This window comes from Gilliamella sp. B3801, assembly GCF_026536645.1.
Lineage (GTDB): Bacteria > Pseudomonadota > Gammaproteobacteria > Enterobacterales > Orbaceae > Gilliamella > Gilliamella apicola_I.
In genome coordinates this window covers 1-115,343 of record NZ_JAFNNR010000005.1, presented here as the reverse complement: position 1 = coordinate 115,343, position 115,343 = coordinate 1, and the positions used below count along the sequence as shown (strand labels likewise).

Below are 115,343 nucleotides of genomic sequence, written 5' to 3'. Positions count from 1 at the left end.
TGAAGCGGTTTTTCGCCATATTTTATTCTCTTGCAATGGAATACCTGATGAATAAACGCCTGGCTTAGTGATCGGGCGCATAACCATGCCCATTCCAGTCACAGTGACTTGATCACAAATTTCCATATGTCCATTGATTACACTTGCGCCACCAATTAAACAATGACGTCCTATAGTCAGACTTCCTGCCATTATTACACCACCAGCAACGGCAGTATGGTCACCTATAATATCATTATGGGCAATTTGGCATTGATTATCAATAATCACCCCATTACCAATCACGGTATCATCAAGTGCACCACGATCTATCGTAGTTGATGCCCCAATTTCGACATTATCACCGATAATAACACGTCCAAGTTGAGGGATTTTAATCCATTTACCTTTGTCGTTCGCATAACCAAATCCATCAGAGCCAATAACGGTTCCAGATTGAATCAGGCAATTTTTACCAATAACGCAATTATGATAAACAGTTACATTAGCCCACAATTTAGTGTCGGCACCAATAGTCGTATTTTTTCCTACAAAACAACCCGCTCCGATAATGCAGCCATCCCCTAAATGTACACCGCTTTCGATAACGGCATTAGCACCGACCGAAACATTAGCGCCTAATTGAGCGGTAGGGTCGATCACAGCAGAAGGCGCGATATCTTTGGCAGGATCGGGGGTTGTATCAAGATATTGTGCTAATTTTGCATAGGCAAGATAAGGATTTTTAACAATCAATGCAGCACCGTGCCAATACTTAAGGCTATCTTCAGTCATCACAATAGCAGAAGCTTTACATTCTGCTAATTTGCTTTGCAATTTTTGATCCGCCAAAAAAGTGATTTGCCCAGATACAGCGCTTTTCATTGAAGCTATACCGGTAATGAGTATATCTGCATTACCGTGTAATTGTGCGTCAAGATAGTTTGCTAGTTGCTCTAAACGACAAGCCAACATTATTTTTTGACCTTTTCCAATACTTTTTCAGTGATATCAACGGCATCAGAGGCAGAAAGTGCTGCTTCGGCTTTCAAAATAAGATCATATTTTTCAGTAGCAACAATCTCTTTAACTGCACTTTGAATTTGTTTCAATAATTTTTCTGCTTCTTCATTTTCACGTTTACGATATTTTATTGAAAAATCTTTTGCTTTACTTTCAAAATCAGCAATTGTTTTATTCAATTTGCTTTTTTCCGATGCAGATAGTGTTGGACCATCTTTTTTCAAACGAGCACTTGCATTCTTCGCTTTTTCTTCTTGATCTTGTAACGATTTGATTTGTGATTCAAATTCCTTATCTAATGCTTTACCAACAGCTTCCCGTTGAGGCATTTGTTGTAATACAGACATCACATCTATAACACCAATTTTTATTTCTGCATTAGCTATACCTGTATAGAGAAGCGCTGCACTAAGACTAATAATAGATATAATTTTTTTCACTTTTTTCACCTATGTGTATTTCATTTAATTACAACATGGTTTTACCATGTTGAACCTATGTTAAACTGGAATTGTTGAGACGAATCGCCGTCATATTTCTTAAGCGGTATTGCGTAAGAAAATACTAATGGTCCAAGTGGTGACATCCACTGTACTGCAACACCTAGCGAAACTCGTATATTTGAAGGAGAACTGTAATCATGCAAATGATTACCTTTTAAGTTCCATTCGGTATCCCACACCGTACCTGCATCAACAAAGAATGATGTTCGAATACTATCGGAATACTTTTCACTAATAAAAGGCGTTGGAACAATTAATTCAGCACTTGCAAACGCTAATGCATTACCACCTACCGCATCTTTAGACTCTACACATCCTGAAGTATTATTTAAATTACTACAGTTTGCTCTATTAAAATAGACTGCTTTAGGCCCAACAGTATTGGATTTAAATCCTCGAAGCACGGTCGAACCACCTGCATAAAAGTTTTCATAAAATGGTAGCTGTTTTCCACCAAAACCATTTCCATAACCTAATCGACCACGCGTTAAGAATACCCAATTATGATCGCTATCAAGAGGATAATAATAAGATGCATCAGCAACCACTTTATAGAAGCGGTTATCAAATATTGGAGCCGTAATTTTTGCGTTAGCCGATACTTTTAAACCTTCTGTAGGGAAATAACCACGATTTAATGAATTATATGTCCAATTCGCATTTAATAATAAATCATTAGTATCATAGGTCATGGAGTGTTTATTTTTAGTGTTTTCACCCATTGAATGGAAGTAACGCCACATACCATATTGTGGTTTCATATCGGATAATTTCCGATTAGCATACTCGCTACCAAAACGGATAAAATTATTTTCACTAATTGGGAAACCTAAATTAGCTGATGCACCCCATAACTTACTTGAATAAACAGATTCATCATCATCATCATCTGCTTTATAAGTATTGTAATAAATGCTTCCGCCTAAGCTCACCCCATCAATAGTAAAGTAAGGGTTTACAACTGATATCGATGCAGTTTTATCGGTATTTGTCGTATTTACATCGAATGAAACACTATTACCCGTACCTAACCAGTTATCTTGCGAAATACCAGCATTAAAACTAATACCACTATCAGAACCAATACCGACACCAAGTTTGATGCTACCTGTGTTACGCTCCGTGACTTTGTAAGTAATATCAACTTGATCTTCGGCCCCCGGAACACGCTCAGTTTCAACATCTACTGATTCAAAAAATCCTAGTCGACTTAAGCGATCTTTACCTAATTCTACAAGTCCATTACTCAGCCAAGAACCTTCCATTTGACGAAGTTCACGACGGATAACACCTTCACTTGTTATGGTATTACCTTCTATGTTGATATTACGAACATAATAACGCGGCCCTACATCAACAAACATAATTAATTTTACGGTATGCGTTGAATCATCCATTTCAGGTTGAATACTGACTTTTGGATAAGCATAACCAAAATTTGCAAGTAGCTGTTTTACATTATCTTCAATATCAGTAATTTTTTTACCATTATACAGATCACCCGTTGAAACACGCTCTTTTGCTATTTTAGTAATCGCATCCTTATGTCCGGCAAAATCCCCTTTGAAGTCAAAATCAGATAATTTATATTGTTCACCTTCATGAATATTGATAGTGACATAAATACCTTTCTTATCTGGCGTTAAACTGACTTGAGTGGATTCAATATTAAAACGTGCATAACCTCGATTCAAGTAGAAGCTTTGTAATTCATCTAAATCAGAAGCTAATTTTTGTTTTTGATATTTGCGATCGCCAAGCATGTTCCACCACGGCACTTCATCACGCAGTGAAAAGCGTGAAATTAGCTCTTCGGACGAAAATGCCTTAGCCCCAACAATGTTGATTTGATCGATTAACGCTGATTTACCTTCCGCTACAACTAGCTTTAAATCAACGCGGTTACGAGATAATGGTGTGACAACAGCTTTAATTCGAGCATTATATTTACCGACGCTATAATAAAAATCTTCTAGCCCTTTTTCCATGGCAGAAAGCATGGTTCTATCAAGTGCGTCGCCTTCCCGAATACCGGAGCTATCTAAATTCTTTTTCAGCATATCATCTTTAATTGATTTATTACCTGAAAAAGTAATACTCGCAATGGTTGGACGCTCTTCAACATGAATGATTAAGCTATTACCATCTCTAGAAATAGTAATATTATCGAAGTTTCCACTCGAGTAAAGTGATTTAACAATATGCCCCAAATCAGACTCACTGACATAATCACCAACTTGGATTGGCATATCAAGCAATGCTGCCCCTTGAGTTACCCGTTGTAATCCTTCAAATTTGATTTCTTTTACTACAAAATCATCAACACAAAATGCATTGGAACTATATACTGCTGTTGTGCTAAACAGCAAAGATGCTATAAGTAATTTATTTATTTTTTTCATTGTAAATGTTTATAACCTCATTCCATCACAATCGTAAAACATCATTAAATAGTGCAATCCCCATTATTACCAGTAAAAAAGCAAATCCGAAACGATAAAAACGTTCTTTTGCTTTAATTGATAGACTTTTACCCTTTATTTTTTCAAATAATAAAAAAATAAGATGCCCACCATCTAGCATTGGTAATGGAACAAGATTGATTACCCCCAAACTTATACTAATAAATGCCAGAAAATATAAGTAAGGTGTGAAACCATAACTTGCTGTTTGCCCTGCGCTTTTTGCTATTGTTATTGGTCCTGATAAATGATTAAGTCCAATAACACCTGTTACTAACTGATAAAAAGAACGAATTGTTAACTGAGTAGTTAACACTGTTTGTTCTAATCCTTTGCCAAACCCTTCTAAACATCCATACTGCTTAATGACTGCTTCCGAGGTAGGATATAGCCCCGCAATACCTTCACCATTTGCCTGTATTGACGGCGTTAAATCAAGGTAAAGATTTTTATTTTCACGCTCAATTTTTAATCTTATTTGATTACCTTTCTTTATTATAGCTGAAAAATCATTCCAATCTACATAAGGGTGTTCATCATAACTTAGAATCTTATCACCAATTTGTAAACCCGCTTTTTCGGCAGCTGAATTTGGTATAATTTTACTCACAATTGGATAAATTTCCAATGTTTTAGGTACCAATCCAAAGGTCTTTATTGCTGATTCTTTTTCAATATCAAAATGCCAATGACGAATATCAACACGTTGACTAACTTCTTTTTGATGGTTATTACCAGCATTAATCACATAGGTAATCGTCACATCATCTTGTCCTAAAATAGACATTAATGCAAAATTTACATCATTCCAACTTTCAATCTGTATATTATTAATCTTTTTTAACTCTGCCCCTGAAGGAATATTCACAGTAGCAACAGGTGTATCGGGTATTGTACTGCCTACTTTAACCGGATAGGTAACAACACCAAGCATAAAAATTATCCAATAAAGAATGAAAGCTAAAATAAAGTTAGCAAATGGACCTGCAAATATAATTGCTGCTCGTTGCCATATCTTTTTTTTATCAAAAACCTGTTTTTCTTCGTCGGTTGATAAGTTTTTCGCATTTCCGTCCAGCATTCTAACATAACCACCTAGTGGAATCATAGCAATGACAAATTCTGTTCCACCTGAAAACTTATGTGACCATATTTTTTTCCCAAATCCTATGGAAAAACACTCAACCCGAACGCCACATAGCCTTGCCACGAAAAAATGCCCAAATTCGTGTACTGTAACTAATATACTAATGGTAATGATAAATAACAACAGAGACCAAAGCAAAGTTAATTACCTTATTTAAAATAAATTGAAAGATAATGCTGCAAAAATAGGCACTGCAGCAGTCAAACTATCAATACGATCTAAAATACCGCCATGTCCAGGGATTAAATTTCCACTATCTTTGATGCCTGCTTCACGTTTGAACATGCTTTCAGTTAAATCACCTAATGCTGATGCAAAAATAGCGAATAAAGAACTCATAATAAAACTGGTCAAATTAATTGAAATAAATCCGGTAAAGTAGGCAATAAAACTAATAACAACGGCAACAATCACACCGCCAATAAATCCCTCTAAAGTTTTACCGGGTGAAACTTTTGGTGCTAATTTACGTTTCCCCATACTGCGCCCAACAAAATAAGCGCCAGTATCTGTTGCCCAGACTAAAATAAAGACATATAACAGACAATAAGCGCCGGTATAAGTATTCGCACTATAATTAATCATTCTAAGTTCGATCATCCCGATAAAAAAAGGAACGAGAGTAAAAAAAGCAAATATTAATTTAGCAGTGATAGAACCACGCCAATATTTAGCCGTATTTGGATAGGTAAGAACTAAAAATAGTGCAACCAACCACCAACATAACGAAAGTAACAATAACCCTGAATATAACTTCAATTTTACCACAACCGGAATGGGTAATAGACAGAGTAAACTTAATAAAATAATAACGACTAAAGCAAATATAACTCTTTGCGGTTTTTGGGTTATTGCTAAAAACTGCGACCACTCAAACGCTGCAAGACCACAAATAAAAATCATAATATAAGTGAAGAGTGATAATGGCGCGAAAAAAAGCGTTAGTATAACAATAGGTATTAGAATAATAGCAGCTAAAATACGGTGAATTAACATGATTGCTCCTCCACTAGAATACCGCCAAAACGACGATCCCGGGTATTAAAATCACTGATTGCTTGATCAAATAACGCCTGATCGAAATCTGGCCATAAGGTATCAGTAAAATAAAGTTCAGCATAAGCAATTTGCCATAATAAAAAATTACTTATTCTGTATTCACCACCAGTACGAATAACTAAATCAACATCTGGAAAATCACCCATTGACATTTCTAACCCTAAACGTTCCTCAGTAATATCATCTATCATCAACTCACCATGTTTTACTTGTATTGCTATATTGCGGGCTGATTGTAATATATCCCAGCGTCCGCCATAGTTAGCGGCAATATTTAACACCAGTCCTGAATTATTTTTAGTTAATGCCTCTGCATTAACTATCATAGTTTGAAGTTGCTCATTAAAACGCGAAATATCCCCAATGATATTCAAACGAATATTATTTTTATGTAAACTTTTTGTTTCTCGGTTTAATGCATAAATAAATAGCGAAAGTAAAGATGACACTTCATTGGATGAGCGTTTCCAATTTTCACTACTAAACGCATATAAAGTTAGTACTTTGATACCAATGGTTGCAGCATAACTCACAATTTTACGCACAGCTTTCAAACCGGCACGATGACCAAATGCTCGTAATTGATTTTGTTTTTTTGCCCAGCGACCATTTCCATCCATAATTATAGCCACATGACTTGGAATACATCTTTCTTGTGTCATGTAATATCTCGCGTTATATCAATCATGTTATGACTAAATTTCGTAATATTTCTCAATTATCGTGTACCATAAACGACAATCGTTTTACCGTGTGCAGAGATAAGATGCTGATCTTCAAGCATTTTTAAAATTCGCCCTACTGTTTCTCGTGAACAACCAACTATCTGACCTATTTCTTGACGAGTAATTTTGATTTGCATGCCATCCGGATGCGTCATCGCATCGGGCTGTTTTGCTAAATTTAACAAAGTTTGTGCAATACGACCGGCAACATCAAGAAAAGCTAAATTACTGACTTTTTCTGAAGTCACTTGTAAACGACTTGCCATTTGGCTTGCCAATCGCATCAAAATATCAGGATTAACTTGTACAAGTTGTTTAAATTTTTTGTACGATATTTCAGCCACTTCGCAACTTGTTTTCGCTTTAACCCAAGCACTTCGTTCTGTGCCTTCTTCAAAAAGTCCTAATTCGCCCAAAAACTGACCTTGATTTAAGTAAGACAAAATCATTTCATTGCCTTCATCATCCTTGATTAAAACAGCAACAGAACCTTTAACGATGTAATAGAGAGTTTCGGCTTTTTCTCCTTGGTGAATCAGGGTACTTTTAGCTGGATATTTATGAATATGGCAATGAGACAAAAACCATTCCAACGTTGTATCCGATTGTTGCTTACCGATAATCATTCAGTCCTCTCTATACTATTTTACAATTTACAACTTATACACTATAACAAAATTACATAATAAATTATATACTCACAATTAAGATAATCCGTTTTTTATTATAGATAAATCGTTGTTATATCACTTATTATAGCTATAATATCAGGGCTAAATATTTAAGTTTGATTTTTACACAATTTCTGGAAGATAACGATGAAAAATGAATTCGTGAATCTAATTTATATAACAATTAAATATTTATAAAGAATTCAATTAGGCAAAAAGTATATTGATTTAATTCTAATTATACTCTAACAAACGTGATGACCAAGTACGTCATCGTAAGCAATATCAATGACCAATGGAACAACTTCACCGTCAAAAATGCTGTGATTGATCTGTGATTCGCTTTAAATGTTCTGAAATCTCTTTTTGTGTTTTTAGTGTCCTAATTTGACTGAGTAAGTCTGATGCAGGTGCATAGTATTGCCGAAAATAAGCAAGCCACTGTTTAATGCGTGCTGAGTGATATAACGGTTTTACATCTTCTATCGTTGTGGTTGCGTAACGCATTAATATATTTAATACGTTTTGCCAGCTTAAAGGCGCTTCATTAAAACGTACCATATTCGCTAAATTTGGTATAGTTAATATTCCGCGTCCTAGCATAATATCGCTTGTTTGGCTTTGCCTTACACAATCTTGCGCATGTTGTATAGAAAAAATCTCGCCATTGGCTATGATCGGAATATCGACCCGTTGCTTTATATTTCCAATTGTTTGCCAATCAATTTTATCGGCTTGATAACCATCCGCTTTTGTTCGACCATGAATAACCAACTCATTTGCACCAGCAAGTGCAATGGCGTCAGCAATTTCATAACAATAAGATTTATCTGCCCAACCTAAACGAATCTTAACGGATAATATTTCGGATGTTCCCATTGCCTGTCTGACTTGCTTAACAATATTGAAGATTTGATCTGGATATTGCAATAGATATGCGCCACCATGACTACCAACGACGGTTTTAGCAGGACAGCCAAAATTAATATCTACCCCATACGAGCCTAATTCAATTGCTTTAACGGCATTTTCTGCCATCCACTCGGGTGATTGTCCAAGAATCTGCACACGAACTGGAGTACCGGATGCCGTTTTGCCGCCATGATTCAGCTCGGGACAAAGTCGATAAAAAGTTCGATTGGATAATTTATGATGAGTAATGCGCACAAACTCGGTCACACAGTAATCCAATGCGTTTATTTCAGTCAAAATTTGACGGACATGATAATCAAGTACCCCTTCCATTGGCGCTAAAATAATACGATCGATGTTCATTGTGTTACCTATATTTTATGACTGTTTCCACAAACCTGACAATCTGGCTGTTTCGACAAAGAAACGTGGTTAAAATGCATACTTTTTGCATCAATCATCAGTACACGACCAACCAAAGGTTGACCATAATTAGTCAAAACTTTAATTGCCTCTAATGCTTGCATGGAACCAAACATGCCAACTAAAGGCGCCATTACCCCCGCTTCAACACAAGTCAGTTGATCTTGCCCAAACAATCGACTTAAACAGTGATAACAAGGCTCATTTGCTTGATAAGTAAAAGTCGTTAATATGCCTTCCATTCGAATTGCAGCACCAGACACTAACGGTTTTTTTACTTGGAAACAGCAGCGGTTAATCTGCTCTCTCGAAGATAAATTATCGGTACAATCAATGACAAGATTATGTTGTTTTATAAGAGAAGTTAACGAAACATCATCAAGTTTCTGATTAATAGTCTCGATTTTAATATCAGAATTCATTTTAATTAATGTTTGTTTCGCTACATCTACTTTAAATTGATTAATTTCTTGATTAGTATATAAAATTTGACGATTCAAATTTGATTCTGATACGGTATCAAAATCAACTAGCGTCAATTTACCTATACCTGCACGGCTCAAATAAAGCGAAGCTGCGCACCCCAAACCGCCTAGCCCGATGATCAATACTGCACTATTTTTTAACATTTGCTGTTTATCGATATCAAAGCCTAGTAAGGAAATTTGCCTGTCATAACGAAGTAATTCTTGATCGGATAGTGCTAGCATAGGGAATCATCATCGTGATTAATCATAAAGAATCTATTATAGCAGAAACTTGGCACAGCATTGTGCCAAGTCATAAACATTATTTATCAAAACTCGCTAAGAAGTTTAAATACTCGTCTTTGGTCATAAGAGGTTTATAGTTTGATAATAATGTTTGAGCTGGTTTTGCATCATCATATAGTAAATCGATAATGGTACATGCCATCATCTGGGCTGGACGAATATAAGCCATCTCTTCATCAAATACCGTATAATCTTTGCCATGTAACACACCTCTAACGGATCCTATCCACGGATGACTAACAGGCATGATATGCGATAAATCGCCCGTATCTGTGCTACCGGTCATATGCGGTGCAACCGACACATTTTCCTCGCCAATTAACGCTTCAGCATTTGATTTCAAAAATGCATTTAAGGTTGGATTATTTTGCAATGGGAGATAACCCGGTAAATCTTTAATTTCACAAGTTGCCCCTACAGCCATTGCCCCAGCTTTTAATGCCTGATTAATTCGTTCATTAGCATCAATCATTGCCGGAACATTACCCGCTCGAACATAGCTTTCCATTCTGACATCACTTGGCACAACATTTACCAAATCCCCTCCTTGGGTAATGATTGGATGAAAACGAATATAATCTTTTTCCTGAAACGTTTCACGTATGGCATGAACGCCCATCATCCCCATCATTGCTGCATTTAACGCATTAACACCAGCATGAGGAGCCGCCGCTGCATGTGCTGCTTCACCTTTATACTTGATTAATTTACCGATAAATCCATTACTTGTGGTTGAAATCTCAATAAATCCGTCTTGGCGATCGTTTGGTACACTGGTTAAATGAATTTGAAGTGCCATATCCACATCATCAAATTCACCCCGTGAAATAAGTTCGGGTTTACCGCCAATATACTTAATTTTACCTTCTTCAATCAGACGATTACGATAAGTAATTTCAACGTATTCTTCGGCAGGTACTGCAAAAGGAACGACATCACCGGCTAAAAATTGCATCGCTCCAGAATCGATTAATCCCATGGTGACGGCCATCATATTCGCTATTTGAGCATTATGACCACAGCAATGGGCAGCGCCAGAGGTTTCATCGGCTGCAGGATGGTCAGCACAGATAATGGCATCAAGCTCACCAATAATAGCGACACTGCAATGGCTTCCTTTTCTACCTTTTAAGCGCCCTTTGACCCCTGTTAACGCCAATTTATTTTTATAAGGAACACCAAGTTTTTCAAAAGCTTCTTCAACTTTTTTTGCGGTTTTGTGTTCTTTATAGCCCAGTTCAGGTTCAGCCCAAATTGCCTCAGCAATCGCTTTTATATCCGCTTTACGATTAGCAATGGCACTGCAAACTTGTCGTTTTAGTTCTTCTTTTGTCATACATTAAATCCTACCTAATATTAAATCACACCTTCCCACTTTAAGGTAATTTGGGCAATGATGGCGGCAAAAAGGAAAGTACCGGAAAACACCGCTAATGAAACGGGGATAATTCGCCAAGAGATACTTTTGAATAAAGCAAGATCTTTACCAATGGCTAATCCAGCGTAAGCAAGCACTGGTGTACAAACAGCAAGTAAAGAGACATGTTCAGTTATCGCAACAACTTGCTCATGAAATGGAAATATCGGTGAAGAAGCCACAGCCGCCACAACTGACACCCACAAAATAACAGGAAGTTTATTGAATAATGGCACTTTGCTTATAAAAAAACCAACAACCGATATTGCGACAAGCACAGCTAAAGCTTGTAATGACAGCATAAAATCAACATGATAACCGACTGTATTGCCAGCAGCCATGATAATTGCGACTAAAATCAATAAAAAAACCGTTTCGAAAATCTTCATGATAGTGAGCTCCTTTTACTGCTTTGGAAACGAGCAAAAACATTATAGAGAAAAGAAGCAAACGGTAGTGAGAATAATGTATAAATATAAATACCAACTATACTAGACATTAAATTAGCCGTTGTTGCATAAGCTTTGATGTCACTCGCCATATTCGGATAAAGGTCACTTATCGGCGCAAGTGATGCCGCCATCATACTACCACTACCAACCCCTGCCCCCATGGCTAATGCATATGGATGAAGAACGTCTAATTTTGCCATTACACTAGCAAGGATACTCATCCAAATCGCCCCATAGAGCGTACCACAAACATACATTGCCATGACACCACGACCTTCGGGCGAATCCAATCCATATTTATCTGCCACAATGGCAATATTGGGTTCACGTGCAACAGAATAGGTTGCCCCGACCGCTTCACGCTTCATACCTAACATCATTGCCAACGGTAAACCGAGTAAAATAGTACCCGCAAAATGCCCTAATTCTTGGAAAATCAAAGCCAACTTGGCATCATGCAAAATCATATCAATTTTAGGCCCTACCGCAACGCCTAATTTGGCAATCAGTAACATTAACGTCACAATCATCACCGAACTAGCATGAAGCATATTTTTATGTTTTAAGATTTTTAATTTAGGAATACTGATAAGACCACCAATAATCATGGCAAATAGCATAGGATACAACATGATAATCCAGATAGACTGCCTACCAACAAACTCACATACTAAAACAACTATCAGCGCAAGCAAGTGCACTCTATAGTCTTTTAAAATTTCCATCCTTTCACGCCTCTTTACATAAATTTCCGGTCAATAAAACTATCCATGACAGCTATTATCATAATAATTATTATTTTGCACAGCTAATATACATAACCCAGATTACTTGCGTCAACACGCATCTACCATTAAATACACATAACCAAACAATATATTTCAATGACGCAAAAATAATTAAAGAATAAATCTCAACAAATGCCTTTATAAGGACACTATTTGATTTATAATACCTCATATTTTTTTATAAGATTGGTATTTAAACAGGATATTTTATGCGTTCAATTTATTGCGGTCATTTAACAGCATCTCATATTAATCAAGAAGTCACATTATGCGGTTGGGTCAATAAGCGTCGAGATTTTGGCGGTATGATATTTATTGATATGCGTGATCGCGAAGGGATTGTACAAGTATTTTTTGATCCTGAATATCAACAAGCTTATCAACTTGCCAGTGAACTTCGTAATGAATTTTGCATTCAAATTAAAGGAAAAGTAAGAGCAAGACCAGAAGGACAAGCAAATAAAGACATGGCTACGGGTGAAGTTGAAATCTTAGCCACTGAGCTGACAATTTTCAATCGCAGTGATGTGCTGCCACTTGATTTTAACCAAAACAACAGTGAAGAACAGCGTTTAAAATATCGTTATATCGATTTACGTCGTCCTGAAATGACAAACATCTTCAAAACTCGTGCTCAAATTACTGCATTTGTACGTAACTTTATGAATGAGCATGGTTTTCTTGATATTGAAACCCCTATGTTAACCAAAGCAACGCCAGAAGGTGCGCGTGATTACCTTGTACCAAGTCGAATTCACAATGGTGAGTTTTATGCACTGCCACAATCACCGCAATTATTTAAACAACTATTAATGATGTCTGGCTTTGACCGCTATTATCAAATTGTAAAATGTTTTCGTGATGAAGATTTACGTGCAGATCGCCAACCAGAATTTACACAAATTGATGTTGAAACTTCGTTTATGACCGCAGAACAAGTCCGTGAAGTTATGGAGCAAATGATCCGTGAACTTTGGTTACATGTTAAAAATGTGGATTTAGGTCAATTTCCTATCATGACGTTTGCCGAAGCGATGCGCCGTTATGGTAGCGATAAACCTGATTTACGAAATCCGTTAGAAATCATAGATGTTGCCGATTTAGTAAAAGATGTCAATTTTAACGTATTCTCAACCCCAGCCAATGATCCAAAAGGTCGAGTTGCACTACTTTGCGTGCCAAACGGAGCCCAGTTAACCCGTAAACAGTTAGATGATTACACACAATTTATTTCGGTCTATGGCGCTAAAGGTATGGCATGGATTAAAGTCAACGACCGTAATAAGGGTCTTGAAGGGGTACAAAGTCCGGTTGCTAAATTCTTTAATGAAACGCAAATGGAAGCACTGTTGAATCGTGCTAATGCCAAAGATGGTGATATTTTATTATTTGGGGCAGATAGTTATAAAGTTGTCAGTGATGCATTAGGTGCACTACGATTAAAAGTAGGTAAAGATTTAAATCTGACTGATGAAAATAGGTGGGCTGTGCTTTGGGTAGTGGATTTCCCAATGTTTGAAGAAACGGAAGAAGGTCTTAGTGCGATGCACCATCCGTTTACATCACCAAAAGACTTGACGCCAGAACAGCTTAAACAAAATCCTGAAAACGCGATAGCTAACGCTTATGACATGGTTATCAATGGATATGAAGTAGGTGGAGGGTCAGTACGTATTCACCGTAGTGAAATGCAACAAGCTGTGTTTTCTATTTTAGGTATTAATGAACACGATCAACGCGAAAAATTTGGCTTTTTACTTGATGCGCTAAAATATGGTACACCGCCACATGCAGGACTTGCATTTGGTTTAGACAGATTAAGTATGCTATTAACAGGTACCGATAATATCCGGGATGTTATCGCATTTCCGAAAACAACAGCGGCAACTTGTTTAATGACAGATGCACCAAGCCCGGCAAATCCTAATGCATTAGCTGAGCTTGGTATTGAAGTTAGCAAAAAATAGTGATGTCTTAATGCAAAAGTTCAAAAAGCCTGAATCTGTTTTAGTTGTTATTTACTGTCAAAAAACTTTGCGTTGTCTTATGCTACAACGCAAAGATGATCCCAATTTTTGGCAGTCAGTAACAGGTAGCATGGAAGATAACGAATTGCCGGTTGAAACTGCCATTCGTGAGGTTTTTGAAGAAACAGGCATTGATATTCTGGGTAAAAATCTTAATTTAATCGATACTAACCATACGGTTGAATTCAAGATTTTTCCACAATTTAGGCATCGATATGCACCTGAAGTTGAAATAAATAAAGAACATTGGTTTTATTTACCGCTCGAAAATGAAATAACACCAACGCTTACTGAACATTTAGCCTATCAATGGTTGACAATTAGCGATGCAGCTAAAATAACAGCATCGCCAAATAATCAAGAAGCAATTAATGAAATTATTCAATTAAACGAGATTAACTAAGGAGTAGGAAATGAAATTAAGTCAGTATGCCATTGTGTTATCAAGCTTATTGTATTTTATACCTAATAGTTATGCTGAAATTAACATTAAAACATGCCAAACCAACAAAACTGATTATATCATTTTTGATGAAATCGATTCGCAAATCGCTGAAAATATTATCGAACACAAATTACATAATCAACCTGAAATACGAGAAAATACCATCATCAAAGTGTTTGCTAATGAAAACAATGATGATAGAAACTATTGGATTGCTTCTTTTGAGTTTGAAGATCAAACGACCCAATATCTTTTTTATCAAGTAGATGAAAATAAATTTATTGATATCGACCAACAGCAATTTAAAACATTATTACCTAAAATTGTGAAATGCAATTTAAATCAACAAGTGCCTATTTATAGTGAAAATTTTGACGCTGACTAGTTGATGACAAAATAACGTTAACATTTAGGATGTTAGACTACCTTAAATTAGTGTAAACAAAGGCAGATTAATAGGGAGTAATTATTTTTATGAACTTGACCAATTTTCGTGATTTTTTAAATTATCTTGAAGAACAAGGTGAATTAAAACGTATTCCCTATCCTGTTAATCCTTATCTGGAAATGACCGAAATTGCAGATCGTGTTTTACGTTCTAAAGGCCCAGCCTTATTATTCGAAAATCCTATTGGTTATGACATGCCCGTACTTTGTAACCTATTTGGAACACCCAAACGTGTTGCGATGGGAATGGGGTTAGAAGATACATCACAATTACGTGAAATTGGTGAATTATTAGCTTTTTTACGTGAGCCTGAACCACCAAAAGGCATTAAACAATTTTTTAATGTGTTACCCAAATATAAGCAAATATTAAATATGCCTGTTAAGCGACGATCGTCTGCGCCTTGTCAGGAATTGATTTTTAAAAATGAAGAAGTTGATTTAACACGTCTGCCGATCATGCATTGTTGGCCCGATGATGTAGCACCACTTTTAACTTGGGGACTAACGATAACGAAAGGACCTTATAAAGAAAGGCAAAATGTCGGCGTTTATCGCTTACAATTATTGGGTAAAAATAAGTTAATTATGCGCTGGCTATCTCATCGAGGAGGAGCGCTCGATTTTGCAGAATGGCAACAAGCTCATCCTAATGAAAAGTTTCCTGTTAGCGTTGCCATTGGTGCAGATCCAGCAACCATCTTAAGTGCAGTCACTCCCGTACCAGATACCTTACCAGAATACGCCTTTGCAGGTCTGTTACGCAATAGTCGAACTGAAGTAGTAAAATCGCTATCCAATGATTTAGATGTCCCCGCTACCGCCGAAATTATCTTAGAAGGCTATATTGATCCGAATGAATTAGCGCCTGAAGGCCCATATGGTGATCATACTGGTTACTACAATGAAGTTGAAAAATTTGCTGTTTTCACGGTGACGCATTTAACTCGTCGAAAAGATGCGATTTATCACTCTACCTATACGGGTCGTCCACCCGATGAACCAGCCGTAATGGGACTCGCTTTAAATGAAGTCTTTATCCCTATTTTACAAAAACAATTTCCTGAAATTGTCGATTTTTATTTACCACCCGAAGGATGTTCCTACCGGATTGCAATTGTGACCATCAAAAAACAGTATCCAGGTCATGCTAAACGTGTCATGATGGGCGTTTGGTCTTACTTACGCCAATTTATGTATACCAAATTTGTTATTGTATGTGATGATGATATCAATGCCCGAGATTGGAAAGATGTCATGTGGGCTATTTCAACGCGCATGGATCCTCATCGTGATACCACATTTATTGACAATACGCCGATTGATTATTTAGATTTTGCTTCGCCTGTTTCTGGGTTAGGCTCAAAAATGGGATTAGATGCGACCAATAAATGGCAAGGCGAAACTCAGCGAGAATGGGGAAAAATCATCAAAAAAGATCCAAAAGTTGTGGCTTATATCGATGAAATTTGGGATAAACTTGGCTTAGAGTAAACAGACTTAATAAGTTCAATTAAACACTCTACATTGGGTCAATAGCATCGATATTTATCGTTAATGACAAATAGGAATAAATAAATAGCCGTTAAAATCATAAGCAAGCTCACATTGAACGGTAGTAACTTATTGTAATATCAATGAATTTGTATTGAACATAACTAAAAATTGATAAACACTCAAAACAGATTTAATTATCATCTATAAATTTATTAGTATATAATTAGTCATAATTTATTTTTTCCAATTTTAGAAATAAGGGGTTATAGATGGACAAGGAAAAAAACGCCGCACCATCATTTCAAGATGTATTAGAATATATTCGTTTATCACGTCGTTTAAACAAATTAAAACGTGAAATATCCGATAATGAGAAAAAAATCCGAGATAACCAAAAACGAGTATTATTACTTGAAAATTTGAGTGATTATATAAAACCAGATATGACTTATGACGAACTTCAAGCGATTATTGCTAACATGAAAAGTGATTATGATGATCGTGTAGATGATTATATTATCAAAAATGCTGAAATTTCAAAAGAACGCCGTGAAATCAGCAACAAAATGCGTAGCTATCGTTCTCACTAACATATAGCAGATTTACTCCCATTCAATAATGGGAGTAAAGACAATTACCACAACTCAACCACCGGCTAGCTTTACTTTAAAGCCTTTTTCTTCCAGCAAAGATTTGAGTAAATCACGTTTATCGCCTTGAATTTCAATGCTACCATTTTTAACTGCGCCACCACAACCACAACGTTTTTTGAGTTCCGCAGCTATTTTTTGAAGTTGGGCATCATCAAAATCAAATCCTGAAATGACGCACACACCTTTGCCTTTACGTCCGGATGTTTGGCGTTGAATTCGAATAACCCCATCCCCTTTTGGTCGAGATTCTTTTACTTCAACCGATTTAATACGACCTTGATCGGTAGTATAAACAAGTGGATTATCAGACATCATGAAATTAACTCTTGCTCAAATCAAGGGTTGATAAAATAGTTTGCAATGCTAAAGAAGGATCTTCTGCTTGCGTAATCGGACGACCAATAACCAGATAATCCGATCCTGCGGCTTGCGCACGTTGTGGCGTCATAATTCGACGCTGATCATCAGCATTGGAACCGGCGGGTCTGATACCTGGCGTCACTAACTTGAAATCACTCCCTAAGCGAGTTCTAAAACTTTGCACTTCTTTAGCGGAGCATACTACGCCATCAAGCCCACAATTTTTGGCTAACAAAGCTAATTTAGTGGCTTGTTCCAAAGGCGAAACAGGGATACCGATTTCTTGAAGATCTACCGACTCCATGCTGGTTAAAACAGTTACCGCAATTAAAAGAGGCGCATCTTTACCATATGGATAGAGTGCGTCTTTCGCCGCCTGCATCATCCGAGACCCACCACTAGCATGAACATTGGTCATCCAAACACCTAAATCAGCAGCAGCTACGATAGCTTTAGCAACCGTATTTGGAATATCATGAAATTTAAGATCCAAAAAAACATCGAAACCTTTATTCATAATCTGTTTAATAAAATCGGGCCCCGCATGCGTAAAAAGCTCTTTGCCAATTTTTAAACGACAATCTTTTGGCTCAACACGATCAATAAAATTCCAAGCTGATTTAACATCAGCAAAATCAACAGCAACGATAATAGGTGAAGACATAACAGATTTATTCCTTTTATTAATAACTAATCGCTATTTTTTTTAACAAATTCATTTAAATCATTATAAAAGATTTTGGCACTTTCTTTATAGCCTTGCAAGGTTTGATGTACTAAATCTGACCGAGCCAATCCAAACTTAGACCAAAGCTTAACCGAATGACTTCCCCCCATAGCGGCCTGCCAATCCCAAAACAGTGTTTTTTCTGATTTAGCTACTTGTTTTTGAATCCTTTTTACTAAATTATAAGACTTTGGAATTTCAGTTTGATTAATCATTGTATCAGGAGGTGAAATCAATAAAATTGCAGCATTTGGCAATAATTTTCGAATTTTACGAATGTTGTAGACTAAATTTTTCCGATATTCATCTGCATCTAAAGTCTCATCGAAACTCTCGTTTGTTCCATACTCCAAAATAACCAAATCGCTTTTGGATAACAATAATTCCTGAAACCACTGAGGACGCCATTTTTGCCAAATTGTTTGCTTAGCCCCATTCGAACCAATCGCAGATACAATAACACCCGACTTGTTGGCTCGAGTTAACCAAAATCCACCAATTTCAGTGCTATCTTTACTTTTAATGGTAATAGGAAGCGTTGAAGTAAACGTTGTCGTTTGCCAACCACCAAATTTATTCTTGAAACTATAGGCAATTTTATCTTTATTATAGATACTTAATGGATTTTTAGTTATTTTCTTAGTTTTAAAAATAAGGCTAACTTTCCATATATCTCTATCGTCTGCTTTAAGTGCCAACTCAACAGAAGCTTGAGAATTAATAGGTTTAGCGATAAAACCGCCCATAGGAAAATCGAGATTACTTAATACTCGGCTACTTAACAATTCCCAATTAGAATCTTTCAAACTAACTCGAGTATGGTTTTGCCCTTTAACCCAAATAGGAGGAACCCAACCTATACCTGCATCACCATATTTATCTTGCATTAACGCTCTAAATTCGCCTGTAAAAAAATCTGCAGCGGTATGAGAATCACCAAATTGGGTGATATTAACAACTTTATGGGTGTGGTCTTGATTATTGACTAATGAATTTAAGCGTAAAACAAATTGTTTAGCATTTGGATCGCCAAAATCAACAATCACAGACTTAGACGTTGGAATACTTTCAGCCATAGTACTAAAACTGACAGTAAACACCACCAAAAAAACAGCAACCATAGTTTTAATGCATTGATTCAATGTGGGAATCCTCTGATAAAGTGGATGTGATTTGGTTCAAAATTGCTTGAGCTAAAAGCTTTTGTCCAGTTATTGTAAAATGAATACCATCGTCTATTCTCACTTTAATTTTTTGCTTATTAGTCTCAATATAGCTGTTAAATTGATCGTAAGAACAACCTAATAATGTATTGGTTTCCATAAAATGTTGATGCGCTTTTTCAACTTCGGATTCATATAAATGGCTTAAATAATTCATTCCGTCATTCAACTTTGGTTTACGCATACAAGGTGGAGAAAGCCAAAGTACTTTTACATTATGTTGATTCGCGATATCTAATATTGATGCAACACGTAAACGGTACTGTTCTTCCCACAATTGCGATTTAAACTTAGCATATTTAGCATATCCCTTAACAGGAAAATCCCACGGATCATTAGGGCCTAAAAAAATGACGATTAATTTAATGGAGGCATCAGCACTGATTGCATCATTAATTGTTTTTGGCCAATCAAAAGCTTTTGGATAAGCAAGCCCAGTACTTTGTTTACTCAAGTTAATGCTTTCTATCTTATATTGTTTAAATAACATTTTTTTAACATATGGTGCAACCCCTTGCATTAATGAATCCCCCGCAAAAAGGACTTTGTCATTTTTAGTTAAAACAATCGGTGAAAGTTCAGTAAAATCGGTATTATTGCTAAGTCTTGGGTTACTTGATTCATTTAATGTTACCGTATTACCTAACGCTGTATTAGTCCGAGTACTGTTTAGTTGACTATCAGAATGAGTTTGACGTTTATTAGTAGCTTGCAGGTTATCACCCTTAATTAACGGTAATTTTTGTTTATTATTTTCAGTTGTGTGATTGGATTTTATTGTTTTGTTTTGCCGGTTATTTTGTTGTAACTGTTTATCTGCAATTGCGTTTGCAGTCACGACATTAGGATGTTTTTGATTATCCTTTTCAATATTCGTGTTTTCTAACTCCTCTGATTCATACGATTCATTAGTCCATTTTGTCTGATCATCCTCAGTGACATTAGCATCATCCACCATTAATGCCATATCAAAAAACTCAAAATGGTAAGATTGCTGGCAATAAATCAATATTGATTTATGAAACAAAACCATTAAAGCAATAGCTGTAACAACTAACACTATAACAATATAAAATGCAGATAAGGTTTTGTTAGTTGGCATTGTTAGCATATTACTTAACTTCATAAAATCCTTCAAATTACTGTTCCTTGTCAAAACTGATCTTAAAAAATTTTAAAACACAATTAAAAACTGGCATAAATAAAATCGGGCATACCTGACGGCGCAAAATAAATGACACACCACAAAATTAATATCATTATCACAGGTAAACATAATTTATTAACTTTAGATAACAGTACCGTTGCCAAATTTGGAAGATTTTTACACATTGGATAAACTAAATAAGCAACCATGATAATTAAAAAAGCCTGCCAATATTGTGGTTTTATCATCACATTATGCGTTAATGCCATTAAATAATCCAAAGCATCGGATAAATTTTCACAATAAAAAAACAACCAAGTAAAACAGACATAATGCCAAGTTAATAAACGCGCAATAAAAGGTGAACGTTGACTAATCACATCACGACCAAAAAAGCGATCACCAATATTCAGAGCCACAATACCAATACCATGGCAAATACCCCAAATAATAAAATTGATACCTGCACCATGCCATAATCCCGATAAAAACATTGCCAACAAAACATTGATTTGTGTTCGGGTAAATCCCTTACGATTACCGCCAAGCGGAATATAAATATAATCCCGAATCCATTGAGATAAACTTATGTGCCAACGTGCCCAAAAATGCCTTAAATTTAAAGATAAATAAGGTTGGCTAAAATTAATTGGTAGACGAAACCCTAATAACAATGCAATACCAGTCACCAAATCCGTATAGCCTGAAAAATTGAGATAAATTTGAATTGCATAAGCATATACACCCACTAATAAATCAATCACACTAAATTCTAATGGATTGGCAAAAATGGGGTTAACCCATGCATCATTTATCCAACCACCTAAACAATAAACTTTAATGATTGACATCATGATTAATATAAAAGCTCGATATGGCTCTAAAATTTGGCGGGGTTGGCAAACTGAAATTTGCGGCAAAAAATCTTTAGCTCGATTGATTGGCCCTGCGACAATACTGGGGAAAAAAGATAAAAAAAGTGCAAAATCCCAAAATTTAGCTACTTCAATCTCTTTTCTTTTAACTGAAACTAAATAACTGACAGAATGGAAAGTATAAAAGGAAATCCCAATAGGGATTAGCACAGAAAATAATGGTAATAAAATAGGAATATGAAAGACGTTAAGTAAAGCTTGTAGTTCTTGTCGGAAAAAATCAAAATATTTGAATAATGCTAAATTACTAATCGATATTATTAAGCCAAAAATCAACCAACTTTTAGCATGATCTTTTGAAACCGATATCATAATGGAAATAAGATAAGTTACACTGGTATAAACACCAAGAATCAACGCAAATTGCCAACTATAACTGCTTACAATTAAATAACTTGAAACGAGTAACAAGGCATTTTGGAATTTAGGTAATAAGTTAAATGCCCAATATATAGCAAAAAAAACGATAAACAACAGACCAAATTCAATAGATAAATAACTCACTATAATCCTTCGTTAAAACATTTACATATAAAATAATATCCCTCAACACTTCCATGAAAATATTTAATCGCAAATCAACTCTGATTGAGAAAGAACATAATAAACCAATAATTCTTTATTCAACCCAGTTATTGACAATAACTGACGTCTGGCATTCAACCAGAGTTCATAAAGAGCAGTAATTTTTTCATAACTTAATGTTGCCAATAATCTTACCAATGGCACTTGATCACGATTAATAATATACCGTCCAGCTTTTTGTTTTGCTTTCAAAGCATCACTTAATAAAGCACAAAACCAACTAATGCGATCAATAAAATGGTCATGCTCAAATGTTACGCCAAGCGTCCAAAAATCATTATTAGGAATAACACTCAATAAATTTTCACAAAATACTTTACGTTGTTGCCATTTTGTAGGATCCAACAAAGTTTTTGCTGTTAATGGCGCATTTTCGCTTAATAACAAAGCTGACGCAAGTTCATTATCACTATAATGTAAACCCTGTATATTTTTCAACCAATCCATAGACTGTTCAAGCTTAGGTATCGGTAAAAAATAAGAAAAACAACGACTATAAATAGTTGGTAATAAATGACTATTATGATCGTCACTTAAAATAAAATAAGTATTTGCAGGTGGCTCTTCTAACGTTTTCAATAATGCATTTGCGGCGGCTTCGGTCATTAAGGCAGCATGTTTAATCCAAATCACTTTATTACCGCCTTGCTGTGATTTTTCATAAATTTTAGCGGTAATACTTCGAATCTGATCGATACCGATCGATTGCTTACCTTGCTCGTTAGTTATCTTATAATAATCAGGATGATGATGAGACAAAAATAACTGGCAGCTATGACATTTTAAACAAGGGGCTAGATCGCTTGATGCTTGGCATAATAAACGATTTGCTAATTGCTCAATTAGCTCATTTTCACCACTACCTTGAATATAATTAATTAATAAAGCATGATGGGCTCGATCATGTAAAATACTTGTCGCTAATTGCTGATATGGCTGCGTGAGCCAACTATATCCATTTTTGATCATGCATTATTAACCTGTATTAATGATAACCATGCAGTTAACACGTCTTCAATTTGCTGTGTTACCACATTCATTGATTGACTGGCATCAATAGTCACAATAGTATCATCTTGCATAGCAAGCTCTAAATAGCGTTGACGAGTACGTTCAAAAAATAGGATAGATTGCTGCTCAATCCTATCTAGCTGACCACGAGATTTTGCTCGCATTAATCCTATTTTTGGATCAACATCCAAATACAAAGTTAAATCGGGTTTAAAATCACCTAACACTTGCTTTTGTAACGTTTCAATCAATACGCTATCAAGTTGGCGTCCCCCTCCTTGATATGCCTGCGTGGATAAATCATGACGATCACCTATTACCCATTTTCCTATTTTAAGAGCGGGTTTTATAACATTATCAATAAGTTGAATTCTAGCCGCATATAACATCAATAATTCAGCTTTATCCGTTAACGGCTCATGTTCTAAACCATTTTTAATAATATTACGTAACGCTTCAGCAATCGGAGTTCCACCCGGCTCACGAGTAAATTGTAAATCTTCAATATTAGATTGCTTTAAAATACGCGCAACAGTATTAATTGCTGTGGTTTTTCCTGCACCTTCAAGTCCTTCAATGACAATAAATTTGCCGGTCATACTTATTTCCTAAATTAATTAAGCTGATGTACAAGTAAACATTGCGCTATTGTACGCTATTTTTACCGATTATTTTAGTTCGTATCGTAAATACCATGTTAATACTTATCAAATATGAGAACTTTTTAATAGACCGACAGAGTAGAACATCCTGTTTACTTAGCCGCAATTGGTTTATAACATCCAAATAAATCCGAATAAAAATAATTAGATATTATTCAGTTATAGAAAAGTCATTGTATATGTGAACTTTATATCTATTATCTTGTCAATATAAGATATCGATTGTTTTTTCGCTCGCTTATCATCTGTTTAATAAGTAATTTATCGTAGTATTAATGAGTAATCAAAGCAGTGTTGAAAAAGAAAATAAAGTTTTTAGATAAGATAGAATCATTAAGCGGACTTTCAATCAAATCTAAACAAGAATATAAAACAAAATTAATCTGGAATAACAAGGAATGAAAAAAATACTTCTACTATTAGTCACATTTATGTCACTAGTAACATTAACCAGTTGCAACAAAACACCTTTAGAAAAGGTTTTAAAAGATGTAAAAAACAATCATCCTAAAACCATAACCTTATCTGATTATACTAATTTTAAATGGGATGAAGTTTGGTTAATCAGTGGCAGTATTAGTGGACGTTATATTACATTAATGCGAGAACAAAATATTGATGTTAAGAAAGTAGAATCTTTTCCAAATTCTAGATATGGAATAGCTCAAGAATTCTCTAATACAGTTGTGTATGTATATAATAACAAAGTAGTTTATTACGAGTTCCCTCCAGATGCCAGAGATTATGTGGCTTTGGCTTCAGAGGGAGCATTAGCTCTTTTAGATTTTAAACTAGAAAGAGGACAGATTATGGTTGTTTCAAGTAATAATTCCGAATGTAAAGTAAAAGATGGAGATCTAGTTCCCATTAAGCCGATTAAGATTTACGAAAACATGGATGAAAAATTGAAATGATCCCTAATGCATTAATCAATGAATTAGCCATACCAAGTATTGGATTATGATCATGAAAAAAGTTCATATAATCAAGCAACCTATTCTCTCACTATTAGAATACATTTCAGCAACAGTTTATCCCTATGTGTATAGGAAACAAAATAATATCTTAATTAGTAACGATGATCCTATCTTGATATTGTTCAGAGCAAATCATTATTAGAATTTACTATGTCTTAATATGATGAAATTACAGAAAAATATGCAGAAAAAAGTTTAAACGCTTCATTATCCGCTAGTAAAAAAACATTAACTAAATATGTTGAAAAATCCACAACTGAAATCAGTGAATTAATAAAAAAGGAAATTTTAGCGGCTAAAATAAATTTAGAAGACGAAAGAAAGAAAATTAATACCCATTCAATGGTAAATTTAGTATTACTTATATTTGTAATATTTCTTATTTTTTTAAATATTTTAATTAAATAATGGTAAAGCCAACTATTGTTGGCTTTTATTAATAGTGATAACGACACGATAAAATAATAATACAATTATTTTCAATTTTATAAACTAACCTATCTTCACTGTTTATGCGTCTTGACCAATATCCTGATAAATTAAATTTTAATGCTTCGGGCTTTCCAACTCCCGAAAAAGGTGTTTTGCTAATATCCTTTAATAGTTCATTAATCCTTTTTATCATTTTCTTATCGGTTGCTTGCCAATAAAGATAGTCATTCCAAGATTCATCGGAAAATAATTTATTCATCATTCAACACACGCTCTTTTAAATTCCCATTATTAATTTGTTCTAATGAATTTAACAAATGTTGAGCATTAGCGGGAGAACGTAGTAAGTATGCAGTTTCTTGTAACGCTGTAAAATCATCATACGACATTAAAATACAGTTATCTCCATTTTGTCTTGTGATAACTGTGGGCATTCTATCATTTACAACTTCGTCCATTGTTGCTGATAAATTAGCTCGAGCAGCTGAATAACTAACATGTCTCATAATTATTATTCCTCTTAAAAGTAATTAACCAATAAACATTGTACAACAAACCTGTACAATGTCAATGATTTTAACCTTCAATTATTGAAATAATTTTTATATTTTTTAGTTCTGTTTCAAATTCTTCATCATCATCTAGGTTTTATATCCATCCTAACCCTTCCCAAGCCGGTTTTTTATTCAAAATTAATTTTGCAGGTTTTCCCCTGAATTCAACCATCACAATAGCTTTTTTTTAACTTGATATTTTCATCAATTTTATCTTTATCTATTGAATTTTCGTTTTATCCCTGTGTATACAGGGAACACTTAATTCCGTTTTATGTTTCGCTAAGAGGGAACGGTTTATCCCTATGTATATAGGGAACACAGCCTCGAATCCCACGTACAGCGACCCAATCGTGGTTTATCCCTATGTTTATAGGGAACACGTCAGTTCGTAATCGATGTCAAATCGGTCTGTCGGTTTATCCCTATGTGCATAGGGAACACAATTGAGCTGTATAACCGAACGTCACACCACCTGGTTTATCCCTATGTGTATAGGGAACACATCTGAGTTAATTTAAAATCTTGTACAGAATACGGTTTATCCCTATGTGTATAGGGAACACTTTGTGCCACCACCTGACGATTCGCTCGTGCCCGGTTTATCCCTATGTGTATAGGGAACACTTAACAACCGCACGCGAAACCAATAGCTGCAGCTGGTTTATCCCTATGTGTATAGGGAACACTATTTCAGTCGAATCAACTGCAGGGATTTTTCCGGTTTATCCCTATGTGTATAGGGAACACTTAGACGGTAGGCATCTTCATGAGATTAATTACGGTTTATCCCTATGTGTATAGGGAACACGTTGGCACGTATCATAAATACAACAATAGCAATCGGTTTATCCCTATGTGTATAGGGAACACGATCTCCTAGTTTATGTCTATGGTTGTGGTGTCCGGTTTATCCCTATGTGTATAGGGAACACTAAAAATGTTATGTCTAATTCTGTTGCTTATGCGGTTTATCCCTATGTGTATAGGGAACACCTGGATAGCCGAACTCACGATCAATAAATGCTCGGTTTATCCCTATGTGTATAGGGAACACTTGTTCCTGTATGAATGTTTACATCTGGGTTTGCGGTTTATCCCTATGTGTATAGGGAACACTCTAATTATAACTTATTGTTTATTAATTAAAATAGAGAGGTGTAAAATTCTACCGATTTATTGATGTTTTTTTAGGCGATTGGTTTTAATGCACATTATCAATGTAATTTTATATTTATCATAATGTTAACTATGTTTAAAAAGATTTTTAAGTAGAGCCTGCTTTTGCAACTCCTCGGCGCACCGACCGATTTTGATAGCAATGGTATATTTTACTTTTCGGTAATAGATTTTGACGAATGGTTAAATGCTGATCTTGCCTTTAATTTAGGCAAGTATTTAGCATCAATTTATGTTTAATCCTATAACTATCAAAACTAACAATCTGTACGCATTATGATTTTAACCATTGCCATAATCAACCAGTTTGCCTGTCTTTTCGTCACGTACGCCCCATTCTAAACGGCTGTCTAATATGGCTTGTTGTACTGTTTCTGGATAGTCCGATAAGGTGGTTTCTTTCGGGACTGGTTTGCCTGTTTTGCCTGCTTGGCGAATCACCTTCGGCCAACGGGGTTGCCAGCATAAACATTCCGAAATAAAGTAGCCCACGGTGTAAAACGGTAATAAAATTAAAAATACTGGGATTAATAAAATATACATCCAAAATGTAGACGCATTTTTTGCTGCATGAATCATCGGGCTTACATGACCACTAAAACCGTGGAAAGGCATGGGTAAATGGGTGCTTAAACGGGGTTTAGGCAGATTGTCCCGTCCGTGCTCCATATAACGGCGGATAAATTCCCATTCGTCTTTATAGTCTTGTGGGTTATAGGTGTTTTTGCCGATGCCGACGGAGTGGGCAATCGGAAAGCCGGTTTTATACGGGTGAAAGGTCATTAAATTAACCATATTAGTGCCACCCATATCCGAGCCAGTCTCGCCAAAGTTCGACGGCATAATATGTTCCCATTTAAACACCACCGTACCACCGCAGTATTTAGGGCGCTGAATATAGACTTGCCTTGTCACCCGATTAAAGCGTACCCGAATATGGCGTATGGTGAAGAGTTCAAAACGGTAAATATAACGGAAATAGCGAAGTATTAAATAAATAAAAATTAGAGTTATGATTGAGTATATAATTATAAAAATTACTCCTAAAACAATATCATCATCTTTTTGAAAATATAAATTTAAAGCTATCTCAATTCCTAACTCATAGCTTGTAAATGGAACCATAAATATTAGTAGACTAATCCAAGTCAGAATCCCTCGAAAATTTTCAAACATTCCGCCTCGAATTTCTAAATAGCGATCGTTATAAGCGTAGTAAGGCCCTATTGGTCTGGGGTTATCACTGACCGATTCTTGGGTATAGTCTTTTTGCACTTCTTTGAGTGTCATATCGGCATGGTTATAACCCATTTTTAATTTTTTACGGGTTTCGGATTTCATGGCATTACCAAACCATGCTAAAAATTCGCCTACGTACATTTTTTATGTCCTTACCTTATGCCCTTCTGTTTTTATTATGATTAATTCGCATTGTGATTTTAACCATTGCCATAATCAACCAGTTTGCCTGTCTTTTCATCACGTACGCCCCATTCTAAACGGCTGTCTAATATGGCTTGTTGTACTGTTTCTGGGTAGTCCGATAAGGTGGTTTCTTTCGGGATTGGTTTACCTGTTTTGCCTGCTTGACGAATCACTTTTGGCCAACGGGGTTGCCAGCATAAACATTCCGAAATAAAGTAGCCCACGGTGTAAAACGGTAATAAAACTAAAAATACCGGTATTAATAAAATATACATCCAAAATGTAGGCGCATTTTTTGCTGCATGAATCATCGGGCTTACATGACCACTAAAACCGTGGAAAGGCATGGGTAAATGGGTGCTTAAACGGGGTTTAGGCAGATTGTCCCGTCCGTGCTCCATATAACGGCGGATAAATTCCCATTCGTCTTTATAGTCTTGTGGGTTATAGGTGTTTTTGCCGATGCCGACGGAGTGGGCAATCGGAAAGCCGGTTTTATACGGGTGAAAGGTCATTAAATTAACCATATTAGTGCCACCCATATCCGAGCCAGTCTCGCCAAAGTTCGACGGCATAATATGTTCCCATTTAAACACTACTGTACCACCGCAGTATTTAGGGCGCTGAATATAGACTTGCCGTGTCACCCGATTAAAGCGTACTCGAATATGGCGTATGGTGAAGAGTTCAAAACGATAGATATAACGAAAATAGCGGATGCATAAATAAATTGAAACTAAAAAAATAATGCAAACAAATATCATGGCGAATGTGTTTGAAGCTACTTTAGTAGTTTGATTATTATATAAACGTAGCGCAGTCATTATAAATAAATCACATGATACAGCAGGAATTAAAAAGATAAGTAAACTAATCCAAGTCAAAATACCTCGAAAATTTTCAAACATTCCGCCTCGAATTTCTAAATAGCGATCATTATATGCGTAGTAAGGCCCTATTGGTCTGGGATTATCACTGACCGATTCTTGGGTATAGTCTTTTTGCACCTCTTTGAGTGTCATATCGGCATGGTTATAGCCCATTTTTAATTTTTTACGGGTTTCGGATTTCATGGCGTTACCAAACCATGCTAAAAATTCGCCTACGTACATTTTTTATGTCCTTACCTTATGTCCTTCTGTTTTGATTATGATTCATTCGCATTGTGATTTTAACCATTGCCATAATCAACCAGTTTGCCTGTCTTTTCGTCACGTACGCCCCACTCTAAACGGCTGTCAAGTATGGCTTGTTGTACTGTTTCTGGATAGTCCGATAAGGTGGTTTCTTTCGGGACTGGTTTGCCTGTTTTGCCTGCTTGGCGAATCACCTTCGGCCAACGGGGTTGCCAGCATAAACATTCCGAAATAAAGTAGCCCACGGTGTAAAACGGTAATAAAATTAAAAATACTGGGATTAATAAAATATACATCCAAAATGTAGGCGCATTTTTTGCTGCATGAATCATCGGGCTTACATGACCACTAAAACCGTGGAAAGGCATGGGTAAATGGGTGCTTAAACGGGGTTTAGGCAGATTGTCCCGTCCGTGCTCCATATAACGGCGGATAAATTCCCATTCGTCTTTATAGTCTTGTGGGTTATAGGTGTTTTTGCCGATGCCGACGGAGTGGGCAATCGGAAAGCCGGTTTTATACGGGTGAAAGGTCATTAAATTGACCATATTGGTGTCACCCATATCCGAGCCAGTCTCGCCAAAGTTTGACGGCATAATATGTTCCCATTTAAACACTACTGTACCACCGCAGTATTTAGGGCGCTGAATATAGACTTGCCTTGTCACCCGATTAAAGCGTACCCGAATATGGCGTATGGTGAAGAGTTCAAAACGGTAAATATAGCGGAAATAGCGGATGCATAAATATGATGTTAGTAAAAAAATAATTGAATAAAAAATTATTGATATAACATGCCCAACAGCATTATTTGTTTCATCAAAATATAATATTAGAAAGCTATCAACACAGTAAAAACCTGAACTAAAAGGAATAAAAAAAACAAGTAAAGATATCCAAGTTAGAATCCCTCGAAAATTTTCAAACATTCCGCCTCGAATTTCTAAATAGCGATCGTTATAAGCGTAGTAAGGCCCTATTGGTCTGGGATTATCACTGACCGATTCTTGAGTATAGTCTTTTTGCACTTCTTTGAGTGTCATATCCGCATGGTTATAGCCCATTTTTAATTTTTTGCGGGTTTCGGATTTCATGGCGTTTCCAAACCATAATAAAAATTCGCCTACGTACATATTAAAAAGTCTCCTGTAGTGCTTGATGCCATTCTGTGAGTTCTTCGTCTAAATCTTTAAATTTTTTACGTTCAAGGTCTTTACTAAAACAGCAGCGATCAAACCATTTTTGCATGGCATTGTCATCAAAAATAATCAGGCAGACACTGACCACAATAATAATCATAGACGCGTAAAAATTAATTACCGGCAGCAACACATCTAAGCCTTTATTAATAACAAAGCGACCGATAACTAATCCAATTTCAGCCATTTTAACCCAAATAGTCCGTTTGATACTGGTCTTGATAAGATTATCTAACCATGGCACTAATGTACCTAAAGCCGCTACAAATTGAGAAATACTTAGTGAAAGAGTTGCTAAAGCTCTTGTATAATAAGAAATCTCTATTAATGTTTGATTTTTCTTGCGACTTTCATAGCCTGACACAAAATCCAATACCGCCGATATTCCTCCGGCGATCATTATTAAGCTTGACGCCCACAAAAATAAACGGCCGAACCAAACATATGTTACGGTTGATGTAATCTCATTTTCTTTTCCAACAAAATTTCTTATTACACTATTACATATCTGAAAGGCTGCAGCTACAGAGCCCATTATTGAAGCACTTAGTTGAGCGATTTCTCGGGGGTCTTTAAATTTACCACTTTGTACTTTCTTTATTGATTCGTATGCACTAAGTGCAAATACAATTACCGCAATATAAGTATTGGTTAAATCTTTACTATAAAAATTTTTTCTTGCTTCACCTTTTATTTCTTCAATATGTTGAGGTATTTTATCTTTATCTTCGACTACAAAAGAAAATCCATTAATATTGAGCCCTGCTTTGTACATTTTTTGAGCTGATTTTTCGATACGAATTAAAAGCAAATTACCTAAGCGATTTTGAAGACTTTGATCAAAATTTTTAGTTGCCGTCATTAAAAAACTTCGTACCAAATCGGAGAAACTAACCGATAATATTGCAATAGGGAGTCCAGATGCAGCCAATGCTTCAATTGATTTATTTACGCGGTTAATATGTTTCATCACTTTAATAAGTATATTAATAGCTTTATCAACTTTAGGGTTTGTCGATGTTTGATCCTGATTATTACTAATAATAATACTCTGTTGAATATCTAAGTATTCGTTAATATCGGCAATTAACGCTTTGTTGTTAAATAGGTAGGTTCGCATACATAAGTTGGTTGATGTCACTTGCGGTTCATGCCACCATTCGTCTAACACTTTTCTGACTTTTGAGTATCCACTTGCGCCACACAAGCAAACGCTCATTTGTAGTTGAAACATGATTCCGTCTAACGGAATGGTATCATCATATAAGTCTAGTGCCGAGATTAATTGATGCGATTTTAACCATTTTAAGTAATCATCAGCACGTTTTTCGGCAAGTTGTTCGGCGGCTTGACTGCGCTTGTTGAACTCTTGTTCAAAATTTTTTAGCTTGTCTTGCGATAAGCGATCCCAATAGAATTTTTGAAACTCTTTTTCAGACAGTTCTTCCGTTTGTTGCTTGATAAAGGCTTCTTCGGCTTCTTGAAATATTTCTCGTCGTTTATTATTCGATATATCACGAATTGAAGGAATGGTGATTTTGTCGTTACCCCAATCTGAAACCTTTTCCGACTGTTTATTGTGCTTGATTAGTTGCCTGATTCGATGGTTATGAAAGGATTGTTTAAAACCTAATAGCTGCCGGTGGACAATTAAACGATGTTCGTTGGATATGCCTTCCGAATCGTTGCTTTCCATCCATGGTTTCATTCTTTTTTCAATTGCTTGATGACAGCGATTATTCAAACTTTGAGTTATGCCGATTGCATCATTAACCACTATCGCCACCCCTTGCCGTTTTTTTAATTTGTTATAGAGCGATAGGTAGCGCATGTAAGTTCGCATTATATCTTTATCATAATAGGTGGTGCGGTTAGTATAAATATATTCAATCACTTGTAATTGGCTATTGGCTTTGTCTCGCTCACCCGTTTTAAAGTCATATGGGGGTTTGCTTTTTAAAAATGCTTGTTGCTCAGCAATATCCAATGCTGTCGATATTTCGAGAATATTTGTCAATATATCTTGCGTTTTTAACGCAGTTTGCCCGTTTCTAATCTGATCCGGCGTCATGCCTGACAGTACAAATTCGGGGGTATCTTGATAAATTTCTAATCTGGCGTTACTGATTTTATTTGGGCTAAATACAAAATAAATTTTTTCGATATCTTTGCTGTTTTTAAAGCTAATGTAGGATGCATCCGCACCGTCTGTTGCAATGTTACAGGTATATTTAGGCGGAATATTCGGTATGGTGTTGTTGTCGCTATATTCTGTTAGGCAACCTTCTGGACTAGACGAAAATATTCGCCACTGCTTTTGTCCATTTTTAAAATCGACCAGTATATATAAATATCCTTGTCGTAACATTTGTATACAGTATTTTGAGTGTTCTATCGATATGTCCGATACCATTTTTTTAGCAAAATCTGGCAACGAAGGTAATTCAACTTTGGCTTCAGCGCCATTTTTTAATTGTTTATTTTTGCCAAGATACCCTGTAATTGATAAGCGAGTTGGCAACACGACCAAATCGCCTTCCTTTTCTTGACATTTTGGGCAGCGTTTACCTGAATTATTTTCTTGGGCCTTTGTCGCTAATATTATTTTCAGTAAATTCTCAATCGCTGACATGTTCTTGCTCCTTATCGATATGATTGAAATAGTGCTCCAATTGGCTAATTTTTTGATTTCTCATTAAATCGACAAAGAGATCATATTCAATTTTTTGAAAAAAATGTTCTGATTTAGCCATCGCATATTCCACGATATAGTCCATTTTTTGCTGATCAGGTTCATAAAATGTTGCCGTATAAATCCAATCCAGTAACTGAGTTAGTGTGTTTTGTTGAACGTCGGTTAATGGCTTTTTTTGTAATTTTACGGTTTGTTGTTCGTAGGCGTTATAACTTTGAGCTATTTTGATTTTTCGCCATTGCTGAGTCGTTATTTTGTACTTGATATCCCATAATATTAATTCGGGTTTATGGTGTAGTTGCACATATTCATCTTGCCAGTAGTACCAGTATTGCACACTACCCAACATTTTATTGATTTGTTCTTCATCAAAAATAGTCACTAAATGTTTAAGCACGTGCGGATCGTAAAAACGTAACAGATAATAATTGCCTTGATGTAACATAAACATCGCATTACTAATGTGTTGTTGTATGTCTTTAATCGGGTAAGGTGAAGTGATCAATGCGATAACCGATGATTGCTGGTTTTTTAAATTCGCTATGATGTGTTTAATATCGCCTTCTGCCCCTTTTTTTAATGTACATAGCTGTAAACATTCATGGTTATACGATACGGTATCTTGCCTGTCCCTTATCGGGACAATTGAATCAAATTCAATATCATTTTCATAAAAAAAATTGTCGTTAATTTGCGGGTCGATTAATACATGTATTTTTCTAAACCGCTGAATTTGTTCGGCAATGGTTTTATTGATTTCCTGATCCGGAATAATTTTAATCATTATTTTCTTTCCACAAAAATTGCATGCTTTTCAGCTTCGTCTTGTTTTACACCACTGCAAATCGGTGGCAATTCATTTTGAATATTTTTTTGTGCTGTACCCATTTTTTGTAGGACATTACACTTCATGTACACATTATTCGGTGTACCCAGTACAATGCCTTTTTCGCTAATTTCAATATACGAACCGCCACACATTAAGGTGATTTTTTTACTGGCGGTTAATGTCATTTTGCCGTCTACACTGTCAATGTTGACATTTTGTTTCGCTGCCATATTCAGGTTGGCATTTTGGGCTTGTATGTCAATATCCCCTTGATTGGCAAAGACCTTCATCCCCGATTTATGAGCAAATAACCCTATCGCATCGCCCGATGCCAGTGTGATGTTTTTTAATGCCGTGATGTCTGTCTGCTTTTCAGCGGTGACACTTACGCTGTTACCGGTTGATAACTGGATGTTTTCAGGACTGGTTAACGCAATGCCTTCTTGCGCATAAGCTAATATGCCACTTTGCGCCAGCCCGGTTAAGTTTGCCTTGAGCTGGTCTTGGCTGTCGGTGTCAGCGCCGTGGGCTTCGGCTTGGTTGGCGGCATTTTGCAGTGATTTGGCAATCGATAAGGCGTTTTCTATCTGGCTAATTGCGCCTTGCATATCCAGCTGTTTGCCCTGCGCTTTCGGCTCGGTCTGGCTGGTCAGGTATAAGCCTTTTTCAGCCGCTATCGCCCCCCATTCATCAGTGCGCAGTTCAAACCCTTCGCCCCGTAATTCTTTTTTTTGGTTGACTAAGTGACCCAGATTAAGTTGTGTTTTACCGTATTCAGTCGCCAGCTTGATATGCTCTTGTCCCCGTTTGTCATCCATGCGCAATTTGTTATTGGTCGGGGTGCGAATCACATTACGGTGTTTGTTTATTGTGGTGACATGGTCAGGGTGGGCACTGTCGTGCATAGCATGGGCAATATACGGGCGGTCAGGATTGCCGTCCATAAATGCCATGGCAACTTCCGTGCCGTCTATTAGCGGAAAATGAAAGCCATAAGTGCCTCCGGCATACGGTTTTGCCAGTCTTACCCATAAACTTTCATTGCCTATTTTCCACGCTTTCAGGTCATAATTAAATTTCACCCGATACCGACCTTGAGTATCAATATAGCCGTAGGTGTCATTGTCCGGACTGGTTACCCGTGCCGGTAAGGTCCCCCCGATTTGCGGCCAGGCTATCGGTTTAGGGCGGTACGGTTTTAATACCTGATACGGGATAGCGGTAAAATGTAGCTCGTAAGCATCCGTGCGGTTGCCTTGCCCTTCCACACTTAATATTATCACCCCGTCAGCAATATCAACTAACGGACTGCCTTTAATCTGTATACGTTGCCCCGGTGTCAGGTGATAGCGGTTGCTTTTGCCACTAATCACGATTTTTTCACTGATTGCCTGTTCATGCCGTATTCGGGCATACCATTGTCCGCTTTCAGTGACATTATTCGGGTCGCTCGGGTTAGAATGATTATCGTCGTTATCGTTATCTACATCATCTACATCACCGTTCAATTTATCTTCTTGTCCGTTACTTCTCAGCCCTTTGTAGTGCTCGCCATAACGGTAATCCGTGCCATAGGTGGTGCTGTCTTTTGGCTGGCTGTTCACGTCACCGTGTAAATTGGCTTTCGCATCACGGTAGTTGTAATCCTGCACTTTAACCGATGATTCCACCACCCGACTGCGTAACCGGATATCCCAGATACTTTCTGCTCCACCATCCAGCGTCCCGCTCGGTAACCGGTAATCAATATCGCTGACCTGCTCATAACCTTGTTCATAATCGCTTATCACCATCACATCGCAATTGTGCTCAGCATGCGTTTCAAATCGAAACCAGACACCGATATCTGCCAGCAGACGCTGGATAAAGCTTAAGTCACTTTCCTGCCATTGGGTAATAAATTCACGTTCCGGGTAGCTGCTGTTTAATTCCAGACGGTAATCGATGCCGGTAAAACCATGACTGCGTAGCACTTCTTCAACCACACTAATCACGCTTTGGTTTTGGTATATCGCATTATTGCGATTTAAAGCTAATCTGGCTAAACGGGGCGATAACACTATCTGATAATGTGCCTGCTCTTTACTGACCGATAACAAACTAAAACGGGTAATAACGCCATATATTTTGCGTAAGTCACTCTCAACAGGCAGGTCACTTAGGGAACGAATCGCTGTTGCCAGCACGTTTTTAACCGCAGGATTAAAGGAAAATGACGCTTTTTGGTTGAGTATATCATCGGGCGATAAGCCTTTATCAGGGCTGGTAAAGTCAATGGTGTAATGCCATGGCTGGTTGAGCTGTTCATCACCTTGTACGTGTAAAACAGAAATCGGCGAAATCAAATTATCAACCGTTAAGGTGTAGCGGTTGTGGCTGACCTCGCCCGTTAATTCATTCAGTAAACCTTCACCGACTTGATTGATAAGGGTTGTTATTTTGTTCGCCATGGGTTACTCCTGTATATTTCGCATTTGTCGGACTTTATGCCTGTTATTTAGACAGTCCAATATCATTTTGATAATAATGTTGTAAGTGAGTTTTGTGGATATGATTGGTGAGCTAGCAATAGCAAGAAAAGAGTTAGCGAATTGACAAGATGATGATTGTAAATTGAAATACCAATCATCATGAAAATGCCAGAAATTACCATAAATGGGTAATCGGTTATTTGATTGCACGTTGAAACAATCCGAAAACAGCTGCCTTATATCCATATCATTCCTAGAAATTATAGGTTTTGTTTTTAATTATTTTGAAATATAAATTTTGATAACTTTTTTTAAATATGTAAACTACATTGTTTTACCATTTAATGCAAGTTTTTTAGAATGATTTTCTAATTAAATTATAAAGATAGCACTGTTAAGTGTTTAAGATTAAGCTTGGTACTAACTACTATTTATGAGTTTAGAATAGTGTAAATTGAAGGCAGGTCGGTTATTAAAGCTTATAAAAGAAACCCCAAAAAATGACCATTCGCTAATGTGTTTATCCCTGTGTATACAGGGAACACTCATCACAGATAACCTCAAAATTCATCCAACCCGGTTTATCCCTGTGTATACAGGGAACACAATAATATTATCTAAGCACCAGTCAAATGTTTCGGTTTATCCCTGTGTATACAGGGAACACAATTTCCGCATCCGTTAACTTAGATGTTTGTTCGGTTTATCCCTGTGTATACAGGGAACACGTTAGCGGAAGATATGGAAGAAAAGGACACGCACAGTTTATCCCTGTGTATACAGGGAACACTGGGATAATTTTTCGGTCAGTATTGCTGATTTCGGTTTATCCCTGTGTATACAGGGAACACACGCATTAACCAAGGCGCAGATGAAGGGAAAACGGTTTATCCCTGTGTATACAGGGAACACATGAGCGCCTCGGAGTGAATAAACTCTAACTTCGGTTTATCCCTGTGTATACAGGGAACACAAAGCCGAAAAAGATAAAGATGACATCATTCGCGGTTTATCCCTGTGTATACAGGGAACACTCGCAATATCGAGCTATTGAGTACAGCATGAACGGTTTATCCCTGTGTATACAGGGAACACCACATAACTATTATAATTAGTGTTAATAAATACGGTTTATCCCTGTGTATACAGGGAACACGCGCATTAATAATGATTTTCATCGTATCGCTACCGGTTTATCCCTGTGTATACAGGGAACACGTTTTACGGGTTACTATTCGATGCAGCAGAAAGGGTTTATCCCTGTGTATACAGGGAACACATGCATAACCCTCGAAAATTCAGCGCCCCCATCGGTTTATCCCTGTGTATACAGGGAACACCCAAATAAAATGGTTAAGAGAAAACAAGTTTTGCGGTTTATCCCTGTGTATACAGGGAACACAACACCGGTAATATCGCTCGGCCGAGAGATTCCAGGTTTATCCCTGTGTATACAGGGAACACTCTAAACGTAGCTATTTGTTTTATTTAAACTTATAGCGACCATAAAATTCTACCAGATTTTTTTAATTTTTAAAGAACTTTAACTTATTGATTTTCAATAGGTAAAAAAGATACCAACCTGAGTCCATCGAGTTCTACCGGCACTCTTCTGTTAGTACCATAAGTTTGGAAGTCAAATCCAGATTCAGTATTGGTTGCCCAAGCAAGTACAACATTCCCTTCTTCAGCAAGCTCGATGATTTGTTGCCAAATCATCTCCCTTACCGGTCTGGAAATATCACCTATGTAAACACCAGCTCTGATTTCTAATAACCAAATAGCTAAGCGTCCTCTTAATCTAGGTGGGACATTTTCAGTCACCACAACACACATACTCATGATTAATGGCTCCTAAAGCCACTATCGGCAAGTGATTGAGGTTCTGGAATCGCAGGTGGTAGTACATCATCAGGAGGCGGTGGCGGTTCAATACCTCCAGCGGATAATACCTCTTCAATCAGTGGAATTAATGTCGTCAATGTTTTTTGACTTCTAAAAATATCGCGACAAGCAATGCGCACTTCACGATCAGGGTCAGCTCTATTTTTAGCTGCAATTTCAAACGCTTTGGGTACCACTGTATCAAATTTTATAATATCTGCGATATCATAAACAAACGAGAGCGGTTTTCCGCTATGCACAAAACCGATAGCTGGTGCATAACCAGCTGCCAAAACCGCTGCTTCGGTAATACCATAAAGACAAGAAGTAGCAGCACTGATACATTGATTGACCGTATCGCCTTTTTGCCAATCTTTGGGATCATATTTACGTCCATGCCACTTAACACGATACTTTTTGGCTAGTAATGCATAAGTTGCACGTACACGAGCGCCTTCAACACCTCGTAATTGTTCAATAGAACGTCGGCTAGGAGCCGGCTCACCAAATCGCAGTTCAAACATTTTTTTGACAACTTTTAGACGAAGTTCATCATCCAAAGCTAATTTTGCTTGATAAAGTAATTTGTCCGAACGGGCTCCCCCAGGTTGACCTGTCGAATACATTCTGACGCCAGCCTCACCTACCCAGACTAACAGTGTCCCCACAGTTGCGGCTAATCTAACCGCTGCATGTGATACTCGTGTACCGGGCTCAAGCATGATACAAGCAATAGAACCAACGGGAATGTGGGTTCTAACGCCTGTTTTATCTATTAATACAAAAGCACCATCTAAAACATCAATTTGTCCATATTGTAGAAAGATCATTGATGTTCTATTTTTTAAAGGAATAGGATTCAGTGGAACATACACCATATCAAATATCCTATTGACAGTGTTTGATTAAAAATAGTCCACAGCCAAATCCTTTGCTTTTACCGATACCTTGATAAAGTGTAGCTAAAAATAGTTTTGGATCAGTAACAGTTAAAACCCCTTCAAAATCAACACTACTATAACTAATCGGTTCAAGTTCTGACTTTTTATTAAGTAGATGTTGGTTGTAACTGATAACATTACAGCAGACTGCTGAATGATTATTTTGCTGTAATGAAAATCCACGCTTTTCACTTTGCTTAATCAACCAATCTATGGCCGCTTGATATTGCTGAGCTTTGATCTCATTCGATGATAATCCCTGTTGTTTAGCCTGATACTTAGCGTTCATCATCACATCACATCGTTTTCCTTGTTTCATGACAACGGGATTGGCACGTAATAAAAAACTTAACTTCATGCCTGTTGTTAATTGTGGTGCATAAGGTTTTGTATCAACTTTAAATAACCCATGATTGGCAAGCGGTGCAACTTCAGATAAAAGATAAAACAGAGGTTTTTTAGTCTTCTGATCTTTATGAAATAAAAAAGAACGTTTATTTTCATCAGGAAACAGTTGCCATAACCATTGATGCATAGCATATTCACCAGCAGACCACCATTTTTGTTGCATCACATAAGGAAGCCGCTCAAGTTTTAGCTCGACTTTCGAAAAATACATCTATTCGCTCCTTTTTAAGTGTCCTGTATATTGCTGACGATTGATAAATTGCCAACGCTTCCGATTAATGGGCTGATCTTGTCGAAGTTGTATTTTAATTACGTCAAAATGCGCTTCTTGATCAGGATGATCCCAATAATATTCGTTAGCATCACTATCAATTAAATCTTTAAGGATTGAATCACATTGGTGATATTGACGATAATGGTCATCAGCGAAGACAAAAGCATCACTAAGCTCACCTTCATAAATCACCGGCGCTAATGGCAATGACAATGGCGAGTTTTTCCTGCCCACATAAAGTGGAAAGACAGGCGTTAATAATGCCTGCTTTATCTGCTCTACAGAATAAGGGGCGCTTTTTGTTTCGGTAATAATAATTTGATAATAGACATCGTTGTAATATTCACGCTTGGTAAGTAGAGTTTCAAGATCTTGAGGATTACGACGTATTTCATCATAACGTGTGTAAAATACGTCTTTTTTATTCGCTTTTGGCATCTGAACAGTATGAAAATCACTAAACCAATGACTCTTATCAACAAAAGGGCGAACTGCAACATGATAATGCTGATTGAAAGCATCAATACACTCATCATTACGCCGAATACCTAATGCTGCCGCCAAAAAACCTAATACAGCCGAGCGGGAAGGAATAATATTGCTGTGGCGAACTTCGCCAACAGCCGGTTCACCCCACGATGTAAGCGGTGCATAAATCTGAAAAATAAGATGTTTTATCATCTTGACCGCTCCTTATTTTTGCGCAACAAAATTTAACGCAGTTGCAAGTGTCCCTTCTCCACTTTCAATATTGAGTTTGTAGCGATCATCCGCACATTGGCCATAAACTTGATCAAACTTATCCAATTGTTGCTCTAATCTTGTAATAGCATCATTCACCATATCTTGGCTGCGGATAGGATTGAAGTAAGCAACAGCAAGTGAACGTGGTTGCTGAGTACCTTTTTCAATCAATAAATAAGAGGTATAAGCACGTGATGCAAAGCTATTTTGCATACCTGATGGCGCTACTTTGGCAGCAGATTCAGTTAATGCTTTTAGCGTCTTTTCAACCAATGCTTCATCACCATTTAGGTTATCAAGGAGTAAATCACGACTAATACAGATATAAGTATAAAACAGTGCAGAGGCAAATCCACGTTCGCCCAGGTGGGCAGAACCCGCATCTTGTTCTTTATCGTTTAAATCATCAACAGCAGTGAAGAAATCATCTTCGATTGTGACTGAACTAACTCCTAGAGCATGAGAAACCTGACAGGCAGCATCCACATTAAATGCAGGACTATCCGCTAACATTCGACCAAACAGGGCTATATCAACACTGCTATTTTGTTTGCGTAATAGTTTAACTTCGTCATCTGTTGGAACCCTTTTTTCGCTAATTAATTGTTTAACTAGCGAGGCAATTGCGTGTTGCTCATCGTTACTGATATGGACTAACTGTTCAATATCGGTATTAGTCAGTGGATCTTTTGGTGCTTTTTCATTTTTAACTTTACCAAATTGCCCTGCAATTTTAATGGCACTTTCTTTGGCTATTTTTTCAGACACTCCTTGTTCAACCATCGGTTTATAAATCCAATCTCTTGCAAATCGACGCGAACGCACACCAATATGATCACTTAAAGATTGATAAAAACAATCTGATGTACGCCATGCTCTTTTTAAACTTTGAGAAGAAATCCGTAGACGATCGCTATTACCCATTACAGCAGTTTTAGGTCTTCCAAGGTCATCACGATTTAAATTAGATGGTGCATAAGCCGTTAGTAAATGTAATTGAATAAATGTACTCATATTAATTATTCCTTTGATGTTTTTTTAGTTGAGTTGTAATCCATTGCCCAACGAACAGAAAGACGTTTAAATGGATCAGTATTAGAAGGTAAATTTTGTTGACGTTCATGCCATTCTTGTACCCATAAAAAGATGCCATCAGCCAATGAAAAGAGATTGACACCATTTTTACCCCGTATTTTTATCGCTCGAATTAAACGACGACAAAACTCTTCGGGTGTTTCGCTGGCTAAAAGTTGTTGAAATCGTAAACGAGATAAAAAATTACGTTCACCGCCTCGAACTTTTTCACTTAATTGTGATGCAAAAGGGGCATTATCAGTATTGGAATCAGCAAATGGAGCGACCCAAGTAAAATAAACTAATGCCTGTTGATGAAACGGTTTATTACTAGATAATGTACTATCTTTATCAAATAGAGCATTCTTTAAAATATCATAACCTTCTTGTAAAATGATTTCTTGAAGAAACGTTGCACGACGCAGTTCTGCACGTAATTGTCGTCCATTGTAGGTACCACCATTAAATCCATATCGCCGTTCTTGCAACATCGAAAACCAATCATCAATAATTTTTTTGTGGTTTTCTTTAAGAATTATCGACTTTTTTATCAGACTTTCTGACATCTTTTTCTCCCTTATTCAAGCAAGATTATTTGCTATTTTTTATTTTCTTAAAATACGTAAGTTTATTAAAATCAGAAAGCAACTTTTCTCTGGCGCTGATTTGAATACAAACTTCTTGATTCGTTTTACTATCCTTTAAGTCTTTTAGCGACTGATTAGGATCGCTAAAAGCAGCTTTATCATAAACTTGGATAATGTAATGTATTAATGTTTTAGCCCACTGTGCTAACAATGGTTGCCGACCACTGGAATTATCTTTTTGTTTAATTAATTGTTTTACAAACTGATAAAATGGCAATTCTGTCTCTTTCCAAAAGGCAATATCAATTGAAGTTGACTGCTTATTGATTGCCGTCATCGCTTTACGCAAAATCGGTAATGAATCTTTACTGAGTGCTAAAGCTTGAGCGATTATCTCTTTTAAATCACTGTTTGGATCTGCCAAATCAGGATAGACAGGGAATGTGTGTTCATACCAACAACGTGCTTTCATATTGTCGAAATCGTAACCAAAACACCATAAATGATAGTGTTGTTTATCTTTAAAGTTTCGATCAAGATGAGTGGTAACCACTCTAGCCGAATGCGTATCATCATTGGCACTCACCATACCTAACCAATCTCGATATACTAAGCCGCCCGGTTGCCCTTTAATAGCAAGTTGTTCACCTGTCTTTTTATCTATTCGATAGGGTGTTAGTGGATGTAGCCAATGTTGATATTGAATGCCATAATTTTTGGTTTGATATTGGGTAATTAGTTGTGTTGAGAATTCACCACAAATGTCACATTGCCCTTGCTCAGTTTGGTGAAAATCTAACTCAATTCGCCGAGGCATTCCCCAAAAAGCTTGGCAGTAATTAGCTTGATCAGGAAATAGACTTAAATTTTTAGGTGGTTCACTAGTCTTTGTTGCGGCTAACCAAGGAAAGACTGATGCATCAAATTGCTGCGGTTTTTCTTCATCATCTAAAGGGATCACATTTAACCACAATTTTTTCCATAATGGAGTCGGTTTATTCAGTTCAGGCATGATTAAAGTCGTGATAGGCCCTCCACCACGCAAACTCACTCGATGTCCTTGACCACCCGACGGAGCATTAGTTTGCAAAGTGAATAGCGCCATAGCAGCACAGTGTGGGCATATTGCCTTGACGAAATCTCGTTTAATAAAGTGATCGGTATTTCGTTTTAATGCATTCTCGCCCGGGGCTTCAACCAATAAACCCGATATAGGAACTTTATTCCCATTTAACGGTGCAAAATCTTGCATAAAAGAAGGTTTTGTTGCGCCAAATTGCATAGCAGTTCTGACTTGTTCAAACGCTTCGGTTAGTTGTTGTAATGAAAAACCATTATTCCAATATTCTCGCCACTCTGAATTATCTTCGGGCGATAGTGTGGTTTGTAATAAACCAATCAAAAACTGGTAAGCCGCACCTTGAAAATCGGGTCTCAAATAAGCTAAATCTGAAATGGTTTCATCAACCAGTTGGCTGGGTTGAATTTTACTAAGGTGACCATCGAAATGAACAACCGGTATCCATTTTTCGTCTAATAAAGATAATGTAGACAAACTTTTACTCCTTAATTTCGTATAAAATCGATGTTACGATCTGATACCGATTATCGTTTTCAGATCGTAAAAAATCAACACATTAAAAATTTGATTTGTTGATTTCAAAACTGAATGTATAGCTGCGATTTTTATTTTTATCTGTTTTTTTTCTGAATCTAAAAACCAATGATATTTTTTTAAATTTAATACTATCCAGTAATTTAGAAAATTTATCTAATATAAATTCAATTAATTTCATTATATTTTCTCCTGAAATTAATGACTGATAATATTAGCAATACATGTATACTCAAGGAGCACTAATCCATTAGGGTTACATGAAACGCCAAACCTATTGGCTATCTTGTAACCAACTATGATTAATATACTACAATAAAAAATCATTGCAACAAAAAATCAAAAGCGGAAGATAAAAATGCAAATTTTTCTTAAATTACTATCTCAGTATCTTTTATGATATAATATCTAATGTTCCTTATATTAATAGGGTTAAACCAGCGGAAGATAAAAATTACAATCAGTTCCCCACTACCGTGGGGATTTTCATATTGAAAACAAATTAACCTTATTTAACCAAATAATTACATATTTTACGATAAATTAATATTAAAAATGTGATCCACTACAAATTTTTAAAAAATTTGCATTTAATAGCTTGTATTATTTATTAATTTAATCTTTTCTTGCATAGCTTTCTAATAATTAAAATCACGCACATTATGTGCAACCTTAGAACGGTAAAATCTTTAACATTACTTATATTAAACTGGCGACATCAAGTCGGTTTACCACTATAATTGCTTGTTAAAAGCTATTATAAAACTGATATAAAATGTAAAAGCTGGTAGATAAATCTAATGTTGAGAGAGTTATGAATCCTAAAAATAACACTAAATTTCCACTAAACAATCATCAAAATCCCCTAGACAATCCTCATCAGTTTGATAATGGGCAGGTAAAAACCAAGGTATCCTTGATATTATCGATCATTAGCAAAATAACGCCGTTTTCAATGTTATGGATCAGTTTTGTTTTAACTTATGGGGTTGTTTGTATGTACACGAATGCGGTTGGACAAGATGAGTTTTACCGCTTTATCTTCTTTTTACAAAAACCCGTTGTGGTTGCACTTAATTGTGTAGCACTCTTGTCGGCACTGTTACATAGCATAATTTGGTTTATCAAAGTCCCTAAAGCATTATCATTAACGACTGATAATAAGCAAACTCAAGCTTGGTTACTTATCGCTTGTTTATGGATAATCACAATTGCCGTATCAGTGTTATTAATTAAATTGATATTAAGATGAGTGGTGTTTAAATCATGAAAATTCAAGAATCAGAAACTAAACGTTCGAATAATACTGTTATCAAAGGATTATATGCCTTAGGCGGTACGTGGGCAGCTGTTTTTGTTCCGGTTGTGATGATTATCATTGGATTGATTATTCCTTTTGGCGATGCTCAAACTCGTTCCTATATTTTAAAATTAGTTAGTAGCGAACCGGGTAAAATCTTTTTGCTGTTGATGATATGCTTACCCATTTGGTGCGCATTACAACAAATTTTAACTATTTTGCACCAGTTTAATATTCATCCTAAACGTGAAAAACTGTTAACTTTTGGTTTGGCGCTGGCATGGACGATTCACGCTCTTTTTATTTTGTTTGTCAGAACATAATAATTGAAATTGCAATTAGCGTTATTAGATGATAACGCTAATGGTTTCAAGATTAATAATAAGTGATTTGTCTAACGATGTTCACTTGCTTATCTGGTTGAAGTTTATTTACTCTATTTGCCGAAAGCCAATCTTTTTTATCATTGACGGTGAGTAATTGAGTTAAATAGTTAGCTGACTCCTTACCGTCTGTAAAATTAGTAGATTGAATTGACGTTAAGCGATTATTTTCATATTGATAAGAAAAATCACTTTCATTGCTTAAACCATTACTAAATTGAGTCACGACTTTTGCGAGTTTTTGATCTTGATATTCATACGTAAATAATGAAACACCATTCAAATCATTACCGGTATAGTTACCCTGCTCATCCGTTTCTTTAAGTTGCCAGTGCACATTTTTATTAACCAAACAATGATTGGTATCATATTGATAACTATCATTTTGAATAAAAATAAAATCAACCGCTTTTTTAACTTGATGAGACTGAATAATTTTACCGTCTTTATCAGTCGTAAACTGAGTTATACTGTTAGTTTTATCTTCAAAATCTTCGATAATATTTTCCCAACCAGTATTTATTTTTTGGAGATGTTCTGAATATAATCGTTTATTTTGAGCAGAATACAGCTCATAATGACTTAACGTAATTAGTCCGTTTGGTTCATATTCTAATGAATGATTGGCATTCGTTTCATTCTCCTGCATACCTATTTTTTGGGTCGTTGTCGTTCTGATTTCTTGCTTTATTCCCGTTGCTGGTGTATCAAGATAATCATAAAGTTGGAAGATATAATTATTGGCTTCAACTTGATTTTGAGTAATATCATCACGACAATTCAGTGCTATGACATTAGTTGAAAACAATATGGATAATGGTGCGATAAAAAAAGGTAGTCTTCGTTTTTGCATAATTTATTGATAAAGTTAATTTAAGATAATTTTTAAAAATGCGTGTTAATGCGTTAATTTTTATCATTACTCTTTTCGCATCAACAACGCGTCTGCCCAATTGACTTGATTTTTTAGTTTTTTATTTTCTTTTTCTTCTTGCTCATTGATTTTATCTGAATAAATCAGTGTTTTATTTTTTGCTTTTAGCTTCATCGGTTTATCGAAAAAAGATAACAAGGTTTTTGTATATTCATTTTCAGGTTCAGAAAAGACTTTTTCACACAATCCTTGTTCGACAATTTTTCCTTCTTTCATAACAACAACATGATGACACATAGTATAAATTACGCTTAAATCATGGCTGATAAAAAGATAACTCAGTTGATACTTTTGTTGCAATGATTTAAGTAAATGGATAATTTGTTGCTGAATTGTATGATCTAAAGATGAGGTTGGCTCATCTAAGATGAGTAATTCTGGCCGTAAAATCAATGCTCTGGCAATAGCAATGCGCTGACGTTGCCCTCCTGAAAACTCTGTTGGATAGCGAAAACGCATTCTTGGGTCAAGACCAACTTCAAGCATGATATCAATCACAGCTTGTTCTCGTTCAGATTTACTTAGTTTTTTATGGGTTAACAATCCTTCACTAATAATCTGCTCAACATTAAAACGAGGATTTAGCGATGAAAAAGGATCTTGAAACACCACTTGAATACGATTACGGAACGGGAGTAATTTTTTAGCGGTTAAATGATCAATATGGTGACCATCAAATAAAATATCGCCGTCAGATTTTATTAACCGAAGTATCGCCATTGCCGTTGTGCTTTTACCTGAGCCTGATTCACCAACCAGCCCCACGGTTTCACCTTGATGAATGACAAAACCGACATTATCAACAATTTTTTTCTTTTTACTGCTAAATAAGCGTTTTTGGGTTGTCACCTCAACATTTAAATGATTAACACTAAGCAGTATTCCCGGTGTTTCAGGTAGAACGATAGGTTCACCACTTGGTTCAGAGTTTAATAATGTTTGAGTATATGGATGTTGCGGACGTAAAAAGATACGTTGTTTATTATTATACTCAACGATTTGACCTTGTTGCATTACCGCCACTTTATCCGCTAATTTTTTTACAATACTTAGATTATGCGAAATAAACAGCATACTCATATTCAGTTCTGTTTTTAATTCTTTTAGTAACTGAATAATTTGCGCCTGTACAGAAACGTCTAAAGCCGTAGTTGGCTCGTCAGCAATTAATAGTTTAGGATGTGTTAATATTGCCATAGCAATCATAACTCGTTGCCTTTCTCCTCCTGATAATTGATGAGGATAAGCTGACAATTTATTTTTAGGTTCTTTGATTCCAACCCGATCAAGATATTGCAATATTTCGCTTCTTGCCTCGTTACGTCGCATGCCTCGATGCAATGACAAAACTTCATAAAGCTGCTTTTCAACAGTATGCAATGGATTAAGAGATACCATTGGTTCTTGAAAGATCATACTGATTTGATTACCTCGTACTTTACGAAGTGATTTTTCGCTGGCATGCAATAATGAGTTTCCTTCAAACAAAATGTCCCCAGTTGGGTAAATCACTTGTTCGTTACGCAATAAGCGTAGAATTGACAGTGCTGTCACACTTTTACCCGATCCTGATTCCCCAACTAATGCAAGTGTCTCTTGTTCATGAATATCAAAACTGATATGACTGACCACTTGCGAAGTGAGATGAGCTTGTCTTTTGAATGCAATACTTAAATCTTGTACAGATAATAAAGGTAAACTCATCGATACACTCCTTTGCTTGGATCAAATGCATCCCTTACGGCTTCACCAATAAAAATCAGAAGGGAAAGCAACGTTGCAATAATTAGAAAAGCGCTAATACCAAGCCATGGTGCTTGCAAATTATTTTTGCCTTGTAGTAATAAACGGCCTAACGATGGTGAATCAATCGGTAAACCAAAGCCTAAAAAATCAAGCGATGTTAATGTGGTAATTGAGCCACAAAGAATAAACGGTAAATAGGTTAAAGTTGCCACCATGGCATTAGGTAAAATATGACGAAACATAATTTTATAATTTCTAACGCCCATTGCTTTTGCTGCACGGATATAATCAAAATTACGTGTACGTAAAAATTCTGTTCTTACTATGCCAGCTAATGCCATCCAACCGAACAAAACAGTAATACCTAGTAACCACCAAAAATTAAGCGGTAAAATGCTTGCAAGAAGAATAATGACAAATAGGACAGGTAATCCGCTCCAAATTTCGATGAAACGTTGCCCTATCATATCGACTTTACCACCATAATACCCTTGTATAGCTCCAATGATGATGCCGATAATCGTGGTAAAAAGTGTTAAAAGAATAGCAAAAAACATCGATATTCGAAAACCATATAAAATATTGGCTAGAACATCAAAACCTGCATCTGTTGTCCCTAGCCAATGCAATGCAGAAGGTGGCGTCGGAAAGGTACTGTTAGTATCGTAAATTAATGTATTATAGGTATAACGAAAAGGTGGCCATAACATCCAACCGTTTTGTTCTATTTTTTTTTGTATTTGAGGATCTAAATAGTTAGTTTGCGTTTCAAACTGTCCACCAAATTCAGTTTCAGGATAAAAATGAAAAATAGGTGAATAATAGTTATTCTGGTATTTAATAAAAATTGGTCTGTCATTAACGATAAAATCTGAAAATAAACTAATAACAAAAAAAATCAAAAATAGCCAAAGCGAATAATAACCACGACGATTATGTTTAAATCGTTGCCAACGTTGTTGATTGATAGAGTAGTGAGTGGTCATTAATTACGAGCCTCAAAGTCAATACGTGGATCAATCACCATGTAAGATAAATCACATAACAATTTAGTGATGAGTCCAATTAAGGTAAATATATAAAGTGAACCAAAAATTACCGGATAATCACGTTGTATAATCGCTTCGTAGCCTAATAATCCTAGACCATTAAGCGAAAAGATAATCTCTATTAACAACGAACCGGTAAATAAAATGCCAACAAATGCAGCAGGAAAGCCTGAAACAATCAGTAAAGTCGCATTACGAAAAACATGCTTATATAAAATCTGTCTCTCGCTTAAGCCTTTAGCACGCGCAGTAATAACATACTGTTTTCGAATTTCATCTAAAAATAGATTTTTAGTTAACATCGTTAACGAAGCAAAACCGCTAATCACCATAGCAATGGTTGGTAAGCAGATATGCCAAGCATAATCCTTTACTTTTCCCCAAAAATCGAGTTGGTCAAAATTATTTGAGATCAATCCTCGAAGCGGAAAAATATCCCAATAACTGCCACCGGCGAACAATACAATTAATAAAACAGCTAGTAAAAAAGCAGGTATTGCATAACCAATGATAATTAACATACTTGACCAAAAATCGAATGCAGAACCATCTTTAACCGCTTTACGAATACCTAAAGGGATAGAAATCATATAAACGATTAACGTACTCCAAAGCCCTAAAGAAATCGAAACAGGCAAGCTTTTAGCAATCAATCCTAAAACCGATTCACTTTTAAAAAAACTATTACCAAAGTCAAAGGAAAGATAATTTTTGAGCGTATCAATGTAACGTTCAAAAAGGGGTTTATCAAAGCCAAATTGTTTTTCAATCATCGCCACAACTTGGGGATCAAGTCCTCGAGCACCTCGATAATTTGACTCATTTTTTTGATGCAGCGAAGATGATGCAGTGTTTTCACCACCGGGTAACAAACTTTGTCCACCATTGGCATCATTTTCTATCATAGCTAAGGCTTGATCAACTGGGCCACCTGGAGCTACTTGTACAATAAAAAAATTGATCGTTAAAATAACAAACAGTGTTGGAATAATGAATATCAATCGACGAATTAGATAATTGAGCATATCAATGTTCCTTATTCTTAGATAAATTAGCTGCTTTATCAGCATCATACCACCAACTATCCACGCCTATTGCATAAGTGGGTTGGATGTCTGGTTGCCCAAATTTATTCCAGTAAGCATAAAATGTTTGGCTATTATACCACATGGGGATCATGGGGTATTCTTGAGTAAGAATACGATCAAGCGCTCGTCCTAGTGGAATTAGTGCTTCTTGATTATCGACATTCTTGGTGATTTCGGCGATGATACCGTCAATGGCTTGATTATGTAAACCTGAACCATTCCATGACGAATTAAGATATTCACTCCCCCAAAGAATCATCAGATCTGACGTTGGATAATTCACTGCCCCATAATTACGAGCCATCATATCATAATCACGTTCACGCATACGGCGTAAGTGTTGAGCCGAATCTAACAACGTAATTTTCATATTAATACCTAATTTTGCTAAGCTTTGCTGAAATGGAATAGCATATTTAATATCTTCACCAAGGTAAGCAATAAGTTCAAATTCAAAAGGTTGCTTAGTTTTTGCATTGACAAGCACGCCATTTTCAATTTTCCAGCCAGCTTGATTGAGTAATTGGGCGGCTTTTAATAAATTTTCACGATTAAAACCCTGACCATCACTTTTAGGCAATGAATAAGCATCACCAAAAGCACGTTCAGGGATAATATCTTTATAGATATTCAGCCATTTTAGCTCCTGTTCGGTAGGGGTTCCTTTTGCAGCATAAATTGTATTTTCAAAAAAACTGGTCGGTCTTTTATAACTGTTATAGTAATAAGCACGATTTAACCATTCAAAATCGAATGCTAACGTAATCGCTTCACGAACTTTAATATCTTTAAACAGATCTTTTTGTAAATTAAAGGCTAACCATCTTGTATCGGTGGCAGTTTTTATCGGCTTTTCCTGCTTGATGATATCGTTTGTGTCAAAATAATGACCTTGATATTGCGTAAACCAATTTTTAGGTTGGGACTCACCCCGAAAATCATATTCACCGGCCTTAAAGGCTTCTAATGCAATACTGCTATCCATATAATATTCTATGCGTTTTTCATCAAAATTATCTAAACCTCGATTAACGGGTAAATCTTTCGCCCAATAATGAGGATTACGGCGATAAATCACGTATTGCCCCATTTTATAATCACTAATAAAATAAGGCCCACTCCCAACCGGTGGGGTCGTTAAGGGTTCTGAAAAATTATGATGTTGCCAAAAATGTTTTGGAATAACGCGCATATTGCCGACAAATGAAAGTAATTTTTCACGATCGGATTTTGGCAATTCAATACGAACTCGATAAGTATCTAAGGCTTTAACCGTCACGCCTTGATTATAGACTTTATATTGAGGCACACCTTCAGTCATAAATTTATTAAAGGTGAATTCCACATCTTCAGCAGTTATTGGCTGATCATCTTGAAAACGTGCATTAGGATTAATTAAAACTTCAGCCCAGCGGTAACTATCAGAATAAGTAATCGACGTTGCTATCAAAGGATAAAAGCTGGTGATATCATCTGCGGTATTCGTAAAAAGGGTATCATATAGTGCACCTGAATTTTTTTCCGGCGCACCACGACTGGCATAGCGATTGAAATTATCAAACGAACCAATCTCAGCTAGTTTAATAATTCCACCTTTCGGCGCATTTGGATTCACATATTCTAAATGTTCAAAATTGTCAGGATATTTAGGTTCGCCTAATAACGAAAAAATAGTTTTATGATAAATCTGTTCGCTCGTTTGAATGACGTTACGCACTGCCATTTGCTGACGACTATCCGAAGACTGCTCAATAGCTTGTGACGCTTGTTGCGTTGTTTTGTCTTCTGTTTGATTGGCATTAACAGATTGAGGAATAATGACAAATCCACTCATACAACAAGCAATGAGTACTGATTTTATTTTGGGTTTGATTTGACGAATCATCCTAATTTAATTCCTGTTTTAATCAATTTTAAATTTATTTGTTAGCGCAAAATTTTATTGTCATCGATAATGACTAAAATTATTTACCCTCATTAGTTAAAATATTCTATTTTGCCAAACTTCAATTAAGTGAGCAAAATCTAAATATTAGCACTAAATTCACCCAGTACAACCACCATTATAATCTGACTAATTAATTAATCATCAAAAAAGTTTAACATTTACTTTATGTTTCAGTATAAAAGATTTTGTTTCATTTTTATACTAAACAGTATTATATTAACAAACTAAATTTTTCGAAATTTAATGAAAATTATTAAGTTAAATAAGCATAAATAATAAAACGGACAAAACAGTAGCAAAACAATCAAGGAATACATTTAGTGACTCAGCCATTTTATCAATATTGGGGCAAATGCCATCAAAGTTCAGACAACAGTAGTTATCACTTACTTGCTTATCATAATTTAGATGTCGCCGCGTGTGGTTATCAAATAGTTAAACAAAATTTATTTAATTCATCACAATTATTTGAACAAATTGGCTTTTCTGCAAAAGATGTCGATCAAGCAGCGCTTTGGTTTGCTTATTTTTTGGCTTGGCATGATATTGGTAAATTTGCGAATGGATTCCAAGCATTATTTAAACACAATCATCCACAGCTTGTCAGCGTCGATCCATCTAAAAGCTATTATTCCAGACATGATTCGCTTGGTTTTTGGTTATGGAATAAATCACTTAAACACCAACCAAATGTTAAGCTTGAACAACATAGTGAAGATATTGATGATTTATTTGACACATGGCTGTTTATTATGACGGGACATCATGGCAAGCCACCAGAACGAGGTGCAGATGGCAATTTATCATTTAATGAACAAGATAAACAAGCGGCTTTAGACTATATTATCGCTCTGAATCAATTGTTTATTGTCGATAACAATTTAGCACACTATCCTTGTCATTTTTTTGATAAAAATTATCATAAAAAATTAAAACAAATAAGTTGGTTAATTGCGGGTTTAACCGTAATTAGTGATTGGCTTGGTTCAAATGAACAATTTTTTCCGTTTTGTTCACAGCCCATGCCACTTGATGAATATTGGCACAATCATGCGATGTTGAAAGCAGAAAAAGCCATTGCCACTTTACCAACAGCCTCACCAATCACTCCTTTTAGTGATATTAAAAATTTGTTTCCTTTCATTGAAAAACCAACACCACTACAGCAACAAGCGTTAACCTGTCAACTTTCTGATAATGGCGCCGAGCTTTTTATTATGGAGGATGTGACTGGTGCAGGAAAAACGGAAGCGTCAATGATTTTAGCACATCGGCTTATGACAGCTAAAAAAGCACAGGGTATCTATATTGGCTTACCAACGCAAGCAACAGCTAATGCTATTTATCAGCGTACCGCTCAAGTCTACGAACAATTATATCAAGCTGATAGCCATCCTTCGCTGGTACTGGCTCATGGGTCTAGCTATATGAATCCGCATTTTACTCAAACAATTTTAAATCACGATGAAATTAGCCAGCAAAAATACCCTAAAGGTGAACAATCGGTGAGTGGAGAATGTAATGAATGGTTTGTTGATACTCGAAAAAAATCGTTATTAGCTGAAGTTGGGGTTGGCACGTTAGATCAAGCGTTAATGGCAATTATGCCTTTCAAACATCAATCGTTACGTTTATTAGGATTACGCCATAAATTACTGATATTAGACGAAGTTCATGCTTATGACAGTTACATGGTAAAACTACTCGAAAACCTATTACATTACCATGCGTTACAAGGTGGCAGTGCTATTATTTTGACAGCAACATTACCTTTATTTCTGCGTCAAAAACTACTCGATGCCTTTTATAAAGGCTTAACTGGCAACAAACAAGTTTTAGAATTAGAACAGTCATTACCTTTTCCACTTATGACACAGCTTAATCATAACGGCTTAGTTAAACAAGCGATTGAAACCCGACAAGAAGTTAAACGCCAAGTAAATATCGAATGGATTAACCATATTGAAGCAGGTATAGACAAAATCAGCAAAGCTATGCAACAAGGTAAAATTATTTGTTGGATCAAAAACAGTGTACAAGATGCAATTAGTCTATATCAACAAATTCAACTCAATTTACAACTGGATCATACACAAATCCTACTTTTTCATAGCCGTTTTGCGTATTGTGACCGTTTGGAAATTGAAGAAAAAACATTACAATGGGCTGGAAAAACATCGAATCATCAAATTCGTGCAGGAAAAGTCATTATAGCAACACAAGTGATTGAACAATCCTTGGATCTTGATTTTGATGAAATGATCAGCGATATTGCCCCGATAGATTTATTAATACAACGAGCTGGACGTTTACAACGCCATATTCGCGACAAACAGGGTAATATCAAGCCATATGATGCAAAAAATCAATCGTTTGATGAACGCCATCCCCCTACCCTAACCGTGCTTGCCCCAGATTGGCAAGCTGAACCTAACGCGAATTGGCTTGACGAACCAGCCTTTCGAAATACCAGTTATGTTTACGCTAATCCGGCTCATTTATGGTATACCCAAAAGACACTATCCGAGCAAGGTTGCATTAAAATGCCGGATGATGCAAGGCAATTAATTGAATCCGTTTATGAACAAGATCTTGAACCACCAGCAGGATTACAAAAAGGTTATCATGGTGCTCAAGGGGCTAATTTAAGTAAATCGTCTATCGCCAATCAAAACGTATTAAATTTGAATGAAGGTTATAAGCGTGATTCAAAAATGGGATGGGATAACGAAGTCGAAGTGGCGACTCGTTTATCAGAAGATAGCGTTGATATCTATTTAGCTTATCAACAAAATGAAAAAATTATTCCTTACTCTAGTCATAGTGAATACGCTTGGGAGCAAAGTCGAATCTCGCTAAGACGTGCCAAATGGGAAAAAATCAAAAATCAGATCCCTCAACTTGATCAAACGAGTTTAGAAAAACTCAGACAACAAATACATAGACCAACAGCGATAATTGTTTTACTCAATGAAAAATCAGACTTTTATTCTAAAAAATTGGGGTTTATCTAGGATAAGTTTTTATTCGATTACGGTACTTATTCATTATTTACGTATTTTTTGATAATTATCTGTTTACTGATCAAAATAGGTAAAAAGGAAGTATGTATTAATTGTTTAATTTCTTTTAGCGATAGGATTCGTAGGAGATTTTAGGATTATGGTTTTAAAATTTATTTTATGTAAACCTTTTCATAATAGCTTTTAAACTACCCATTGCTGGTCATGAGTGTTTTTATGTATATAAGAAGCAACTAAAATCAGTTACGATATTGTTTGATGCAATAGATGATATTTTGTGTGTAAAAAAGATTGTGAGTTGAATATTTGATACCATTAATCATAAATTTCACTGTTATTTTAACCAACAAAGTTAATCCTTAGTGTTAAGGATTAACTTTTTAGTTTTCGTTAACAGTCATTATCAACTATTGGTTGTTCAAATTGATAGTTTGCTGTTTATATTTTCATGTCAGAAATCAGTTCTGAATTAGCTTAATTTTCATCTTTCCAACATTTTTTGGTAATTGGGTAATGTTTAAAATAACCATAACCAAAATTTATTTTTTCCATATGACCTTTATTTCCTTGACTTTTCCATGCATCATATTCTTTTTTCGGATTTTTCCCTCTAATTATTATCGCACTGTAACCTCGTCGCCAATCTTTGTTTGAATAATAGGTTCCATCACAATGATAGGTAGGTAGTTTGATATCAGAATAGGCATGGTTGGCTAATGCTTCACAGTAATCTGGTAATTTTGCAATGGTTCTTATACTATCCCCTTTTTTATCTTGCAAGTTGTTTAATTCGTCAGCTGTACAATCTGTTTTTTGGTTTGGAATAATATCGTTGACTAGGTTATTTAAATTTTGGTCATCATTATCAACCGGACACATTGCTAAAAAAGATTTTCTTGCTGTTAGCGTTTTTGTCCAATTGAAAATCCCTCTGGTAATTACTTTTATTGAGAAGAATTTTTTAAGATAAGATGTACATTCACTCGGCCTTGTTACTGAAGATAAACATAAAATAACACCACAAGCTAGTGCTTGGTCATTAGAAAGATCTTTTTGGTTTATATTAAATCGATTTTTTTTGTCATTAGTAAAATGAGTCAGGTTATCTGATATTCCCACGTTTTCGCGATAGTCTATATCGTTTGTGTTAGCAGGACTTGAACTTGTAACTATTTTTGATTCTTTAGTTTCGGCAAGCCTATCGATTATACTTCTGTCATCTTCTTTTAAAGATGGGTTGTTTTTTTCAATGAGTTGTATTTTCTCTTTTAGATCGCTAGCTTTGAGCTGCTCTGTTGGTGATATATGTTCTTTTGACATAATTGTTTTATATTCAAACCGGTATCTATCTAAGTCTTCTTTTTCATCAGCAAAACTGTTTAATGAAAAAAAAGCAGTCAATATGATAATTGTTTTAAAATAGTTTATTTTTTTCATAATATTACCTGCTTTTATAGTAATTGAATGTTATCAATTTCGTTTTTTGATATACATTTGTGTTTCATTGTTTTAATCATTGAATAACATCTTTTAATACACTTATCATTCGTTATTTTTAGATGTTATCGCTGGTTTTATTTAGTTTTATTATTTTATTGTTTTCCTATTCCCATGTTATTTTTTAATAACATATGTTTTACATTTTATTTTGATTTTACAATCTTATCCCCCTGTTTTCCTGAAAATATAAATGTGACAAATTCATTTTTATCAACCATTTCTTCTGTTACAAATTGGCATTTAATCCCTATTTTTCTAAAATAATTTTCATAAAGATAAATATTTTTTTTGTTGCCAATTATTTTTATTGAATCGGCATGAGTTGCTAAAAAAATGACAGTTATTTTGTCTGACTCTTTAATTGGCTCGCCTACTACAGTATAAATCACTGATTTATCTTTAAAGTCCTTTATAATTTGTTCATTAGGTGATAGTCGACTTGTCGGATATCGAAATAGTTGATCTTGATATACAGATTTATAGTTGTCACTATTCAATTTAGGTGGTTTAGGTGGATTTGAACAACCTGTTAGGTATCCTATTAATATAATTAATAACCCTTTAATTAAATAACTTTTCATAATCGACATCCTTAAAATAGACTTCTGTAATTTTTCTTGAACCAGAAAAAGCTGACATTTGAATGACTACATCAATTGATAACCCTATCATTTTGGCAACAGTTTTATCACTTAATCCCACGGCTTTAGGATTTTCCATTACATTAGTCACCATTTTTTGAAAAGTCATTTCAACTGTAGGTGAATGATAAGAACATAGTGTTCCATTGTGGCCACTACCAATTACTTTGATGAGATCTAAGGCGACTTGATCTCGTATTTCAGCCAGTAGAATTCTGGTCGGTTTTAATCGTAAACATGCTTTTAGTAATTTTGATGGCGTTACCGGATCTTCTTCTTTGTATTGGCTATCATAGAAAAGTTGGGCATAGTTACCGTGATTAAAAAAGGCTAACTCTTCTGTATCTTCGATAGATATTAACCGTGCATTTAATGGTATAAACTCCATTAAGCTTTTCATGAAGGTCGTTTTTCCCGATCCTGTTTCACCACAAAAAATGATGTTTTTACCTACAGCTACGGCTTTTTTTATAAAATCGACGAAATTTCTGCTAAGATAAAGTTCTTTTAACTCTTCATCATCTCTACTTTTATCACCAAATGCTTTGATATCATTAAATAAACCTTGTTCAACATACTTTTGATACGGTACATTGGTTTTATGATTTTTTCGGATATCTACAATTAAGTTTTTAGATGCGGGTGCATAAACTAATTGTATTCTTTCACCACTGATTAATGTCCCACTTAAAAAGGGGTTAGTTTCACCTAATTTTGTATTATTGTAATTTGCCGCGGTCGTCGCAAAAGATTGTAAAAGTGAACCTGGTTTTTTTATATCGTTTTCAATCGATTCTTTTTTTATCCATTCATCGTCAGTTGTTTCAACCCACAATGCACCATCAGGATTGACACAAATTTCTTTTATTTTCGGATCTGATAGGTATTTTCCAAATAAAACTTCTGTATTTTCCCAAAAAATAGTATTCATCATTTTCTGTACTCTAATTTATAAACATCACTAAAATCAATATCTTGGTTAGTGTAAATACCAACACTATCACCATGATTACGATATATTGTTGGTGGAATATCAACATTTTTCTCAATTATCGATTTAGCAACATCCGTTCCACCTTGAGTGGTATTATTTAAATCAGTAAAAGTGTGTTCTTTTTGTAATCGTGATGCAGCAGCACTTGACAGATCACTCATCAAAGAAACTAACACAGCATTACCAAAACGAGTCCAAAAATGATTATCAACCCAACCACTAATACCTTGGCCACCTAATACATCACTCGCCCCTGAATCAATTCTTATTATTAAATTATTGGGTGTTCTGATCTCTTCCCATAAAACAAACACTCTATCGTCACCTTGATTAACACTGGCTCGTCTGAAGGCTCCATTAACTATTGAACCTTTTTCTATGAGTAAGGTCGTGCCATTTGCCGAATAAACATCATCACTGATAATGCATCCAACATCACCACTAATTTGGCTAATCAATGCTGTCCTTAATGAGCATTTAATAAATGTTCCCCTGTAAATTGATAAATTAGGGTTAAGTTTTAATACTTCCGCCTTAACAATCTTGGTACCTTGTTTGTTTTTTTCGTTATCGACAGAACTTTGTTGTTGAGGTATTGGTTGAACTATTGGTTGAGTTTCTTGTTGTTTTACATCTTTATCATCACCTTTAGCTAATCCAAAACGCCCTTTTATAATTACGGGTTTTGACTCTACTTCAACTTCATTTGGGATTGGATTTTCTGGATCAACACCATTTTCTGGATCATTCGGGGGTAAAAGATTATCAGGATTTCTAGTATTTCTTGTAATATTAAATGATCTATTATCAACAGTAACAACTTCGGGTTCTGCTTCATGTCTATCTGCTGTTAATGATGTTTTGAGCGATAAGATTCCCTTTGCTAACATAAATAACACAATAGCGATAACAATCATCAACATGAAAATTGTTTTAAATGATATTCCTTTTGATTTTTTCTCATTTTTCAATTCATCAGCGATATTCGATTTCAAATTTTCTTCATTTGACTCCATATTATTTTGATTGACACTCATTTTCTATCCTTACTGGTTGATCACTCTGATTACATTATCGCTTATTGTTGTTTTATATTCTGGTTTATAGGTTCCGTAAGACTGATTAAAAATCCCAACAACCTTGTTACCATTTCTTAAAATTAATTTTTCTGCCACTTTATGAACCACTAACGTTCGGTAATTATTTAATACATCGGCTCGCATATTGTAGGTGAGCATTTCTTCTGATTTATTTTTATTCACCAAAAATACACTTGGGATCTCTTTTTCATTGGAAAACCCTAAAAAGGTTAGTATGCCATCATCATAAACAAAATCCGGTACAATACTTTCACTTCCTTTATTAACAGATTTGTAATAATTCCAGTTCACAGGTGTACTTAACTTGCCTAATGATTTTGTTATAAGTTGTTTGTTTTTCTCTTCTTGATATATTTTTGCTTTTCTTATATTTTCATTTTTTATGGCTAAGGCTCTATCCTTCGGATAATTAAAGCGTACAATAAAAGAGTTATTATCTTGTTTTTCATCTATCATTAATTGGAATGAGTATTCCCTTTTATCGGTAATCACAATTAAATTGGTATTCCAATCTGGTGATGATGGTTTATAAAATGTCCCTTCCCCATTGTCGATAGGTTTGGGCATTATGATTAAATAATTATTTTGTATTTTATGTTGCCAACCCTCTTCAAAACCGGTGGTTACATATTGTATGTATTCATTATCTGAAAATTTTATGGTTGTGGTGTAACCATCTACCGCAATGATTTTAGTTACATCATCATTATTATAGTCAAGCTCTCGAACACGATAATCAAAATTAGATTTTGGGGGATCGGTTTCGGAATATGCATTAAACGTGATTAATACTATTAAAAATGTAATCAGCTTTTTCATTAAAATTACCTATTTTCTGTATCGACGGTGTAAGATAATATTTGAAATCCTAACGGATTGGACGTTCTATGATTTAACGCTAGTGATAAATTTGGTTTATAGTCATATGCTATGGTAGCAAAAATTCTTTTGCTCACTCTTTCATTGTTAGCAAGGTTTACCCTTGTCAATTCTGCCCGTGCAATTGCAGTCTTCGTGTTAGTCTCTCCTTCACTTACCCCCAAATTTATAGACAAAATTTTTACTTCGATAGCATAACCATCCCCATACAATTTGTAGGGTGCATTATCTGCGTTAAATAAGCCGATGTACTGCCGATTAACATTTGCTGATCCATATAATTGCACTCTTTCATAATCTTGTTGAAGAGTTTCATAAACATATTTTTCACGTAATTCAATATAATGAGCTATCCAAAATCGATCGAGTGCTTCATCCGGCGTAAAGGATTGATCCGTTAAGGATGGAATAATATCAGTATAGCCTGTATTGCTATCGACTCGAATAACATAGGGTTGAGTCTCTTTCAATGGTAATAAAAATGCAAATGACCCCGTTAACACTAGCGAATATAAGATAAAAATACTTGCTACTATCCATGCTAATTTTTTGGATTTTTCCTGATTCTGGATAATATTTTTTTCGAAAGTTAGACTTTCTTTTGTAAGTTCATCTATAACATGTATACTTTTTTTGTCTGACATTTACTTCGCCTTTATATTTTCTATTAGTTGATAAGTAATAATGTCACTATTTACTGCTTGTAATTGGTTATTTTCAAGAGGAACAGTATTTTTTCTTTTAACACAGCCTACCACTAACGTTAAAAATAATAGAGAAATTATAATTATTTTCATTTTTTTTCCATGTTTAATTATTTTTTGAATCATAATGCTGCTACCTTAGATGCGACATTGGCTGTAGTTTTAACTGTGTTAACAGCTCCATCCCATGCATTCAGAATTGAACCACATGTAAACCCTGTAAATGCTTGAGCTAACTTTTTTACTTCTGACATAACATAATAAAAGAAAATGGCAAAGAATAAACATGCAGCACAAATTACTCGGTATGATTGGGGATACTTACCTATGGAATCGCAAAGTGTTTTTAAAAATCCTGACATTAATGACATCATCAATCCAGATAATACCATTGTAATTATAGCCCCGACTACTGCAGACAGCCATCCTTCAAACACTTTTTTGGTATTTTCAAATGATAACGACAAAATTGCCAGTGGTGTAAAGAGCAAAGCAAACGCCAAAATAATTTCAGATGTTAATAATGCAAAAAGACAACTTCCTGCCATAATGAAGAAACATGCCCAGAAACTTACTGCAATAAAAGGACGTTCAAACATAAATGCTTTTTTAATGATCGGTTCTATGGCATTATTAAACTTATCTGTTTGACTATCTAGTTGTGCAATTGCTCCTCCCTTTTCTACTAAAACACCTTTAACTTCTTTTATTATGTCTAGAACTGTTTTTATCCACCCATCAGCATCAAAAGCAATACTCGTTACAATAGAGATTATTAATATTTTATGAATGTGTTCTCCAAGCCTGAAAGGCCTACTCCCCAGCGCAATTTCAATACTTTTATAGGTTACCCATAACAACATGATACTTCCGAATATTTCACTGATTGCACTCACCAATTCCGTAATTTTGGGGGCGGTAACTGCTGCAAGCGACTTATCAACAAACTTCTGAAGTGTAGTAAATACTCCTGCCATTTTTAATTTTCTCCAACCCTATAAGACTATTTTATAATGTAATATTAGCCTATTAGGCATTCCCCAAAAATCTTAAAATATTATCAATATATGTATTGTTAACAACGCAAATAAGCTAAATAATTGAAGAAGACCTAATTATTTTTTTAAACTTTTTTAAAAACCATCAAAACTAACATTACGATTGTTTCTATCTAACTCATCCTGAAAGAACTGAAATGTTGGTGTAGTCGGTCGTAATTCTATTTCATCGATAATTTGCTCTCTTTGCTTATTTATTAATTCTTGATTAGATTCATATTGTTTTTGTGTAAGTGCTAGTTTTCGATCTAATAATGCTAATTGGTTGTTATATAATGTGATTTGATTATTGATATCTGTACTGTTTTTAATATTTTTAGATTGTGCGACTTCATCGGCTAGTTTTCCTATTTTTTCCGAAATGACATTTATTTGTTCATTAACTTTTTCCATTGCAATATAGTTAGCCGCTAAGTTCAAATTTTCCGATTTACAAAGATTAATCAGCTCTTTAATGTTATTTCCACATCGACCATTAATATCTAATTTTGATGCTAATGCATTAGATTCTTGTGAAAATTTTCCGCTGATTATTGCGTTATAGTCAGGCATAATTTTATCAATGGCATTAATATCTTTAAGTAAGCTTTTAACATTAAAATTTCGAACTTGATCTTCGATACCTCTTAAAGTACCCAGTTGTTCCTGACCTAAAGTAAGATTACTATTATGAAAACTGTTTGTTGATTGCCATTGTTGTAGTTTTTCTTGCCACTCATTGAGTGCTCTTATACTGGCTGCGCCATCAAATACAGGAACACCTCCAGATAATGCGTTATAAGATATAAAGCATAAACTTAACATTAATAATTTTGTTTTTTTCATTGTTTCCTCTCCCTTTATTGATTCATATTTTCAGCTTGTAATAATTGACCTAATTTTTTAATCCAGATTTGAGCGTCATCTGTTTCTGCTATTAGTTTATCGGCGACTGCTCGTTCTGATGAACCAATGCTCAATATACGTAAATTCTCACCTAGGCAACCTAAATTTAATCGACAAACGATACTTTCAGGTTTTCCGGTATCGACACTGGTTTTTTTCACTAAAAATTCTCTATCTGCTTTTTTCAAAGTCTTTAGCAATTGAAACTCTTTTTCAGTAAATTTTAGACGTTCAATAAAATAATCTTCCCGATATACTTTTTCTGGCATAACTATTTTAGTTTCTGTCTGTGTTAGTAGTACTTTGTATGTTTTGGTATGTTCAATCGAAGTCAGATCTTGCGTTGCACCGCCAATAAATCCTTGTAATTTACGGATAACCCTAAACAGATCATCGATCATGTTGTCAACCGTAGGACATTCTGCATATTTTTGTATTTCGTCGATAAAAACACCAATCCGTTGACCATTCAATAACAATTTTATTTTATGGAGAATGTAAAACATTAACGGATCTAAAATTTCCTTATCATCTAAAAACTCTGTACCATCAATGCCAAAAGTATTGTACTTTTCGATATCAAGATCATCTATTTCATTATCAAATACCCAACCTAAAAAACCATTTCGGCTCCATTTTTGCAGTCTTTCATGAATTGATTTTTCTCGTTTATCCTCTGCCTGCTCTATGTCCAATGTTTGAAGTAATAAAGAAATACCAAAACTTCTTTTGCTTCTTTCTCGGGACATGACTTGATTAACGGCTCTATATATCTCTTTATCTTGTAATACAGATACAGGGCCACCGTCTAATGAGCAAAGTAGTTTTATGAATGAAACTAAAAAATTAATGTTTTCTTGCGTGCTTTCAAGCGCAAAAGGATTTAGATTGGTATTGAAACCTTTTCTGAGACTAATGTATTTTCCACCTAAGGCTAACATATGCATCTGAACAGCCCTATCTTTATCAAAATAGATAAATCTAAATTTTTTGGTTTGTTCTAATACATTGGTTTTAAACGATGTTGGACTATTAAATTTTAAACTTTGTTCCAATATCCAGGATGCAAGAACCGTTTTACCGGCGCCTGTTCCACCAATGATCATGAAATTTCCGACTAGATCTTTACCTAAATCATTAGTAAATGCGTTTTCTTCATGAATATTGAAATAATAGGGTTGTCCGCCTCTAGTTTGTAATACCGTTAACGCATCTCCCCAACAATTGCCGATTCGTTTACCAGCTAAAAAATTGTGTAATCCCGTTGTTCCTGCAAAATTTTTACTGGTGATTTCAACGACGCGTGTTCGATATTTAAAATTTGAAGGCAACTGCGCAAAGAAATTAGGTTTTAATGATATTGTGCTATCTTGTGCAATAAACCCTTTATTATTTAGCGATTGTATAATTTCTTTTGATTGGTTTTGGACTTGCTCAAACGTATTGGCACGAATAAATACGTTAAAATGGTATTCTCCAATCGAAATATTACCACTTGCTAAATCATCAATAAATAAATTAAGAGTCATAACTTGAGACACACCATCATCGTTTGATGATTCAAATTGATTTTTCTTCCTTTTTATTAAATCCACTCCTTTTTTGGCTGATAAAATAGAAAAGGATTGCGTTATACAAATATCTATCGGTAAAGCGAGAAGAAAATCAAAAATACCTTGATTGGTTTCGTTGGAATAAGTTTTTATTTCAACGCATTTTATGTATTTAGTTTGATTATTTGACTTTGCGATAACTGTCTGTTCACCAAAATAATAATCAGACGTGGCTAATAGGTTGGATAACCTTGTCGGTTCGATTATTATAGGTCGATCAATACCACTTAATATTAAGTTATATAATTCAATCAATTCTGAATAAACATAGTCATTTTTCCTATATAACCCTAGTCGCCTTGAGCCAAATTCAGATAATCCTTTATCAAATCTGAAACAAAGATCTTTCATTTGTAATAAGTTATTATCAATGAAATCTTGTTTTTCTTTGATATTAATCGATTTTTTCCCTATCAATTTTGTAATTATACTGGTAATGAAGCTATCTGCTTTATCTTGTAAATCCGCGCCTTTCATCACCAAAGAAACATAAATAAAAGTCTCTTTATTCTGCTGACTTTTTAGGTAATCGAGATATCGATTATTATTTTGTTCAGCAAACCAAAACCCCGTAAAATCACCGCCTATTTTGATATCTGTATTTTTTTTGATGACATTTACATATATTGCTATGTTTTCATTTGAAAATGAGCGAATAAAATTATCAAGTTCATTTTTTCTGATATCAAGTTCATCATCACCTTTTGTTTCAAAGGAAATACCTTTTACTTCCCATGTTGCCACTAAATCACCATTTTTGTTAATAATAATGTGATTATCGATATGACTTGAGTAAGGTATGTTTTTTTCGATAGTTGAAAAATGTTTTAAATTAATATTATTATCCACTTTTATTGCCCGATAAGACGATGATGTTACATAATCTATATTATTGCCATATAGCTTTTTACTTTGTGACAAACTGGTCGTTCCGCTTGAAACCAATAATTTCTTTCCCAATATAGAAAAAAACATTTCATCCTTTTTATTTAAAGCAACACAGGTAATAAAAAGGAAAATACCTAAACCGACAAAAAAGTATGAAATAAACATACATAGCATTACAGTTATCCAAGCGATAAATATGATTAACTGTAACGGTAATCCCAACACTAGTGCGGGTCTGGTTAATGCCTTGTATAAAATATCTTTTTCCATTTATTTGACACTTTTATTTTTAAAAGAAAATACCTATTAATTCTGCCGCTCCACCTGCAAATGCAACTCCAATCACCCATTTAGAACACTCCTCCCAAGTTTTTGATCCTCGCCAAACTAAAACACCAACAATGAGTCCTGTTATAAGAAATACAACCCCTACAATGGCATGTATCGAAGTTTGCAAATTTTTCATACCACTTTCGGTTTTAGAAAGTCCGACAGCAAAACTTGGATTAGTAATCAAAATCCCAATTGACAACCAAAATAATTTTTTGATTAATTTCATTTTATTCTTTCTCCTTTAGTTCATATTGATTGTTTTTTTCAAAAACGATTCTTTTTTCTTGTGATTAGAAAAATTTTTTACTTGATTAGTATTTTTAACATTTGATGATCTAGCAATTTGTGTTGATGGTTGATTGTGATGATAATTTTCAACTTGATTTTTGAGTTGATAAAATTGGTCATAATCAAAATTGATAACAACATTTTCTTGCTTGTTAGCATAAGATGTTAAAAATCGTTCAACATAGCTATTATTAAAATCACGCTTAAAACCAGTTTTATCATTGCCACTGTAATAACAGCTCAATGCTTTTCCTATATCTTGATAATTTGAGTAACAATCTTTCAATATGACACTTGATAATTTGATGTTGTTACAAGGCTCTACCGCATCAAGAACAGGAATATTAAATCGATGAAGATTTTTGATATTGATTTGAGCAAGACCTACCGAATAATTTTTGTTTCTTTTTTCTAAATCATTAATAGTGTGCCAAAAATCATTTAAAGAAGTAGGTTGAGGAACAGAAGCGCCCACAACACCTATAGCATAAGGGTTATAACCGCTTTCTAATTGAATTAATGGTTCTAATAAATCAGAACTTACATTTAAAGCACAAGCTGTTAAAAGCGTAACTAACTCCACTTCCTCATTTCCTTCTATTCCTAATATAATGATATACGATTACAAATTATTGTAATTTTTTATTATTTTATTTTTTGTTTATAGTTATTTGATTTTTATTAATTTATTTTCAAAATCGCACAAATCGCTAATTGAAACGAATTTGTAAAGATGGGTCGTACTATAATAGCTATTTTCGATATTTTCAGTTCTAATTTAGTAAATTTTGTAATTATAATTGTTGTTTGTTAATTATTATCTTTACGAAATATAACGATTTTTTTTGGAAAAAGATAACCAAAAACTAGACAGAATAAGCTTTTCACTATAGTTATTGAAACGTAAAAATTTTTTAGTACGTACGTTACCCTTATGTTTTTTTTGAAATCGTTATCACAAATTGTTAATCTTTAATCACTTCATGATTTATAATCGTTGGTTGAGCGGTAGGATTACTTTCGATGTCAATCATTATTTCATCAGATAGGTTTTTATCTTTTTTAAGTTTGGATGCTAAAAAATCTTCTAATCCTGTAGTTTGATTAAGTAATTCTTTATCGACAGTGGTCTCATTTTTTTTCTGTTTTTTGACTGGTTGTTTTTCAACCTTGTTTTTTGGTGTTGTTTTTTTGTAGGTAAGTTCCAATCTAGGTGCTATCTGTAATACTTTATCTAATTTAGATACGATTATTGGGCTACTGTAAGCTAACTTAGGCAAGCCTTCTAATCCGATAATTAAGCCGCAGCGTTTCGGTAAATTCTGTATAACACTCGTTTCAATATAATTGGCTTTTTGTTTAAAGATGGTTGTTTCTTTGCTTGCCATTTCTACGTTTGCATCATTTAAGCTTAAAGTTCTTCTTTCTACATCTTTTAGCGTTTCTGAAGTTAAATTACTTGCCCATTCCGCACTATCTTTTATATCAAGTTTATATATCCATCTTAGTCCAACATTGTCGAGCATGATATTTTTGGTCGATGCAGGATCAAGATCTTGGCTTGCCCCAACTAAATCACCTAACGATTGGTGAGTATAGATAATATTTGCTTTTTTATCTCGTATTGTTCCCATCATTTCTAACGTGTTTTTAGATAAAATATATCGAACTTCATCAAGCATGATATTAATGTGTGTTAAATCTTGTTTTCTGTCCCTTTTTTCGATGATCTGCGTTATTCTTAACAGCAACATTTTTTGTAACATAACAACATTTTCATCTCTTAACGATCCTGTTATATATAACATGCCGGGTTTATTGCCAGATATAATGTCTTTTAAGTTAATTCCTTTATCAGTTTGAATACACTTTAATTCAGATAATTCTTCAAGCTGACCGAAAAAACTTGAACCTTGCTGTTTTAGTTCATTAGGTAGTTTATTCCATTTTTCCATAATCGTGTTGATGTTGATATTATCTGGTTCATCCTCAAACTGATTAGCCAATTCACGACATACTTTTCTATCACCAATTTTATAAAAGTCAGCATTTGTTCCTGTTCTGCCAAGTCCAAAACCGGCTACAAATAATTCATTAAGTTCTGTGACGGTAATATCTTGGAATATATTAAATTGAGGCTCTGCATCTCGATTAAGATCTATATAAAAGAACTGATCTTTCTTTGATTTATTCTTGAAAACACTATAAGCCCATTCGTCGTTTTTAGGGTCGAACCATACGTTGAAATCATTATAGTTTTCATAACATTGGATAAATACAGATGTTGCTAATACACCTTTACCACTTCCCATTTTTCCGATTATTTGTACGTTAGTTTCATTCCATATACTTTTTTTATAAAATATGGGGGTCGATTCATCATCGATACCAAGAAATAACGAATCTTTTTGTTTCGCTTCTTGATAATAATCTGATGGATCATAAATATCGACTTCATTAAATTTTAAATCTTTAACATCCAATAAACTACCGCTTCTTAAATCAGATTTCTTAATATTTGAAATCATTGATTCATTAACTTTCTTATCTAATTCTGAAAAAAACTGTTTTGTATATTTATGATAGATAATCAGATAACAAGTTACCGCTACAACAAATGCAACAAATATCCATGCAATGCCATAAATATTATATTCACTAAAAAGATAGTATTTATAGTACTTTAAATTAATCATTTTACCTAAACCCAAAAAATAAAAAACAATATTTATTAATAAGTTAGATAGAATGATAAAACAAAAAATAATTGATAAATAGTTTAAAACAACGCCAAATAGCCTGATGAAAAAGATATTGCTGACAGGGTTATCATAATTGATATATTTGAACGCAAACTTTTTTCTTTTTTTTCCATCGACTGAAAGTTCAAACTTCCCTTCATCTCTTGTCGTAGAAATCATGCCTAATTGATATATATTTTGAGTGATTTTTAATGAAAAAAATATGAATGAAAATAGGAAGAACCAGATTAAAAATAGCATTTCTGCACTATGATAAAAGAAATTCGTTGAAAAAAAGTTCAGAAAATTGGCTAGTTTTATACTGTAAAAAGATTTCATACTTTTACCCATTAAAGATTTAAAACAACTTCAATACTGCTGTTTAATGATTTTGTTAGAACGGTTATAAACAATTGTTCATTTCACTTTCAATTTATTATTTTTTTATAAATTATTACCAAATTGGTTAGCTAATCTATTGACGTAAGTCGGTTATTTTTTCGAAAAATAGGATAGGCATCAAGCTGTTTTTGGATAAGATTTGTGATGAAGTGAGTGATAAAGTAAATTTTAATGCAGTGAAATTTACTTATATTAACCTTTTGTTTTTCATACAATAGACTTAATTTCTTATTGTCATTGATAAAATTACGATATGATTATTTTGCTAGATTATTAACGTATTTCAATGCTTCCTCAATAAAATGTTGTACAAGATTAGCGTTTAAATGTTTGATGATTTCATCATTCAATCCGAATTCATTAGCTTGTTGTTCTCGTTTTTCAAGCATACACTCAAAAACTCCACTTGCGTAAATATCAGAAGTCTTCTTTTTAAATTACTGGCTTGTTTGACCTGTTCAAATCGATATGCCAAGAATTTAATGATAGTGTTATCAATATTGTTGATTTCCTTTATAAAATCATGAATTTTTTAATAATTATTAAATTAATGATAAAGGGAACATTCAATTGTCATGAATAAGATTCTAAGGTTTATATTACTTTCATCGTACAAAAACCAATAACTTTGCTGTTGTAATTAAAAAAATTATTTGTTCAACTGATCGCTCATTAAATTTCAATTAGGGGGAATATTTGGTTACGACATATATAAAAAAAGCTTATCCAATAAGGATAAGCTTATAAAGTTAGTTTGTTAGGATTTTATTGTTATTAAAAGTTGTATCGGTAACCCAAGTTGATCTGCTTTTTGTTAAACTTATTCCCTTTAGCAAAATCGACTTCACTGTAGATATGATGATTATTTTGTATGGTTGCGTTTATACCAAGTGCATTTTCAAACCAATGTCCACAATATTGATTAGATTCCTTGATATGATTTAATCGGTAAGAAGTATCACCATCAAACTCTTTAACATACCCTGTTTTTAAGTAAATATTGGTTTGATTTTTGATATTCGGTATCGCATATCCCATTATGATGCTTGTACGTCCTATCAATGAGTTATAGCGATCATATTTAACTTTGAGTGCATTGCTCGCTTTTGTTGAATCAGCGCCATTACGAGTATAAACAACTTGTAGCTGAGGTTCTGTATATATCCCTTGTTTTTCATCAGAAAGGTAAAAACGTTTCCCTGCTTCTAACGATAGACTTAGCGCGTGGGTATTCCCTTTACCCGAAATATTTTTACCTTGGCTATCTCTAACATTAAATTGATTTTTTAATTTGGATAATTTGAAAATACCGTCTAAGTAAAAATCGTTATTGGTGATATAAGTAGAATAGAGACCAACATTATAGTTTTTTCCTGAACCACTTCCTTGTTTAAAATCTTGATCTACATCATAGTAGCCAATCATACCACCTAAATAGAAACGACCATTTTCAGATTCATAAACCAGTTTATCAATACCACTTTGTAGCCCCCGATAATTCATTTTATAATCATTATAATCAACTGATGCAAATGAGTTTAATTGACCAACGACGCCTCTAATCCAAAAATCGCCTTGATGATCCGATATATTCCGTAAATCACCTATTCGTTGTAATAAAGTTTGGATATCAATATAAACAAGCAGATAGTTAGTATTTGCAAAGCTTAGCGTTGCTTGAGCCGTTGAAGTTTTTGATGGTTTTGAAGGTTTCTGTTTTGAACCTGTACTATATAACTCCCAACCACCCAAATCGTCTGAATCAGGATCAGTAATTTGTCTGAGATCATATTCATAACCACCTAATTCAACTTTATTGATTAATTTGAAATCGGCATGATTTCCATTAGTTTCAATGATGTCAATTTTTTCTGTTCCTGTCGTACTTTGCGATCCATCATTTTTTACAATGACATAATGTTGCCCATTCGTCCCATCTTTATCGGTTATTATTAATTTATCTGTTTTTTGGTTAACAATATCAGTTTGGAAATAAAAGCGACTATTATTACCCGTTAGTTTATTTGTCTCTAAGACGGTATAATTTGAAGGTTGGTTAGCATTTTCAAGTAATTTACCTTGCTCATCTTTCCAATTGTCATAGCGATTGAGATAAATTTCACTATCTTGGACATTTAAATTAGTCACATTTGAATCACGTTGAATGTACCATGTAGATTGATTATTCAAGCTTATGTTGGATTGACTTGTTTGATTGTCTTTGTCTAAGGTCTTATCCGTAAAGATACTCCCTTTTAAGATCGATGCATTAGACGTCAAATTAAAACTACTTGAAACCTTATCAGTCACTTTAGCCGTTCCACCACCATAAGTAACATTTAATAGATCGGTATTTTCAGCAGCTGTTGCCGAACTATTTTTTAATAACAGCACACCATTTTTTACTGAATCAGCCACAGTCATAGCTAAATTATTATCGTTGATATGCGATAACATACCGACATCAAGGCTGTGATCCCCGACCTGAATTAAATTACCGCTAGCATAGGTATTATTTCCATTTTTGTCACAACCACCAAGTTTACAGATAAAACTGTTATTATCACTGGTATTAATCAATTCGAACTTGCCTGATTTTCCATCACTGGTAATGTCTACATTTTCGAGCATCATATTTTGGGCAAGATCTTTTGCCGAAGAACCATCTTCATTCAGACTGTAACCATTGCCAAAATTAAAACGTATTGCTGTGGTCGCTGAATGAATCGTACTACGACCTTGTCCATCCAACGCATGCATTTTTATGCTTGCTCCATCACCAATAAGTCGAAGACCATAAGAATTTTCTGAATCTGTTTTTATATGAGTTTCACCATAAGTTTCAATGCTTGAAGACGCGAGTTCCGATCCTATTTCACCGCCATGCTTAAAGATTTTTCCATCCTTATGCATTGTCCCTAATCGACCAGCGTTAATACCATCAGAAATGCTTCCTGTAGTATGAATTTGCGTGACAAAATTAGTGTGTTTGTCGTTATTTAAAATGACAGATGAACCACCCGTTGCTCGAATACCCCGTGAATCCGTTCCATTAGTCTGTATAATTAAAGATCCTTTATCATAACCTTTGGCAATAACCTGTGACTGTTCCAATGTTCGAATTGCTGAACCGGCCCGACTAGCAAGGCTACCTATTTCACCTCCAGCAAATGTGACGGTTGACCCTTTATTTTTAGTATAAACCCCCATGACATAATCTTGAGAAGAATCAGTATTAATTTTAACAAGATCAAGATCTATCGTTCCTTTGCCTTCTGCCCATATGCCGGCACTTGATCCACCAGTGTTAGAAATTGTCGCAATTGACAATCCATTATTACCTTGGATTTTTATACTACCGTTGTTGACACCAATTGTTCCATAAGGTGTTGTGGCATTTTCAACTGATAAATCTAATTTATCAGCAAAAATAGTTAATTGACCGCCAGAGCCTGCCCATAATGCATTGTTTGCATTCCAATCATTGGTATATTTATCCTTTGATTTGATTGTCACGTTATTTGCTTTAACGGTTGCTGTGGCACCTTTTTCAACAGAAATACCTCGACCTCTTTGATTTTTATTGTCGCCGATATCGATTGTTATATCTTTTGTTGTATCGGAAGCGTTTAATAAATAATTCGCATTACTACCAGTTACATTAATTCCGTTACTATTTGACTCAATCCCAGGATTATTGATAATTAAGCTACTAGCGGTATCATGGTTAACTGTCGCCCCTGCGTTAACATTAATATTGGTAAGATTATTCTCATTCGTCTCGCAAGAGTTAGTGGCATTAATTTGACCATTTGCGATACTACATGGTAAAGCATTAACATAAGTCGCGCTGGAAAGCGTTATTAATGCTATAGTTTGATATACAACAGAAAACTTATGATTTTTCATATAAATTAATAGCCTATAAAATATTTAACCTAAAATTAAATCAAAAAAAACATGATGTAATTTTCATTACATCATGTCGTTCTATTTTTTATTTTTCACAAAAACAGAATGTCAGTTTTAAAACATATTGATCTATTCATCGTTTAAAATAGATGTTTTGTCAGGGAGATTCACAAAATCAACCTTACATAATTATTATAAATTAAATATTATTTACTTACTATATACATTTCTTTACCATTCTTTAACTTTATATGATTTTCTTGCGAATTTTGGCATAGTAACGGTATATATAATCTTTTAGGATTATTAATAAAGCCTTATGCAATCAAGATAGTTAAATTTTCGTTTTAGCTTTTGCCTATTTTAATTATAGATGTATTCAGATATTTACTTGTAGGTATATGCCTTTAGGAGAATGAGTAACGCGATAACAGGAATGATAATGAAGTAGGATTTAATATCTTTAGTGTCATCGTTTGTGTTTGATTAACATTGACACATGAATTTAAAAAGTGGTGGAGCCAAGGGGGATCGAACCCCTGACCTCAACGCTGCCAGCGTTGCGCTCTCCCAGCTGAGCTATGGCCCCAAGTAGAAAGGGATAAAACTGTGGCTAATAATATTCAACTCGATAATAGGTGTCAATCTATTTAATATCATTTGTTTAAATAACAATCTGATATAACTCTGCTGGGCATCCAGCAGAGTGTAAAAGTTAGCGCATAATTGAAGGTTGATCTGCACCCTCAGCTTCACTTTTTTGCGGCATAAAGTGTTCTCGTTTAACGCCTAATTTTAGTGACATGTAAGCTGCTACATAAATTGACGAAATAGTGCCTAAAACAATACCAACGCCCAATGTTTCTGAAAAACCTTTTAGCATTGAACCACCGAAAATATAGAGAATAATGACTACAGCCAAGGTTGTACCTGATGTCATTAAAGTTCGGTGTAAGGTTTGAGTCAATGAGATATTAATCACATCATAAGGCGATGCTCGACGAATTTTCCTGAAGTTTTCACGAATTCTGTCAAATACTACAATGGTATCATTAAGTGAATAACCGATAATTGAAAGCATGGCAGCAATTATGGTGAGATCCAACTCCCGATCAAACAGTGATAAATAGCCTGCAGTGATGATGACATCATGCGCAAGCGCAACAACCGCACCTGTTCCAAATCGCCATTCAAAACGAAATGCAATGTAAATTAATATGCAAACCAATGCCGCGCAGATAGCTAATATCCCATCTTGAGCAAGCTCAGAACCAACGGTTGGTCCAACAAATTCAATTCGTTTTATTTCTGCATTTGCATCAATATCTTTATGAATTAAATTTGAAATGTTGACTCCTAACGCATTATCAATAACTGAAGATACGCTACCGTCATCCTTTTTTTCTGAAGCAAGTCGAATGATAATATCTTTACTGCTTCCATAATATTGAACAACGGGCTCATGATAGCCAGCATTGCGTAAACTGTCACGGATGTCGTCAAGATTTACTGGTTTGGTCACCGTAATTTCGACTGTTGTACCACCTGTAAAATCTTGTCCCAAATTAAATCCTTTGGTCAAAATTACATAAATTGATCCAACAACAAGTAACATTGATATTGCAAAAGCAATAAAACCAAACTTTAAGAAGTCGAGGACTCTGCGACCATGATTTAGTTCTTTAACATCATGATTTTTTATATCATTACTAGTAACAATCACAATAAACCTCTAAATTGATAACTTGTTGACGCGACGACCGCCATAAATAAGATTTGCTAATGCTCGAGTACCGACGATAGATGTAAACATTGATGTTACTATACCGATACCTAATGTAATCGCAAAACCTTTGATTGAACCGGTACCGACTGCATAAAGGATAACCGCAGTAATTAATGTAGTGATATTTGCATCAAAAATACTGCTCCAAGCACCTGCATATCCTTCATTAATCGCATGTTGAACATTACGACCGTTACTCAGTTCTTCTTTTATTCGTTCATTGATCAGTACGTTTGCATCAACAGCCATACCGACAGTTAATACAATACCAGCTATACCCGGCATACTTAACGTCGCACCAGGCAATAATGACATCGCACCAACAATTAATATTAAGTTAGCAACTAACGCTAAACTCGCAAATACTCCAAACAGCCGATAAACCACTAACATAAAGATAACTGAGATTAATAATCCCCATACACAAGATTCTAATCCTTGAGTAATATTTTCTTGCCCCATTGAAGGACCAACGGTACGTTCCTCAATGATTTGAATTGGCGCTATTAATGCGCCGGCACGTAGTAAAAGTGACAAATTTTTAGCTTCATTAATGTTACTAATGCCTGTAACCTGAAAACGATCACTGAAGATGCCTTGAATTGTTGCAACATTGATAACCCGTTCAAGTCGTTCAAAAATTGGTTTATCATTTTCATCACGTCTACCAGTATCTTTATATTCGACAAATAAAGTAGCCATTGATTTATGCAGATTTTTTTGAGTAAAATCGAGCATAGTTTTTCCCCCTGAACTATCAAGGGTAATAGAAACCTCTGGTTGGGAATATTCATTCAATCGGTAAGAAGAATCCGTTATATGGTCACCAGTCAGGACAATGCGTTTATATAACAGTACCGGACGCCCGTTTTCCATATATTTTATTTCTGAACCATAAGGAACACGCATTTGACCGTTAATGATAGCAGCCAAATCCGCTGAATTGTTTTCATTTACTTGTCTAAACTCAAGTGTAGCAGTTGCACCAATAATGCGTTTAGCCAATGCGGTATCTTGAATTCCCGGTAATTCAACAACAATTCGATCCGAACCTTGACGTTGTACAATCGGTTCAGCAACACCTAGTTGATTAACTCGGTTACGTAAAATCGTTGTGTTTTGCTGAACAGCATCGTTTTTAGCTTGTTGTAAGCGTTGTTCACTTATATTGATTATGATGCTGTTGTCGTTTTGAGAGTCAATCTTGTAATCTTGTAAATTATTGATTTTAGCAATGGCTTTGTTTCGATCTTGTGTATTAACAAACTCCATGACGATTTGTTGCTCACTATTGCGACTCAAGGATTTAAAGTTTAGTTTGCTATTATTAAAATCAGACTTTAGATTTTCAATTGATTGCTCTACGAGTTTGTCTAATGCCGTTGTCATATCCACTTCCATCAAGAAGTGAACTCCCCCACGCAAATCTAGTCCTAATTTCATAGGTGAAGCACCAAACATGGAAAGCCACTTTGGCGTTGCGGGCGCTAGATTTAAAGCAACAATATAATTTTCACCTAAATCTTTTGAAATAAGTTCTTTGGCTTTAAGTTGCGTATCGTTATCAGCAAATCGAATTAAAATGGTTCCATTTTCGTAAACAATTGACTTGATATCGATGTGATTATCAGCTAGCAATTTTATTACATTGCTTTGCGTAGCCGTTTCAATTTTGGCACTATCCGAGCCAGAAATCTGTATAGCTGGATCTTCACCATAAATATTAGGAAGCGCATAAAGTAGGCCGACACAAATTATGACGACCAACATAATGTACTTCCACAAAGGATAGCGATTTAACACGACATATTCTCTTGTGGGGTTAGACTATTAACACAATGAATTATCATAATAATATTGTTATTATAATGATTTCATTGTACCTTTTGGTAATACAGATGTAATAAAATCACGTTTGATTATTACTTCAGTTGAATCATTTAATTCTAATGCAATATAACCATTTTCGTTCACTTTAGAAACACGACCGATCAATCCACCATTGGTTAACACTTCATCACCTTTTGAAATGGATGACATTAATTCACGGTGTGCTTTAGCACGTTTTTGTTGTGGACGCATGATCATAAAATAGAAAAATAATCCAAAAACAACAAGCATGATCGGTAAAAAATAAGGATTGCTTTCAACGGCTTGTCCGTCAGCTGCGTACGCTTGATTAATAAAAAAGTCCATATTGATCCTCTGAATTCAAATTTATTTTATAAAGGTCGAAATTGTATCATAAAAAAAAGGTTAAATATGTACTATTTGTTGCCCCTATGCCTAAGAAAGCATAAAGATTAAAATATATTTAAATTATTCACTACTAAATATTTTAAATAGAATAAATAAGTTAATAAGGTAATTTATACCTAAAACAAAGTAATATTTGTCGATTTTTTAATTAAATATTATCAGAAAGTACTTGAATTCTTTATCCGATCAATAGAAACTAAACAGAAAGTTAACCCACCTTTTGTATGTTAGTAACCGTATTATGTACGTTTAAAAGTTATGTGATTTGATAACTAAATTTTTGAATTATAATATAATAGTATGATTTAATTGATTAATAATAAATTAATTTTGCTCAGAACTTAATTTTTTTATATAGAATCTATCGATTATATCTATCAAAAAACATATAAACTATTTATTTTTATCTTGTTAATATATACTTAATAACACTTTTATTATGAATAAAAACTATGAAGACATTTCAATTATTATTGGTATTAATGTTATCTTTTTCATTTAGTGTCAAAGCTAATGAAAATGGTGCATCAAAAGCTCCAGAACTAATAATGACTGATCCTAGCTCATTGATTCCTTCTTTAAAGCTTTCGGCAGAAAAAGGGGATGCACAAGCACAATACACTTTAGGTAATATTTATAAACAAGGTTTAGGCGGTATTGAAGTTAATCATGTTCGCGCGCTGTTTTGGTTTAAAAAAGCAGCTGACCAAGGATTAGCTAAGGCCCAAAATAATTTAGCATATATGTATCAAAATGGTTTAGGAACTAAGCGTAATTTATCGAAAGCATTTAAATATTTTAAATTGGCAGCGGATCAAAATTACAGTTTTGCACTTTATAATTTAGCTTTGATGTACAAAAATGGGGAAGGTGTCGCCAAAAATAACGATAGTGCTATTAACTATTTTATTTTAGCTGGTGATCAAGGCGTGTTTGATGCTTACCTAAATCTAGGCATTATGTACTTTTTTGGTGATGGTGTAGAAGAAGATCGTATGCAAGCAGCCGATTGGTTTAGTAAAGCAGCGAAATATAATGTGCCTGAAGCCTTATATTATCTAGGATTAATGTCGGAACACGGCGACGGTCTAACTCAAGATTATGTTGCTGCAACCTATTTTTATACGCAAGCGGCAGAATATGGTAATGTACTTGCAATGTATAATTTAGGCATTATTTATGCCACAGGTACAGGCACTAGACCTAATAACCAATTAGCAGCCCATTGGTTCTCTAAAGCAGCAGAAGCGGGTAATGCAGATGCACAATATAATATTGGCGTAATGTATGATGTCGGCGGTGGTGTTCCCAAAGATATTAAAAAAGCGATTGAATGGTATATTAAAGCCGCTGAACAAGGCAGTGCTGATGCTCAATACAATTTAGCCATTAAATATCTTGAAGGTGAAGGTATTAAGAAAAATAAAGATACGGCAATTTACTGGTTTACTAAAGCGAGTGAGCAAGGTGATCGAGATGCTAAAACGTATTTAGATGAACTTTTAGCAGATAAATAAAAAAGGGCGATTGCCCTTTTTTATTTTTATTAAGTTATCCAGAATTTCTCATTCCAGCAGCAATACCTGATATTGTGATCATTAATCCTTGTTCAACTATTGTATTTTCTTCATCATTACGTTGACGAGAACGATTTAATAGTTCTGCTTGTAATAAATTCAACGGTTCAATATAAATATTTCGTAAAGCAACGGATTGCGCAATCCAAGGTAGATCGGCCATTAAGCTATCATCGTCAGTAATGGTTAAAACGGTATTAATATCATCTGTTAATAAATTACGTAACTCTTCTCCTAATGGCCACATGCTAGCATCAACTAAACGTTGTTCATAATACTCATGAATTTTTGGTGCAGCTTTAGCGTATACCATTTCTAACATACCTAATCGTGCATTAAAGAAAGGCCAGTTGTGATACATATCTTTGAGCAAATCTTTTTTCCCCTCTTCAATCACTTTTTTTAAGGCACAGCCAGCACCAAGCCATGAAGGAACCATTAAGCGATTTTGTGTCCAAGCAAAGATCCATGGAATAGCTCTAAGACTTTCTATTCCGCCACCTGTTCGCCGTTTTTGAGGCCTTGAACCAAGAGGTAACCTTCCTAATTCTGCTTCGGGGGTGACCGTTCTAAAATAATCGACAAATTCTGCTTTTTCACGAACATAACGTCGATAGCACTGACATGAAATATCTGACATTTCATCCATGATATTGCGCCATGCTTGTTTCGGCTGTGGAGGAGGTAATAAATTTGCTTGAAGTATAGCTGAAGCATATAACATTAAGCTACTGAGCGCGACTTCCGGTAAACCAAGTTTAAACCGAATCATTTCACCTTGTTCAGTGACACGAAGCCCTCCTTTTAATGAACCAGGTGGCTGAGAAAGGAGTGCCGCATGTGCTGGCGCCCCACCACGCCCAATTGAACCGCCTCGCCCATGGAATAAAACAAGATTGATATTATATTTTTCAAATAAGGCGACTAATTCTTCTTGCGAACGATATTGTGCCCATGATGCCGCAAGGGTTCCTGCATCTTTAGCTGAATCCGAGTAACCTATCATGACCATCTGTTTACCTTGGATTTTTTGTCGATACCAAGGAATATCCAATAATTTTTGCATGACAATCTTCGCATTATTCAAATCTTCTAATGTTTCAAATAGCGGTGCCACGGGGATATTTTTTTCACAATCGACTATTTTTAAGAGCAAATATACCGCTAAAATATCCGAAGGTGCTTTTGCCATTGAGATAACATAAGAAGCAATCGACTCTTCACCAGCTTTTTTAATTACACGACAAGTGTCAAATACTTCTTTAACGATTTGACTAGGTTGCCAATGATAGGGTAATAATGGACGATTAGATTGAAGTTCGGTTAATAAAAATGCTTGTTTCTCTTCTTCAGACCATTGTGCATAACTTCCAAGATTAAGTTCTTTCGTTAATTCATCAAGTGCTTCAGTATGAACAGAACTATCTTGACGTATATCTAATTTGACTAACTGTAATCCAAAGCTTTTTATTCGACGTAATGTATCAAGTAAAGGTCCGTGAGCAATAGTTGACATCCCATTATCAATTAATGATTGGTAACAAATATAAAGTGGATCCCAAAGTTGGTTATTTTTAATTAAAATATCAGCTGGAGCTAGGACTTGTTCATTATTGAGTACTGATACTATGTAACTGTGCGTTTTAACTAAACGGGCTCGTAGCTGCTTCATCACCGCTCGATAAGGTTCTGATGCTGTTTTATTTGGCTCATCTAACAGATCAATAACAGATTGGTTACACTCTGTCATCGATAACTCTCGCACTAATATTTGAATATCTGCTAAAAATAATTCAATTGCTTTTAATTTAGCTTGTAACATGACTTTTTCTGTCACATCAGCTGTGACATTAGGATTACCATCACGGTCTCCCCCCATCCATGAGGTAAATTTTATTGGAACATGTTCAACAGATAGTTGTTGATTAAACGCATCAACGAGTTGATCATTAAATTCCCGTAAAAAGAGAGGAACACCTTGCCATAAACTGTCTTCTATAACAGAAAACCCCCATTTAGCTTCATCGAGAGGTGTAGGCCGTTTTTTACGTATTTCATCCGTATACCAGGCCTGACAAACTAGCTGTTTTAATCGGCGCATAATACGTTCAATTTCGTAATCAGCAAGATCATTATGATCCAATTGCGATAAGCAATTGTTTATTGCGGTATAGGTATTAATCATTGTACGACGATTAATTTCGGTTGGGTGAGCAGTCAATACTAATTCAATCGATAAATCGTTAATGGCTTGTGTGATAGTTTGCTCAGAAAAGTTCAATTTTTTTAGGGTAGTAAATAAGTCTGTCATTTTTTTTGGACTGCTCGCCGCTTCCCCGTGCGGCGAAATGCCATAATATTCTGCCGCAATATTCACTAAGTTTAAAAACTGGTTAAATGCTCGAGCAACATGTAATAAATCTTCATCATTGAGATGTTCTATTAATTTGAGTAACTCTTGATGAGATTGCTTATTTCCTTGTTGAGCCGATTTTGATAGCTTCCTTATTTTTTCGACTAAATCAAAAGTTTCGTTACCGGTCGCTCGTTTTATTGCATCGCCAAGGAGGGTACCTAACATATTAACATTACTTCGCATAGAGGAGTATTCACTGTTCATTTTAATCTCATTTTATGTATTTAAAAATTAGGGTTAAGCAACTTTAAGCTGTAAGGGCATGTTCACAATTTAAAGAAATAAGTATAAATAATGGTTAATTTGCTCAAGTTATATACTTTATATCAATGCTTAATTGAATTTAAATAATAAAATTTTATGGTTTTTATTTTTTTTTCTGTTTTAATTATATTGAAAATATAATGCACTTATCTTTAAATTCTTAGCTAATATTAAAAAATAACGTTCTATTTTTTATTAAATCACTGTTTTTCAATGAATAGCTCGCCTGTAATCTGTATCTTGCTTTAATTTGGGTATATACTAATAATATTGAGAATATATATTGGATTATTTAATGATCGCTGTTTTTTATATTGCGTCGATTATAGCTATTTTTGCTAGCATGAAAGTGATTAGTTGCTTACAAATAGATAAAGCTATTTCGTACCTTATTGTTTCGCTTTTTGCTTCAGCGTTGATATTGATTCTACTTAATACTTATTTATCAGCTGTGCTTTATATCGTGTTCTTTATTGGCGGAACAGTAACGCTTTTTTTATCCATTGCAAGTATACTTAAAATTCGTAAAGACAATGTAGAAAATGATAAACGTGGTATTAGCCCTAAAATATGGTTAGTCCCGCTAATGTTAGCTTTTGTTTTACTGGTCATCCTTATTTATGGAGTAGTAAGCACTGACTATTCACAGCTAAAAGAGCCACATGAATTAACCCATGAAATTTCAATACATGCCTATATTTTAATGGCAGAATTGGGAATATTTTTATTATTAGGTGCAGCGGTCATTGCTTATCATTTTATGCATCGTTTGTCGTCGGAGAGCTAATATGATTCCATTAATGCATAGCCTTATTTTAGCTTCTATCTTATTTGTCCTTGGTTTACTAGGCGTGATGATTCGGCGCAATCTCTATTTTTTGCTCCTTAGCCTAATCATAATGAATAACGGTGCCATTATTGCTTTAATTGCTGCAAGTAGCCACTGGCAACATACAGATGGGCAAGTACTGGCTATTTTAGCGATTGTAGCGGTACTTGCCGAAGTGTGCGTTGGACTTGCCCTTTTTAGAAAGCTAGTTTACCGAAAGAAAATTTTTAACATTGACTCATTAAGTGAAATGAAAGGATGAATTTACTCTATTTAACTATCATTGTTCCTTTGCTTTCTTTTTTAGCCCTTGTTAGCTTAGGAAGACAAATACGATCAATTAATATCATCATTATCGGCATTAGTACTATGCTGATTGTGGTATTAATTACCATATTTTCTTGTATTGATTTTGTTACTAACTCAGTCCCTGATATGTCATTAATTTATAGCAGACCATTATGGAATTGGTTTTCTATAGGGGATTTTGTTGTTCCCATTACTTTAACCTTAGATGGTTTGTCATTAACTTTTCTTGTGTTAATTGCTTTTTTGGGCATGCTTATCTATTTTTTTGCTGCGTATTATTTAACATCTCAAAAAGATATTTATACTTTTTATGCTTATAGCAATTTGTTAATAGCAAGTATGTTAACAATTATTTTAGTCGATAATCTGTTGGTCATGCTAATTGGTTGGGAAGGTGTTACATTAAGTATTTACTTACTTATTGGCATTTACTATAAACAAATCCGCAATGGTTTTGCAGCAGTTAAAGCGTTTGTAATCATGCATTTGACCGATGTTTTTTTACTCATCGGTGTATTTTTAATTTATCAAACGCTTCATACGTTAGATATTCGGAATATATTGACTCTCGCACATGCTAATTTAGCTATCGATTCAGATATCATCTATTGGATAACATTGATGCTATTGCTTGGTGCAATGAGTAAATCAGCGCTGTTTCCAATGCAATCCTGGTTTACTGAAAGCACCTTAGCACCCATGCCTGCAATGGCGTTAATGCAAAGTTCAACGGTAATCTTAGCGGGTGTTTATTTAATTTTAAGACTCAGCAATTTGTTTATGATGTCAAGCGATGTACTTTCTATCATGACAATAATTTCATCGCTAACAGTTTTATTTGCGAGTTCTATTGCTCTTGTACAATACGATATTAAACGTATAGTCACTTTCATAAACCTGACACAAATTAGTTATCTGTTTTATGCATTTTCAACTCAACATTGGAGTTTATCACTTAATTGTTTAATCAATTATACAATGACAAGTACGTTACTCATATTAGCCTCGGCAATACTTATCAAAAAATGCCAAGGTGAGCGTGATATAAGTAAAATTGGCGGTTTATATAAAAAATTCCCCGTTTTATTTATCATTTTTTTAGTCATTCTGTTATCGCTTAGTGCAATGCCTTGGATTTCAGCTGCCTTTTACATTAAAGGTGACATTATTTGGGGATTAATGGCTCAAGATAATCTGATGAATGGAACCATTGGTTTATTAGGTATTTTGCTCTCGAGTGTTAGTATATTACGTTTAATTTTTATGGTGTTTTATCATAAACCTAAAATTAAACAATTTGCAAAAACGAATTGGATGAGTTATTGCCCTATTTTCTTATTGTTAATATTTACCTCATCATTAGTTATCTATTTTCCGTTACCCATAAAAGGAATAATTCCAATTGCTGCATTAGATACTAATGTAAAATTGTCATTCCAGCTTCTTTTTGCTGCGGTAACGTTACTTAGTATTATCATCGCTTATACACTATTTGCTCATCCTAATAGTGAAGTGAAAGAAGTGTTAAACACGCCCATAGTAAAATTTTTTACACGACTGTGTAAAGCAGAATGGCGATTTGATTATTTACTCAATATTGTTTTTGTTAAGCCTTTCATCTTTTTAACCAGTAAGTTGAAAAAGGATCCATTAGCAACTTGGGACAATTGGGTTATGCTGGGTATAAAAAAAATCAATTCATATATTGTCGGCTTCGAAAATGGACATCTCAGATGGTATATGGTTTCAATTGTAATGGGTAGTATTATTATATTAATGTTACTTGTGTTTATTTAATAAAGGTGCAATCTTTCATGTTGTTATGGCTTATTTTCTTACCTGTGACAGGTGGATTTATCGGTTGGTTATGTCATCTTTTTTTACAACGAATGGTAGCATCTGTTGATGCGCAATCACGTTGGAATAAACTGCCAATTTGTATCGCATTCATGACGATTATCATCTCGCTAATATTGGTGATCAATTTTTGGCTGGATGCGCAAGCTATTATGGATCAAGGAAATAGTTGGGTAGAAGAAGTCAATTTTGAATGGATTCCGTTATTAGGTATTCGTTTTCACTTAATTTTAGATGGGCTATCTATCATTGTTATTACTTCAACACTCATTATTGTTTTATTCACTATCGCCTATTCAAGCAAAGAAAGCATTAATAATACTGGATTATATTATCTGTGTATTTTAGCAATGACATCAGCTGTCATGATGTTATTTACAGTTACGGATCTCTTTTTGTTATTCTTTTATTGGGAAGCTGTTGCGATTCCTATCTATTTTTTAATTTCTTTATGGGGAAGACGAGATTCCAATTCTCAGTTACGCTTTAATGGTGCAAGTAAATTTCTTATTTATACTCAAATCAGTAGTTTGTTAATGTTAATCTCGATTGTTTCATTAGCTCTCATTAATTGGAATTTAACGGGTCATTGGACTTTTGATTATCAAATCCTAACCAAAACGCCTATATCAAGTAAAACAGAATATTTATTAATGCTTGGATTCATGGCTGCCTTTATTGTGCGTATTCCTTTTGTTCCATTTCACAATTGGTTTATTGAAGCACATATCGAATCGTCAACAACCGGTTCAATGATGATTAGTGGTTTATTACTTAGTACTGCCACTTTTGGGTTATTGCGTTTTGTCATACCACTATTTCCTAATGCTTCTGCAACAATTGTACCTTTAATTTTAATACTTGCATTAATCACCGTTTTTTATTCTGCACTACTTGCATTTAATCAAACGGATATTAAAAAACTAATTGCTTATGTTCATATTGCATTGATGGGCTTTGTGACCGCTATCATATATAGTGGTTCATTAATCGCCTACCAAGGAGTGGTCATACAAATTATTGCGATTAACTTAGCGATTGTCGGTATGTTCATGATTAGTGGTTTATTAGTTGAATGTTATTCAACACGTAACATCAGTCAATTTACTGGATTGAAAGAGCGAGTCAAATATTTATCATCATTTACGTTATTTTTCATATTGGCCGTATTGGGTATACCTGGCACAGCTAACTTTATAGGAAATTACCTGATGTTACTTGGAAGTTTCACAACGTTTTCTTATTCTACAATTTTATTAGCATTAGGATTACTTATGCTATCTATTTCATTCATTATTCGTATGCAACCTATTTTTCATGGCGGTCACGATAATAATGAAACCATGAAAAAGTGTTTTCTTAATATCAAAGAGCTTTTATTGTTAAGTAGTTTATTGGCTGTTCTTATTTTTATCGGATTATATCCTAAAGTCATTTTAGATATGTCATATTCTGTCATGAATCAAACTCAACACTATATAACAACAGAGCGCATGGGAGAGTAATAAGATATGATAGCTTTATCACCTATTTATATATTAAGTCTTACTATTATTGCGCTAATGTTTGCATTATTTCGTTTCAAAGTAAGTACAAAATGCTGCGCTATTTTATCTTTATGTGGTTTGATATTCGCATTAATTTGCGCTTCTGTCATGGGATATAAAATTTCAGCCAATGATCAGAAAATTTCAGATATCAGCAGCGATAATATGCAAATATTTATCTCTTCTTTGCCACTGACTTCTCCTGATTTTCAGAATGCAAAATTGTTAGCAGTGGATGCCGCACCAACTCAACCAGATCCACAAACTAATCAGACTGAAGCACTGAGTGACAATAATAATGATGCAGGCGTAGAATCAGCGACTCAAGTCCGCCAACCTCAGTTAGACGAATCCAATTCGGAACAGACTATAACATCTGAAACACCGAAAAATGAAGACATTGCGGATAACCAAGAAAAAAATCAATCCCATTCAGATATTAAACAACCGAATAATGTAAATAATTGGAACTCCCAAGAAATTACAGTACTTTTCACCTGTGATGGCTATGGTTTACTTTATACCAGTTTGATTTTATTAATTTCAATTATCGTCAGTTGCTTAGCATATCGTTGGTTTAAGCAAGAACAAAAGTCTCATGGATTATTTTATATAATATTACTTTTCATGGCATTAGGTGGAGTGACCTTAGTCTACGCCAGCCATTTAATCGCTTTCTTTATTGGTATTGAGTTGCTTTCCATTCCTTTTGTGGGTTTAATAGGATATCAATATATTCAAACCCACTCCCTTGAAGCAGCAATTAAATATATGATTTTATCCGCCGTTGCAAGTGCTTTTTTGCTAATGGGTATTGTTTTTTATTATGCATCCACTGGTGAATTAACGTTCAGTGGTTTAAGTTATCAGTTATCCACTATGACCTACCCAAGCACACTGTTATTAATGGGGGTCTGTTTAATGCTTGTAGGTGTCGGTTTTAAATTATCACTTGTTCCTTTCCAACTTTGGTTACCCGATGTTTATCAAGGTGCACCAACGGTTGTCGCACTTCTTTTATCCACAGTGGGTAAAGTTGCGATATTTTGCGCTATCGCAAGACTATTTTTATTAGCTCCTATTGTAAACAATGAAACCATCCGAATTATTTTAGTTGTGATGGCATTTTGTTCTATTTTATGGGGTAATTTATTTGCTTTTATGCAAAGTAATTTAAAACGTCTTCTTGCATATTCCTCAATCGCACATTTTGGTTATTTATTAATTGCATTAATTGCTGTGCAATATCAAGTTTTGGCCTTAGAAACAATCGGCGTTTATTTGATAGGTTATATTCTTGCAAATATTACTGTTCTGGGCGTAATTAGTTTAGAATCTCACTCAAATGAGCTTCAAGATCATGAAAATGAGCTAGATTTGTCTGGATTATTTTGGCGACGCCCTATCCTTGCATTATCTATGGGAATAGGCTTGCTTTCATTAGCTGGCGCACCTTTAACTCTCGGTTTTATTAGTCGATTTTTATTAGTCCTATTAGGTGTCACCGCTGAACTATGGTGGTTAATGGCAGCAGTTGTAGTCGGTAGTGCGCTAGGCCTATATTTTTATGCTCGTTTAGTGATCAACCTTTATATCAAACCAACTTGTCGAGAAGATCAATTTATCAATAATTCAGTAGTAAGTTTTAAATGGCATAAAATTGGAATGAGTGAGTTACTCATCACCCTTTCTGCTTTACTTATTATGATTTGCGGAGTCTATCCTAAATGGGTATTTAACTTAGTGAGTATGGCACAATACTTAACGGCTTAAACTAATTTGAAAAGATGTTCAAACTAATTTATTTATAAAAAAACCACTCGTTTGAGTGGTTTTTTATCTGTCTTAAATAAGCATTATTTTGCGGTTGCGGTAACTTTGAGTTTATAACCTTGAGCACCTGCTTTGTAGGTCGTACTGTACATTGAATCGTTGTTAAGTTGACCTAATGTTATATTTTGATTTTGTGCTAACGAATCTGTTGTCGCTCCAACACCGGCATAAGTACCGTCTAACTCCCAAGTAAAGTTGTAATTTGCAGATAAGTCAGCTTCACCACTATCTAAAGCACCATTGCCATTAGAATCTAACCATACCACAGCTCGATATTTTCCGCCTTGTTTAGGTACGAAAGTACTACCCGCTATACTATAGTTATCATTTGAATCAGCAGCTAAAATGTAGACCCTCATGTCATCAGATTCAATTGGTCCACTTGTAATTTTATTCGGATCTTTTTGTTCACCTGGACCATCATTAGGGTTACTACCTATTTCGTCTTTATTCGGGCCATTAGTATCATCAGTAGGGGCTTTACTTGGATCCGTCGGATCTAATGTATCCACTTGTCCTGGTGCTTGCGTACTCCAAATATCAGCAACTTTTAACCATTTATTTGTATAAGGTAAACCAAACTCAGTTTTTTCTAATACTTTGAAACCAATTCGTGTTGCACCAGCAAACTCATTTGTAATTTTAAACGTGATTTTACCATTACTGAACTTAATATCTGAGTCAGCTAAACTGGCTTCTTTCCATTCACCAGACGCACTTTTATAAAATGCTTTAAACGTTTCTTTTACTACTTTACCTGAAGGATCGCTGTCACCATCTTCATCATGTAAAGTATACTCGATAACGACATAATCATTAACTTTTGCAGCTCGACCACCCACGGTATTGTTACCATCAGCATCAGAGGATACTGACACTGTTAAACTGTGATCTTGACCGCCAAGACTTTTAATTACAGGTGCATTACCCACTATATATTTAGCACTCACACCGCTAAGTGCATATGCGTTACTTGCTGCACATCCAGCGATTAACAGACCTAAAGCAATATTTTTTATCATTAAACTTTTCATGTTTAACTTCCTATTTTTCATTTATTAATTATTGTATATCAAAAATAATATACACCGTTTTGTATTTAACTTTTAGATAACCCTTATAAATTGGTTATCTAAAACACTTTTTTAATTAACCATTCTATTTAACAAATACTTGTAATCTAAACCCTTGATCACCTGCACATGCTGAAGGCGTTGCGTTTATTGGATCAAGATTTAACTCTTGTGGAGCATCAGCATTAGCGATAATGCTCGAACCAGAAGTTGCATAACTACCTGTTTTTATACTTCTAATTTTATAATGTGCGTTATATCCCATTGCGACATTAAACCAAGGCCCATTTGGTTTGTTGCTTGCATCAGGTAATGCTGCTGTTGCCACTCCATTAGGACATGCAACCGCATTAGACCCCACAAGAGACCAAATCACATATGGACTATTCATTTCAGTGACACCATCTGCTGCATATGCTTTGACATAATATTCATTATCAACTTTCCACTCTTTTGAACCATTAGGATCAAACTCTAATAAGTTTCCAGCTTGAGTCGCAACCAATACCCCATCACTTCGATAAACTTTAATTAATCCAGCTTGACCACCAGCAAAATCTATGGATACTTTATTGAACGATGCACCAAATTGATCTATCGAAGTGGAAAATTCAACCACCCCTTCAATATTAGAAGCGACATCTAATGCATAACTATCACCAATTGCATCCATGCCTCCAGCAGTAGCTGCCTTAGCAGAAATTTTTTGACCCATTTTGATTTTTTCAAAGGATTTCACAATGACACAAGGTTCTTGTTTAGGACAAGACGTTACTTGACCCGAAGTACCATCAATTAAGGTGATTTTTTTGCCATTACTTGTTGCTGTCCAGCCTTTAAGTACAGAATCAAATGAGTCTGGAATTCGGTTCATGAGTTGTTCATCACTAAAACCAACTGCATCCTCTATTGTCGAAATTGTTCCATTTGGTACCTTCGGCTTTACAAGGCTGGCAATCAATGTTATAGCACTGAGACCATCGGCTGAATTAGAAGCCATTGTGGTTTTATTGCCGTTACGATCAACAGCCCAAAGACCAATCTTACGCATGACAGGATCGGGGATAACTTCAAATGACACTTGATTTGATGTTGCTGAACGACCTTTTTTATCGGTAACGGAAACAGATAAGGTATATTTACCATTAGATTGAATTGGATGACGTTTACCATTTTCATCAACATAACTTGGTGCAACAATTTTCCAATTTTGAGTATCTGCTTTTGGTGTAGCCCATGATGAAGATGTACAAATACCTGTTGTATAACAAAGGAATCCACCATTTGCATCAATTTCAAACATATCACCATTCCATTTTACACCGCTTAATCCTTTCGCATTATAAACAGCGATACTGACATCGTAACTTTGTCCTTCAACGAGTTGTAAAGATTCAAGTCCTAAATCAACACTTAATTTTTTCTCTTTATATTCAAGAACGATATAGTTGTTACGATCAACTAAGTCATAACGACTACCAGCTAATGAACGTGCTGCTTGAACCATATCGGGATCTAACTGATCTTTTAAAGGAACCCCCATACGATAATTCATCGTCAATGAAGCAGAAGTGGCTTTTTGATTATTTTGTCCTCGCTTATGTTCCGCTTTGAGGGTAAAAAGTGGCACAGGTGTGTAATCAATACTTGCTGTCACTGCTCTAGGATTTTTTTGTAGGTTATCTTTACCAAATAATGCCACTTTATCACCAAAGTATTGTTCATACATTAATGAACCACCTAAATGAGGGTACTGTGGTAAATAACCTTGAAAACGAACATCAAAACCTTTTGCAGCACGTTCTAAATAATCATCAAAATCACGAGATTGTTTCCAATTTGATAATGGATGATAATAGTTAGCTGCAAGTTTCATGTAGTCACTCCAAGCCTCAACACCTAAACCTAAACGATTGTGTGAACGTTGAAAGTCATGATCCAAAAATACGTTATAGCCTAATAACCATTTTTTATCTGCAAAGTCCCAACGTTGACCAATACCAATATTTCCAATACGTCGTTTATGTTCATATTCTTGAAATGATATTTGACTAAATATCAAGGTATTTTCTGTATCATACCAAGGACTAAATAGTTTAACGTTGACGTTACTAAATTGTCCTTTATCACTAACGTCAAAAGATAATTGAGCCGTACCAAAACGCCCTAAGAAGTCTTGGGCAGCGGTACGAAGTGGATCAACAACATGATTTTTCACACTACTGCGTAAATAATCCTCTGCGTAATCCTTACCTCGATTGGCCAATTGACTTGATAAGCCACCATTTTCAGATGATAATAGTTGTTTCCAATCTTGTGTTGCTAATGTCTGTAAAGCATAAGCAACATGAGTTGCAAGCTTATCTTTATCTGCCTGTACATCATAATTTTCATCTGATCCTAAATCCGGTAAATTTGTATATTTGTTTTGTTTAGTATCTTCAGCTTTACTTGTACTGATGGCAGGTAGTAGTGGGGAGTTTTCAGGAAGCACGAGAAGCTCACCTTCTTCAATCACATCCTTTTTATCAAAGCGCCCATTGTTCATTTTGCGTAGTTGGTCAACATTTATACCACTTATTAATGCTATTTGGTAAAGGCTAGCCTTTTTATTGTTAACCATTTCTCGAACTTTAATACCATTTTCAAGTTCAATAACTTTACTGTTGTCTACAGCAACAGTAGAAGTGCCTTGTTTCGAATCCAATGCCATAGCTGTCTGGCAATTTAATGCCAGAACAACTAAGGTTGAAACAATTTTTAAATTAAGATTTGTTTTCATCTTAATCATTCCTCATATTTCACTTTATTGATAATATATGTATCAAAAACACGTTTTATTCAGCTTTTTGATAAAAAAGCTTCTTTGTTTAGAATAAAAAAGCGATAACATTTTTATTGTCTTTAAAATTCTTTACAAAAAATTACTTTTTTTAAGATTATATTACAAAGAAGTCATTGTTCAATAACTTTTTTAAAATATTTGTAAAGATTTGATGAAAATATCTTCAGAATATGAGGAGAGATAGATTAAAATAAAACGTGGGATTTATTTATCAATTTGATAATATTAATAATACATTAGTTCTCTTTATCTAATACTAAATAAAGCAGATAAAAAAGATAGAAATATTAGAATATTAGTATCTTTTTTTATAAAAATGTCATTTTCAGCAAGAATACTAATTATTGTTCTTCATTATATATTTCAAGATTTTCTGATTCCTTACTATTAAAAGCTTTTTGATTTTGAATTCTTGTTTGTTCTAATTGAAGCAAATAGCTTTCATCAATACCGTCTGTAATATATTGCCCATCAAACACTGAACACTCGAAATGATGAATCTTAGGGTTCTCTTCACGGATTGAGTCGATTAAGTCAGATAGATCCTGAAAAATAAGTCTATCTGCACCAATATCTTTAGCAATTTGCTCGACTGTGCGATTATAAGCGATAAGCTCACTGGCTGTTGGCATGTCAATTCCATATACATTAGGATGCCTAATCTCTGGCGCAGCCGAAGCTAAATAAACTTTTTTAGCGCCAACAGAGCGAACCATTTCCAAAATTTTTTCCGAAGTTGTACCTCGAACAATAGAGTCATCGACAAGAAGGACATTCTTTCCTTCAAATTCAATGCGATTAGCATTAAGTTTACGTCTTACAGAAAGTTTGCGTGTAGCTTGACCTGGCATAATAAATGTTCGTCCAACATAACGATTTTTGACAAAGCCCTGCCGATAGGGTTTATTTAAAATTCTAGCAATCTCAAGCGCAGCATCGCAAGATGTTTCAGGAATTGGAATCACAACATCAATATCAACATCTTTCCATTCTCGTGCTATTTTTTTACCTAATTTTTGTCCCATCAATATACGTGATTGATAAACCGATACCCCATTCATGAACGAATCGGGTCGTGCAAAATAAACGTATTCAAAGATACATGGATAATATTGGGGATTGTCTGAACATTGTTGTGAATAAAATTGCCCATCTTGTGTAATGTAAATCGCTTCGCCGGGTTCGACATCACGTATAAATTCGAAATCAAGTATATCTAAAGCAACACTTTCAGAAGCAACCATATACTCCACTTTTTGATTATTTAAAATGCGTTTACCAATAACTAAAGGACGAATGCCATAGGGATCACGAAATGCAACCAATCCATGCCCAATAATCATTGCGACACAAGCGTAAGCGCCTTTAATAATATTATGTACATGACGTATAGCGGTAAAAATATTATCTGCAGAAAGGGGATAAGTTGGAAATTTGTCTAATTCACTGGCGAAAATATTAAGTAGCACTTCTGAATCAGAATTAGTGTTAATATGGCGTCTTGCTAATTCAAATACTTTATTTCGTAATTCGTTAGCATTGGTTAAGTTACCATTATGTGCAAGTGCTATGCCATAAGGCGAATTAACGTAGAAGGGTTGAGCTTCTGAAGGACTTGAACTTCCTGCTGTAGGATACCGTACATGTCCAATTCCTAATGTACCTTGCAAACGTTGCATATGATGTTCTTGAAAAACATCTTTAACTAAACCATTTGCTTTACGTAAACGAAAGCAGTTTTGTTCATCAATGGTTACAATACCCGCAGCATCTTGACCTCGATGCTGCAATACAGTCAATGCATCATAGATAGATTGGTTAACTGTGCTACATCCTAAAATACCAACAACACCACACATACAATGATTACCTCAAAATTACTGCACTAAAAATGAAGACGAATGTTGTATAAAATCAAAAAACCAACGAATAATAACATGAAAATGAGGAATAAGTTGTGATTCTTTCCAGTATTGCGATTGCGAGAAGGGAGTGAAAGTATCAATAAAAAAGAGAACAGCTGCAACCACTAATATTCCACGTAATGCACCAAAGCAGATGCCTAATACTCGATCTGTCCCGGATAAACCTGTTTTTTGGACTAATAAGCCAATAACATAAGAAATAAATGAGCAAACGAGTAATGTCGCTAAGAAAAGGATAGCTATTGCGACAGAAGTACGGATCAATTCGCTATCAAAATAGGTTAAATACTGAGTAATATAAGCATAAAATCGGCTCGCAATGAAAAATGCCAGCACCCAACTAATCAGAGATAATGCTTCTCGAACAAAGCCCCGTATTATACTGACCATGGCGGAAAAAATTATTACGCCAATAATAGTAAAATCAATCCAATTCATCATAGTAACTCACAATTAATTATTTATAGGAGATATTATTTATTACTTTTATTTTTGAACAAATTTTTTTAATTAGTAATAATAATGCTTTTTTGTTTTGTTAAATTATTAAGATTATCGATTACTTGTTCTGCTTGCTCCCTTTTAGCATAAGGCCCAACTTGTAATTTTATTAATTGGTTAGGTTCTGGCTTTTTAGGAATAACTTTAACGTTATAATTGTTTAATCGTAATAACGCAACAAGTTCTTCAATCTTTTGCTTGTTTCTTAATGCCGCTATCTGAATCATATATAATTTTGAATCTTGCGTAGTTGTGACCGTTTGATCTGTCGTTATCGGTTCATTGACATCTTCTGCATTGATTTCAGGTGAGATTAATGAACTTGGATTTTGGTCTGTGTCTAGTGCATAAGGAAAATTGGCAACCTCACTTGAGTTATTTTGTGTAAAGCTGTCATCAGGGGTATGTTCGACAGATTGAAACTGCTGATTCACTATGTTCGGTTGTAAAATAGGCGTAGTCGATGTTGTTGTATTCGATTTATCGGTGATGATCCATGGTGCTATCAAAGCTAAAATAAGTAATAAAGTGGCAAAACCAACAAGTCGATTTCTCATTCTATTTTGATTATTTGAAGCGTTATTTTTGTCTTTCGTCATGATTAATTTCACTTAATTCATATTGCTCTAAAACTTCAGCTACCGTATGAAATGAACCACATACGACGATAATATCACTATCTTTGGCATCTTGCATTGCTTTTTGATAAGCATCCGCCACATGATCAAATGTTAAAACAGTGGTTTCTTCTTTATCAAGCAAGTATTGCTTTAATACTTCAGCTTTGCAACCTCGCTCACCATAGAGTGTCGCGCAATACCATACATCGCCTTGTAAAATGGATAATGTACTTTTTATATCTTTATCTTTCAACATGCCAATAACAAATCTTATTTTACCTGTTTTGGATTGTTTAGCTTTTAATTGAGCTAATTGTTTAATTAAATAAGTTGCAGCATGTGGGTTATGAGCAACATCAATAATAACCAATGGTGAATATTGTAGCGTCTGAAATCTGCCAACTAAGCTTGCTTGTTTTAATCCTTTAACGATATCGTCTTGGGTAATATTTAAAGAAGAATAACTTAATGCTGCAATTGCTGTCGCAGCATTAGCTAACGGAACATTGGCTATCGGTAAATGATGATAATTTGCCAAGGGGGATTCAAAAGACCATTGATTATCATTAATTTGTTGATAAGACCAATCGCTATTTACCGTATAGATAGGACAGTTAACTGATTCTGCCACCAATGGAATGGTGACAGGAACATTTTGCTCACCAACAACAGCAATGCTTTTCGATTTAAAAATACCGGCTTTTTCACGCCCAATACTTTCTCGAGTATTTCCAAGATAATCTACATGATCAATGTCTATTGTTGTGATAACAGCAATATCTGCATCAACAATGTTGGTTGCATCCAGTCGTCCACCTAACCCAACTTCCAACACAACTACATCTAATTTTGCTTTTTTAAACTGATAAAGTGCTGCAAGTGTTGCATATTCAAAATAAGTTAAAGAAATATCACCACGAACTTTTTCAATTTCTACAAATGCGTTAACCGTTTCTTGGGCTGTTGACTCTTGATTATTAATTCTTACCCGCTCTGTGAAACGTAATAAATGAGGAGAGCTATATACGCCAACTTTTCGTTTTGAAGCGAGTAAAATCATTTCCAATGTTCGGCAAGTTGTACCTTTGCCATTAGTTCCTGCAACCGTAATAACATAGGGAGCGGGTTGCAAAATATTTAAACGCTGAGCAATGATTTTTACTCGCTCTAATTCCATATCAATAGTAGTAGGATGCAGTTGCTCTAAATAACAAAGCCATGTCTTTAAGTCAGACATGGCATTAGGTTTTTCATTTTGCATGATCAATTAAACTGTCTCATCAATTGTCATTTCATCGTTATTCACATCATTAAATGGATCGGGAAGTTTCATTAATTTTGCAATTAGGCTGGCAATTTTAGGTCTCATTTCTTTACGATGAATGATCATATCAATTGCGCCTTTTTCCAGTAAAAACTCACTTCGTTGGAATCCTTCTGGTAAAGTTTCCCGTACAGTTTGTTGAATAACGCGTGGGCCTGCAAAACCAATTAATGCTTTGGGTTCGGCAATGTTAATATCACCTAGCATCGCTAAACTAGCTGAAACCCCACCCATAGTCGGATCGGTCATGACAGAAATATAAGGTAAACCTTCATCTTGCATTTTAGCAAGTATTGCACTGGTTTTAGCCATTTGCATCAATGAATAAAGTGCTTCTTGCATTCTTGCACCGCCACTTGTTGAAAAACAAATTAACGGGCATTTATCGGCTATCGCTTGTTCAGCAGCACGGGTAAATAAAGCCCCAACAACTGATGACATAGATCCACCAATGAAAGCGAATTCAAAACAGGCAACCACAACAGGAATACCAAGTAATGTTCCTTTCATGACAACCATAGCTTCTTTTTCGCGTGTCTCTTTTTGAGCCGCAGTTAAACGGTCTTTGTATTTTTTAGTATCTTTGAATTTTAAAATATCTTTTGGCGCAAGATCAGTTCCAATTTCTACATCTGAATCCTCATCTAAAAAATGGTATAACCTGACGCGCGCAGGGATATGCATATGGTGATCACACTTAGGACAAACCTCTAAATTACGATCTAATTCAGCTTGGTAAATGACTTGTTCACAGTTACTGCATTTTGTCCAAACGCCACCGGGTATATTCGCTTTTTTATGATCTGATGATATATTATTTTTACTTAAAATCTTTTCAATCCAGCTCATTATGATTCTCTCATTGTGCTATACTCTAGAAAATATCGGGCTATTGTATAATACTTTGTGCTAATTCTTAATAGTTGTTTTAAATTTATCTTATTTGTTAACCATGTTTGTAAAAAATATTCTTTTACCAAACAATCGTATTTTTTCATTTTAACGCTGATTTTAATATCCAACCAACTGAATATTTTAGATTAAATTATTGCATTTAGTCATAAAGACAGCCTCTACTTCAATTAAGCGGTATGCTTACAATAATTCGGTTTATTCATAAAATTTTGAAAAAATCATTTAATCAATTCGTTTAATGAAATGCCTGATTTTAAACCCCATTGCAATCAATGATGCAAAATAGATAACGATACCTACCGTGACCAATAACAATAAACGACTTATTCGCATTAACATTGAACCCGTTGACCAATCTGGTAATAATTTCGAACCAAACCATAATACTAATGACATTAACAGTACCGCTATCACAATTTTAATTAAAAATTTACACCAACCTGGCTGTGGTTGATAAAGTTCCTTTTTACGTAATTGCCAAAATAATAATCCAGCATTAAAACATGCTGCCAGCCCAATTGATAACGAAAGACCAGCATGTTGTAGTGGACCAATAAAAACCATATTCATTAGTTGCGTTAAAATTAATGTGACAATCGCAATTTTGACAGGTGTCTTAATATCTTGTCTGGAATAGAAAGCGGGTGCCAAAACTTTGATTAGAATAAGTCCAAGTAAACCGATAGAATAAGCTATTAAAGCACGTTGTGTCATTAATGTGTCATTTATTGTAAATTGTCCATATTCAAAGAGTGTTGAGATAAGTGGACGAGAAATTACACCTAATGCGACTGTGCTTGGCAAAGCCAATAAAAAACAGAGACGTAATCCCCAATCTAATAATTCCGAATATTGTTTATGATCACCATTTGAAAAGCTTTTAGCTAATGACGGCAATAAAATGGTACCCAATGCAACACCCAGTACGCCAGCTGGGAACTCCATTAATCGGTCAGCATAATACATCCATGAAACCGATCCCGAAATTAAGAAAGAAGCAAAAATCGTATTAATGATTAGAGATATTTGCCCAACGGATACCCCTAAAATTGCAGGCCCCATTTGTTTCAACACTCGCCATACACCACTATCTTTTAAATTGATACGAGGTAGCACTAGCATACCTATCTTTTTTAAAGTCGGAAGTTGATAAAGCAATTGTAAAATGCCGCCGACTACGACAGATACCGCTAATGCCAGCACCGGTGGATTAAAATAAGGCGTTAAAAATAGCGTAAATACAATCATGCTAATATTAAGCAATGTCGGTACGAAAGCAGGAACCGAAAAGCGATTCCACGTATTAAGTACGGCACCAACTAATGAAGCAAGTGAAATAAAAAAGATATAGGGGAAAGTGATGCGAAGCATGATGGTTGCAAGTTCAAATTTGTCGATAGATTCTTGCATAAAACCTGGCGCTGTCAGCATAATGATAAAAGGTGCAGTCATTACCCCAATTAACGTAACGATAGCCAATACTAATGTTAATAGACCGGCAACATACGCAATAAAAGTCCGTGTTGCCTCGATCCCTTGTTGATTTTTGTATTCAGCCAAAATGGGGACAAATGCTTGTGAAAAAGCCCCTTCAGCAAATATTCGTCTCAATAAATTAGGAAGTTTAAAAGCCACAAAAAACGCATCGGTAGCCATTCCTGCACCAAAAAAACGTGCAATTATTGCATCTCGAACAAAGCCTAAAACTCGAGATACCATTGTCATTGAACTTACAGTGGCTAAAGATTTTAATAAATTCATAGATAAGATAGGAGCCAAAAAACAAATGATAGGCATAGTCTACAAATTATTCATTTATTTCACCATGCTTTTTTATAAATAATAATGTTTATGAATTGAAATATTGTTACTATTCAAACAATAAGCGGATTGAAATACTAATCAGACAAATATTATCATCAATTATTCAATATAGGATTTTTATTTCATTCCGCTTTTATTTCTTCATTGGTTATAATTTATAACTTGCAGTTAACAATACAGCTCTAGGCGTGCCAGGCATACTACTTGAACGCCAATATTCTTTTCCTAATAAATTTGTTACTGCAAAAGTCATTTCAAAAGAAGAAGATTGATACCCTATTGCAGCATTCCATACAACATACCCAGGACGTTTAAATTGATTTTTATCATCATTAAACATTGATCCCTTATAATTAACCTCAACTTCAGTAAACCAATTGTCGTAAGGCAAATAACGTATATCTAAGTAACCGCTATGCTTAGATGTATTGGGCAAATATTTTCCTTGATTAACTGGCATTTTTTTATCTTTATGAACTTTAGCTTGCTGATAACCAATACCGCTGTTAATGTACCATTTTGGTGTTAATTGTCCGATGATACTTAGCTCGATACCTTGACTACGGTCACTGCCTTTTACCTGCCAATTATAAGGATCGTTCACCGCATCGGGTTGATAACGAACGTTGTATAATTCAAGATTATAAAGTGCAATTTGAGAAGATAATTTATCATTTAACCAATCACTTTTTACGCCTATTTCATATTGCCTTGAATATTGTGGTTTATTATCGTAAACCGTTTTCGAGTCTGTTGAAATGGTAATCAGTCCTCGTCCACCATAAGGTGCAAAATTTTTACTATAGGAAGCATAAAAACTTTGCGATTCGATAGGTTGCCAAATTAAACCGATTCGAGGGCTTAACGAGTGACCATTATATGAACGGCTTTGATGTTTAATTTTATCATCTGATGCAAATTCGTAATTGTCATAGCGTAAGCCCATCAACAATTTCCATTGTGATGTAAAACTCATTAAATCTTGCCAATAAATCCCTTTTGAAGTCGCTTTATGATTCGTTTTAGTATTTAGCTTATTGTAATGTGGTTTTTTAGAATTCCAGTGTGGATGGTAAGGCTCAACGACTTCAGGGTAAACACTCGTTAATGCTAATCTAGGTTGACGTTTTTCTATATTATATTCAATGCCGACTAACATATCATGACCGATACTTGCTGTAGTAAATTTGCCTATTACATCGAGTGTATTACTATAGGTTTTATTATCAGTTTCTTGCCAAGCTCGTCGAAATTGTAGTTTCCCTGCATAGTTACACGTTTTTCCACTATTTGTTTTGCCATATAAATGGCAATAATCACCACCATAAATATGGTCAAAATTTTGACTCGCTTGACGATAAAGGTTAGTTAATTTTAGTGACCAATCATCATTAATTTCAAAACCTATCACCGAACGTAATGATTTAAAATTATCTTTTACGTAATCATCAGGATGCGCATAAGTTGTTTTAATTGAAACCCCTTTTGGTAAATTATAGTAAGCTGGTCCTCGGTCTGGTTTACGCCATAAGTGATCATGAGTATATTGTACTAACCAATTAAACCCGTCTAAATTATCATAGAGTATACTTGGCGATACCATGGTGTCTCTTTGTTTAATTCTTTTGCGAAAACTTTTTTCTGATTGGTGATCAACTGTCATTCGGATCGCTAGTTTCTCATCGACAACATGATTAATATCGACCATACCGCCATATTTATCCCATGAACCACTACGTAAGCTTAAAACAGTAGGTGAATCAAAATTAGCTTGTTTACTAATCATGTTTATCATTCCCCCACCAGAACCACGACCATAGAGTACCGAAGCGGGACCTTTTAATATTTCCACGCGTTCAATATTGGCTGTACTTTGCCTAACTTGCCCACTTGCACGGACACCATCCCGATAAATATCGCCAGAACTTGCGGAAAAACCGCGTATTTTTATGCCTTCATCCCGCATATCATAAGTAGTATCAACACCGGGTAATTTATTGACGATTACACTTAAATCATTTTGTCCAAAAATTTTTTCTTGATCAATGTTAACGGAATTAATGGATTGGGGTATATCTTTAATATCAAATGGCATTTTTGTCGCGGTTGATGATTTTTTTATTCGCTGGTCATTGATATCGGTAATGTTGGCAACAACCTTCATTGTTTCGATGTTTGCAACATCGTCTATTTTATCTTGAGCGCTAACAAAGGGTGCTGTACTTATTAGCCCCAAAATAGCGAATTGATGACTTAATTTCATTGTTTTTCCTATCTTTTATCGTTTTATTATAATTTGTTTCAGTTGGCTAAAGTTAAAGCAACAATAAATATGATAATGATTATTATTTACATTTACAACTTATTTTCTGTTTTATAAAAATATTGCGACAAAAAATATTAAAATCTAACTGAAATTAAGCGTTATTCAATGGTTGTTTAAATGGATTGCGGTTTGAGTATAATTAATTAAAAGGAGGTCTCTGTATTTACCCCATCCTATAGATAGGCTGTAAAATAGATTGCTTTAAAATCGAGAAAATTTAACAAATGAACATAATTTTTTAACCCTTTTGTTGTGTTAACCCATCTTTTAAGCTTAACAGAATAATGGTTTAATATTATTTCCGATAAATATGATCACTAAAATTTGTTAAATTCAATTGATTTCTAATTTGATTTTGAAGGAGAGAAAGTGGTGGGTCGTGAGCGATTCGAACGCTCGACAAACGGATTAAAAGTCCGCTGCTCTACCGACTGAGCTAACAACCCATTATGAAGAGACGCTTTGCACCTTTTTTGCTATAGGTACAAGCAATTTCGGGTTGCTATATTACTTATAATTATGAGGTAATGCAACCCTTTTCTGAAAGCTTTTTTTCAAAAGCTGGTTTTTCATACGTTTTGACTAAAGTGAAGCGAGTTTCTTTTTGGCAAGGTTCACCGCATTTTTATCTTTAGGGTATTTATTGACTACTTGTTGAAAAACAGCTTTAGCATTCTTATTATCTCCTTTTTCAAGTAAAATCAAGCCTACTTTATAAAGACTATCTGGTGCTTTCGCTGAGTTTGCAAAATCTTTCACTACCGTTGCATAATGAAACGTCGCATCATCTTTTTTACCTTGCTTATAATAAACTTGACCAAGCCAATAATTCACATTAGCACGATATATCGATTTTGGGTAAGTTTCTAAAAACTTTTTAAAAGCTAAAATGAGTTCATTACTTTGATTAGCATCACTAATAAATTGCATAATAAAATTATAATCGGTTTTATCATTTCCTGTGGTTGTCCAATTTATTAAATTTGATGAAGTTGCACTCGATTCAGTTTGGGTAGTTTGTGATGCTGATTGATTAGATGAGTTGTTAGTTTGATTTGATGAGAATTCGGTACCATTGGTCATCTGTTGTAAAATCATTTTTTGACGTTCAATAGTCTGATTTAGTTGATATTTGGTATCTTCCAATTGACCACGTAAGGTATCAACATCCGATTGTAAATCACTAATCTTTTGCTGACTCTCAATCAATAACTGTCCTTGTGCTTGTATCATTCTTTCTAATTCAGCATTACTTGCTGCATAACCGTAACCGGTAAACAAAAGCAATATGAGTGATGTAATTATTTTTTTATGCATAAATGAAAACTCAATATGAAAAATTAACGGCTGAACCTTCAGCCGTTATGAAATATAATTAATATACAACAACCGCTCGACGATTTTTAGCGTACGCAGCTTCATCATGACCTAATACGGCAGGTTGCATTTTACCAAATGATCTTATCAGCATTTGACTAGAAGAGACACCATTCGCTTGTAGATAAGAAGCAACAGCTACAGCACGGCGTTCACCAAGTGCGATATTATATTCTGGTGTTCCTCGTTCATCAGCATGCCCTTGAATCACAACTTTCATTGAGGTATGAGCACGTAAGAAACCTGCATGAACATCTAACATGCGATTATATTCAGGTTTAACATTATATTTATCAAAATCGAAATAGACAGTATTCATTTCTTGTTGTTGTAATCTTGCAAGCAAAGCACGATCTTCTCTTGTTAAAGTATCGCTAAAATTACCATTCGCGTCGGTACCATTTTTAGAAGAACATGCTGTCAAAGCAATTAATGGTAAAGCTATAGCTGCTACCTTAAGATATTTAGAGAATTGCATTGTAATAACTCCTTTGTGTTTTTAAATAAATTAATATTTATTTTTAGCCGATCCAACTGATTTCAAATATCGTTTGTTACCAGTTTGGAAATAAAGTTGATATATTATATTTCTTAACTCTTCAGTATAAATTGAATATTTATCATTTTAATTTATCAAGTTCGACAGTAATTTATAAATAAGGTGACCAAGATGGAAATTTCACTTGTCCATCTGATACGGGTAATTCAGCTTTAAAAAAGCCATCAGTCGAAACAAGATTCAAAATCGATCCTAATCCTTTCGTCGAACTGTAAATAATCATGGTACCATTTGGCGCAATACTTGGAGTCTCATCCAAAAATGTATCAGTCAATCTTTGGTAGGTTTTGGTTGCCATATCATATTTCGTGATGTGTTGTTCACCATTGTTGGTTGAAATCATTGCAATAAACGATCCATCTGGAGAAACACGAGCATTCTGATTTTGAGTATTATCCCATGTTAATCTTTGAGGTGTACCACCATTTATATTGATACTGTAAAGTTGTGGACGTCCAGCTTGATCTGACGTATAAACAATTGTTTGGCTATCTGGCATCCAAGAAGGTTCAGTATTATTACTTCGACCGGTTGTAATTTGAGTGATTTGTTTAGAATTTAAATCTTTAATATAAATATTTAAGTTACCATCTTTAGAAAGTGCAAATGCCAACTTTGTACCATCAGGTGAAAATGCGGGAGCACCATTATGTCGAGGGAAAGAAGCAACGGTTTCAATGGCGCCGTTTTCTAAATTTTTCATGACCAATGCAGAATTTCCACTTTCGAAAGTAACAAACGCTAATTTTTTACCATCCGGAGACCAAGTTGGTGACATAAGTGGGGCTTTAGAACGATGAACGGTTACTTGATCATAACCATCATAGTCAGACACTCTTAATTCATGCGTGTACGGCCCTCTGTTCGTCTCTACAACATAAGCGATGCGTGTTCTAAAGGCCCCTTTAATTCCAGTAAGTGATTCGAATATCTCATCACTTGCCGAATGTGCGGCCAAACGCACCCAACGTTGACTTATTGTAAATTGGTTTTCAGCCAAAATAGCACCCGGTTTATCAACGGTGTCGATTAATTGATAAGTAATGTGGTATTTCCCTGAAGCATCAGGTTGAATTGAACCGACGACAACAGCTGAAACGCCAAGATTTTTCCATACAGCAGAATTAACTTCAGATGCGGTTGTCGGTTTTTGTGGCATATTTTCGATGTCGATTGGATTAAATTTACCGCTATTGCGTAAGTCAGATGCAATAATATTTTCAATTATTTGGGGTGGTTCTCCCGATCCTGTCCATTTAAATGGTGAAACAGCAATAGGCTTTGCGGTACTGACACCTTCAGTAATATTTATTTGAATCCCTGTATTATCTGCCCAACTATTACTGATTAAAGCAAATAAAAATATAGAACAAATTATCAAAAAGCGAGAGGCGTATTTGATCATCTTAAATTCCTTAAATTAAACATAAATAACTACGTTAGATTCACTATATATTAGTAGTTGGAGAAAAGTAATAAAAATTAAAACATACGATTATTATCACTTAAAAATGGCAATTTTTATATTTCAACAATTTCTACATACTTTTTCATTAAGAAAGATAGCTGATATTAAATAACAAGTCTATAGTATATGGAATAAAAAGGTTAATATAATTTTAACGCTTTTTTTGTTAAAAAGATTGGTTATGCTAATTTAACTTTTGAGTTATCAAAAAAAGAAAAATAATTGTTTTAAAATTAAAAATTTTCAAACTGTCTGAAAAGATGTTTTAGCCTAGTGTGTTTATTAACATATTTATCGTTTTGAAAAAAAATAAGTATCCATTTGTTTTTTACTATTTTTGACAATTATCACAAAAAAAAGTATTCCGCTGACCTATTTTTTGCGATTTTATTATAGTTTTGCAATTATGGCATTCTTGACCTTCTCGCCCATATACTTGTAATTTTTGAGCAAAATAACCAGGCTTTCCATTAGATTGAAGAAAGTCTTTTAGTGTCGTTCCACCTTGTTTAATCGATTTAGTCAGTACTTGCTTGATCGCTGAAACTAATCTTTCAAACTCGACTAATTGTAATGAATTCACTTTTCGATTGGGATTAATTTTTGCCATATGCAACGATTCCGATGCATAGATATTTCCTACACCAACAACAATATGATTATCCATAATCCAACTTTTAATTGGTATTTGACGATTTTTCGCTTGCGCCAACAGATACTCTGCTGAAAACGCATCACTCAAAGGCTCAGGCCCTAAATGGTTTAATTGAGAAACCTCTTCAAGCGAATTAGCCCAGAGCCATGAACCAAAACGTCTTGGATCAGTATAACGCAATACAACACCATTTTCTAAAACCAAGTCTATATGATCATGCTTTGCTACTTCCTGTTGTTCATCAAGTAAAATACGCAAACTACCTGACATTCCCAAATGAATGATAATCCAATTATGTGCTAGCTGTATCAACAAATATTTTGCACGTCTTTTGACATCCAAAATGACTTCTCCATGAGAACGATGAATGAGTTCATCAACAGGCCAACGTAAATTTGGTTGCCTAACTACTATTTGCTTTATAGTTTGCCCTTTTAAATAAGGCAAAATACCTAGGCGACTTGTTTCCACTTCGGGTAATTCAGGCATTTTATTTCACCTAATTATTTAACATTTCAGTGACCCAAGTTGGTACTTGCTGACTTGGAGTCGGTTGATTATTGTTGTTACATAAGCTTTGTGTATTGGTTGTCCAAACAGGTAATTTTCGACCACTACGATCATCACATTGCCACTGACCATTATCATCTATCGATAACATATAGATATTTTGAGGTATCGGGAGCGATAACCTTTTAGGTGGATTATTTTGTAAGTATTCACTATATATTTTTAATGCACCTGTTGCACCTGTTAATTTCATTGGCGAATGGTCATCCAACCCAATCCAAACAACAGCGACATTTTTACCATCAATTCCTGTAAACCAACTATCACGAGAATCATTACTGGTTCCGGTTTTAGCAGCTAAGTTAAATGATCCATATTTTCGTTTTAGAGACCGTGATGTCCCCGATTCCACAACTTGTTGCATAGCATAAGTTGTTAAATAGGCTGATTGCTGTGAAACAGCTTGAATCTGTTTAGGATAGTTTTGATATACCAATTCTCCCTTATCCGTTAGTACATATCTTAAAATAGATAACGGCGAACGTTGTCCATTGTTTGCAATCGTTTGGAACATTTGTGCTGTTTCTAAAGGTGTTAACTCTAAAGCACCTAATAACCGTGAAGGTAGATTCGTAATACGATCACTTGGCACACCCAATGCTTGCAGGGTATTTTTAGTCGCATCAAGACCAAGAGCCATCCCTAAGTTGACGGTTGGTACATTTAACGAAAGTGCTAAAGCATCCACTAACATGACACGATCACGAAACTTACGATCATAATTTTTCGGTTGCCAGTACGAACCATTATCAAGCTTTATTGAAAGTGGTGAATCATCCAACCACGTATTAAGTTGAAAACGATCCGGTTGCCCTAATGCTGTTAAATATGTTGAAGGCTTAGCAAGTGAACCAATTGCTCTTCGGGTTAACCATGCACGGTTGTAACCAGGATAACGAGGCTCTGCACTACCAATAATTGCACGAATTTCGCCGGTTTCTCGGCTAACAATAACCATGGCTGTTTGTAAATCTTTATTAGTTGATTTACGTAATTTTTCAATTTCATTCGTAACTGATTGTTCTGCCGCTGCTTGGGCAACAGGATCAAATGTCGTAAAAATCTTCATTCCTGAAAGGTGATCTGCTTTATCACCTAATTGCTTTCTTAATTCACTACGAACAACTTGCATAAAAGCAGGTTGTGGCGAAATAACACCACCTTTTGGTAAAACAGATAGTGGGCGCTGACTTAATAGATTATATAACTCATCATCAATAATTCCTTGTTGCTCGGTCAGCTTTAGAACAACATTTCGGCGTTCTAAAACTTGTTTAGGTTGCGTCCAAGGATTATATAACGAAGCCCCTTTTACCATTCCAACTAGAACTGCTTGCTGATCGAGCGTCAATTCATTAACAGGACGACCAAAATAGTAAAGGCTAGCAAGTGGAAAACCGTGGATCTCCTCACTCCCAGCTTGTCCAAAGTAAACTTCGTTTAAATACAACTCTAAGATACGTTCTTTACTATAACGAGCATCAAGAATCATCGCCATATAGGCTTCACGTATTTTACGGCTTAAACTACGTTCATTAGTTAAAAATAAGTTTTTTACAGTTTGTTGAGTTAACGTGCTTCCACCTTCGGTACGACCTGTGGTAAGGTTGACATAAATTGCTCGCCCAATCGAATATAAACTCACGCCATGATGATCATAAAAACGTTTATCCTCAGTAGCAACTAAAGTTTTAATCAGTGAATCAGGAAATGCTTTGAGAGGAACAAATAAACGTTGTTCTCCATTAGGTGAGTGCATCATTGTAATTAATTTTGGATCGATCTTAAGTAATCCAAAATCACGTCCTGTATCTAAATTAGTAATACGATCTATTCGATTATCATAGAACGTAATTCTAACTCGAAAAGCTTGTTCTTCACCATCAGGAAAAGTAAAAGGGCGACGATATATTTCAACAGTATCATTACTGACGATGAATTCACCGGGTCGAGTAGCTTGCGTATCCTGTTGTCGATATTGTGCACCTATTAACAACGTTACAACATCGCTTAAACTGTATTCACTTTCTGGCTCAAGATCGATAATTTGACCATAAACAGCTGCAGGTAATTCCCAAACATTACCATCTATGCGTTCTTTTATTTGTTGATCGAGATAAATACCATACATTACGGTCACAGCCACAAAAACTAAAAACAGTTTAAATAGCAATGACAAAAATCGGCGCCAAAGTGAGCGTTTTTTATTTTTATTTTTTTTTACTTTTTGAGTAGGTTTCTTTTTTGTAGATTTAGTCGAAGTATTCAAAGCTCACCTAAAATTCGTCATAAAATATATTTCGTTATCATAACACAATTTTTCAAAGATATATCTGCCTTGTTTATTTAGCACATATTTAGCTTAAAATAGTGTTTCTACAAAATTAATTATTAAATTCTAGTCGTGGTTTAATACTTTTCACTTTCGCAACAAAAGCGTTTTTAGATTTACCTGTTAAACCTTCATCTATAGGTAAATTAGCTGTTAATGGATTCACAGGTTTATTATTGATATGTAATTCGAAATGTAAATGTGGCCCTGTTGAACGTCCTGTATTGCCTGACAATCCTATTTGTTCACCTTGTTTAACCTGTTGTCCTGGTTTAACTAGTATCTTATCTAAATGCATATAAGTCGTCATATACTGACGCCCATGCCTTATAGCGATATAATTACCTGCTGATCCACTATATTTAGCGATCACAACTTCACCATTCCCCACCGATAAGACAGGTGTTCCTCGAGATACCGCAAAATCAACACCATTATGAGGCGCTATTTTTCCTGTCACAGGGTGTAAACGACGAGGATTAAATTGAGAAGAAACACGCGCTTTTTTTGCTAATGGATAACGGAAAAAACTTTGGGATAAGCTATCACCATTAATATCATAATATTTACCGTCATCGGCAAGAACAGCATAATAGTCTTTTGAGCCATTTTTGAAGCGAACCGCTAACAATTGGCTATTCGATAAACGGTCGCCATGCATCTCACGAGACAGAATAACGGAAAATTTGTCGCCAATTTGTAAGCGTTTAAAATCTAATCGCCATTGTAAAGCACGAGTAATAATACCGATTTCAGTGCTAGTTAAACCACTTTTACGGGCATCAGCAATAAAATTAGATTTTATTTCACCTTTAATAACGACTTCTTGTAAAATTCCTTCGACCGTTTCTGAATTCTCAACAAAGTCATTACCCGATTTTTCATACATTCGGATATTGTTGCTTGAGATAGTCCAGTTCAAGTTTTGTAAATTATGGTCATCGTCTGTTGTCCACATCAACTGTTGACCAATTCTTAAATTAGCAAGCTGTTTAAATTTGGACGTTAATTCATAAACATCATTTCGATTTACGTTATAGCGTAATAAAATATCATGTAAGGTATCGCCCCGAACAATGGTATATTGTACAGTATTGTCTTTTTCATCAATGATTTTATCTAAGTCATCTTTGACAATTTCATCTTCCGGTTCATCAGAGGATTCTATCACAGTAGAATTTGAATTACCGTCGACTAACTCAACCTGACCTTCTCCAATACTTACAGGCACAGAAGTATTATTCACGGTTGTTTCAACTTGAGGATTCAACGGTATATAAACCGTGCGATCCAAATTCAATGGTCGCCATAATATCGTAAAAAAGATAACAACAAGAAGAACGCCTAATATTGAAAAATAGGGAAATTTCACTTTGCTTTTTTCAATATGACGATTTTCAATCTTTCGAGCCAAAATAAACCTTAACTATTTATTATCTATCTGATTATTTATCTAAACAATCCAACAATTGCTGAGTTAATTTCATTAAAAATTGAAAATACGCATCTTTTGAAGGCATTATATCTGTCCCCAAAGGATTCAATTCTCCAATTCTGACATTTGTTCCATTAACCAATTTTTCAATAACTGCTGGGCTAAACTGAGGCTCTATAAAAACACATACTGCTTGGTGTTCTTTTAACTTTTGTTGAATAGCATAAACTTTTTGAGCGCCCGGTTGAACTGCTGGATTTATAGTAAAACTACCTAGATTTTTTAATCTAAACTGTGATTCAAAATACCCATAGGCATCATGAAATACAAAATACCCTCTATTTTGGACGTTTATTAATTTTTTTGCAATGTTTTGTTCTGTTTCAGATAATTTTATAGTGAATTCGTTTAGATTTTCGTCAATTTTTATTTTTTTATCTGGATAAAGGGTGATAAGTTTATCATGAATGGATTGCGCAATAATTTTCGCTATTTCAGGCGAAAGCCAAATATGTTCATCATATTCACCATGATGATCATGGTCTGATTGATGATGATTTATTTCTTCATGAGAATGATCATCGTGATTAGTTCGAAGCAAAGTCTTAATTGCAGGAATTTCCATTAATTCAATTTGCTTTTGTTTATCGATATTTTTCAATAAGGTTGGCATAAAGGTTTCCATATCTTCACCAACCCAAATAACTAATTCCGCTGACTTAATATTCTTTAAATCAGAAGGTTTTAATGAATAAGTATGAGGAGAAGCACCGTCCGGTAAAAGAATTTCTGCATCAGTGATGCCTGATGTAATAGCTTGAGTAATAAAACCTATTGGTTTAACCGACGATATAACCGTAGCATTAGCATAATTACTTGCGCTTTGTATTATTAATATTGGGGTTAAGATTATTAAATACTGTATAAACAGTTTAAAAGTCTTCACGATATGATTTTTCACGTTATTATCCAATGCTATAATTTATGATAGAATAAAATTTAATATTGTTATAATATAACATAACATTTAGGTGAGCAAGGGCTACCCGTTACATGACTCAATTAATTTCACTTGAAAATGTCTCCGTTGAAATCAATCATCAAAAAATATTAGATAATATTTCATTAGCTATTAAGCTAAATCAGATTATTACATTACTTGGGCCTAATGGTGCAGGTAAATCAACGCTGGTTAAAGTCATATTAGGATTACTACCCCACTCTTCGGGACAGATTTGTCGTTTACCGAATTTAACAATTGGTTATGTTCCGCAATCGATAAATTTAAACCCAACTCTCCCTATTACTGTAAAGCGTTTTATGCGGTTAAATAAACAATTAAAAAATGACGATATTTTAAAAACGCTTTCACTTGTTAAAGCAGAATACTTAGTCGATAAATCAATGCATCAATTGTCGGGTGGAGAATTACAGCGTGTTTTACTTGCTCAAGCTTTAGCAAAACAGCCTCAATTACTTATTCTTGATGAACCGACACAAGGCGTAGATGTTAATGGACAAATTCTTTTATATGATTTAATTGCTAATGCAAAAAAACAATTTAATTGTGGGGTATTAATGGTCTCGCATGATCTCCATTTAGTCATGGCTAAAACGGATGAAGTTATCTGTCTGAATCATCATATTTGTTGTTCGGGTACACCTGCTACTGTGTCAAATGACCCTGAATTTGTCTCCCTATTTGGTCAACACGGTGCATCACAAATCGCTGTGTATAAACATCATCACAATCACCAACATGACTTATGTAGAACATCGGCTGATCATCAACATGATAAATTAATGCATATAGAAAAGGATCATTAAAATGATTGAATTGTTATTACCTTCTTTGTTAGCTGGATTAAGCTTAACAACCATTACCGGTCCATTAGGAACGTTTGTTGTTTGGCGTAGAATGTCTTATTTTGGTGATACTTTATCTCATGCAGCTCTACTCGGTATTGCTTTTGGTTTTTTATTAAATATTAATCTATTTTATGCAGTAATTCTTGTGACACTGATTTTAGCATTAGGATTACTTTGGCTAGAATCCCAGAAACAACTTCCTATTGATACATTACTGGGTATTCTTGCTCATAGTGCGTTATCTTTAGGTTTAGTTGTAATCAGTCTAATGGGAAACATACGGATTGATTTAATGGGTTACTTATTTGGTGATCTGTTATCAATAACTTACACTGATATCTCTCAAATCGTAATTGGTGTAATATTTATCGGTTTATTATTGATATGGCGCTGGAATGATTTTCTTTTTATTACCGTTAATGAAGAATTAGCTTTCATTCAAGGTATTAATATTCGATTAACAAAATTAATTCTAACACTCCTATTAGCCTTTACTATTGGTATTGCAATGAAATTCGTGGGAGCACTGATTATCACCTCTTTACTTATTATCCCTGCAGCTACAGCTAGATACTTTTCCAAAACACCTGAAGTAATGGCTATACTTTCAATTATTATTGGAATGATATCGGTATTAAGTGGTTTATTATTTTCATTTCTCTATGACACACCGACAAGTCCATCAGTAGTTTTAAGTAATGCTGGCTTATTTTTTGTGTGTTTATTTGTATCGAAGTTTTTTACTGATAAAAATTAACTATTCAAGAAAAATGGCAATGTTAATTGGACACTACATCACAATAAACCAATATTAAGCCACTTCTCTCATTTTAACAAAGTAACATAATAAATCATTTTAACCATTAATGATTATTTTTATGTCACTTGCAATTATCTACACACGAGCATCTATTGGTATACAAGCACCATTAATAAATGTTGAAGTCCATATTAGCAATGGACTACCAGGCTTTGTATTAGTTGGTTTGCCTGAAGCAACAGTCAAAGAATCTAAAGATCGGGTACGTAGCGCTATTATTAACAGTGGTTTTACGTTTCCTGCCAAGAAAATAACTGTAAATCTATCACCTGCTGATCTTCCTAAAGAAGGAAGTCGTTTCGATCTGCCGATTGCCATTGCAATTTTAGCGGCAACGGAGCAAATTCCTGCTCAGGATTTATCGCAATATGAATTTTTAGGTGAACTGGCGCTATCTGGAAATATTCGCGCTGTGAAAGGTGCTATCCCTGCTGCGATTTCATCACAAAAAAGTCATCGCACATTAATTATTTCAACAGAAAATCAGTCTGAAATTTCTTTAATTCATCATAGCAATGCATTAATCACCAATAATTTATTTGAATTGTGTCAACATCTCAATCATGAAGTGAGTTTATCTAAAGTAAATTACCGTCTAAATGATGATGTAGAAAGTGAAACAGTTAATTTACAAGATGTCATAGGCCAAGAACATGCTAAAAGAGCTTTAGAAATTGCAGCCGCAGGTGGACATAATTTATTGCTTATTGGACCACCTGGAACAGGCAAAACTATGTTAGCCACTCGGTTAACTTCTTTATTGCCGCCATTAACCGATGATGAAGCTCTTGAGAGTGCAGCTATCACTAGTTTAGTCAGTCTAAATGGTTCAATTAAAAATTGGCGTAAACGACCTTTTAGATCGCCACATCATAGCGCGTCAACTGCAGCACTAGTTGGTGGAGGAACAATTCCAAAACCGGGGGAAATTTCACTGGCACATAATGGCGTATTATTTTTAGATGAATTACCTGAATTTAATCGTAAAGTTTTAGATGCGTTAAGAGAACCCATTGAGTCTGGTGAAATTATTATTTCAAGAGCAAATGCTAAAATACGCTTTCCAGCTAAATTCCAACTTATTGCTGCTATGAATCCAAGTCCTACCGGTCATTATCAAGGAACACACAATAGAACGACGCCTCAACAAGTCATTCGTTATTTGAACCGACTTTCTGGTCCATTTCTTGATAGATTTGATATCTCTATAGAAGTACCACTTTTACCAAAAGGTTCACTAAGTCAGAAAAAAGCATCTGCTGAATCAACAGTATCTATTAAGCAAAGAGTTTTACAGGCAAGAAATACACAATTTGATAGGAATAAAAAATTAAATAGTCAATTAGAAGCAAGTGAAATTGAACACTATTGCCAATTATCTGACGATAATAATGAATATTTAGAACAAGCCTTAATCAAGTTAGGACTTTCAGCTAGAGCTTGGCATCGAATATTGAAAGTATCTAGGACAATTGCGGATTTAGAAGGTTCAAAGAACATAGAACGAAAACATATTTCAGAAGCTTTAAGTTATCGTTCTATGGATAGACTGTTAATTCAATTACACAAAAATATTGGTTAACAGAATCAGTCATCATTATCGACAAAATCATCGTTTACATCAATTTGCGGTTTTCCACCCGATAATGTATGAAAACGTTTTGGTTTATTAATACGAGAAAGGTATTTAAGCCAAACTTTTTCAAAATCGGTTGCAGGCTCTTTTTTACCTTTACAAACTGCAACAAATGATTTTTCTTCTGCTGTTGTCGGTTTTTTTGTTTCTGCATCAAGATCTTTAAATGCACAACCATGCTTTTCTAAAATTTGTGCTTCTTTAATAGTAAAATCGCCATGACGAGAAAATCCTCGTGGATAATTTTTATTATCAAAAAAACGTTGTTGACTTACAAAACTTTCAGCCATTTTTTTTCCTCTGGATTGTAAAAGTAGTTGGGCGGAAATTATAATTAACTAAGTAAATCTGTAAATAAATTTTTTTTATTTATATAGATAAAAATAATCAAACGACTAAAATTAAGACAAATTCATGATTTTTTGTGGCAGGGGCGGAGAGTCTCGAACTCCCAACACCCGGTTTTGGAGACCGGTGCTCTACCAATTGAACTACGCCCCTAAATAAGGTGGCGGAACGGACGGGGCTCGAACCCGCGACCCCCTGCGTGACAGGCAGGTATTCTAACCAACTGAACTACCGCTCCACCGTATTTGGTATGATTACATAGTATAACTTAAAATTTAAAAGTCTGGCGGCACCCTACTCTCACATGGGTAATACCCACACTACCATCGGCACTACGGCGTTTCACTTCTGAGTTCGG

General features: G+C 34.8%; 97 protein-coding genes, 4 tRNA genes and 2 CRISPR repeat arrays (1 of these 103 running past the window's edge). Of the genes, 20 read left to right on the top strand and 81 right to left on the bottom strand.

The genetic code is table 11. From position 1 onward, the window contains the following. From lpxD to J3U14_RS05795, 12 genes are all read right to left on the bottom strand, one after another. Positions 1-954 carry the 5' portion of a UDP-3-O-(3-hydroxymyristoyl)glucosamine N-acyltransferase gene (gene lpxD, locus J3U14_RS05850; protein ID WP_267352402.1) on the bottom strand. It extends 75 nt beyond the left edge of the window, so the window shows 954 of its 1,029 coding nt (coding positions 1-954); its start codon is at positions 952-954; its stop codon lies off the left edge, out of view. Next, complete coding sequence (locus tag J3U14_RS05845; protein WP_267352403.1) at positions 954-1,442, bottom strand: OmpH family outer membrane protein; 489 nt, start codon at positions 1,440-1,442, stop codon at positions 954-956. The genes lpxD and J3U14_RS05845 overlap by 1 nt, the downstream gene beginning before the upstream one ends. 41 nt (positions 1,443-1,483) lie before the next feature. After that, positions 1,484-3,907, bottom strand: a complete 2,424-nt coding sequence (gene bamA / locus J3U14_RS05840; RefSeq protein WP_267352404.1) for an outer membrane protein assembly factor BamA — start codon at positions 3,905-3,907, stop codon at positions 1,484-1,486. Positions 3,908-3,932: 25 nt separating this feature from the next. Further along, positions 3,933-5,252, bottom strand: a complete 1,320-nt coding sequence (rseP, locus tag J3U14_RS05835; protein ID WP_267352405.1) for an RIP metalloprotease RseP — start codon at positions 5,250-5,252, stop codon at positions 3,933-3,935. A 15-nt stretch (positions 5,253-5,267) separates the two neighbouring features. Next, complete coding sequence (locus J3U14_RS05830) at positions 5,268-6,110, bottom strand: phosphatidate cytidylyltransferase (RefSeq protein WP_267352406.1); 843 nt, start codon at positions 6,108-6,110, stop codon at positions 5,268-5,270. Further along, on the bottom strand, positions 6,104-6,835 hold the full coding sequence (locus tag J3U14_RS05825; RefSeq protein ID WP_267352407.1) for an isoprenyl transferase: 732 nt from the start codon (positions 6,833-6,835) through the stop codon (positions 6,104-6,106). Before J3U14_RS05825 ends, J3U14_RS05830 begins: the two co-directional genes overlap by 7 nt. 56 nt (positions 6,836-6,891) lie before the next feature. Continuing rightward, positions 6,892-7,524 (bottom strand): cAMP-activated global transcriptional regulator CRP, encoded by a 633-nt coding sequence (crp, locus tag J3U14_RS05820; RefSeq protein ID WP_267352408.1) that lies wholly within the window; start codon positions 7,522-7,524, stop codon positions 6,892-6,894. 357 nt (positions 7,525-7,881) lie between these two features. Next, a complete protein-coding gene (dusC, locus tag J3U14_RS05815; protein ID WP_267352409.1) occupies positions 7,882-8,844 on the bottom strand; it encodes a tRNA dihydrouridine(16) synthase DusC in 963 nt (320 codons plus the stop codon). Positions 8,845-8,852: 8 nt separating this feature from the next. Next, positions 8,853-9,614 (bottom strand): molybdopterin-synthase adenylyltransferase MoeB, encoded by a 762-nt coding sequence (locus tag J3U14_RS05810; RefSeq protein WP_267352410.1) that lies wholly within the window; start codon positions 9,612-9,614, stop codon positions 8,853-8,855. A gap of 79 nt (positions 9,615-9,693) precedes the next feature. Further along, a complete protein-coding gene (locus J3U14_RS05805) occupies positions 9,694-11,013 on the bottom strand; it encodes an amidohydrolase (protein WP_267352411.1) in 1,320 nt (439 codons plus the stop codon). A 20-nt stretch (positions 11,014-11,033) separates the two neighbouring features. Continuing rightward, complete coding sequence (locus J3U14_RS05800) at positions 11,034-11,483, bottom strand: hypothetical protein (protein WP_267352412.1); 450 nt, start codon at positions 11,481-11,483, stop codon at positions 11,034-11,036. After that, entirely contained in the window at positions 11,480-12,271 is a 792-nt protein-coding gene (locus tag J3U14_RS05795; protein WP_267352413.1) for a DUF3100 domain-containing protein, read from the bottom strand. Before J3U14_RS05795 ends, J3U14_RS05800 begins: the two co-directional genes overlap by 4 nt. Before the next feature lie 272 nt (positions 12,272-12,543). On the opposite strand from J3U14_RS05795, the gene aspS reads away from it, so the two are divergent. The 5 genes from aspS to tmaR all read left to right on the top strand — a co-directional run bounded on the left by aspS (position 12,544) and on the right by tmaR (position 17,340). After that, positions 12,544-14,301, top strand: a complete 1,758-nt coding sequence (gene aspS / locus J3U14_RS05790; RefSeq protein WP_267352414.1) for an aspartate--tRNA ligase — start codon at positions 12,544-12,546, stop codon at positions 14,299-14,301. A 10-nt stretch (positions 14,302-14,311) separates the two neighbouring features. After that, positions 14,312-14,764, top strand: a complete 453-nt coding sequence (gene nudB / locus J3U14_RS05785; protein ID WP_267352415.1) for a dihydroneopterin triphosphate diphosphatase — start codon at positions 14,312-14,314, stop codon at positions 14,762-14,764. Between the two features lie 10 nt (positions 14,765-14,774). Continuing rightward, on the top strand, positions 14,775-15,191 hold the full coding sequence (locus J3U14_RS05780) for a hypothetical protein (RefSeq protein WP_267352416.1): 417 nt from the start codon (positions 14,775-14,777) through the stop codon (positions 15,189-15,191). Between the two features lie 89 nt (positions 15,192-15,280). Further along, a complete protein-coding gene (gene ubiD, locus J3U14_RS05775) occupies positions 15,281-16,747 on the top strand; it encodes a 4-hydroxy-3-polyprenylbenzoate decarboxylase (protein WP_267352417.1) in 1,467 nt (488 codons plus the stop codon). A gap of 272 nt (positions 16,748-17,019) precedes the next feature. Further along, a complete protein-coding gene (gene tmaR / locus J3U14_RS05770; RefSeq protein ID WP_065558977.1) occupies positions 17,020-17,340 on the top strand; it encodes a PTS system regulator TmaR in 321 nt (106 codons plus the stop codon). 54 nt (positions 17,341-17,394) lie between these two features. On the opposite strand, the gene yciH is transcribed toward tmaR, so the two are convergent. From yciH to tmk, 7 genes are all read right to left on the bottom strand, one after another. Beyond that, the gene (gene yciH, locus J3U14_RS05765) at positions 17,395-17,718 is read right to left on the bottom strand and encodes a stress response translation initiation inhibitor YciH (RefSeq protein WP_416380172.1); all 324 of its coding nucleotides are present in this window, start codon (positions 17,716-17,718) and stop codon (positions 17,395-17,397) included. Positions 17,719-17,722: 4 nt separating this feature from the next. Next, positions 17,723-18,427: an orotidine-5'-phosphate decarboxylase gene (gene pyrF, locus J3U14_RS05760; RefSeq protein ID WP_267352418.1), complete on the bottom strand. Its 705-nt coding sequence runs from the start codon at positions 18,425-18,427 to the stop codon at positions 17,723-17,725. 26 nt (positions 18,428-18,453) lie between these two features. After that, the gene (locus tag J3U14_RS05755) at positions 18,454-19,632 is read right to left on the bottom strand and encodes a GDSL-type esterase/lipase family protein (protein WP_267352419.1); all 1,179 of its coding nucleotides are present in this window, start codon (positions 19,630-19,632) and stop codon (positions 18,454-18,456) included. Further along, a complete protein-coding gene (locus J3U14_RS05750; protein WP_267352420.1) occupies positions 19,616-20,839 on the bottom strand; it encodes a DUF459 domain-containing protein in 1,224 nt (407 codons plus the stop codon). The genes J3U14_RS05755 and J3U14_RS05750 overlap by 17 nt, the downstream gene beginning before the upstream one ends. Before the next feature lie 59 nt (positions 20,840-20,898). After that, positions 20,899-22,299, bottom strand: coding sequence for an MBOAT family O-acyltransferase (locus tag J3U14_RS05745; RefSeq protein ID WP_267352421.1), 1,401 nt, complete (start codon positions 22,297-22,299; stop codon positions 20,899-20,901). A 63-nt stretch (positions 22,300-22,362) separates the two neighbouring features. Next, a complete protein-coding gene (locus tag J3U14_RS05740) occupies positions 22,363-23,349 on the bottom strand; it encodes a DNA polymerase III subunit delta' C-terminal domain-containing protein (protein WP_267352422.1) in 987 nt (328 codons plus the stop codon). Continuing rightward, entirely contained in the window at positions 23,346-23,990 is a 645-nt protein-coding gene (gene tmk, locus J3U14_RS05735; protein ID WP_267352423.1) for a dTMP kinase, read from the bottom strand. The genes J3U14_RS05740 and tmk overlap by 4 nt, the downstream gene beginning before the upstream one ends. Positions 23,991-24,451: 461 nt before the next feature. Between tmk and J3U14_RS05730 the strand changes: the two genes are divergently transcribed. Together J3U14_RS05730 and J3U14_RS11720 are read left to right on the top strand one after the other, a co-directional pair. Continuing rightward, the gene (locus J3U14_RS05730) at positions 24,452-24,967 is read left to right on the top strand and encodes a hypothetical protein (RefSeq protein ID WP_267352424.1); all 516 of its coding nucleotides are present in this window, start codon (positions 24,452-24,454) and stop codon (positions 24,965-24,967) included. A 231-nt stretch (positions 24,968-25,198) separates the two neighbouring features. Then, complete coding sequence (locus J3U14_RS11720) at positions 25,199-25,438, top strand: hypothetical protein (RefSeq protein WP_411589974.1); 240 nt, start codon at positions 25,199-25,201, stop codon at positions 25,436-25,438. 28 nt (positions 25,439-25,466) lie between these two features. Here the strand turns inward: J3U14_RS11720 and J3U14_RS05725 are convergent, their stop codons facing one another. Both J3U14_RS05725 and J3U14_RS05720 read right to left on the bottom strand, forming a co-directional pair. Next, complete coding sequence (locus J3U14_RS05725) at positions 25,467-25,721, bottom strand: Txe/YoeB family addiction module toxin (RefSeq protein ID WP_267352432.1); 255 nt, start codon at positions 25,719-25,721, stop codon at positions 25,467-25,469. After that, positions 25,714-25,968 (bottom strand): type II toxin-antitoxin system prevent-host-death family antitoxin, encoded by a 255-nt coding sequence (locus J3U14_RS05720; protein WP_267352425.1) that lies wholly within the window; start codon positions 25,966-25,968, stop codon positions 25,714-25,716. The genes J3U14_RS05725 and J3U14_RS05720 overlap by 8 nt, the downstream gene beginning before the upstream one ends. Positions 25,969-26,248: 280 nt before the next feature. Beyond that, a CRISPR array of direct repeats spans positions 26,249-27,135; the repeat unit is 29 nt; unit sequence CGGTTTATCCCTATGTGTATAGGGAACAC. 165 nt (positions 27,136-27,300) lie between these two features. Here J3U14_RS05720 and J3U14_RS05715 point away from each other — a divergent pair. Continuing rightward, positions 27,301-27,435 (top strand): hypothetical protein, encoded by a 135-nt coding sequence (locus tag J3U14_RS05715; RefSeq protein ID WP_267369594.1) that lies wholly within the window; start codon positions 27,301-27,303, stop codon positions 27,433-27,435. Between the two features lie 42 nt (positions 27,436-27,477). Here J3U14_RS05715 and J3U14_RS05710 read toward each other — a convergent pair whose 3' ends face one another. From J3U14_RS05710 to J3U14_RS05640, 15 genes are all read right to left on the bottom strand, one after another. Continuing rightward, entirely contained in the window at positions 27,478-28,575 is a 1,098-nt protein-coding gene (locus J3U14_RS05710) for a DUF6708 domain-containing protein (RefSeq protein ID WP_267369593.1), read from the bottom strand. 59 nt (positions 28,576-28,634) lie between these two features. After that, positions 28,635-29,732, bottom strand: coding sequence for a DUF6708 domain-containing protein (locus tag J3U14_RS05705; protein WP_267369591.1), 1,098 nt, complete (start codon positions 29,730-29,732; stop codon positions 28,635-28,637). Positions 29,733-29,791: 59 nt separating this feature from the next. Continuing rightward, positions 29,792-30,889 (bottom strand): DUF6708 domain-containing protein, encoded by a 1,098-nt coding sequence (locus tag J3U14_RS05700; RefSeq protein ID WP_267369589.1) that lies wholly within the window; start codon positions 30,887-30,889, stop codon positions 29,792-29,794. 1 nt (position 30,890) lies between these two features. Beyond that, complete coding sequence (locus J3U14_RS05695) at positions 30,891-33,587, bottom strand: T6SS effector BTH_I2691 family protein (RefSeq protein WP_267351192.1); 2,697 nt, start codon at positions 33,585-33,587, stop codon at positions 30,891-30,893. Next, positions 33,574-34,434 carry a DUF4123 domain-containing protein gene (locus J3U14_RS05690; protein WP_267351193.1) on the bottom strand — a complete coding sequence of 287 codons (861 nt, stop codon included), beginning with the start codon at positions 34,432-34,434 and terminating at the stop codon, positions 33,574-33,576. The genes J3U14_RS05695 and J3U14_RS05690 overlap by 14 nt, the downstream gene beginning before the upstream one ends. Further along, on the bottom strand, positions 34,434-36,929 hold the full coding sequence (locus tag J3U14_RS05685; protein WP_267369588.1) for a type VI secretion system Vgr family protein: 2,496 nt from the start codon (positions 36,927-36,929) through the stop codon (positions 34,434-34,436). The genes J3U14_RS05690 and J3U14_RS05685 overlap by 1 nt, the downstream gene beginning before the upstream one ends. Before the next feature lie 3 nt (positions 36,930-36,932). Continuing rightward, positions 36,933-37,196, bottom strand: coding sequence for a hypothetical protein (locus J3U14_RS05680; protein ID WP_267369587.1), 264 nt, complete (start codon positions 37,194-37,196; stop codon positions 36,933-36,935). A gap of 272 nt (positions 37,197-37,468) precedes the next feature. Then, positions 37,469-38,414: direct repeats of the CRISPR family, unit length 27 nt; unit sequence GTTTATCCCTGTGTATACAGGGAACAC. Between the two features lie 84 nt (positions 38,415-38,498). Beyond that, positions 38,499-38,792, bottom strand: coding sequence for a type I-E CRISPR-associated endoribonuclease Cas2e (gene cas2e, locus J3U14_RS05675; protein WP_220216475.1), 294 nt, complete (start codon positions 38,790-38,792; stop codon positions 38,499-38,501). Between the two features lie 2 nt (positions 38,793-38,794). Next, complete coding sequence (cas1e, locus tag J3U14_RS05670) at positions 38,795-39,712, bottom strand: type I-E CRISPR-associated endonuclease Cas1e (protein ID WP_267351532.1); 918 nt, start codon at positions 39,710-39,712, stop codon at positions 38,795-38,797. Positions 39,713-39,722: 10 nt separating this feature from the next. Further along, complete coding sequence (gene cas6e / locus J3U14_RS05665; RefSeq protein WP_267351531.1) at positions 39,723-40,394, bottom strand: type I-E CRISPR-associated protein Cas6/Cse3/CasE; 672 nt, start codon at positions 40,392-40,394, stop codon at positions 39,723-39,725. Beyond that, positions 40,395-41,138: a type I-E CRISPR-associated protein Cas5/CasD gene (gene cas5e, locus J3U14_RS05660; protein WP_267351530.1), complete on the bottom strand. Its 744-nt coding sequence runs from the start codon at positions 41,136-41,138 to the stop codon at positions 40,395-40,397. Positions 41,139-41,150: 12 nt separating this feature from the next. Continuing rightward, the gene (gene cas7e / locus J3U14_RS05655; protein ID WP_267351529.1) at positions 41,151-42,215 is read right to left on the bottom strand and encodes a type I-E CRISPR-associated protein Cas7/Cse4/CasC; all 1,065 of its coding nucleotides are present in this window, start codon (positions 42,213-42,215) and stop codon (positions 41,151-41,153) included. A gap of 5 nt (positions 42,216-42,220) precedes the next feature. Next, the gene (gene casB, locus J3U14_RS05650; RefSeq protein ID WP_267351528.1) at positions 42,221-42,841 is read right to left on the bottom strand and encodes a type I-E CRISPR-associated protein Cse2/CasB; all 621 of its coding nucleotides are present in this window, start codon (positions 42,839-42,841) and stop codon (positions 42,221-42,223) included. Positions 42,842-42,866: 25 nt separating this feature from the next. Beyond that, positions 42,867-44,417 carry a type I-E CRISPR-associated protein Cse1/CasA gene (casA, locus tag J3U14_RS05645; RefSeq protein WP_267351527.1) on the bottom strand — a complete coding sequence of 517 codons (1,551 nt, stop codon included), beginning with the start codon at positions 44,415-44,417 and terminating at the stop codon, positions 42,867-42,869. An 82-nt stretch (positions 44,418-44,499) separates the two neighbouring features. Then, entirely contained in the window at positions 44,500-44,658 is a 159-nt protein-coding gene (locus J3U14_RS05640; RefSeq protein WP_267351526.1) for a hypothetical protein, read from the bottom strand. 633 nt (positions 44,659-45,291) lie between these two features. Here J3U14_RS05640 and J3U14_RS05635 point away from each other — a divergent pair. Further along, a complete protein-coding gene (locus J3U14_RS05635; RefSeq protein WP_267351525.1) occupies positions 45,292-45,729 on the top strand; it encodes a hypothetical protein in 438 nt (145 codons plus the stop codon). 14 nt (positions 45,730-45,743) lie between these two features. Further along, positions 45,744-46,100, top strand: coding sequence for a fumarate reductase subunit FrdD (frdD, locus tag J3U14_RS05630; protein WP_267351524.1), 357 nt, complete (start codon positions 45,744-45,746; stop codon positions 46,098-46,100). Positions 46,101-46,152: 52 nt separating this feature from the next. Here frdD and J3U14_RS05625 read toward each other — a convergent pair whose 3' ends face one another. The 5 genes from J3U14_RS05625 to J3U14_RS05605 all read right to left on the bottom strand — a co-directional run bounded on the left by J3U14_RS05625 (position 46,153) and on the right by J3U14_RS05605 (position 52,700). Beyond that, positions 46,153-47,013: a hypothetical protein gene (locus J3U14_RS05625; RefSeq protein WP_267351523.1), complete on the bottom strand. Its 861-nt coding sequence runs from the start codon at positions 47,011-47,013 to the stop codon at positions 46,153-46,155. A gap of 66 nt (positions 47,014-47,079) precedes the next feature. Then, the gene (gene yejF, locus J3U14_RS05620; RefSeq protein ID WP_267351522.1) at positions 47,080-48,798 is read right to left on the bottom strand and encodes a microcin C ABC transporter ATP-binding protein YejF; all 1,719 of its coding nucleotides are present in this window, start codon (positions 48,796-48,798) and stop codon (positions 47,080-47,082) included. Further along, a complete protein-coding gene (locus J3U14_RS05615) occupies positions 48,795-49,826 on the bottom strand; it encodes an ABC transporter permease (RefSeq protein WP_267351521.1) in 1,032 nt (343 codons plus the stop codon). The genes yejF and J3U14_RS05615 overlap by 4 nt, the downstream gene beginning before the upstream one ends. Then, positions 49,826-50,914 carry a microcin C ABC transporter permease YejB gene (locus tag J3U14_RS05610; protein WP_267351520.1) on the bottom strand — a complete coding sequence of 363 codons (1,089 nt, stop codon included), beginning with the start codon at positions 50,912-50,914 and terminating at the stop codon, positions 49,826-49,828. Before J3U14_RS05610 ends, J3U14_RS05615 begins: the two co-directional genes overlap by 1 nt. A 1-nt stretch (position 50,915) precedes the next feature. Beyond that, a complete protein-coding gene (locus J3U14_RS05605) occupies positions 50,916-52,700 on the bottom strand; it encodes an extracellular solute-binding protein (protein WP_416379849.1) in 1,785 nt (594 codons plus the stop codon). Between the two features lie 545 nt (positions 52,701-53,245). Here J3U14_RS05605 and cas3 point away from each other — a divergent pair. After that, positions 53,246-55,939, top strand: a complete 2,694-nt coding sequence (cas3, locus tag J3U14_RS05600) for a CRISPR-associated helicase Cas3' (RefSeq protein ID WP_267351517.1) — start codon at positions 53,246-53,248, stop codon at positions 55,937-55,939. A gap of 483 nt (positions 55,940-56,422) precedes the next feature. On the opposite strand, the gene J3U14_RS05595 is transcribed toward cas3, so the two are convergent. The 19 genes from J3U14_RS05595 to yajC form a co-directional block, all read right to left on the bottom strand. After that, a complete protein-coding gene (locus tag J3U14_RS05595; protein WP_267351515.1) occupies positions 56,423-57,385 on the bottom strand; it encodes a TrbM/KikA/MpfK family conjugal transfer protein in 963 nt (320 codons plus the stop codon). A gap of 206 nt (positions 57,386-57,591) precedes the next feature. Next, a complete protein-coding gene (locus tag J3U14_RS05590; RefSeq protein WP_065559001.1) occupies positions 57,592-58,029 on the bottom strand; it encodes a hypothetical protein in 438 nt (145 codons plus the stop codon). Further along, complete coding sequence (virB11, locus tag J3U14_RS05585; RefSeq protein ID WP_081299148.1) at positions 58,010-59,023, bottom strand: P-type DNA transfer ATPase VirB11; 1,014 nt, start codon at positions 59,021-59,023, stop codon at positions 58,010-58,012. Before virB11 ends, J3U14_RS05590 begins: the two co-directional genes overlap by 20 nt. Beyond that, positions 59,020-60,120 carry a TrbI/VirB10 family protein gene (locus J3U14_RS05580; RefSeq protein ID WP_267351512.1) on the bottom strand — a complete coding sequence of 367 codons (1,101 nt, stop codon included), beginning with the start codon at positions 60,118-60,120 and terminating at the stop codon, positions 59,020-59,022. The genes virB11 and J3U14_RS05580 overlap by 4 nt, the downstream gene beginning before the upstream one ends. Before the next feature lie 9 nt (positions 60,121-60,129). After that, on the bottom strand, positions 60,130-61,002 hold the full coding sequence (gene virB9 / locus J3U14_RS05575) for a P-type conjugative transfer protein VirB9 (protein WP_267351510.1): 873 nt from the start codon (positions 61,000-61,002) through the stop codon (positions 60,130-60,132). Between the two features lie 5 nt (positions 61,003-61,007). Next, positions 61,008-61,706 (bottom strand): virB8 family protein, encoded by a 699-nt coding sequence (locus J3U14_RS05570; RefSeq protein ID WP_267351508.1) that lies wholly within the window; start codon positions 61,704-61,706, stop codon positions 61,008-61,010. Continuing rightward, on the bottom strand, positions 61,707-61,892 hold the full coding sequence (locus J3U14_RS05565; RefSeq protein ID WP_267351506.1) for a hypothetical protein: 186 nt from the start codon (positions 61,890-61,892) through the stop codon (positions 61,707-61,709). Then, on the bottom strand, positions 61,889-62,743 hold the full coding sequence (locus tag J3U14_RS05560) for a type IV secretion system protein (RefSeq protein WP_267351504.1): 855 nt from the start codon (positions 62,741-62,743) through the stop codon (positions 61,889-61,891). Before J3U14_RS05560 ends, J3U14_RS05565 begins: the two co-directional genes overlap by 4 nt. A 156-nt stretch (positions 62,744-62,899) precedes the next feature. After that, positions 62,900-63,649: a type IV secretion system protein gene (locus tag J3U14_RS05555; protein ID WP_267351502.1), complete on the bottom strand. Its 750-nt coding sequence runs from the start codon at positions 63,647-63,649 to the stop codon at positions 62,900-62,902. Positions 63,650-63,663: 14 nt separating this feature from the next. After that, complete coding sequence (locus J3U14_RS05550; protein WP_267351501.1) at positions 63,664-66,480, bottom strand: VirB3 family type IV secretion system protein; 2,817 nt, start codon at positions 66,478-66,480, stop codon at positions 63,664-63,666. Positions 66,481-66,499: 19 nt separating this feature from the next. Next, positions 66,500-66,769 (bottom strand): TrbC/VirB2 family protein, encoded by a 270-nt coding sequence (locus tag J3U14_RS05545; RefSeq protein ID WP_267351499.1) that lies wholly within the window; start codon positions 66,767-66,769, stop codon positions 66,500-66,502. Positions 66,770-66,784: 15 nt separating this feature from the next. Beyond that, positions 66,785-67,414 carry a transglycosylase SLT domain-containing protein gene (locus tag J3U14_RS05540; RefSeq protein ID WP_065559009.1) on the bottom strand — a complete coding sequence of 210 codons (630 nt, stop codon included), beginning with the start codon at positions 67,412-67,414 and terminating at the stop codon, positions 66,785-66,787. A 382-nt stretch (positions 67,415-67,796) separates the two neighbouring features. Then, entirely contained in the window at positions 67,797-69,527 is a 1,731-nt protein-coding gene (locus tag J3U14_RS05535) for a hypothetical protein (RefSeq protein WP_267351496.1), read from the bottom strand. A 704-nt stretch (positions 69,528-70,231) separates the two neighbouring features. Continuing rightward, the gene (locus J3U14_RS05530) at positions 70,232-70,363 is read right to left on the bottom strand and encodes a hypothetical protein (protein ID WP_267351494.1); all 132 of its coding nucleotides are present in this window, start codon (positions 70,361-70,363) and stop codon (positions 70,232-70,234) included. A 385-nt stretch (positions 70,364-70,748) separates the two neighbouring features. Next, complete coding sequence (locus tag J3U14_RS05525; RefSeq protein ID WP_267351492.1) at positions 70,749-73,883, bottom strand: autotransporter outer membrane beta-barrel domain-containing protein; 3,135 nt, start codon at positions 73,881-73,883, stop codon at positions 70,749-70,751. Positions 73,884-74,399: 516 nt separating this feature from the next. Continuing rightward, a tRNA-Ala gene (locus J3U14_RS05520) sits at positions 74,400-74,475 on the bottom strand. A gap of 126 nt (positions 74,476-74,601) precedes the next feature. Next, positions 74,602-75,588, bottom strand: a complete 987-nt coding sequence (gene secF / locus J3U14_RS05515; protein ID WP_411590612.1) for a protein translocase subunit SecF — start codon at positions 75,586-75,588, stop codon at positions 74,602-74,604. 30 nt (positions 75,589-75,618) lie between these two features. Beyond that, complete coding sequence (gene secD, locus J3U14_RS05510) at positions 75,619-77,475, bottom strand: protein translocase subunit SecD (protein ID WP_267351489.1); 1,857 nt, start codon at positions 77,473-77,475, stop codon at positions 75,619-75,621. 60 nt (positions 77,476-77,535) lie between these two features. After that, a complete protein-coding gene (gene yajC, locus J3U14_RS05505) occupies positions 77,536-77,868 on the bottom strand; it encodes a preprotein translocase subunit YajC (RefSeq protein ID WP_065558440.1) in 333 nt (110 codons plus the stop codon). Between the two features lie 515 nt (positions 77,869-78,383). Between yajC and J3U14_RS05500 the strand changes: the two genes are divergently transcribed. Beyond that, positions 78,384-79,448 (top strand): tetratricopeptide repeat protein, encoded by a 1,065-nt coding sequence (locus tag J3U14_RS05500; protein WP_267351487.1) that lies wholly within the window; start codon positions 78,384-78,386, stop codon positions 79,446-79,448. Positions 79,449-79,482: 34 nt separating this feature from the next. Here the strand turns inward: J3U14_RS05500 and ppc are convergent, their stop codons facing one another. Further along, entirely contained in the window at positions 79,483-82,128 is a 2,646-nt protein-coding gene (ppc, locus tag J3U14_RS05495; RefSeq protein ID WP_267351485.1) for a phosphoenolpyruvate carboxylase, read from the bottom strand. Positions 82,129-82,483: 355 nt separating this feature from the next. On the opposite strand from ppc, the gene J3U14_RS05490 reads away from it, so the two are divergent. From J3U14_RS05490 to J3U14_RS05470, 5 genes are read left to right on the top strand one after another with little or no spacing between them, the layout of a single operon-like run. After that, positions 82,484-82,975, top strand: a complete 492-nt coding sequence (locus J3U14_RS05490) for an NADH-quinone oxidoreductase subunit J (protein WP_267351483.1) — start codon at positions 82,484-82,486, stop codon at positions 82,973-82,975. A gap of 1 nt (position 82,976) precedes the next feature. Further along, entirely contained in the window at positions 82,977-83,279 is a 303-nt protein-coding gene (gene nuoK / locus J3U14_RS05485; protein WP_267351481.1) for an NADH-quinone oxidoreductase subunit NuoK, read from the top strand. After that, positions 83,276-85,123: an NADH-quinone oxidoreductase subunit L gene (locus J3U14_RS05480; protein ID WP_267351479.1), complete on the top strand. Its 1,848-nt coding sequence runs from the start codon at positions 83,276-83,278 to the stop codon at positions 85,121-85,123. Before nuoK ends, J3U14_RS05480 begins: the two co-directional genes overlap by 4 nt. A gap of 17 nt (positions 85,124-85,140) precedes the next feature. Next, positions 85,141-86,688: a complex I subunit 4 family protein gene (locus tag J3U14_RS05475; protein ID WP_267351477.1), complete on the top strand. Its 1,548-nt coding sequence runs from the start codon at positions 85,141-85,143 to the stop codon at positions 86,686-86,688. 6 nt (positions 86,689-86,694) lie between these two features. After that, complete coding sequence (locus tag J3U14_RS05470) at positions 86,695-88,503, top strand: NADH-quinone oxidoreductase subunit N (RefSeq protein WP_267351475.1); 1,809 nt, start codon at positions 86,695-86,697, stop codon at positions 88,501-88,503. Between the two features lie 83 nt (positions 88,504-88,586). Here J3U14_RS05470 and J3U14_RS05465 read toward each other — a convergent pair whose 3' ends face one another. The 17 genes from J3U14_RS05465 to znuA all read right to left on the bottom strand — a co-directional run bounded on the left by J3U14_RS05465 (position 88,587) and on the right by znuA (position 111,273). Next, positions 88,587-89,597, bottom strand: coding sequence for a hypothetical protein (locus J3U14_RS05465; protein WP_267351473.1), 1,011 nt, complete (start codon positions 89,595-89,597; stop codon positions 88,587-88,589). A gap of 124 nt (positions 89,598-89,721) precedes the next feature. Next, complete coding sequence (locus tag J3U14_RS05460) at positions 89,722-92,418, bottom strand: inverse autotransporter beta domain-containing protein (RefSeq protein WP_267351471.1); 2,697 nt, start codon at positions 92,416-92,418, stop codon at positions 89,722-89,724. A 404-nt stretch (positions 92,419-92,822) separates the two neighbouring features. Further along, a complete protein-coding gene (purF, locus tag J3U14_RS05455) occupies positions 92,823-94,340 on the bottom strand; it encodes an amidophosphoribosyltransferase (RefSeq protein ID WP_267351469.1) in 1,518 nt (505 codons plus the stop codon). A gap of 18 nt (positions 94,341-94,358) precedes the next feature. Beyond that, on the bottom strand, positions 94,359-94,844 hold the full coding sequence (locus J3U14_RS05450; RefSeq protein ID WP_411597324.1) for a CvpA family protein: 486 nt from the start codon (positions 94,842-94,844) through the stop codon (positions 94,359-94,361). 68 nt (positions 94,845-94,912) lie between these two features. After that, complete coding sequence (locus J3U14_RS05445) at positions 94,913-95,506, bottom strand: SPOR domain-containing protein (protein WP_267351465.1); 594 nt, start codon at positions 95,504-95,506, stop codon at positions 94,913-94,915. Beyond that, positions 95,487-96,791 carry a bifunctional tetrahydrofolate synthase/dihydrofolate synthase gene (gene folC / locus J3U14_RS05440; RefSeq protein ID WP_416380157.1) on the bottom strand — a complete coding sequence of 435 codons (1,305 nt, stop codon included), beginning with the start codon at positions 96,789-96,791 and terminating at the stop codon, positions 95,487-95,489. The genes J3U14_RS05445 and folC overlap by 20 nt, the downstream gene beginning before the upstream one ends. Before the next feature lie 3 nt (positions 96,792-96,794). Next, on the bottom strand, positions 96,795-97,700 hold the full coding sequence (gene accD / locus J3U14_RS05435) for an acetyl-CoA carboxylase, carboxyltransferase subunit beta (RefSeq protein ID WP_267351462.1): 906 nt from the start codon (positions 97,698-97,700) through the stop codon (positions 96,795-96,797). Between the two features lie 288 nt (positions 97,701-97,988). Then, positions 97,989-99,527 carry a murein biosynthesis integral membrane protein MurJ gene (gene murJ / locus J3U14_RS05430; protein ID WP_267351461.1) on the bottom strand — a complete coding sequence of 513 codons (1,539 nt, stop codon included), beginning with the start codon at positions 99,525-99,527 and terminating at the stop codon, positions 97,989-97,991. Between the two features lie 211 nt (positions 99,528-99,738). Continuing rightward, positions 99,739-101,853: a TonB-dependent receptor gene (locus tag J3U14_RS05425; protein ID WP_267351459.1), complete on the bottom strand. Its 2,115-nt coding sequence runs from the start codon at positions 101,851-101,853 to the stop codon at positions 99,739-99,741. 433 nt (positions 101,854-102,286) lie between these two features. Further along, a tRNA-Lys gene (locus tag J3U14_RS05420) sits at positions 102,287-102,362 on the bottom strand. 136 nt (positions 102,363-102,498) lie between these two features. Further along, entirely contained in the window at positions 102,499-103,233 is a 735-nt protein-coding gene (gene ybgF, locus J3U14_RS05415; RefSeq protein ID WP_267351458.1) for a tol-pal system protein YbgF, read from the bottom strand. 58 nt (positions 103,234-103,291) lie between these two features. Next, on the bottom strand, positions 103,292-103,771 hold the full coding sequence (pal, locus tag J3U14_RS05410) for a peptidoglycan-associated lipoprotein Pal (RefSeq protein WP_267351457.1): 480 nt from the start codon (positions 103,769-103,771) through the stop codon (positions 103,292-103,294). A 172-nt stretch (positions 103,772-103,943) separates the two neighbouring features. Next, positions 103,944-105,254, bottom strand: coding sequence for a Tol-Pal system beta propeller repeat protein TolB (tolB, locus tag J3U14_RS05405; protein WP_411597326.1), 1,311 nt, complete (start codon positions 105,252-105,254; stop codon positions 103,944-103,946). A gap of 397 nt (positions 105,255-105,651) precedes the next feature. Continuing rightward, positions 105,652-106,464, bottom strand: coding sequence for a bifunctional DNA-formamidopyrimidine glycosylase/DNA-(apurinic or apyrimidinic site) lyase (gene mutM, locus J3U14_RS05400; protein ID WP_267351453.1), 813 nt, complete (start codon positions 106,462-106,464; stop codon positions 105,652-105,654). Between the two features lie 10 nt (positions 106,465-106,474). Beyond that, complete coding sequence (gene mrcB / locus J3U14_RS05395; RefSeq protein WP_267351451.1) at positions 106,475-108,814, bottom strand: bifunctional glycosyl transferase/transpeptidase; 2,340 nt, start codon at positions 108,812-108,814, stop codon at positions 106,475-106,477. A gap of 115 nt (positions 108,815-108,929) precedes the next feature. Beyond that, positions 108,930-110,291 (bottom strand): murein DD-endopeptidase MepM, encoded by a 1,362-nt coding sequence (gene mepM / locus J3U14_RS05390; protein ID WP_267351450.1) that lies wholly within the window; start codon positions 110,289-110,291, stop codon positions 108,930-108,932. 31 nt (positions 110,292-110,322) lie between these two features. Beyond that, positions 110,323-111,273 (bottom strand): zinc ABC transporter substrate-binding protein ZnuA, encoded by a 951-nt coding sequence (znuA, locus tag J3U14_RS05385; protein WP_267351448.1) that lies wholly within the window; start codon positions 111,271-111,273, stop codon positions 110,323-110,325. A gap of 92 nt (positions 111,274-111,365) precedes the next feature. Between znuA and znuC the strand changes: the two genes are divergently transcribed. From znuC to J3U14_RS05370, 3 genes are all read left to right on the top strand, one after another. After that, complete coding sequence (gene znuC, locus J3U14_RS05380) at positions 111,366-112,139, top strand: zinc ABC transporter ATP-binding protein ZnuC (RefSeq protein WP_267351447.1); 774 nt, start codon at positions 111,366-111,368, stop codon at positions 112,137-112,139. A 1-nt stretch (position 112,140) separates the two neighbouring features. Beyond that, complete coding sequence (gene znuB, locus J3U14_RS05375; protein ID WP_267351445.1) at positions 112,141-112,938, top strand: zinc ABC transporter permease subunit ZnuB; 798 nt, start codon at positions 112,141-112,143, stop codon at positions 112,936-112,938. Between the two features lie 121 nt (positions 112,939-113,059). Next, positions 113,060-114,583, top strand: a complete 1,524-nt coding sequence (locus tag J3U14_RS05370; protein ID WP_267351443.1) for a YifB family Mg chelatase-like AAA ATPase — start codon at positions 113,060-113,062, stop codon at positions 114,581-114,583. A gap of 5 nt (positions 114,584-114,588) precedes the next feature. Here the strand turns inward: J3U14_RS05370 and J3U14_RS05365 are convergent, their stop codons facing one another. The 3 genes from J3U14_RS05365 to J3U14_RS05355 all read right to left on the bottom strand — a co-directional run bounded on the left by J3U14_RS05365 (position 114,589) and on the right by J3U14_RS05355 (position 115,223). Further along, positions 114,589-114,927 (bottom strand): DUF413 domain-containing protein, encoded by a 339-nt coding sequence (locus J3U14_RS05365; RefSeq protein ID WP_065557810.1) that lies wholly within the window; start codon positions 114,925-114,927, stop codon positions 114,589-114,591. A 135-nt stretch (positions 114,928-115,062) separates the two neighbouring features. Continuing rightward, positions 115,063-115,138, bottom strand: a tRNA-Trp gene (locus J3U14_RS05360). An 8-nt stretch (positions 115,139-115,146) separates the two neighbouring features. Then, positions 115,147-115,223, bottom strand: a tRNA-Asp gene (locus J3U14_RS05355). Positions 115,224-115,343: the final 120 nt, after the last annotated feature.

What these genes read in the sequence shown, in the direction of transcription:
- J3U14_RS05730 (WP_267352424.1), top strand. Translation starts at nt 24,452, where the DNA reads ATGAAAAAAATACTTCTACTATTAGTCACATTTATGTCACTAGTAACA.
- J3U14_RS05615 (WP_267351521.1), bottom strand. Translation starts at nt 49,826, where the DNA reads ATGACCACTCACTACTCTATCAATCAACAACGTTGGCAACGATTTAAA.
- J3U14_RS05465 (WP_267351473.1), bottom strand. Translation starts at nt 89,597, where the DNA reads ATGAAAAGTTTAATGATAAAAAATATTGCTTTAGGTCTGTTAATCGCT.
- J3U14_RS05635 (WP_267351525.1), top strand. Translation starts at nt 45,292, where the DNA reads ATGAATCCTAAAAATAACACTAAATTTCCACTAAACAATCATCAAAAT.
- J3U14_RS05810 (WP_267352410.1), bottom strand. Translation starts at nt 9,614, where the DNA reads ATGCTAGCACTATCCGATCAAGAATTACTTCGTTATGACAGGCAAATT.
- ppc (WP_267351485.1), bottom strand. Translation starts at nt 82,128, where the DNA reads ATGAACAGTGAATACTCCTCTATGCGAAGTAATGTTAATATGTTAGGT.
- cas1e (WP_267351532.1), bottom strand. Translation starts at nt 39,712, where the DNA reads ATGGTGTATGTTCCACTGAATCCTATTCCTTTAAAAAATAGAACATCA.
- J3U14_RS05555 (WP_267351502.1), bottom strand. Translation starts at nt 63,649, where the DNA reads ATGAAAAAAACAAAATTATTAATGTTAAGTTTATGCTTTATATCTTAT.
- J3U14_RS05545 (WP_267351499.1), bottom strand. Translation starts at nt 66,769, where the DNA reads ATGAAATTAATCAAAAAATTATTTTGGTTGTCAATTGGGATTTTGATT.
- cas5e (WP_267351530.1), bottom strand. Translation starts at nt 41,138, where the DNA reads ATGATAAAACATCTTATTTTTCAGATTTATGCACCGCTTACATCGTGG.
- J3U14_RS05725 (WP_267352432.1), bottom strand. Translation starts at nt 25,721, where the DNA reads ATGAATAAATTATTTTCCGATGAATCTTGGAATGACTATCTTTATTGG.
- nudB (WP_267352415.1), top strand. Translation starts at nt 14,312, where the DNA reads ATGCAAAAGTTCAAAAAGCCTGAATCTGTTTTAGTTGTTATTTACTGT.
- J3U14_RS05490 (WP_267351483.1), top strand. Translation starts at nt 82,484, where the DNA reads ATGATCGCTGTTTTTTATATTGCGTCGATTATAGCTATTTTTGCTAGC.
- J3U14_RS05475 (WP_267351477.1), top strand. Translation starts at nt 85,141, where the DNA reads ATGTTGTTATGGCTTATTTTCTTACCTGTGACAGGTGGATTTATCGGT.
- J3U14_RS05365 (WP_065557810.1), bottom strand. Translation starts at nt 114,927, where the DNA reads ATGGCTGAAAGTTTTGTAAGTCAACAACGTTTTTTTGATAATAAAAAT.
- J3U14_RS05690 (WP_267351193.1), bottom strand. Translation starts at nt 34,434, where the DNA reads ATGATTAAAATTATTCCGGATCAGGAAATCAATAAAACCATTGCCGAA.
- J3U14_RS05580 (WP_267351512.1), bottom strand. Translation starts at nt 60,120, where the DNA reads ATGAGTGTCAATCAAAATAATATGGAGTCAAATGAAGAAAATTTGAAA.
- znuB (WP_267351445.1), top strand. Translation starts at nt 112,141, where the DNA reads ATGATTGAATTGTTATTACCTTCTTTGTTAGCTGGATTAAGCTTAACA.
- crp (WP_267352408.1), bottom strand. Translation starts at nt 7,524, where the DNA reads ATGATTATCGGTAAGCAACAATCGGATACAACGTTGGAATGGTTTTTG.
- cas7e (WP_267351529.1), bottom strand. Translation starts at nt 42,215, where the DNA reads ATGAGTACATTTATTCAATTACATTTACTAACGGCTTATGCACCATCT.
- J3U14_RS05370 (WP_267351443.1), top strand. Translation starts at nt 113,060, where the DNA reads ATGTCACTTGCAATTATCTACACACGAGCATCTATTGGTATACAAGCA.
- J3U14_RS05560 (WP_267351504.1), bottom strand. Translation starts at nt 62,743, where the DNA reads ATGGCAGGAGTATTTACTACACTTCAGAAGTTTGTTGATAAGTCGCTT.
- virB11 (WP_081299148.1), bottom strand. Translation starts at nt 59,023, where the DNA reads ATGATGAATACTATTTTTTGGGAAAATACAGAAGTTTTATTTGGAAAA.
- dusC (WP_267352409.1), bottom strand. Translation starts at nt 8,844, where the DNA reads ATGAACATCGATCGTATTATTTTAGCGCCAATGGAAGGGGTACTTGAT.
- J3U14_RS05500 (WP_267351487.1), top strand. Translation starts at nt 78,384, where the DNA reads ATGAAGACATTTCAATTATTATTGGTATTAATGTTATCTTTTTCATTT.
- J3U14_RS05830 (WP_267352406.1), bottom strand. Translation starts at nt 6,110, where the DNA reads ATGTTAATTCACCGTATTTTAGCTGCTATTATTCTAATACCTATTGTT.
- virB9 (WP_267351510.1), bottom strand. Translation starts at nt 61,002, where the DNA reads ATGAAAAAGCTGATTACATTTTTAATAGTATTAATCACGTTTAATGCA.
- J3U14_RS05530 (WP_267351494.1), bottom strand. Translation starts at nt 70,363, where the DNA reads ATGCTTGAAAAACGAGAACAACAAGCTAATGAATTCGGATTGAATGAT.
- tmaR (WP_065558977.1), top strand. Translation starts at nt 17,020, where the DNA reads ATGGACAAGGAAAAAAACGCCGCACCATCATTTCAAGATGTATTAGAA.
- J3U14_RS05805 (WP_267352411.1), bottom strand. Translation starts at nt 11,013, where the DNA reads ATGACAAAAGAAGAACTAAAACGACAAGTTTGCAGTGCCATTGCTAAT.
- J3U14_RS05680 (WP_267369587.1), bottom strand. Translation starts at nt 37,196, where the DNA reads ATGGATATAAGGCAGCTGTTTTCGGATTGTTTCAACGTGCAATCAAAT.
- J3U14_RS05695 (WP_267351192.1), bottom strand. Translation starts at nt 33,587, where the DNA reads ATGTCAGCGATTGAGAATTTACTGAAAATAATATTAGCGACAAAGGCC.
- J3U14_RS05565 (WP_267351506.1), bottom strand. Translation starts at nt 61,892, where the DNA reads ATGATTCAAAAAATAATTAAACATGGAAAAAAAATGAAAATAATTATA.
- yciH (WP_416380172.1), bottom strand. Translation starts at nt 17,718, where the DNA reads ATGATGTCTGATAATCCACTTGTTTATACTACCGATCAAGGTCGTATT.
- J3U14_RS05740 (WP_267352422.1), bottom strand. Translation starts at nt 23,349, where the DNA reads ATGATCAAAAATGGATATAGTTGGCTCACGCAGCCATATCAGCAATTA.
- cas6e (WP_267351531.1), bottom strand. Translation starts at nt 40,394, where the DNA reads ATGTATTTTTCGAAAGTCGAGCTAAAACTTGAGCGGCTTCCTTATGTG.
- J3U14_RS05550 (WP_267351501.1), bottom strand. Translation starts at nt 66,480, where the DNA reads ATGGAAAAAGATATTTTATACAAGGCATTAACCAGACCCGCACTAGTG.
- mutM (WP_267351453.1), bottom strand. Translation starts at nt 106,464, where the DNA reads ATGCCTGAATTACCCGAAGTGGAAACAAGTCGCCTAGGTATTTTGCCT.
- J3U14_RS05800 (WP_267352412.1), bottom strand. Translation starts at nt 11,483, where the DNA reads ATGAAGATTTTCGAAACGGTTTTTTTATTGATTTTAGTCGCAATTATC.
- cas2e (WP_220216475.1), bottom strand. Translation starts at nt 38,792, where the DNA reads ATGAGTATGTGTGTTGTGGTGACTGAAAATGTCCCACCTAGATTAAGA.
- tmk (WP_267352423.1), bottom strand. Translation starts at nt 23,990, where the DNA reads ATGACCGGCAAATTTATTGTCATTGAAGGACTTGAAGGTGCAGGAAAA.
- accD (WP_267351462.1), bottom strand. Translation starts at nt 97,700, where the DNA reads ATGAGCTGGATTGAAAAGATTTTAAGTAAAAATAATATATCATCAGAT.
- aspS (WP_267352414.1), top strand. Translation starts at nt 12,544, where the DNA reads ATGCGTTCAATTTATTGCGGTCATTTAACAGCATCTCATATTAATCAA.
- J3U14_RS05460 (WP_267351471.1), bottom strand. Translation starts at nt 92,418, where the DNA reads ATGAAAACAAATCTTAATTTAAAAATTGTTTCAACCTTAGTTGTTCTG.
- nuoK (WP_267351481.1), top strand. Translation starts at nt 82,977, where the DNA reads ATGATTCCATTAATGCATAGCCTTATTTTAGCTTCTATCTTATTTGTC.
- J3U14_RS05795 (WP_267352413.1), bottom strand. Translation starts at nt 12,271, where the DNA reads ATGGAAATTTTAAAAGACTATAGAGTGCACTTGCTTGCGCTGATAGTT.
- J3U14_RS05570 (WP_267351508.1), bottom strand. Translation starts at nt 61,706, where the DNA reads ATGTCAGACAAAAAAAGTATACATGTTATAGATGAACTTACAAAAGAA.
- J3U14_RS05610 (WP_267351520.1), bottom strand. Translation starts at nt 50,914, where the DNA reads ATGCTCAATTATCTAATTCGTCGATTGATATTCATTATTCCAACACTG.
- J3U14_RS05750 (WP_267352420.1), bottom strand. Translation starts at nt 20,839, where the DNA reads ATGAAGTTAAGTAATATGCTAACAATGCCAACTAACAAAACCTTATCT.
- J3U14_RS05700 (WP_267369589.1), bottom strand. Translation starts at nt 30,889, where the DNA reads ATGTACGTAGGCGAATTTTTATTATGGTTTGGAAACGCCATGAAATCC.
- J3U14_RS05450 (WP_411597324.1), bottom strand. Translation starts at nt 94,844, where the DNA reads ATGAATTGGATTGATTTTACTATTATTGGCGTAATAATTTTTTCCGCC.
- J3U14_RS05525 (WP_267351492.1), bottom strand. Translation starts at nt 73,883, where the DNA reads ATGAAAAATCATAAGTTTTCTGTTGTATATCAAACTATAGCATTAATA.
- J3U14_RS05605 (WP_416379849.1), bottom strand. Translation starts at nt 52,700, where the DNA reads ATGGCAGTGCGTAACGTCATTCAAACGAGCGAACAGATTTATCATAAA.
- bamA (WP_267352404.1), bottom strand. Translation starts at nt 3,907, where the DNA reads ATGAAAAAAATAAATAAATTACTTATAGCATCTTTGCTGTTTAGCACA.
- J3U14_RS05705 (WP_267369591.1), bottom strand. Translation starts at nt 29,732, where the DNA reads ATGTACGTAGGCGAATTTTTAGCATGGTTTGGTAACGCCATGAAATCC.
- J3U14_RS05625 (WP_267351523.1), bottom strand. Translation starts at nt 47,013, where the DNA reads ATGCAAAAACGAAGACTACCTTTTTTTATCGCACCATTATCCATATTG.
- pal (WP_267351457.1), bottom strand. Translation starts at nt 103,771, where the DNA reads ATGCAATTCTCTAAATATCTTAAGGTAGCAGCTATAGCTTTACCATTA.
- J3U14_RS05535 (WP_267351496.1), bottom strand. Translation starts at nt 69,527, where the DNA reads ATGATTAATTTAAAGTACTATAAATACTATCTTTTTAGTGAATATAAT.
- J3U14_RS05640 (WP_267351526.1), bottom strand. Translation starts at nt 44,658, where the DNA reads ATGAAATTAATTGAATTTATATTAGATAAATTTTCTAAATTACTGGAT.
- murJ (WP_267351461.1), bottom strand. Translation starts at nt 99,527, where the DNA reads ATGAATTTATTAAAATCTTTAGCCACTGTAAGTTCAATGACAATGGTA.
- J3U14_RS05720 (WP_267352425.1), bottom strand. Translation starts at nt 25,968, where the DNA reads ATGAGACATGTTAGTTATTCAGCTGCTCGAGCTAATTTATCAGCAACA.
- yajC (WP_065558440.1), bottom strand. Translation starts at nt 77,868, where the DNA reads ATGGACTTTTTTATTAATCAAGCGTACGCAGCTGACGGACAAGCCGTT.
- ybgF (WP_267351458.1), bottom strand. Translation starts at nt 103,233, where the DNA reads ATGCATAAAAAAATAATTACATCACTCATATTGCTTTTGTTTACCGGT.
- J3U14_RS05685 (WP_267369588.1), bottom strand. Translation starts at nt 36,929, where the DNA reads ATGGCGAACAAAATAACAACCCTTATCAATCAAGTCGGTGAAGGTTTA.
- J3U14_RS05710 (WP_267369593.1), bottom strand. Translation starts at nt 28,575, where the DNA reads ATGTACGTAGGCGAATTTTTAGCATGGTTTGGTAATGCCATGAAATCC.
- purF (WP_267351469.1), bottom strand. Translation starts at nt 94,340, where the DNA reads ATGTGTGGTGTTGTTGGTATTTTAGGATGTAGCACAGTTAACCAATCT.
- J3U14_RS05425 (WP_267351459.1), bottom strand. Translation starts at nt 101,853, where the DNA reads ATGAAATTAAGTCATCAATTCGCTATTTTGGGGCTAATAAGTACAGCA.
- J3U14_RS05780 (WP_267352416.1), top strand. Translation starts at nt 14,775, where the DNA reads ATGAAATTAAGTCAGTATGCCATTGTGTTATCAAGCTTATTGTATTTT.
- J3U14_RS05595 (WP_267351515.1), bottom strand. Translation starts at nt 57,385, where the DNA reads ATGAAAAAAATAAACTATTTTAAAACAATTATCATATTGACTGCTTTT.
- pyrF (WP_267352418.1), bottom strand. Translation starts at nt 18,427, where the DNA reads ATGTCTTCACCTATTATCGTTGCTGTTGATTTTGCTGATGTTAAATCA.
- J3U14_RS05825 (WP_267352407.1), bottom strand. Translation starts at nt 6,835, where the DNA reads ATGACACAAGAAAGATGTATTCCAAGTCATGTGGCTATAATTATGGAT.
- J3U14_RS05480 (WP_267351479.1), top strand. Translation starts at nt 83,276, where the DNA reads ATGAATTTACTCTATTTAACTATCATTGTTCCTTTGCTTTCTTTTTTA.
- frdD (WP_267351524.1), top strand. Translation starts at nt 45,744, where the DNA reads ATGAAAATTCAAGAATCAGAAACTAAACGTTCGAATAATACTGTTATC.
- yejF (WP_267351522.1), bottom strand. Translation starts at nt 48,798, where the DNA reads ATGAGTTTACCTTTATTATCTGTACAAGATTTAAGTATTGCATTCAAA.
- znuC (WP_267351447.1), top strand. Translation starts at nt 111,366, where the DNA reads ATGACTCAATTAATTTCACTTGAAAATGTCTCCGTTGAAATCAATCAT.
- J3U14_RS05445 (WP_267351465.1), bottom strand. Translation starts at nt 95,506, where the DNA reads ATGACGAAAGACAAAAATAACGCTTCAAATAATCAAAATAGAATGAGA.
- J3U14_RS05470 (WP_267351475.1), top strand. Translation starts at nt 86,695, where the DNA reads ATGATAGCTTTATCACCTATTTATATATTAAGTCTTACTATTATTGCG.
- J3U14_RS05590 (WP_065559001.1), bottom strand. Translation starts at nt 58,029, where the DNA reads ATGAAAAGTTATTTAATTAAAGGGTTATTAATTATATTAATAGGATAC.
- ubiD (WP_267352417.1), top strand. Translation starts at nt 15,281, where the DNA reads ATGAACTTGACCAATTTTCGTGATTTTTTAAATTATCTTGAAGAACAA.
- casB (WP_267351528.1), bottom strand. Translation starts at nt 42,841, where the DNA reads ATGTCAGAAAGTCTGATAAAAAAGTCGATAATTCTTAAAGAAAACCAC.